Origin of the sequence: Agrobacterium sp. LMR679, from assembly GCF_027157905.1 — a bacterium.
Classification (GTDB): Bacteria; Pseudomonadota; Alphaproteobacteria; order Rhizobiales; family Rhizobiaceae; genus Agrobacterium; species Agrobacterium leguminum.
Window position 1 is genome coordinate 1253187 of the sequence record NZ_JAPVOJ010000001.1, and the last position, 114736, is coordinate 1367922.

The 114736-nt window shown below is 60.3% G+C and carries 101 protein-coding genes, 1 other RNA gene and 4 pseudogenes (2 of these 106 only partly in view); 61 read left to right on the forward strand and 45 right to left on the reverse strand.

Annotation, left to right across the window (positions count from 1 at the left end; all coding sequences use genetic code 11):
- The 9 genes from O3W47_RS05770 to O3W47_RS05810 all read left to right on the forward strand — a co-directional run.
- Positions 1-472, forward strand: partial view of a flavin reductase family protein gene (locus O3W47_RS05770; RefSeq protein ID WP_269313212.1) — the 3' portion only. Its footprint begins 467 nt before the window's first position; the window shows 472 of its 939 coding nt (coding positions 468-939); the start codon falls outside the window, past its left edge; the stop codon is at positions 470-472.
- Complete coding sequence (locus tag O3W47_RS05775) at positions 469-1509, forward strand: LLM class flavin-dependent oxidoreductase (protein ID WP_269313213.1); 1041 nt, start codon at positions 469-471, stop codon at positions 1507-1509. The genes O3W47_RS05770 and O3W47_RS05775 overlap by 4 nt, the downstream gene beginning before the upstream one ends.
- Positions 1510-1513: 4 nt before the next feature.
- A complete protein-coding gene (locus tag O3W47_RS05780) occupies positions 1514-2980 on the forward strand; it encodes an aldehyde dehydrogenase (RefSeq protein WP_269313214.1) in 1467 nt (488 codons plus the stop codon).
- Between the two features lie 4 nt (positions 2981-2984).
- Entirely contained in the window at positions 2985-3299 is a 315-nt protein-coding gene (locus tag O3W47_RS05785) for an NIPSNAP family protein (RefSeq protein WP_020813480.1), read from the forward strand.
- A 57-nt stretch (positions 3300-3356) separates the two neighbouring features.
- Positions 3357-4367, forward strand: a complete 1011-nt coding sequence (locus O3W47_RS05790) for an ABC transporter substrate-binding protein (RefSeq protein ID WP_137453603.1) — start codon at positions 3357-3359, stop codon at positions 4365-4367.
- Between the two features lie 108 nt (positions 4368-4475).
- Positions 4476-5303 carry an ABC transporter permease gene (locus tag O3W47_RS05795; protein WP_442864615.1) on the forward strand — a complete coding sequence of 276 codons (828 nt, stop codon included), beginning with the start codon at positions 4476-4478 and terminating at the stop codon, positions 5301-5303.
- A gap of 1 nt (position 5304) precedes the next feature.
- Complete coding sequence (locus O3W47_RS05800; protein WP_020813477.1) at positions 5305-6105, forward strand: ABC transporter permease; 801 nt, start codon at positions 5305-5307, stop codon at positions 6103-6105.
- The gene (locus O3W47_RS05805; protein WP_137453605.1) at positions 6102-7184 is read left to right on the forward strand and encodes an ABC transporter ATP-binding protein; all 1083 of its coding nucleotides are present in this window, start codon (positions 6102-6104) and stop codon (positions 7182-7184) included. The genes O3W47_RS05800 and O3W47_RS05805 overlap by 4 nt, the downstream gene beginning before the upstream one ends.
- A gap of 10 nt (positions 7185-7194) precedes the next feature.
- The gene (locus O3W47_RS05810) at positions 7195-8649 is read left to right on the forward strand and encodes an NAD-dependent succinate-semialdehyde dehydrogenase (protein WP_269313215.1); all 1455 of its coding nucleotides are present in this window, start codon (positions 7195-7197) and stop codon (positions 8647-8649) included.
- 23 nt (positions 8650-8672) lie between these two features.
- Here O3W47_RS05810 and O3W47_RS05815 read toward each other — a convergent pair.
- Positions 8673-9286: pseudogene (locus O3W47_RS05815) on the reverse strand (TetR/AcrR family transcriptional regulator).
- A gap of 305 nt (positions 9287-9591) precedes the next feature.
- On the opposite strand from O3W47_RS05815, the gene O3W47_RS05820 reads away from it, so the two are divergent.
- The 4 genes from O3W47_RS05820 (at position 9592) to O3W47_RS05835 (ending at position 15736) form a co-directional block, all read left to right on the forward strand.
- Positions 9592-10668, forward strand: coding sequence for an efflux RND transporter periplasmic adaptor subunit (locus O3W47_RS05820; RefSeq protein WP_269313216.1), 1077 nt, complete (start codon positions 9592-9594; stop codon positions 10666-10668).
- Positions 10668-11753, forward strand: coding sequence for an efflux RND transporter periplasmic adaptor subunit (locus O3W47_RS05825; protein WP_269313217.1), 1086 nt, complete (start codon positions 10668-10670; stop codon positions 11751-11753). The genes O3W47_RS05820 and O3W47_RS05825 overlap by 1 nt, the downstream gene beginning before the upstream one ends.
- Complete coding sequence (locus O3W47_RS05830; protein ID WP_127755526.1) at positions 11750-14821, forward strand: efflux RND transporter permease subunit; 3072 nt, start codon at positions 11750-11752, stop codon at positions 14819-14821. The genes O3W47_RS05825 and O3W47_RS05830 overlap by 4 nt, the downstream gene beginning before the upstream one ends.
- Before the next feature lie 198 nt (positions 14822-15019).
- Positions 15020-15736, forward strand: a complete 717-nt coding sequence (locus tag O3W47_RS05835) for a FadR/GntR family transcriptional regulator (RefSeq protein ID WP_080819552.1) — start codon at positions 15020-15022, stop codon at positions 15734-15736.
- On the opposite strand, the gene O3W47_RS05840 is transcribed toward O3W47_RS05835, so the two are convergent.
- Positions 15705-17132: an aspartate ammonia-lyase gene (locus O3W47_RS05840; RefSeq protein WP_269313218.1), complete on the reverse strand. Its 1428-nt coding sequence runs from the start codon at positions 17130-17132 to the stop codon at positions 15705-15707. The two genes, O3W47_RS05835 and O3W47_RS05840, sit on opposite strands and share 32 nt — an antisense overlap.
- 273 nt (positions 17133-17405) lie before the next feature.
- On the opposite strand from O3W47_RS05840, the gene O3W47_RS05845 reads away from it, so the two are divergent.
- From O3W47_RS05845 to O3W47_RS05885, 9 genes and pseudogenes are all read left to right on the forward strand, one after another.
- Positions 17406-18857 (forward strand): amino acid permease, encoded by a 1452-nt coding sequence (locus O3W47_RS05845; protein WP_137453610.1) that lies wholly within the window; start codon positions 17406-17408, stop codon positions 18855-18857.
- Positions 18854-19807, forward strand: a complete 954-nt coding sequence (locus O3W47_RS05850; RefSeq protein WP_269313219.1) for an asparaginase — start codon at positions 18854-18856, stop codon at positions 19805-19807. The genes O3W47_RS05845 and O3W47_RS05850 overlap by 4 nt, the downstream gene beginning before the upstream one ends.
- Before the next feature lie 375 nt (positions 19808-20182).
- Positions 20183-20272, forward strand: a complete 90-nt coding sequence (gene kdpF / locus O3W47_RS05855) for a K(+)-transporting ATPase subunit F (protein ID WP_003506089.1) — start codon at positions 20183-20185, stop codon at positions 20270-20272.
- A gap of 33 nt (positions 20273-20305) precedes the next feature.
- Positions 20306-22009 (forward strand): potassium-transporting ATPase subunit KdpA, encoded by a 1704-nt coding sequence (gene kdpA / locus O3W47_RS05860; RefSeq protein ID WP_080819548.1) that lies wholly within the window; start codon positions 20306-20308, stop codon positions 22007-22009.
- Between the two features lie 9 nt (positions 22010-22018).
- Complete coding sequence (locus O3W47_RS05865) at positions 22019-22180, forward strand: hypothetical protein (protein ID WP_269313220.1); 162 nt, start codon at positions 22019-22021, stop codon at positions 22178-22180.
- Between the two features lie 44 nt (positions 22181-22224).
- On the forward strand, positions 22225-24309 hold the full coding sequence (kdpB, locus tag O3W47_RS05870) for a potassium-transporting ATPase subunit KdpB (protein ID WP_269313221.1): 2085 nt from the start codon (positions 22225-22227) through the stop codon (positions 24307-24309).
- A 12-nt stretch (positions 24310-24321) separates the two neighbouring features.
- A complete protein-coding gene (gene kdpC, locus O3W47_RS05875; protein WP_269313222.1) occupies positions 24322-24888 on the forward strand; it encodes a potassium-transporting ATPase subunit KdpC in 567 nt (188 codons plus the stop codon).
- A gap of 55 nt (positions 24889-24943) precedes the next feature.
- Positions 24944-27646 (forward strand): annotated as a pseudogene (locus tag O3W47_RS05880) (DUF4118 domain-containing protein).
- Between the two features lie 48 nt (positions 27647-27694).
- Positions 27695-28384, forward strand: a complete 690-nt coding sequence (locus tag O3W47_RS05885) for a response regulator transcription factor (protein ID WP_077983515.1) — start codon at positions 27695-27697, stop codon at positions 28382-28384.
- A 30-nt stretch (positions 28385-28414) separates the two neighbouring features.
- Here O3W47_RS05885 and O3W47_RS05890 read toward each other — a convergent pair whose 3' ends face one another.
- Positions 28415-29467 (reverse strand): threonine aldolase family protein, encoded by a 1053-nt coding sequence (locus O3W47_RS05890; protein ID WP_127755536.1) that lies wholly within the window; start codon positions 29465-29467, stop codon positions 28415-28417.
- Between the two features lie 373 nt (positions 29468-29840).
- Here O3W47_RS05890 and gltB point away from each other — a divergent pair, with 373 nt between their 5' ends.
- From gltB to O3W47_RS05905, 3 genes and pseudogenes are all read left to right on the forward strand, one after another.
- Positions 29841-34586 carry a glutamate synthase large subunit gene (gene gltB / locus O3W47_RS05895; RefSeq protein WP_080819543.1) on the forward strand — a complete coding sequence of 1582 codons (4746 nt, stop codon included), beginning with the start codon at positions 29841-29843 and terminating at the stop codon, positions 34584-34586.
- Positions 34587-34594: 8 nt separating this feature from the next.
- The gene (locus O3W47_RS05900) at positions 34595-34753 is read left to right on the forward strand and encodes a hypothetical protein (RefSeq protein ID WP_162936798.1); all 159 of its coding nucleotides are present in this window, start codon (positions 34595-34597) and stop codon (positions 34751-34753) included.
- A gap of 15 nt (positions 34754-34768) precedes the next feature.
- Positions 34769-36222 (forward strand): annotated as a pseudogene (locus O3W47_RS05905) (glutamate synthase subunit beta).
- 83 nt (positions 36223-36305) lie between these two features.
- Here O3W47_RS05905 and O3W47_RS05910 read toward each other — a convergent pair.
- The 4 genes from O3W47_RS05910 to O3W47_RS05925 all read right to left on the reverse strand — a co-directional run bounded on the left by O3W47_RS05910 (position 36306) and on the right by O3W47_RS05925 (position 41104).
- A complete protein-coding gene (locus O3W47_RS05910; protein ID WP_269313223.1) occupies positions 36306-37661 on the reverse strand; it encodes a sensor histidine kinase in 1356 nt (451 codons plus the stop codon).
- A complete protein-coding gene (locus tag O3W47_RS05915) occupies positions 37658-38332 on the reverse strand; it encodes a response regulator transcription factor (RefSeq protein ID WP_003519552.1) in 675 nt (224 codons plus the stop codon). The genes O3W47_RS05910 and O3W47_RS05915 overlap by 4 nt, the downstream gene beginning before the upstream one ends.
- A gap of 247 nt (positions 38333-38579) precedes the next feature.
- Positions 38580-39815, reverse strand: coding sequence for an SGNH/GDSL hydrolase family protein (locus O3W47_RS05920; RefSeq protein WP_269313224.1), 1236 nt, complete (start codon positions 39813-39815; stop codon positions 38580-38582).
- Positions 39816-39880: 65 nt separating this feature from the next.
- Complete coding sequence (locus tag O3W47_RS05925) at positions 39881-41104, reverse strand: lytic murein transglycosylase (protein WP_003519550.1); 1224 nt, start codon at positions 41102-41104, stop codon at positions 39881-39883.
- A gap of 195 nt (positions 41105-41299) precedes the next feature.
- On the opposite strand from O3W47_RS05925, the gene galU reads away from it, so the two are divergent.
- Positions 41300-42187, forward strand: coding sequence for a UTP--glucose-1-phosphate uridylyltransferase GalU (gene galU, locus O3W47_RS05930; RefSeq protein WP_137005041.1), 888 nt, complete (start codon positions 41300-41302; stop codon positions 42185-42187).
- Between the two features lie 59 nt (positions 42188-42246).
- Here the strand turns inward: galU and uppP are convergent, their stop codons facing one another.
- Positions 42247-43746 (reverse strand): polysaccharide biosynthesis protein UppP, encoded by a 1500-nt coding sequence (uppP, locus tag O3W47_RS05935; RefSeq protein ID WP_174024338.1) that lies wholly within the window; start codon positions 43744-43746, stop codon positions 42247-42249.
- A 420-nt stretch (positions 43747-44166) separates the two neighbouring features.
- Between uppP and O3W47_RS05940 the strand changes: the two genes are divergently transcribed.
- Complete coding sequence (locus O3W47_RS05940) at positions 44167-44532, forward strand: PAS domain-containing protein (RefSeq protein WP_080819538.1); 366 nt, start codon at positions 44167-44169, stop codon at positions 44530-44532.
- Between the two features lie 112 nt (positions 44533-44644).
- Positions 44645-45640: a KpsF/GutQ family sugar-phosphate isomerase gene (locus O3W47_RS05945; protein WP_003519544.1), complete on the forward strand. Its 996-nt coding sequence runs from the start codon at positions 44645-44647 to the stop codon at positions 45638-45640.
- A 34-nt stretch (positions 45641-45674) separates the two neighbouring features.
- Here O3W47_RS05945 and O3W47_RS05950 read toward each other — a convergent pair whose 3' ends face one another.
- The 6 genes from O3W47_RS05950 to O3W47_RS05975 form a co-directional block, all read right to left on the reverse strand.
- Positions 45675-46139, reverse strand: a complete 465-nt coding sequence (locus O3W47_RS05950; RefSeq protein WP_031233584.1) for an NfeD family protein — start codon at positions 46137-46139, stop codon at positions 45675-45677.
- A 2-nt stretch (positions 46140-46141) separates the two neighbouring features.
- A complete protein-coding gene (locus O3W47_RS05955) occupies positions 46142-47191 on the reverse strand; it encodes an SPFH domain-containing protein (RefSeq protein ID WP_269313718.1) in 1050 nt (349 codons plus the stop codon).
- Between the two features lie 57 nt (positions 47192-47248).
- Positions 47249-48283 carry a ferrochelatase gene (hemH, locus tag O3W47_RS05960; protein WP_137453621.1) on the reverse strand — a complete coding sequence of 345 codons (1035 nt, stop codon included), beginning with the start codon at positions 48281-48283 and terminating at the stop codon, positions 47249-47251.
- A gap of 354 nt (positions 48284-48637) precedes the next feature.
- Positions 48638-50563 (reverse strand): 5'-nucleotidase C-terminal domain-containing protein, encoded by a 1926-nt coding sequence (locus tag O3W47_RS05965; protein WP_269313225.1) that lies wholly within the window; start codon positions 50561-50563, stop codon positions 48638-48640.
- 216 nt (positions 50564-50779) lie between these two features.
- Positions 50780-51154, reverse strand: a complete 375-nt coding sequence (omp10, locus tag O3W47_RS05970; RefSeq protein ID WP_003497694.1) for an outer membrane lipoprotein Omp10 — start codon at positions 51152-51154, stop codon at positions 50780-50782.
- Positions 51155-51303: 149 nt separating this feature from the next.
- Positions 51304-52749 (reverse strand): homospermidine synthase, encoded by a 1446-nt coding sequence (locus O3W47_RS05975; protein WP_127755546.1) that lies wholly within the window; start codon positions 52747-52749, stop codon positions 51304-51306.
- Positions 52750-53007: 258 nt separating this feature from the next.
- On the opposite strand from O3W47_RS05975, the gene O3W47_RS05980 reads away from it, so the two are divergent.
- The gene (locus O3W47_RS05980) at positions 53008-53916 is read left to right on the forward strand and encodes a GGDEF domain-containing protein (RefSeq protein WP_269313226.1); all 909 of its coding nucleotides are present in this window, start codon (positions 53008-53010) and stop codon (positions 53914-53916) included.
- On the opposite strand, the gene O3W47_RS05985 is transcribed toward O3W47_RS05980, so the two are convergent.
- Positions 53913-54548 carry an aminotransferase class IV family protein gene (locus O3W47_RS05985; protein WP_269313227.1) on the reverse strand — a complete coding sequence of 212 codons (636 nt, stop codon included), beginning with the start codon at positions 54546-54548 and terminating at the stop codon, positions 53913-53915. The genes O3W47_RS05980 and O3W47_RS05985 overlap by 4 nt on opposite strands.
- Positions 54549-54647: 99 nt before the next feature.
- Positions 54648-56498 (reverse strand): M3 family oligoendopeptidase, encoded by a 1851-nt coding sequence (locus O3W47_RS05990; RefSeq protein ID WP_269313228.1) that lies wholly within the window; start codon positions 56496-56498, stop codon positions 54648-54650.
- A gap of 169 nt (positions 56499-56667) precedes the next feature.
- Here O3W47_RS05990 and O3W47_RS05995 point away from each other — a divergent pair, with 169 nt between their 5' ends.
- Together O3W47_RS05995 and O3W47_RS06000 are read left to right on the forward strand one after the other, a co-directional pair.
- Positions 56668-58215: a sigma-54-dependent transcriptional regulator gene (locus O3W47_RS05995; protein WP_060726963.1), complete on the forward strand. Its 1548-nt coding sequence runs from the start codon at positions 56668-56670 to the stop codon at positions 58213-58215.
- 175 nt (positions 58216-58390) lie between these two features.
- Positions 58391-60298: a DUF882 domain-containing protein gene (locus O3W47_RS06000; RefSeq protein ID WP_269313229.1), complete on the forward strand. Its 1908-nt coding sequence runs from the start codon at positions 58391-58393 to the stop codon at positions 60296-60298.
- Positions 60299-60381: 83 nt separating this feature from the next.
- Here O3W47_RS06000 and pyk read toward each other — a convergent pair whose 3' ends face one another.
- Positions 60382-61821, reverse strand: coding sequence for a pyruvate kinase (pyk, locus tag O3W47_RS06005; RefSeq protein WP_080819531.1), 1440 nt, complete (start codon positions 61819-61821; stop codon positions 60382-60384).
- The gene (locus O3W47_RS06010; protein ID WP_020012242.1) at positions 61821-62207 is read right to left on the reverse strand and encodes a DUF1036 domain-containing protein; all 387 of its coding nucleotides are present in this window, start codon (positions 62205-62207) and stop codon (positions 61821-61823) included. The genes pyk and O3W47_RS06010 overlap by 1 nt, the downstream gene beginning before the upstream one ends.
- Before the next feature lie 291 nt (positions 62208-62498).
- On the opposite strand from O3W47_RS06010, the gene O3W47_RS06015 reads away from it, so the two are divergent.
- The 3 genes from O3W47_RS06015 to O3W47_RS06025 all read left to right on the forward strand — a co-directional run bounded on the left by O3W47_RS06015 (position 62499) and on the right by O3W47_RS06025 (position 64013).
- Positions 62499-63287, forward strand: a complete 789-nt coding sequence (locus O3W47_RS06015) for an N-formylglutamate amidohydrolase (RefSeq protein WP_020012241.1) — start codon at positions 62499-62501, stop codon at positions 63285-63287.
- 15 nt (positions 63288-63302) lie between these two features.
- Complete coding sequence (locus O3W47_RS06020) at positions 63303-63608, forward strand: DUF1244 domain-containing protein (RefSeq protein WP_269313231.1); 306 nt, start codon at positions 63303-63305, stop codon at positions 63606-63608.
- 147 nt (positions 63609-63755) lie between these two features.
- Positions 63756-64013, forward strand: a complete 258-nt coding sequence (locus O3W47_RS06025) for a DUF2312 domain-containing protein (RefSeq protein WP_020812069.1) — start codon at positions 63756-63758, stop codon at positions 64011-64013.
- Between the two features lie 68 nt (positions 64014-64081).
- On the opposite strand, the gene O3W47_RS06030 is transcribed toward O3W47_RS06025, so the two are convergent.
- The 5 genes from O3W47_RS06030 to O3W47_RS06050 all read right to left on the reverse strand — a co-directional run bounded on the left by O3W47_RS06030 (position 64082) and on the right by O3W47_RS06050 (position 66884).
- The gene (locus O3W47_RS06030; protein ID WP_269313232.1) at positions 64082-64702 is read right to left on the reverse strand and encodes a hypothetical protein; all 621 of its coding nucleotides are present in this window, start codon (positions 64700-64702) and stop codon (positions 64082-64084) included.
- A 101-nt stretch (positions 64703-64803) separates the two neighbouring features.
- Positions 64804-64929 (reverse strand): type B 50S ribosomal protein L36, encoded by a 126-nt coding sequence (ykgO, locus tag O3W47_RS06035; protein WP_003497670.1) that lies wholly within the window; start codon positions 64927-64929, stop codon positions 64804-64806.
- A gap of 147 nt (positions 64930-65076) precedes the next feature.
- Positions 65077-66153, reverse strand: a complete 1077-nt coding sequence (locus O3W47_RS06040) for a 5-(carboxyamino)imidazole ribonucleotide synthase (RefSeq protein WP_269313233.1) — start codon at positions 66151-66153, stop codon at positions 65077-65079.
- Positions 66154-66164: 11 nt separating this feature from the next.
- The gene (gene purE, locus O3W47_RS06045; protein WP_035236741.1) at positions 66165-66632 is read right to left on the reverse strand and encodes a 5-(carboxyamino)imidazole ribonucleotide mutase; all 468 of its coding nucleotides are present in this window, start codon (positions 66630-66632) and stop codon (positions 66165-66167) included.
- Between the two features lie 48 nt (positions 66633-66680).
- The gene (locus O3W47_RS06050; RefSeq protein ID WP_003497661.1) at positions 66681-66884 is read right to left on the reverse strand and encodes a YdcH family protein; all 204 of its coding nucleotides are present in this window, start codon (positions 66882-66884) and stop codon (positions 66681-66683) included.
- Positions 66885-67118: 234 nt separating this feature from the next.
- On the opposite strand from O3W47_RS06050, the gene O3W47_RS06055 reads away from it, so the two are divergent.
- A complete protein-coding gene (locus tag O3W47_RS06055) occupies positions 67119-67295 on the forward strand; it encodes a YdcH family protein (protein WP_003506164.1) in 177 nt (58 codons plus the stop codon).
- 103 nt (positions 67296-67398) lie between these two features.
- Here O3W47_RS06055 and O3W47_RS06060 read toward each other — a convergent pair whose 3' ends face one another.
- Positions 67399-68163 carry a sulfite exporter TauE/SafE family protein gene (locus O3W47_RS06060; protein WP_137453632.1) on the reverse strand — a complete coding sequence of 255 codons (765 nt, stop codon included), beginning with the start codon at positions 68161-68163 and terminating at the stop codon, positions 67399-67401.
- Positions 68164-68267: 104 nt separating this feature from the next.
- Here O3W47_RS06060 and O3W47_RS06065 point away from each other — a divergent pair, with 104 nt between their 5' ends.
- From O3W47_RS06065 to O3W47_RS06090, 6 genes are all read left to right on the forward strand, one after another.
- Positions 68268-68921, forward strand: a complete 654-nt coding sequence (locus tag O3W47_RS06065) for a thiamine phosphate synthase (protein WP_269313234.1) — start codon at positions 68268-68270, stop codon at positions 68919-68921.
- Between the two features lie 8 nt (positions 68922-68929).
- On the forward strand, positions 68930-70030 hold the full coding sequence (locus tag O3W47_RS06070; protein ID WP_162936878.1) for a tetratricopeptide repeat protein: 1101 nt from the start codon (positions 68930-68932) through the stop codon (positions 70028-70030).
- A 164-nt stretch (positions 70031-70194) separates the two neighbouring features.
- The gene (locus tag O3W47_RS06075) at positions 70195-70995 is read left to right on the forward strand and encodes an inositol monophosphatase family protein (protein WP_035262908.1); all 801 of its coding nucleotides are present in this window, start codon (positions 70195-70197) and stop codon (positions 70993-70995) included.
- Between the two features lie 201 nt (positions 70996-71196).
- Positions 71197-72213 (forward strand): hypothetical protein, encoded by a 1017-nt coding sequence (locus O3W47_RS06080; RefSeq protein WP_003520359.1) that lies wholly within the window; start codon positions 71197-71199, stop codon positions 72211-72213.
- Positions 72214-72215: 2 nt separating this feature from the next.
- Positions 72216-73247 carry a peptidoglycan -binding protein gene (locus O3W47_RS06085; RefSeq protein ID WP_003520358.1) on the forward strand — a complete coding sequence of 344 codons (1032 nt, stop codon included), beginning with the start codon at positions 72216-72218 and terminating at the stop codon, positions 73245-73247.
- A gap of 89 nt (positions 73248-73336) precedes the next feature.
- Positions 73337-74983, forward strand: a complete 1647-nt coding sequence (locus tag O3W47_RS06090; protein WP_269313235.1) for an FAD-binding dehydrogenase — start codon at positions 73337-73339, stop codon at positions 74981-74983.
- Position 74984: 1 nt separating this feature from the next.
- On the opposite strand, the gene O3W47_RS06095 is transcribed toward O3W47_RS06090, so the two are convergent.
- Complete coding sequence (locus tag O3W47_RS06095; RefSeq protein ID WP_269313236.1) at positions 74985-76784, reverse strand: ABC transporter transmembrane domain-containing protein; 1800 nt, start codon at positions 76782-76784, stop codon at positions 74985-74987.
- A 260-nt stretch (positions 76785-77044) separates the two neighbouring features.
- On the opposite strand from O3W47_RS06095, the gene rpmE reads away from it, so the two are divergent.
- Entirely contained in the window at positions 77045-77266 is a 222-nt protein-coding gene (gene rpmE / locus O3W47_RS06100) for a 50S ribosomal protein L31 (RefSeq protein ID WP_003497640.1), read from the forward strand.
- A gap of 154 nt (positions 77267-77420) precedes the next feature.
- Here the strand turns inward: rpmE and rcdA are convergent, their stop codons facing one another.
- The 3 genes from rcdA to O3W47_RS06115 all read right to left on the reverse strand — a co-directional run bounded on the left by rcdA (position 77421) and on the right by O3W47_RS06115 (position 79818).
- A complete protein-coding gene (gene rcdA / locus O3W47_RS06105) occupies positions 77421-77936 on the reverse strand; it encodes a protease adaptor protein RcdA (protein WP_269313237.1) in 516 nt (171 codons plus the stop codon).
- A 404-nt stretch (positions 77937-78340) separates the two neighbouring features.
- On the reverse strand, positions 78341-78532 hold the full coding sequence (locus O3W47_RS06110; protein WP_003506186.1) for a DUF1192 domain-containing protein: 192 nt from the start codon (positions 78530-78532) through the stop codon (positions 78341-78343).
- Positions 78529-79818, reverse strand: a complete 1290-nt coding sequence (locus O3W47_RS06115) for an MFS transporter (RefSeq protein ID WP_035262904.1) — start codon at positions 79816-79818, stop codon at positions 78529-78531. Before O3W47_RS06115 ends, O3W47_RS06110 begins: the two co-directional genes overlap by 4 nt.
- A gap of 137 nt (positions 79819-79955) precedes the next feature.
- On the opposite strand from O3W47_RS06115, the gene O3W47_RS06120 reads away from it, so the two are divergent.
- Complete coding sequence (locus O3W47_RS06120; RefSeq protein WP_003520354.1) at positions 79956-80111, forward strand: hypothetical protein; 156 nt, start codon at positions 79956-79958, stop codon at positions 80109-80111.
- 89 nt (positions 80112-80200) lie between these two features.
- Here O3W47_RS06120 and O3W47_RS06125 read toward each other — a convergent pair whose 3' ends face one another.
- Complete coding sequence (locus tag O3W47_RS06125) at positions 80201-80686, reverse strand: Lrp/AsnC family transcriptional regulator (protein WP_059755818.1); 486 nt, start codon at positions 80684-80686, stop codon at positions 80201-80203.
- Between the two features lie 161 nt (positions 80687-80847).
- Here O3W47_RS06125 and O3W47_RS06130 point away from each other — a divergent pair, with 161 nt between their 5' ends.
- Both O3W47_RS06130 and O3W47_RS06135 read left to right on the forward strand, forming a co-directional pair.
- Positions 80848-81414, forward strand: a complete 567-nt coding sequence (locus O3W47_RS06130) for a DNA-binding protein (RefSeq protein WP_168208187.1) — start codon at positions 80848-80850, stop codon at positions 81412-81414.
- Positions 81401-81808 carry a PPC domain-containing DNA-binding protein gene (locus tag O3W47_RS06135; protein ID WP_003520351.1) on the forward strand — a complete coding sequence of 136 codons (408 nt, stop codon included), beginning with the start codon at positions 81401-81403 and terminating at the stop codon, positions 81806-81808. Before O3W47_RS06130 ends, O3W47_RS06135 begins: the two co-directional genes overlap by 14 nt.
- A 38-nt stretch (positions 81809-81846) precedes the next feature.
- Here the strand turns inward: O3W47_RS06135 and O3W47_RS06140 are convergent, their stop codons facing one another.
- The 11 genes from O3W47_RS06140 to O3W47_RS06190 form a co-directional block, all read right to left on the reverse strand.
- Positions 81847-82740 (reverse strand): PCC domain-containing protein, encoded by an 894-nt coding sequence (locus O3W47_RS06140; protein ID WP_269313238.1) that lies wholly within the window; start codon positions 82738-82740, stop codon positions 81847-81849.
- Entirely contained in the window at positions 82737-83495 is a 759-nt protein-coding gene (locus O3W47_RS06145; RefSeq protein ID WP_269313239.1) for an SDR family NAD(P)-dependent oxidoreductase, read from the reverse strand. Before O3W47_RS06145 ends, O3W47_RS06140 begins: the two co-directional genes overlap by 4 nt.
- A 50-nt stretch (positions 83496-83545) precedes the next feature.
- On the reverse strand, positions 83546-85171 hold the full coding sequence (locus tag O3W47_RS06150) for an acyl-CoA synthetase (RefSeq protein ID WP_269313240.1): 1626 nt from the start codon (positions 85169-85171) through the stop codon (positions 83546-83548).
- Positions 85168-86337 carry an acetyl-CoA acetyltransferase gene (locus tag O3W47_RS06155; RefSeq protein WP_269313241.1) on the reverse strand — a complete coding sequence of 390 codons (1170 nt, stop codon included), beginning with the start codon at positions 86335-86337 and terminating at the stop codon, positions 85168-85170. Before O3W47_RS06155 ends, O3W47_RS06150 begins: the two co-directional genes overlap by 4 nt.
- Positions 86334-87191 carry an IclR family transcriptional regulator gene (locus O3W47_RS06160; RefSeq protein ID WP_269313242.1) on the reverse strand — a complete coding sequence of 286 codons (858 nt, stop codon included), beginning with the start codon at positions 87189-87191 and terminating at the stop codon, positions 86334-86336. Before O3W47_RS06160 ends, O3W47_RS06155 begins: the two co-directional genes overlap by 4 nt.
- A gap of 1 nt (position 87192) precedes the next feature.
- Positions 87193-87996: an SDR family NAD(P)-dependent oxidoreductase gene (locus O3W47_RS06165; protein WP_170985920.1), complete on the reverse strand. Its 804-nt coding sequence runs from the start codon at positions 87994-87996 to the stop codon at positions 87193-87195.
- A 107-nt stretch (positions 87997-88103) separates the two neighbouring features.
- Positions 88104-89114 (reverse strand): TRAP transporter substrate-binding protein, encoded by a 1011-nt coding sequence (locus tag O3W47_RS06170; protein WP_059755806.1) that lies wholly within the window; start codon positions 89112-89114, stop codon positions 88104-88106.
- A 66-nt stretch (positions 89115-89180) separates the two neighbouring features.
- Entirely contained in the window at positions 89181-91058 is a 1878-nt protein-coding gene (locus O3W47_RS06175; RefSeq protein WP_269313243.1) for a TRAP transporter large permease, read from the reverse strand.
- A 681-nt stretch (positions 91059-91739) separates the two neighbouring features.
- On the reverse strand, positions 91740-92765 hold the full coding sequence (locus O3W47_RS06180) for a class I fructose-bisphosphate aldolase (protein ID WP_003523197.1): 1026 nt from the start codon (positions 92763-92765) through the stop codon (positions 91740-91742).
- Between the two features lie 191 nt (positions 92766-92956).
- On the reverse strand, positions 92957-94159 hold the full coding sequence (locus tag O3W47_RS06185) for a phosphoglycerate kinase (RefSeq protein ID WP_269313244.1): 1203 nt from the start codon (positions 94157-94159) through the stop codon (positions 92957-92959).
- A gap of 67 nt (positions 94160-94226) precedes the next feature.
- Positions 94227-96092 carry a potassium/proton antiporter gene (locus O3W47_RS06190; protein ID WP_269313245.1) on the reverse strand — a complete coding sequence of 622 codons (1866 nt, stop codon included), beginning with the start codon at positions 96090-96092 and terminating at the stop codon, positions 94227-94229.
- 402 nt (positions 96093-96494) lie between these two features.
- Here O3W47_RS06190 and O3W47_RS06195 point away from each other — a divergent pair, with 402 nt between their 5' ends.
- Complete coding sequence (locus tag O3W47_RS06195; RefSeq protein WP_080819512.1) at positions 96495-96764, forward strand: hypothetical protein; 270 nt, start codon at positions 96495-96497, stop codon at positions 96762-96764.
- A gap of 183 nt (positions 96765-96947) precedes the next feature.
- Here the strand turns inward: O3W47_RS06195 and gap are convergent, their stop codons facing one another.
- Entirely contained in the window at positions 96948-97958 is a 1011-nt protein-coding gene (gene gap, locus O3W47_RS06200; RefSeq protein ID WP_137453644.1) for a type I glyceraldehyde-3-phosphate dehydrogenase, read from the reverse strand.
- Positions 97959-98020: 62 nt separating this feature from the next.
- On the reverse strand, positions 98021-100003 hold the full coding sequence (gene tkt, locus O3W47_RS06205; protein WP_080819510.1) for a transketolase: 1983 nt from the start codon (positions 100001-100003) through the stop codon (positions 98021-98023).
- Positions 100004-100328: 325 nt separating this feature from the next.
- Here tkt and O3W47_RS06210 point away from each other — a divergent pair, with 325 nt between their 5' ends.
- From O3W47_RS06210 to O3W47_RS06240, 7 genes are all read left to right on the forward strand, one after another.
- The gene (locus tag O3W47_RS06210) at positions 100329-100601 is read left to right on the forward strand and encodes a DUF4164 domain-containing protein (protein WP_035263131.1); all 273 of its coding nucleotides are present in this window, start codon (positions 100329-100331) and stop codon (positions 100599-100601) included.
- A gap of 10 nt (positions 100602-100611) precedes the next feature.
- Complete coding sequence (locus O3W47_RS06215) at positions 100612-100989, forward strand: cell division protein ZapA (protein WP_003523207.1); 378 nt, start codon at positions 100612-100614, stop codon at positions 100987-100989.
- A gap of 79 nt (positions 100990-101068) precedes the next feature.
- Positions 101069-101227, forward strand: a non-coding RNA gene (gene ssrS, locus O3W47_RS06220) — 6S RNA.
- 230 nt (positions 101228-101457) lie between these two features.
- Positions 101458-102720 carry a hemolysin family protein gene (locus O3W47_RS06225; RefSeq protein ID WP_003523208.1) on the forward strand — a complete coding sequence of 421 codons (1263 nt, stop codon included), beginning with the start codon at positions 101458-101460 and terminating at the stop codon, positions 102718-102720.
- Complete coding sequence (locus tag O3W47_RS06230; RefSeq protein ID WP_269313246.1) at positions 102720-103337, forward strand: 5-formyltetrahydrofolate cyclo-ligase; 618 nt, start codon at positions 102720-102722, stop codon at positions 103335-103337. The genes O3W47_RS06225 and O3W47_RS06230 overlap by 1 nt, the downstream gene beginning before the upstream one ends.
- A gap of 174 nt (positions 103338-103511) precedes the next feature.
- Positions 103512-104336 carry a TIGR00282 family metallophosphoesterase gene (locus O3W47_RS06235; RefSeq protein WP_003523211.1) on the forward strand — a complete coding sequence of 275 codons (825 nt, stop codon included), beginning with the start codon at positions 103512-103514 and terminating at the stop codon, positions 104334-104336.
- Between the two features lie 114 nt (positions 104337-104450).
- Complete coding sequence (locus tag O3W47_RS06240; RefSeq protein WP_269313247.1) at positions 104451-105293, forward strand: MBL fold metallo-hydrolase; 843 nt, start codon at positions 104451-104453, stop codon at positions 105291-105293.
- A 38-nt stretch (positions 105294-105331) separates the two neighbouring features.
- On the opposite strand, the gene O3W47_RS06245 is transcribed toward O3W47_RS06240, so the two are convergent.
- A complete protein-coding gene (locus O3W47_RS06245; RefSeq protein ID WP_031234299.1) occupies positions 105332-105835 on the reverse strand; it encodes a pyridoxamine 5'-phosphate oxidase family protein in 504 nt (167 codons plus the stop codon).
- 194 nt (positions 105836-106029) lie between these two features.
- On the opposite strand from O3W47_RS06245, the gene O3W47_RS06250 reads away from it, so the two are divergent.
- Entirely contained in the window at positions 106030-106776 is a 747-nt protein-coding gene (locus O3W47_RS06250) for a YebC/PmpR family DNA-binding transcriptional regulator (RefSeq protein ID WP_003523214.1), read from the forward strand.
- 54 nt (positions 106777-106830) lie between these two features.
- Here the strand turns inward: O3W47_RS06250 and O3W47_RS06255 are convergent, their stop codons facing one another.
- Together O3W47_RS06255 and O3W47_RS06260 are read right to left on the reverse strand one after the other, a co-directional pair.
- Entirely contained in the window at positions 106831-107832 is a 1002-nt protein-coding gene (locus O3W47_RS06255; protein WP_080819508.1) for an LLM class flavin-dependent oxidoreductase, read from the reverse strand.
- Positions 107833-107961: 129 nt separating this feature from the next.
- A pseudogene (locus O3W47_RS06260) lies at positions 107962-110270 on the reverse strand (methyl-accepting chemotaxis protein).
- A gap of 264 nt (positions 110271-110534) precedes the next feature.
- On the opposite strand from O3W47_RS06260, the gene ruvC reads away from it, so the two are divergent.
- From ruvC to O3W47_RS06295, 7 genes are all read left to right on the forward strand, one after another.
- Positions 110535-111029, forward strand: coding sequence for a crossover junction endodeoxyribonuclease RuvC (ruvC, locus tag O3W47_RS06265; protein ID WP_269313719.1), 495 nt, complete (start codon positions 110535-110537; stop codon positions 111027-111029).
- A 32-nt stretch (positions 111030-111061) separates the two neighbouring features.
- Entirely contained in the window at positions 111062-111679 is a 618-nt protein-coding gene (gene ruvA / locus O3W47_RS06270) for a Holliday junction branch migration protein RuvA (RefSeq protein WP_003523218.1), read from the forward strand.
- Between the two features lie 125 nt (positions 111680-111804).
- The gene (gene ruvB / locus O3W47_RS06275) at positions 111805-112845 is read left to right on the forward strand and encodes a Holliday junction branch migration DNA helicase RuvB (RefSeq protein WP_031234297.1); all 1041 of its coding nucleotides are present in this window, start codon (positions 111805-111807) and stop codon (positions 112843-112845) included.
- Positions 112846-112897: 52 nt separating this feature from the next.
- The gene (locus tag O3W47_RS06280; protein WP_137453646.1) at positions 112898-113116 is read left to right on the forward strand and encodes a DUF2945 domain-containing protein; all 219 of its coding nucleotides are present in this window, start codon (positions 112898-112900) and stop codon (positions 113114-113116) included.
- A gap of 36 nt (positions 113117-113152) precedes the next feature.
- Positions 113153-113734 carry a DinB family protein gene (locus tag O3W47_RS06285; RefSeq protein WP_269313248.1) on the forward strand — a complete coding sequence of 194 codons (582 nt, stop codon included), beginning with the start codon at positions 113153-113155 and terminating at the stop codon, positions 113732-113734.
- Entirely contained in the window at positions 113731-114255 is a 525-nt protein-coding gene (locus O3W47_RS06290; protein ID WP_080819505.1) for an NUDIX hydrolase, read from the forward strand. Before O3W47_RS06285 ends, O3W47_RS06290 begins: the two co-directional genes overlap by 4 nt.
- Positions 114252-114736, forward strand: partial view of an NUDIX hydrolase gene (locus tag O3W47_RS06295; protein WP_269313249.1) — the 5' portion only. Its footprint extends 52 nt past the window's final position; 485 of the gene's 537 nt are visible here — the first part of the coding sequence; it begins with the start codon at positions 114252-114254; its stop codon lies off the right edge, out of view. Before O3W47_RS06290 ends, O3W47_RS06295 begins: the two co-directional genes overlap by 4 nt.

A 114736-nucleotide genomic window follows, 5' to 3' on the forward strand; every position in this document is an offset into this window, starting at 1 on the left:
CTTCACGCCGATGCTGGCCGCCAAGGCGCTTTCGGCTGCGGCAGAGGGTGAAATCGCTGTCGGCGCGGTTCTCGAGCGTCGTGGCGAGATTTACCTCGTCGGCGAGGATGTGCTGTCGCTGCCCGGCTGCGTCGTGGCGGGCGGCGATCCGGTCGCGGCGCTGACGGCGCGGCTGGAAGAGCTCACCGGGCTGCCGGTCAGGACGGGCTTTCTTTACTCGGTTTATGAAAACAAGGCGGATGGGCGTCAGCACATCGTCTACCACGCACTGGCAGATGGGGACGATGCGCCGCGCCATGGCCGTTTTCTGTTGCCCGGCGCGCTGGCTTCGGCAAAGTTCGACTCCGGCGCGACGGCGGACATTGTCAACCGGTTCGCGCTGGAAAGTTCAATCGGCAACTTCGGTGTCTATGTCGGTAACGAGACTGCCGGCAGGGTCCACCCCATCTCGATGAAGGCGGCAAACCCATGAAATTCTCCCTCTTCGTCCATATGGAACGGCTGGACGCCTCGCAGGATCACAAGACGCTCTACGAGGAGTTCGTAACGCTTTGCGAAATCGCCGATCGCGGCGGCATGCATGCCATCTGGACCGGTGAACATCACGGCATGGACTTCACCATTGCCCCGAACCCCTTCGTCACGATCGCCGATCTGGCGCGGCGCACCAGGACGGCGCGTCTCGGTACGGGAACGGTAATCGCGCCCTTCTGGCATCCGATCAAGCTTGCCGGCGAAGCCGCGATGACCGACCTCATCTGCGATGGCCGTCTCGATATCGGCATTGCGCGCGGTGCTTACTCGTTTGAATATGAGCGGCTGCTTCCGGGCCTCGATGCCTGGGGCGCCGGCCAGCGCATGCGCGAGCTGATCCCGGCCATCAAAGGTGTGTGGGCGGGCGACTATGCCCATGACGGCGAGTTCTACAAATTTCCGGCCACCACCTCTGCTCCCAAGCCATTGCAGCAGCCCTTCCCGCCGATCTGGGTGGCGGCGCGCGATCCGAATTCGCATGAATTCGCCGTCGCCAATGATTGCAATGTGCAGGTGACGCCGCTCTGGCAGGGCGATGACGAGGTGGAAACCCTGATGGGCCGCTTCAACGATGCCTGCGCCAAGAACCCGGAAAAAAAGCGGCCGAAAATCATGCTGCTTCGCCACACCTATGTCGGTTCCGATGAAGCCGATATCGCCCAGGCGGCGCATGAGATGAGCGTCTATTACAATTATTTCTTCGCCTGGTTCAAAAACGAAAAACCGATCCATCAGGGGCTGATCGAGCGTATTGCGCCCGAAGACATCGCCGCCAACGCGATGCTTTCCACCGATGTCATGCGAAAGAACAATGTCGTCGGCAATGCCGATGAGGTGATTAGCCGGCTTAAAGCTTACGAGGCCATGGGCTATGACGAATATTCCTTCTGGATCGATACGGGCATGAGCTTCGAGCGGAAGAAGGCCTCGCTGGAACGCTTCCTTTCCGATGTCATGCCGGCTTTCGGGGAGTAACGCGATGCGCAGTTTCCAGTGCTATATCGACGGACGTTTCGAAGATGGCGAGGCGCGTTTCGCAAGTCTCGATCCCGCAAGCGGCAAGGCATGGGCCGAAATGCCGGAAAGCCGCGAGGCGGATGTCGGCCGTGCGGTCGAAGCCGCGCATCGGGCGCTTTACGAAGATGCAGGCTGGTCGAAACTGACGGCGACACAGCGTGGCAAGCTGCTCTACCGGCTCGCCGATCTGGTCACTGAGAATGCGAAGGCGCTCGCCGAACTCGAAACCCGCGATACCGGCAAGATCATCCGGGAAACCTCCGCGCAGATTGCCTATGTCGCAGATTATTATCGTTATTATGCGGGTCTGGCCGACAAGATCGAGGGCGCCTATCTGCCGATCGACAAGCCGGATATGGATGTCTGGCTGCGGCGCGAACCCGTGGGCGTCGTGGCGGCCATCGTGCCGTGGAACAGCCAGCTGTTTCTCGCCGCCGTCAAGATCGGTCCCGCACTCGCGGCCGGCTGCACCATCGTCGTCAAGGCCTCGGAAGATGGGCCGGCACCTCTTCTGGAATTTGCCCGGCTGGTGCAGGAAGCCGGTTTTCCCGCCGGCGTCGTCAATATCGTCTCCGGCTTCGGCGCATCCTGCGGCACGGCGCTCACCACCCATCCGAAGGTGGCTCATATCGCCTTTACCGGCGGTCCGGAAACGGCGCGTCATATCGTGCGTAATTCGGCTGAAAACCTTGCCTCAACCTCGCTGGAACTCGGCGGCAAATCGCCGATCCTCGTTTTTGCCGATGCCGATCTCGAAAGCGCTGCCAATGCGCAGGTGGCTGGCATTTTTGCCGCGACCGGCCAGAGTTGCGTCGCCGGCTCGCGGCTGATCATCGAAAGAAGTATCAAAGATCGATTCCTCGAGATTCTGAAGGCGAAGGCTGAGGCGATCCGCATCGGCTCGCCGCTGGATATGGCGACAGAAGTAGGCCCGCTGGCGACGGAGCGTCAAAGAAAGCATATCGTTTCTCTGGTTTCCGCCTCCGTGGACGCGGGCGCCAAGGTTGTCACAGGCGGTGCGCCTGTAGACGGCGGTGGTTATTTCTATCGGCCAACCATTCTCGATTGCGATGGCATTCGCTCCCCATCGATGGAGAAGGAGTTCTTCGGTCCCGTCCTCTCGGTCGTTTCCTTTGAAACCGAAGCGGAAGCCATCGCGCTGGCCAATGACACGGTCTATGGGCTTGCCTCCGGTGTCTTCACGCAGAACCTGACGCGCGCCCACCGTCTGATGAAAGCGATCCGTGCCGGCATCGTCTGGGTGAATACCTATCGTGCGGTCTCTCCGATTGCGCCTTTCGGCGGATTCGGCCTGTCGGGCGATGGACGCGAGGGCGGGCTTGCGGCGGCGCTCGATTACACGCGGACCAAGACCATATGGTTGCGCACCTCCGATGATCCGATCCCCGATCCCTTCGTGATGCGGTGAGCCCATGTTTTACGAAATCCGCACCTACCGGCTGAAAAACGGCGCCATTCCCGCCTACCTCAAGGTGGTCGAGGAGGAGGGTATCGAAATCCAGAAGAGCCATCTCGGCGAACTGGTGGGTTACTTCTTCTCCGAGATCGGCCCGATCAATGAGATCGTCCATATCTGGGCTTTTTCGAGCCTGGATGACCGCGAAGAACGGCGCGCACGGCTGATGGCCGATCCGCGCTGGTTGTCCTTCCTTCCGAAAATCCGCGACCTCATCGAAGTCGCCGAAAACAAGATCATGAAACCGGCGCGATTTTCACCGCTCGGGTGAAATGCGCCGGTCGCGACGTGCATACCAACAAGAAGCTCTAAAACGGAGTAAGGGAACATGAAATTGAAACTGGTATTGACAACATGCGCCGCTCTTTTTGCCCTTGGTGCATCTGCTGAAGCGAATGATCTGGTTTTCTCCAGCTGGGGAGGAACCACGCAGGACGCCCAGAAGGCGGCCTGGGCTGAAAAATTCATGGTGTCGACCGGCATTAACGTGGTGCAGGACGGTCCGACGGACTACGGCAAATTGAAAGCCATGGTCGAGGCGAACGGCGTGACCTGGGATGTGGTCGATGTCGAGGGCGATTATGCCGCGCAGGCCGGCCCGAAAGGCCTGTTGGAGAAGCTCGATTTTGCCGTTATCGACAAGACCAAGCTCGATCCGCGCTTCGTGACGGACTACTCAGTCGGCAGCTTTTATTATTCCTTCGTCATCGGCTGCAATGTCGATGCCGTGGCCGCCTGCCCGAAGAGCTGGGCGGATCTGTTCGACACTGCGAAATTTCCCGGTAAACGAACCTTCTACAAATGGTCTGCGCCGGGCGTGATCGAAGCAGCCCTTCTGGCCGATGGCGTGGCCGCCGAGAAGCTTTATCCTCTCGATCTCGACCGCGCTTTCAAGAAGCTCGATACGATCAAATCCGATATCATCTGGTGGTCCGGCGGCGCACAGTCACAGCAGTTGATTGCATCTGCGGAAGCGCCCTTCGGCAGCGTCTGGAATGGCCGCATGACGGCGCTTGAAAAAAGCGGCGTGAAGGTGGAGACCTCCTGGCAGCAGAACATCACCGCGGCGGATTCCCTCGTCGTTCCCAAGGGAACGAAGAATAAGGATGCGGCGATGAAGTTCATCGCGCTCGCCACCTCTGCGCAGGCGCAGGCGGATATGGCGACCGCGACGGGTTATGCGCCGGTCAATATCGAATCCGCCAAGCTGATGGATCCGGAAACCGCCAAGACACTGCCGGACCAGCAGACGGCAAGCCAGGTCAATGCCGATATGAGCTACTGGGCGCAGCATCGCGATGAGATTGGCGAGCGCTGGTACGCCTGGCAGGCGAAATAAGATAACGGCGCGGGCCGCGACAGGCGCCCGCGCGATTTTCCACGTCCGGGAGGTTTGGGCATGGTCTCGCTTACCGATGAAACAGTCAGCCCGAAAGCGAAGGTGCGGATGCCTTTCCGGCCCGGCAACTTTACGGCTACCCTGCCGGCGCTTGTCCTGCTTGTCCTGTTCTTCATCGTTCCGGTTCTGATCCTGCTGTCGCGCAGCGTCACCGAACCCGTCCTCGGATTCGGCAACTATGCCGCCCTGCTGGGAAGCTCCACCTATCTGAAGATTTTCTTCAATACCTTCGCGGTGTCGGCGCTGGTAACGGTGGTGTCGCTGGCGATCGGCTTCCCCGTCGCCTGGGCGCTCGCCATCATGCCGGCGCGGCTCGCTTCCATCGTCTTTGCCATATTGCTCCTGTCGATGTGGACCAATCTTCTGGCGCGCACCTATGCATGGATGGTGCTATTGCAGCGCACGGGCGTGGTGAACAAGACGCTGATGGGGCTCGGCATCATCGATCAGCCTCTAGCGCTGGTCAACAATCTTACCGGGGTAACGATAGGCATGACCTATATCATGCTGCCCTTCATCATCATTCCGCTCTATGGCGTCATCCGCAAGATCGATCCGGCCATTCTTCAGGCGGCGGCCTTGTGCGGGGCGACACGCCTTCAGGCGCTGACCCGCATCCTCATTCCGCTGGCAGCGCCCGGCATGATTTCCGGCGCGCTGATGGTCTTCGTCATGTCGCTCGGTTATTTCGTCACCCCCGCACTGCTCGGCGGCACGGCGAACATGATGCTGGCCGAACTCATCGCGCAATTCGTGCAGTCGCTGGTCAACTGGGGCATGGGCGGGGCGGCCGCACTGGTGCTGCTGGTGGTGACGCTGACGCTTTACGCCATCCAGCTCAAATTTTTCGGCGCGGCCGGGGCAGGGGGGCGCTGACATGCTTTTGAACTATAACAGCCTCGGCCTCTGGAAATGGCTACTCCTCCTGATCACGGTGCTGACGACGGCATTTCTCGTTCTGCCCATCGTTTTCATCGCAGCGCTGTCCTTCGGCTCGTCGCAATGGCTGATCTTTCCGCCGCCCGGCTGGACATTGAAATGGTATGCGGATTTCTTCGCCGATCCGCGATGGCTGGAGGCCGCCTGGACGAGCCTGCGCATCGCCCTCATGGTCACGGTGCTGTCCGTGCTGATCGGTCTTGTCGCCTCCTTCGGGCTGGTGCGCGGCCGTTTCATCGGGCGTAACACGCTTCGCGCGCTGTTCATGACGCCGATGATCTTGCCCGTCGTGGTGCTGGCGGTGGCGCTTTACGCCTTTTTTCTGAAACTTGGCCTTGCCGGTACCACTGCCGGTTTCGTCATTGCCCATCTCGTCGTGGCGCTGCCTTTTTCCATTCTGGCGTTGACCGGCGCGCTCGAGGGTTTCGACAAATCGATTGAGGATGCGGCGGTGCTGTGCGGCGCAAGCCCGTTGCAGGCGAAAATCCGCATCACGCTTCCCGCAATCAGCCACGGCCTGTTTTCGGCGGCGATCTTCTCCTTCCTAACCTCGTGGGATGAGGTGGTGCTGGCGATCTTCATGGCAAGCCCGACATTGCAGACGCTGCCGGTGAAAATCTGGGCGACCCTGCGTCAGGATTTGACGCCGGTGATTGCGGCCGCCTCCACGCTTCTCATCGCGGTGACCATCATTCTCATGCTGCTTGTCGCGGCTGTGCGAAAAGGACTGAAAACATGACCAAACCGCTCCTGCAGATTCGCGGCATCCGCAAGCAATACGGACCGGTCGTCGCCGTTCAGGACGTCAATCTCGACGTGCAGCCGGGCGAGTTCATGACATTTCTCGGGCCGTCCGGCTCGGGCAAGAGCACAACGCTTTATATTCTTGCCGGTTTCGAGCAGCCGACAGCCGGCGATATTCTGCTGAACGGCGAAAGCCTGCTGTCGACGCCGTCGCACAAGCGCAATATCGGCATGGTCTTCCAGCGCTACACCCTGTTTCCACATCTGTCGGTCGGCGAGAATATCGCCTTTCCGCTGAAGGTCCGCCGCAAGAGCAAGGCGGAAATCGATGCGAAAGTGAAGGAAATGTTGCGGCTTGTCCGTCTCGAAGGTTTCGAGGACAGAAAACCGGCGCAGATGTCGGGCGGCCAGCAGCAGCGCGTGGCGCTGGCCCGCGCGCTTGCCTACGACCCGCCGGTGCTGCTGATGGATGAGCCGCTGTCGGCGCTCGACAAGAAGCTGCGCGAAGAAATCCAGTTCGAAATCCGTCGTATTCACCAGCAGACGGAAGTGACGATCCTCTATGTTACCCACGATCAGGAAGAAGCCCTTCGTCTTTCCGACCGCATCGCCGTGTTTTCCAAGGGGGTTATCGACCAGATCGGCACGGGACCGGAGCTTTACGCTCACCCGGCTACCCGTTTCGTGGCTGAATTCATCGGCGACAGCGATTTCATCGCCTGCGATCTCCTCGCCGCCTCGGGCGGCAAGGCGACGGTGTCGCTCGGCCGGGATATCGTCTTCGATCATATTCCGGTGCATGGTGAGGCTGCGCCGGGAACGAAGGCGGCGCTGATGCTGCGCCCGGAGCGGCTGCAGCTCAGCCGTAATCGGCCGGTCGCCGCCGCCGGTTTCCCGGCCACCGTCAGCGATATCACCTTCCTCGGCAACAATGTCCATGTGGTGGCCCATACCGGCTCGGGTGAGCCGCTTGCAGTGCGCTTGCCTTTCGGCCATGAGGCGATTTCCGGCCTCAGCCGTGGCGACCTCGTGCATCTCGCCTTCGATCCGGCCTCGGCTCAGGTCTTCTGTTGAGGGATGGGCCATGCATCTGAATGATCCCACACTCTTCGGCGAGAAAGTGCCGGTGGCCGGTCGCTGGATCGGTTGCGATGGCCATGAAACGGCGGCGATCCGCAATCCCGCAACCGGAGAGATCGTTGGACGGGTTCCAGAACTCGGCGCGAAGGAAACGCGAGAAGCGATCGCTGCGGCTGTAATCGCCCAGAAGGAGTGGGCCCGCCGCACCGCCGGCGAGCGTGCGAATATCCTGAAGGAATGGTTCCGGCTCGTCATGGAGAACCGTGACGATCTCGGCATGATACTGACGCTGGAACAGGGAAAGCCGCTGGCGGAAGCAAAGGGTGAGATCACCTATGGTGCGAGCTTCATCGAATGGTTTGCCGAGGAGGCGCGGCGGATCAATGGCGAGACAGTGCCCGGCCACCAGCCGGACAAACGCATTCTGGTTCTCCGCCAGCCCGTGGGCGTGGTTGCGGCCATCACGCCATGGAATTTCCCCAATGCCATGATCACCCGCAAGGCCGGCCCGGCGCTGGCCGCCGGCTGTGCGGTGGTGCTGAAACCGGCACCGCAAACGCCGTTTTCTGCCATCGCCCTTGCCATCCTTGCCGAGCGCGCCGGCCTGCCGCTTGCGCTTTTCAGCATTTTGACAGGGCCAGCCGCCGAGATAGGCGCAGAAATGACGGCAAGCCCGGATATCCGCCTTCTGACCTTTACCGGCTCAACGCGCACAGGCGAACATCTTTACCGGCAATGTGCGCCGACGATCAAGAAACTGGGGCTGGAACTCGGCGGCAATGCGCCCTTCATCGTCTTCGATGACGCCGATCTCGATGCCGCTGTTGAGGGCGCGATCCTCGCCAAATTCCGCAACAATGGTCAGACCTGCGTTTGCGCCAACCGTCTTTATGTGCAGAGCGGCGTCTATGATGCTTTCGCTGAAAAATTCGCTCGAGCCGTCGTTCGGTTGAGGGTTGGCAACGGGTTGGAGGGGGCAAGCATTCTCGGGCCTCTCATCGACGCAAACGCCGTTGCCAAAGTGGAGGCCCATATTGCCGATGCGCTTTCGAAAGGCGCGGAAGTCGCCACCGGCGGCAGAAGACATGCGCTGGGCGGCAACTTCTTCGAGCCGACGATCCTGCGTAATGTCGATGCCGGCATGCAGGTGGCGCGTGAGGAAACCTTCGGGCCTCTCGCCCCGCTCTTCCGCTTCGAGGACGAGGCGGATGTGATCGCGCAGGCGAACAATACCGATTTCGGCCTCGCCTCCTATTTTTATGCGAGCGATCTGTCGCGGGTCTTCCGGGTTGCCGAGGCGCTCGAATATGGCATGGTCGGCGTCAATACGGGGGCTATTTCCACCGCCGAGGCGCCTTTCGGTGGTGTCAAGATGTCGGGCCTCGGCCGGGAAGGGTCACGCCACGGCATCGAGGAATATACCGAACTCAAATATGTCTGCATCGGTGGCGTCGGCTAAGGCCGGGCAGCGAAGAGTGATGTCTATGCCAGCAGCCCGCGCATGATCAGCTCGAGATGAATTTTCAGTACGGCCTGTCTGTCCAGAATGCGCCGGTCGTTGAAAATCAGTCGAAACACCAACGTTCCGACCATGGGCGACATCACCACTTTGGCGAGTTCGGGAGGGTTGGCCCTGAACCTTTTTTCGCGACGCCTTCCTCGAGGACCGCATCGATGCGTGCAAAGACCGGCGCCATCATCGTGTCATGGTGCTGGTCGATGAGATCCGGGAATTTTGCGCCTTCCGCGACGATTAGACGAAACAGTTCCCGCATTTTTCTGTTGTCGACGAGTGAGTCGAACAGGAATTCGAGCAGCAGACGAAGCTGCTCGACGGGATCGTCTGACTTGTGCGTATAGGCCCTGAACGCCTCCCGGAACGGCATGGAGGCACGTTTTACCATAGCCTCGAAGAGCGCCTCCTTGGTTTCGAAATAGACGTAGACCGTTCCTTTCGTCACTCCCACCCGTTCCGCGATGTCTTCCACCCGCGTCGCGGTAAATCCCCTTTTGGTGAATTCCTCGAATGCTGCATCGAGAATTTGCAACGGACGTTGTATCTTCTGTTCAGCACGTGTCAGTTTTGCTTTCGCCATGGCCCCGGATCCTTCTTTATTTTCGACGCGTGCCCTTCTGTCCGTCGCGATTGGCGGAAATGAGAGATGGGTTTGCCTATAGCACCGGCGCAAAAACCGGAACGACTTTTATGAAGGCGCGCGCATGCTTCAATATGCCGGAACATTGCCGATGCGCCCGCAGGTATGTGCCGGACGAGAAGGGAATGATCATTCGGGAGGCTGGCCCGATGTTCCGGACAGCTCCCCGATCAGCGGCATAAGAATTTCATTGACTATTCAGTCAGTCAAATATTATAGGATGAGGCGAAGATCAAGAGGTCACCATGAGAACTATTCTTATCGCGGCGGCGCTTGGCGGTATTTTCGCCCTGTCGTCCTGCAGCAATGAAGAGCCGCCTGCCGAAAAGCCGCTCCGCACCGTCGATGTGGTCGCGGCTGAGAAAAAGCCTGTCGATCGCGGCAGCGTCATCACGGGCGAAGTAAAGGCACGGGTCCAGACGGATCTGTCCTTCCGCGTCAGCGGCAAGATCACCGAGCGGCTGGTGGATGTGGGCGCAAGGGTGAAGACCGGGCAATTGCTTGCCCGCATGGATCCCGAAGAGCAAAAGGCCGATCTCGATGTCGCCCTGGCCAACCTGCAATCAGCGGAAGCGCAGCAGACGCAGGCGCAATTGACGTTCGACCGTCAGCAAAGCCTGTTCAGGACGCAGGTGACCTCGCGTTCGGCGGTCGACAAGGCCCAGGAGACCCTGCTCACGACGCAAGGGGCGGTGAGATCGGCGCAGGCACAGCTCGATACGGCCCGCGATGCCCTGTCCTATACCGAACTCAGGGCGGATGCGGATGGCGTTATCACGGCGCGTAATGTGGAGGTCGGCCAGGTGGCGCAGGCCGCCCAGCTCGTCTTCACGCTGGCGCATGACGGGCCGCGCGATGCGGTCTTCGATGTTTACGAATCCCTCTTCCTCGAGCGTGATATCGACAATCTGGTCAATGTCAGCCTCCTGTCGGACCCCGCCCGCAGCGTTGCGGCGCCGGTGCGGGAGATTTCTCCGACGATAGACCCGGACAATGGAACGATCAGGGTCAAGGTGGGTCTGAACGGCGATATGACCATGCCGCTCGGCGCGCCCGTATCCGGCCATTTCCGCTTCAAACAGGTCGATGCGATTGAGCTTCCGTGGTCGGCGATGACGTCGCAGGACGGCTTACCCGCCGTCTGGGTGGTCGATCCGCAATCTTCGGAAATCGCCATGCGGCGCGTCGAGGTCGCCGATTACGAGACGGGTCAATTCGTCATCACGCAGGGGCTTAATCCCGGCGATCTCGTCGTCACCGTCGGCACCAAATTTCTCCGCGCCGGTGAAAAGGTCGCCTATGAAAAGGGGCAGGCACAATAATGTCCAGTATATATAAATGCTTGTTTTTGGTGGCTGCGGCGATTGCGGTTTCCTCCTGTGAGGAAAAGCAGGAAGCCGCCGCCGAGGCGCCGCGCCCGGTGCTTTCCGTCGTCGTGGAAGAGAAGCCGGCCGATGCCCTGCGTCTGACCGGCACGGTGGAATCGCGCATTCAGACCGATCTCGGCTTTCGCGTGCTCGGGCGCATTATCGCCCGCAATGTCGATGTGGCCGATCTGGTGAAGAAGGGCGACGTGGTGGCGTCGATCGATCCGCTGGCGCTCGAGCTTGCGGTGAAGAGCGCGCAATCCGACCTCTCCAATGCGGAAGCGCAGCTGGCCAATGCAGTGACGACCGAGCAGCGTCAGCGCGTGCTGGCGGAAGCCCGCAGCGGCACGGAAGCGGCACTGGAAGAGGCCGAGCAGGCCACCCGCACCGCCAATGCCGCCGTCGCCAAGGCCCGCGCCAATCTGGATAAGGCCGAGGAGCAGTTGGGTTATGCGCAGCTGCATGCGGAATTTGATGGCGTGGTGACGGCAACCTCAGGCGAAATCGGCCAGGTCGTCTCGGCCGGGCAAACGGTCGTGACCATTGCCCGCCCGGAAGTGCGCGATGTGGTGGTCGACGTTCCGCAATTTGCGGCGCAGCGGTTGGAGATCGGCTCCGCCTTCGAGGTCGCCCTGCAGCTCGATCCGAAAATTCGCACCACCGGCGTGGTGCGCGAGATCGCTCCGGAAGCCGAAACGGCGACGCGTACGCGCCGCACGAAGATCAGCCTGCAGGATGCGCCGCCGGCATTCCGGCTGGGGTCCGTCGTCACGGCCTCGGTGCTTGCCGCCTCCGAACCGCAGATCATGCTTCCGTCATCGGCCCTGCTGAAAACCGACAATGGATGGGGCGTCTGGATCGTCAATGCCGAGACGGCAACGGTGACGCTGCGCCCGGTCACGATAGAGGGCGAGCCTGCCGAAGGCGGCAGCGTCCGCATCACCGGCGGCGTCAAGCCCGGTGAGCGCGTTGCCAGCGCCGGCGTTCACAAGCTCAAGGATGGACAGGCCATCAGGATCGATCAGGAGGTCCGTCAGTGAAGAAATTCAATCTCTCCGACTGGGCGCTCGAACACCGTTCGCTCGTCTGGTACTTCATGCTGGTTTTTGTTCTTGCCGGCGTTTTCTCCTATCTCAACCTCGGCCGCGAGGAAGATCCGAACTTCACCATCAAGACGATGGTGATCAGCGCGCAATGGCCCGGCGCTTCCGCCGAAGAGGTGGCGCGGCAGGTGACCGACAGGATCGAGAAGAAGCTCGAGGAACTCGACAATCTCGACCATCTGCGCAGCCAGACGGTCGCCGGCCGCACGACGATCTTCGTGGAGCTGGTGCCGGAAACCAAGGCGCGCAATGTCGAGCCGACCTGGGTGCGGGTGCGCAACATGATCGGCGACATCAAGGGCGATTTCCCCTCGGGCGTCGTCGGCCCCTTCTTCAACGACCGCTTCGGCGATGTCTATGGCAATATCTATGCCTTCACCAGCGACGGTCTCAGCCAGCGGCAATTGCGCGATCTGGTGGAGGATGCCCGTGCGAAGGTGCTGACCGTCGACAATATCGGCAAGGTCGATGTCATCGGCGCACAGGATGAGACGATCTATCTGGAGTTCTCCACGCGGCAGATCGCGGCGCTCGGCATCGACCAGCAGTCGATCATCAAGACGCTGCAAGCCCAGAACGCCGTCACGCAATCCGGTTTCGTCAATGCCGGGCCGGAGCGCGTGGCGCTGCGTGTAAGCGGCCAGTTCACCTCGGAGGACAGCCTGCGGTCCATCAATCTGCGGGTCAACAACCGGTTCTTCCCGCTGACGGAAGTGGCGACGATCCGGCGCGGTTATGTCGACCCGCCGTCCTCGCTGTTCCGCTTCAACGGCCAGCCGGCCATCGGCCTTGCCATCGGCATGAAAACCGGCGCGAACCTGCTGCACTTCGGCGAGGCGCTGGATGCGCAGATGAAGCGGGTGGTGGCGGATCTGCCTGTCGGTGTCGATGTGCATCGTGTGTCCGATCAGCCGGCCGTGGTCGATGAGGCGGTCTCTGGCTTCACCTCGGCGCTGTTCGAGGCCATCGCCATCGTTCTCGTCATCAGCTTCATCAGCCTTGGCCTCAGGGCCGGCATGGTGGTTGCCGTTTCCATTCCGCTCGTGCTGGCGATCACCTTCGTCTACATGGAATATACCGGCATCTCGCTGCAACGCATCTCTCTGGGCGCCCTCATCATCGCGCTCGGGTTGCTTGTCGACGATGCGATGATCGCCGTCGAGATGATGGTCGCGCGGCTTGAAGTGGGAGACGATCTCAGGAAAGCGGCGACCTATGTTTATACCTCCACCGCTTTCCCGATGCTGACCGGTACGCTGGTCACGGTCGCCGGCTTCATTCCCGTCGGCCTCAACAACAGCGCGGCGGGTGAATTCACCTTCACGCTTTTTGTGGTGATCGCCGTTTCGCTGATCGTGTCATGGATCGTCGCGGTCCTGTTCACGCCGCTGCTCGGCGTGACGATCCTGCCGAAGACGATGAAATCGCATCATGAAAAGAAGGGCCGCTTTGCCTCCGCCTTTTCCTGGCTTCTCGGCCGGGCGCTGCGCTGGCGCTGGGTGACGATTATCCTCACCATTGCGCTGTTCGGCCTTTCCGTTGGCGGCATGAGCCTTGTGCAGCAGCAGTTCTTCCCGTCATCCGACCGCGTGGAGCTGATCGTTGACTGGAACCTGCCGCAGAACAGTTCCATTGCCGAAACCAACCGGCAGATGGCGCAGTTCGAGCAGGAAATGCTGGCCAAGAATCCGGATATCGACCATTGGACAACCTATGTCGGTGAAGGCGCGCCGCGTTTCATCCTGTCCTTCGACGTGCAGACGCCGGATGTCACCTTCGGGCAGACGGTCATTGTCACCAAGGGGCTGGATGTCCGCGACAAGGTGCGCGCCGAATTGCAGGACTATCTGAACAAGACTTTTATCGGCACCGACGCCTTCGTGAAACTGCTCGATATCGGTCCGCCAGTCGGGAAACCGGTGCAATATCGCCTCAGCGGTCCTGATATCCAGAAGGTGCGCGAACTCGGGCAGCAATTGTCGGGCATCGTCGGCGAACATCGGCTACTGTCCAACATGGTGATGGACTGGAACGAGCCGACGCGCGTCGTCAAGGTCGATGTTCTGCAGGACAAGGCCCGCCAGCTCGGCGTCTCCTCGGAAGATATCGCCAATGCCATGAACAGCATTGTCGAAGGATCCACCGTCACGCAGGTGAGGGACGATATCTACCTCGTCAACGTGGTGGCGCGGGCGCAGCTTTCGGAGCGCGGCTCCATCGAGACCTTGCAGAACCTGCAATTGCCAGCGACCAACGGCAAGGCCGTGCCGCTCTCGGCAATCGCCAATTTCCGCTATGAGCTGGAGCAGCCGACCATCTGGCGTCGTGACAGGATCCCGACGGTCACCGTCAAGGCGGCCATTATCGGTCCAACGCAGCCGGCGACGATTGTGGAACAGCTGAAGCCGAAGATCGAGGCGTTCCAGAAAACGCTTCCCGTCGGCTATACGCTGGAGACGGGCGGCTCAGTGGAATCCAGCGCGGATTCGCAAGCACCGATTGTCGCTGTCGTGCCCATGATGCTGTTTGCGATGGCGACGATCCTGATGATCCAGTTGCAGAGCTTCAGCCGGCTGTTCCTGGTCTTTGCCGTGGCGCCGACTGCCCTGATCGGTGTCGTGGTGGCGCTGCTTTTCTCCAATGCGCCGATGGGCTTCGTCGCCATTCTCGGCGTGCTGGCGCTGATCGGCATTCTGATCCGCAACTCGGTCATTCTCGTCGTGCAGATCGAGCATCTGAGAAGCGAAGGGGTCTCGGCATGGCGTGCCGTCATCGAGGCGACCGAGCATCGCATGCGGCCGATCATGCTGACGGCGGCGGCGGCCACCCTCGCCCTCATCCCCATCTCCCGGGAAATCTTCTGGGGCCCGATGGCCTATGCGATGATGGGCGGTATCGTGGTTGGCACGGCGCTTACCCTGCTCTTCCTGCCGGCGCTCTATGTCGCGTGGTTCCGCATTCCGCGTGAGGATGACAAGCCGGAGGCAGCGGAAATCAAGGCGTAATATCTGACGCGGAGCGAGGGTGCGGCGATACAGCGCCCTCGCTTCAACAAAAATATCCGCCGTCGTTGTTCCGGCTGGCAGGATAATGTTAGGAAGGTCGGCTTGGCTGCGAGAGCGGCGGCCGTCCTTTTGCGTTTGGACGGTTGTCTGGTTTTGCGTTGATATTGCGAACATATTGAGAGTGCGGAGGGTTTGAAGATGGGCGGGTTGTCGGATTGGCTAGCGGATGCGCAGCCGATCAATCGCAAGAATGCCGCAGAAGCGGTGTTCGATGATATCCGTTCCGCCATCACCTCGGGGCAGCTTGCGGTTGGCACCCGGCTGCCTTCCGAAGCCCATCTGGCCGCCCGATATGGCGTCAGCCGGCCGATTGTTCGCGAAGCTTTGCGGTCGCTCCAGACCCTGGGGCTGACGCAGACCCGCACCGGAAGCGGCACCTATGTGATGACGCCGACGCCGCCTTCCGAATTGAATTACGGCGCCTATTCAGCCCGCGATCTGATCGAAGCCCGCCCCTTCATCGAAGTTCCTGCGGCCGGTTGGGCGGCGTTGCGGCGCACGAATGCTCAGCTGGAAGTCCTGCTTGAGCTCTGTGATCGGATGGAAGCCGAAGAAAGGCCGCATCCCTGGGTGCTGCTGGATGGGCAATTCCATTGCGCCATTGCGGAAGCTTCGGCCAACAGGCTGTTCGCCAAGGTGGTGGCCGATGCCCGTGAGGCGCTGTCCCAACAGTCAGAGATGGTCAATCTGATGGCCGGCCGACGCGTCGCCTCGAATTTCGAGCACCGCCGGATCGTCGAGGCGATCCGGCGGGGTTCAGCGCCCGAGGCGCGGGAAGCGATGGAGCTTCACCTTGGGCAGGTGAAGCAGGTGGTGACGACGATTATTGGCGAAGATCGGCTTCGCCAGCCGTGACGGCGGGCAGGTTGGCAAGGTGCCGCGGGCTCAGCGCCTGCTGCAATTGCGCATCGGTGAGATAACCGCGTTCCAGAACCACCTGCGGCACGGTGCGGCCGCTGGCCAGTGCTTCCTTCGCCACTTCCGTCGCCGCATAATAACCGATCAACGGGTTGAGGGCGGTGGCGAGACCGATGGATTCTTCCACGCGCTGCGCCATGATCGTCGGATTGGCGACGATGCCGTCGACGCAGCGTTCCGCCAAGGTGCGGCAGGCGGCGCTGAGCTGGCTGATGCTCTGTGAAAGTGCGCGCACGATAATTGGCTCGAAAGCGTTCAGCTGCAATTGCCCGGCTTCAGCGGCCATGGTGATGGTGATGTCATTGCCGATCACCGCATAGGCCACCTGATTGACCACTTCGGGAATGACCGGGTTGATCTTGCCCGGCATGATGCTGGAACCCGCCTGAACGGAGGGCAGGGTGATCTCGCCGATACCGGCGCGCGGACCGGAAGAGAGCAGGCGAAGGTCGTTGCAGGTCTTCGACAGCTTCACGGCAACGCGTTTCAGCACGCCGGAGAGATGCACGAAGGCGCCGGGGTCCTGTGTGGCTTCGATGAGGTCTGCCGCCGTCACCAGCGGGCGTCCGGTCAGCTCCGCCAGATGCTGGCAGGCAAGCTCGGCATAACCGCGCGGCGCATTGAGCCCGGTGCCGATGGCGGTGGCGCCGAGGTTGATCTCGTGCAGAAGTGCGGCGGATTCGATGAGGCGCGCCTGATCTTCTCCCAGCATCACCACGAAGGTGCGGAATTCCTGGCCGAGCGTCATCGGCACGGCGTCCTGCAATTGCGTACGGCCGATCTTGATGAAGCCGGCAAACTCCTGCGCCTTGCGGTCGAAGGCATCCTTCAGCACACCCATGGAAGCGGCCAGATCGTCGATGGCCTCGATCAGCCCGACATTGATCGCGGTCGGATAGGCGTCGTTGGTCGACTGGCTGAGATTGACATGGTCATTCGGGTGAAGGCGGGCATAGTCGCCTTTTTCGTGTCCGAGCAGTTCGAGCGCACGGTTGGCGATGACCTCGTTGGCATTCATGTTGGTGGAGGTGCCGGCTCCGCCCTGAATTTCATCCACCACGAACTGCTCATGCAGCGCGCCGGCGCGGATTTCGCGGCAGGCCTCTGCGATGGCTTCCATGCGTTCGGCGTCGAGCAGGCCGAGCTCGTGGTTTGCGCGTGCCGCCGCCTCCTTCACATAGGCCAGTCCCCGGACGAGATAGGGGTTGTGGCCGATGGTCACCCCGGTGATCTTGAAGTTTTCCACAGCGCGTGCCGTGTGCACGCCCCAATAGACATCCGCCGGAATTTCCTTCGTCCCGAGCAAATCATGCTCCTTGCGCGTCACGCTCACTTTTTCCTCCACTGGCTTTTAAGCGTTGCTATATCTGTAAAGCTGTCTTACAGATTTTTTGACCTTAATTGGGGTGGAGGAGAAGGTCAATCATATCGAATACGCTTGACGAACGGCATTATCTGCCATTATGAGGGGCGAAAATCTGTCATGCAGCTTTACAGCGCGCATGAGCATGCATGCTGGCCATATTCCAGCGCGGACTGTGCCAGTTTCATTTTCATTTCCGGCTTATCGCCGACTGCAAGCACTTTATCGGGAGGATAAATATCCATGCATTCTGGGAAAACGGCGTCCGCCGACCGTGAGGTCTTCGTCGAAGAAGATCTCGGTTACCACAAGGCCCTCAAGCCACGTCAGATCCAGATGATCGCCATTGGCGGCGCCATCGGCACCGGGCTTTTCCTCGGTGCGGGCGGGCGTCTGGCGCAGGCCGGCCCGGCGCTGGTGTTCGTTTATGCGCTGTGCGGTTTCTTCGCGTTTCTGGTGCTGCGCGCGCTCGGCGAACTGATCATGCATCGCCCGAGCTCCGGTTCCTTCGTGTCCTATGCTCGCGAATTCTACGGCGAGAAGATGGCCTTTGCGGCCGGCTGGATGTATTGGCTGAACTGGGCCATGACCTCGGTGGCGGATGTGACCGCTGTTGCCCTCTACATGAATTTCTTCAAGCAATATGTTCCGTGGCTTGCGGGTATCGACCAGTGGGTCTTCGCGATGACGGCGCTTCTGGTCGTGCTGGCGATGAACATGCTGTCGGTGAAGGTCTTCGGCGAGCTTGAATTCTGGTTCAGCCTCATCAAGGTGCTGGCGCTTGCGATCTTCCTCGTTGTCGGCATTTATTTCGTCATCTTCGGCACCCCCATCGAAGGTCATGTCACCGGCTTCAGCATCATCACCGACAATGGCGGCTTCTTCCCGAACGGTATTTTGCCAGCCTTCGTCATCATACAGGGCGTCGTCTTCGCTTATGCCTCCATCGAACTGATCGGCACGGCGGCAGGCGAGACGGAAGACCCGCGCAAGGTCATGCCCCGCGCCATCCGCGCCGTCGTCCTGCGTCTCGTGGTCTTTTATGTCGGTTCGGTGCTGCTGTTCGCGCTGCTTCTGCCCTACACCGCCTATAAGGCCGGCGAGAGCCCCTTCGTCACCTTCTTCGGTTCCATCGGCGTGCAGGGCGCTGACGTGATCATGAACCTCGTCGTTCTGACCGCCGTGCTGTCTTCGCTCAATGCCGGGCTTTACTCCACCGGCCGCATCCTGCATTCCATGGCGGTTTCCGGCTCTGCTCCGGCGGCGCTGGCGAAGATGAACAAGAATGGCGTGCCTTATGGCGGCATTGCGGTCACGGCCGTCGTCACCGTTCTCGGCGTGGCCCTGAATGCGGTCGTTCCCTCCGCTGCTTTCGAAATCGCGCTTAACCTCTCGGCGCTCGGCATCATCTGCGCATGGGCGGTTATCGTGCTTTGCCAGCTGAAGCTCTGGCAGCTTTCCAAGCGTGGTGAACTCGTGCGTCCCGATTTCCGCATGTTCGGCGCGCCCTATACCGGCATTCTCACGCTCATCTTCCTGTTCGGCGTGCTGGTGCTAATGGCTTTCGACTATCCCGTCGGTTCCTGGACCATCGCGTCCCTGCTGGTCATCATCCCGGCGCTCGTCATCGGCTGGTATCTCTTGCGTGACCGCATCTACCGCCTTGCGGACGAGCGTGCGGGAGCATCGCAGTGAGCGGGCAGGACGCAACGCCTCTGGTGGCGGTCATCGCCACCGGCGGCACCATCGCCAGCCGGCGTGGTGCCGATGGCGTGAGCACGCCCAGCCTTTCGGGTGAGGACCTGCTGGCGCTGGTTCCGCAGATCAACGCCCGGCTGAAGCCGGTCGATCTGATGGCGAAGGATTCCTCCAGCCTGACATTGGCCGACATGCAGCGCATCAGCGAAGCGGTGGGTGCTGAGCTCGATGATCCCGCCGTTACCGGCATCGTGGTTCTGCATGGCACCGACGCCATGGAAGAATCCTCGCTGCTCGTGCATTTGCAGCGGCCCATCACAAAGCCGGTGGTCTTCACCGGCGCACAGTTTACCGCAGACCATAAGGACGCGGACGGGCCGGCCAATCTGGCCCGGGCCATAGAAACAGCGCTTGATCGAGCGAATGCCGCAAAAGGCGTGCTCCTCTCCTTCGGCGGCCGCTGTCTGCCGGCCTGGGGGCTTTATAAGCTGAGCGCGGACGAGGCGGACGCCTTCCGCTCCGCCCGGCCGTTGGCTGCCGCCGCAACGCTGCGGCTTTCCGCCCCGGTAACCGATCAGCGCGTCGATATCGTCGCCATTCATCCCGGCTGTGACGCGACCCATATCGATGCAAGCCTGCAGGCGGGCGCGAAAGGCATCGTCCTTGCCGCACTCGGTTCCGGCAACGCCAATCCGCGTATCGCTGAAGCCGTGAAGCGCTGCGCCGAACGCGGCGTTCCCGTCATCGTTTCCAGCCGTGTGCCGGAAGGGCGGCTGGTGGCGACCTATGGCGGCGGCGGCGGCGGGCATGATCTTGTCGCGGCGGGCGCCGTGCATTCATCCACGCTTCGCCCGGGCCAGGCCCGCATTTTGCTGGCAGCGCTGCTGGCCGGTCAAAGTTCGGCGGAAACCATCGTTTCCGCTTTCGGTGACAGCCCGCTCTCTTAGAGCACTTCCAGGAAAAGTGGACCCCGGTTTTCCGTCCGGAAATGCGCCAAAACTCTAAGTAGCGGCAGCGATGCCCGCGACCGGCGGGCATCGAAATTCCTATAGGATTCCTATTTTATTGTCTCTGTGGCCGTCTCGAACCTTTATGCGGTTCGGGTGCATTCTTCTGTGCGGGAAGGGATGGTGTTCCCTTCTCAGCCAGAAAGAATGAAAAGCGACGTCCCACATGACGGCGCTTTTCTTCCTGTCCGGCTCCTCGAATAAAAAGGAGTCCCATCGATGATGGATGTTGTTCTGATCGGCGCAGCGATGGTGTTTTTCGCCCTCTGCTTTGCCTACACGCGCGCCTGCGACCGGCTTTAGGCGGAGGCTGCGATGACATTCGACTATATCTTGAGCGGTGCCGTCACGGTCTTTATCGCCGCCTATCTCACCTATGCTCTCATTCGCCCCGAACGTTTCTGATCGGGAAGCGGCGGCTATTGAAAGTTCAATACCATGACCCTCAATGGATGGTTTCAGGTCCTGCTTTTCTGCGGGATCATTTTTGCGCTGGTGAAGCCGCTCGGCTTCTATATGGCGCGTGTCTTTAATGGCGAGCGCACCCTGCTGTCGCCGGTTCTCGCACCGGTCGAGCGCGGCCTTTATGCCCTTGCCGGGACAAGCGAGCGTGAGGAGCAGCACTGGACGACCTATGCTTTCTCCATGCTTCTCTTCAACCTGCTCGGTTTTGCCCTGCTTTATGCCCTGATGCGCTTTCAGGCGGTGCTGCCCTATAATCCGCAAGGAATGGCGGCCGTGGGACCGGAATTGTCCTTCAATACGGCGGTCAGCTTCGTCACCAACACCAACTGGCAGAATTATGGCGGCGAAAGCACCCTGTCCTATCTGACCCAGATGGCCGGCCTCACGGTACAGAACTTCGTTTCCGCCGCAACAGGCATGGCGATCGCCATCGGCCTCATCCGCGCGTTTTCCCGCGCTTCCGGCAAGGCGATAGGCAATTTCTGGGTGGATATGGTCCGCTCCACGCTCTATGTGCTTTTACCCCTCTGCATCGTGCTGACCCTCGTTTACGTCTGGCTTGGTGTGCCGCAGACACTCGGCGCTTATGTGAACGCGCAGACGCTGGAAGGCGCGCAGCAGACGATTGCCGTCGGCCCCGTCGCGTCGCAGCTGGCGATCAAGATGCTGGGCACCAATGGCGGCGGCTTCTTCAACGCCAATTCGGCGCATCCCTTCGAGAACCCGGATGCCATTTCCAACATGCTCCAGATGGTGTCGATCTTCGCCATTGGTGCAGCCTTTACCAATGTCTTCGGCCGCATGGTTGGCAACCAGCGCCAGGGCTGGGCGATCCTCGCCGCCATGGGCGTGCTGTTCATCGCCGGCGTCGCCGTCACCTATTGGGCGGAAGCGGCCGGAAACCCGCTGATGCACGGCTTCGGTCTTGCCGGCGGCAATATGGAGGGCAAGGAAGTCCGTTTCGGCGTGGCGCTCTCATCGCTCTTCGCGGTCATCACCACTGCCGCCTCCTGCGGCGCGGTCAACGCCATGCATGGCAGCTTCACGGCGCTGGGCGGTCTTATCCCACTCATCAACATGCAGTTGGGCGAGGTGATCGTCGGTGGTGTCGGCGCGGGTTTTTACGGTATTCTGCTCTTCATCGTCATCGCCATCTTCGTGGCGGGTCTGATGGTCGGGCGCACGCCGGAATATCTGGGCAAGAAGATCGAGGCCAAGGAAATGAAGATGGCGGTTCTGGCCATTCTCTGCCTGCCGCTCGCCATGCTGGTCTTCACGGCAACGGCCACTGTTCTGCCCTCGGCGGTCGCGTCAATCGGCACGGCGGGGCCGCACGGCTTCTCCGAAATCCTCTATGCCTATACCTCGGCGGCCGCCAATAACGGCTCGGCTTTCGGCGGCCTCACCGGCAACACCACCTGGTACAACATCACGCTTGGCTTCGGCATGCTGATGGGCCGTTTTCTGGTCATCATTCCGGCACTCGCCATTGCCGGTTCGCTGGTTACCAAGAAGACCGTTCCGGCCTCGGCTGGCACCTTCCCGACGGATGGCCCGCTTTTCGTCGGCCTGCTGGTCGGCACGATCCTGATCGTCGGCGGCCTTACCTTCCTGCCTGCGCTGGCGCTGGGCCCTGTTGCCGAACATCTGGTGATGGCGGCAGGCCAGCTCTTCTGAGGTTATGCCATGAACGACAAGTCCCGAAGTAACCGCATCGTCTCCACTCGCAAAGGCGCTCCCGTCAAAGGGAGCGCCACGCCCGGGGGCTGGTGCGCTTCCAATCTCATTCTCGCGATGATGGCGGCTCTCGTCGCCGCCGTCGTCGCTCTCGAAGTTATCACGGGCTGATCGACCTTCATCCGTCGCCCCGTTTCAAACGCTGGAGCCTCTTCATGAGCCAGTCCAAACAAGCGAGCATCCTCGATTCTCGCATTCTCGTGCCGGCGATTGCCGCCGCATTCAAAAAGCTCAACCCACGCACGCTGGCCCGCAACCCGGTCATGTTCGTGGTCGCGACGGTGTCGGTGCTGACAACGGTGCTGTTCATCCGCGATCTCATCATGGGCGGCGCCAATCTCGGCTTTTCCTTCCAGATCAATCTCTGGCTCTGGTTTACCGTATTGTTCGCCAATTTCGCGGAAGCCGTCGCCGAAGGGCGCGGCAAGGCGCAGGCGGATTCGCTGCGTCGGACCCGCACCGAAACCCAGGCGAAACTGCTCACCGGCGATGATCGTAGCCAGTATAAGATGGTGGCGGGCACCAGCCTGAAGGTGAACGATGTCGTTCTCGTCGAGGCGGGTGATATCATCCCCTCCGACGGTGAGGTCATCGAAGGTGTCGCCTCCGTCAACGAGGCGGCAATCACCGGCGAATCCGCCCCCGTCATCCGGGAATCCGGCGGCGACCGCTCTGCCGTCACCGGCGGCACGCAGGTGCTGTCGGACTGGATCAGGGTTCGCATCACCGCCGCTGCCGGCTCCACCTTCCTCGACCGGATGATTTCGCTGGTCGAAGGCGCTGAACGCCAGAAGACGCCGAACGAGATCGCGCTCAACATTCTGCTTGCGGGCATGACGCTGATCTTTGTGCTGGCTACGGCGACCATTCCGAGCTTTGCATCCTATGCCGGCGGTTCGATCCCGATCATCGTGCTGGTGGCTCTGTTCGTGACGCTCATCCCGACTACCATCGGCGCGCTTCTGTCGGCTATCGGCATTGCCGGCATGGACAGGCTGGTGCGTTTCAACGTGCTGGCCATGTCCGGCCGCGCCGTCGAGGCCGCCGGCGACGTGGATACGTTGTTGCTCGACAAGACCGGCACCATCACCCTGGGTAACCGGCAGGCGACCGAGTTTCGTCCCGTTGCAGGCGTTTCCGAGCAGGAGCTGGCCGATGCGGCGCAGCTTGCCTCCCTTGCTGACGAAACGCCGGAAGGCCGTTCCATCGTGGTTCTCGCCAAGGAAAAATACGGCATCCGCGCCCGCGACATGCAGAAACTGCATGCGAATTTCGTACCCTTCACCGCCCAGACCCGCATGAGCGGTGTCGATTTCGAAGGTTCCTCCATTCGCAAGGGCGCAGTCGACGCCGTTCTTGCCTATGTTAACGGCGGCGCTTCGCAACAGGGCAATGTGGCGCTTGCCGTCAAGACCGAAACGGACGCCGCACGCGGCATCCGGACAATTGCCGAAGAGATCGCCAAGACCGGCGGCACGCCGCTCGCCGTCGTACGAGATGGAAAGCTGCTCGGCGTCGTGCAACTGAAGGATATCGTCAAGGGCGGCATTCGCGAGCGTTTCGCAGAGCTTCGCCGCATGGGCATCCGCACGGTGATGATTACCGGCGACAACCCCATGACGGCCGCCGCCATCGCAGCGGAAGCCGGCGTCGATGATTTCCTCGCCCAGGCGACACCGGAAAACAAGCTGGAGCTTATCCGCGAGGAACAGGCCAAGGGCAAGCTCGTCGCCATGTGCGGCGATGGAACCAACGACGCGCCGGCGCTGGCGCAGGCCGATGTCGGTGTTGCCATGAACACCGGCACGGTTGCGGCACGCGAGGCGGGCAATATGGTCGATCTCGACAGCGATCCGACCAAGCTCATAGAGATCGTGGAAATCGGCAAGCAATTGCTGATGACGCGCGGCGCGCTGACGACGTTCTCCATCGCCAACGATATCGCCAAATATTTCGCCATCATCCCGGCAATGTTCCTGGTGCTCTATCCGCAGCTTGGCGTTCTGAACGTGATGGGGCTTTCGACACCGCAGAGCGCCATCCTGTCGGCGATCATCTTCAACGCGCTCATCATCATCGCGCTCATCCCGCTCTCGCTGAAGGGCGTCAAATATCGGCCGATCGGCGCGGGTGCGCTGCTGTCGCGCAATCTGGTCATCTATGGCCTCGGCGGCATCATCGTTCCCTTCATCGGCATCAAGGTCATCGACCTCGCCGTCACGGCGCTCGGTCTCGCTTGAGGAGTAAAGACAATGTTCAAACAGCTTCGTCCCGCACTGGTGCTCATCCTCGCCACCACCGCCATCACCGGCCTTGCCTATCCTCTGGGCATGACGGGTCTCGCTCAGGCGATTTTCCCCTTTCAAGCCAATGGCAGCCTCATCGAAAAGAATGGTGCTGTTGTAGGTTCGCAATTGATCGGGCAGTCCTTTGCCAGTGAGAAATATTTCCATGGCAGGCCATCGGCTGCCGGCGATGGTTACAATGCCGCTTCGTCGTCCGGATCCAATCTCGGTCCGACGAGCGCCAAGCTCATCGACCGGGTGAAACACGATTACGAGGCCGCAAAAGCCGAAAATCCGGCGGCCGAGGTTCCGGCAGATCTGGTGACGGCCTCGGGCAGCGGCCTTGATCCGCATGTTTCGCCGGAGGCTGCTTATTTTCAGGTTCCCCGTGTCGCCAAAGCAAGGGGCATGGATGAGGCATCCCTGCGTGCCATCGTCGAGCGCCATGTCGAAGGACCGGAACTCGGATTCATGGGAGAGCCGGTCGTGAATGTGCTGGCGCTCAACATGGCTCTTGACGCAGCCGGCTCATGAACTGAAATGGCTATGGCTTGTTCGCAAGCCATAGCCTCGACCACTGGTGGGTTAAATGCCTGACGACAATCGCGATATGCCGAGCCGACCGTCGCCCGATGCGCTGCTGGAAAACGCCCGGCGCGAGACGCGTGGCCGGCTGAAGATATTTTTAGGGGCGGCACCGGGCGTCGGCAAGACCTATGAAATGCTGATGTCCGGCCGAGCGAAGCTGGCGGATGGGGTGGATGCCGTCATCGGCGTCGTGGAAACCCATGGCCGCCGGGAAACCGAAACGCTGGTGCAGGGTTTCGAGATCATCGCGCGCCGGCGTATCGACTATCGCGGTCAGGTGCTGGAAGAGATGGATCTCGATGCCATTCTCGCCCGCCGTCCCGCTCTGGTTCTGGTCGATGAACTGGCGCACACCAATGCCGCCGGCAGCACGCCACCCCAAGCGCTACATGGACGTTCAGGAAATTCTGGCGCAGGGCATCGACGTCTATACGACGCTGAACATCCAGCATGTCGAAAGCCTGAACGACGTCGTTGCGCAGATCACCCGCATCCGCGTTCGCGAAACGGTGCCCGACAGCATTATCGACCGGGCCGACGATGTCGAAATCATCGATATTACGCCAGACGATCTGATCAAGCGGCTGCAGGATGGCAAGGTTTACCTGCCCCGCACCGCCCGGCGCGCCATCGAGAATTATTTCTCGCGCGGCAATCTGACGGCGCTGCGAGAGCTTGCGCTGCGGCGCACCGCGCAACGGGTGGATGAGCAATTGCTCAACCACATGCAGTCCCATGCCATTTCCGGCCCCTGGGCGGCAGGAGACAGGGTTCTGGTTTGCCTGGACCACGGCGGCAATGGCCCGGGGCTGGTGCGTTATGCCCGCCGGCAGGCGGATCGGCTGCGCGCGCCCTGGACGGCGCTGCATCTCGATACGCCGCGTTCGCAGCAATTGTCGGAGGCGGAGAAGGACCGGCTGGCCGGCACGATGCGGCTTGCCCAGCAGCTCGGCGGCGAGACGGTGACCCTGCCGGCGCTAGACCTGACGCGGGAGATTATCTCCTACGCCAACGCCAATAATTTCACCCACATCATCATCGGCCGCCCGCGAAAATCCTGGTGGCAGCGGATTTTTCAGCGCTCGCTGACACATGATCTGATCGACCACGCCGGCGATATCAGCGTTCACGTCATTTCCGGCGATAAAAAGAAGAGAAGCCGGGCCAGGCCGCAAAGCCGGCCTCGGCGCAATCGTATCGTTCCATACGGCCCTATCTTAACAGCACCCTGTTCGTCGGCCTGGCGATCGTGGCCGGCATCGTGCTCGACCAGACGCTCGATGTCAGAAATCTGGCGCTGGTGTTCCTGATGGCGGTTCTGGCCGCCGCCGTGCGCGGCGGGCTGGGGCCAGCGCTTTATGCTTCCCTGCTCGGCGCTTTTGCATTCAATTTTTTCTTCCTTGAGCCGCGTTACACCCTGACCGTTCGCGATCCGGAAAGTGTCGTGGCGCTGCTGTTTTATCTCGGCGTGGCGCTTGTCGCCTCCAATCTCACGGCGGCCGTACAACGGCAGGCCGCCGCCGCACGGGCAAGGGCGCGAACGACGGAAGATTTATATCTGTTCTCCAAGAAGCTTTCGGTGACAGGAACGCTGGACGATGTGCTGTGGGCGGCCGCTTTCCAGATGGCCTCGATGCTGAAGGTGCGGATCGTTCTTCTCTTACCGGAAAACAACACGATCACGGTCAAGGCGGGGTATCCGCCGGACGATACGCTGGTGGATGCCGATATTGCCGCCGCGCAATGGGCCTGGGAACATAACAAGGCAGCAGGCAGGGGCGCGGATACGCTTCCCGGCGCCAAACGTCTTTACCTGCCCCTGCGCACCGGCAGCGGCGCCGTCGGCGTGGTGGGGCTGGACGATGACCGGCTCGGCCCGCTTCTGACACCGGAACAGCAGCGGCTGTTCGATGCCCTGGCCGATCAGGCGGCACTTGCCATCGAGCGAATCCAGCTCGTCTCGGATGTCGACCGGGCGAGGCTTGCGGCGGAAACCGACCGGCTGCGCACCGCGCTTCTGACATCCATCTCCCATGATCTCAAGACGCCGCTTGCGGCCATTCTAGGCTCGGCCGGAACGCTGAAGGATTTCGCCGAGGACATCCCGCCGGATGCGCGCGCCGAACTGCTTTCGACGATCGTCGAGGAATCCGAGCGGCTGAACCGGTTCATCTCCAATCTTCTTGACATGACGCGGATCGGTTCGGGCGCGATGGAGCCGAATTACGGTCTGCATTTCGTGGGCGATATGGTCGGAACCGCACTTTCGCGGGCCGCGAAAATCGTCGGCAGGCATGAGATCGTTCTGGATATTCCTTCCGACCTGCCGATGCTGAAGGTCGACCCCGTGCTTTTCGAACAGGTCCTGTTCAATCTCATCGACAATGCCGCCAAATACGCTCCCGAACATACCGCCATCGAGATTCGCGGCTGGCGGCAGGGGAAAAATATCCTCCTCTCCGTGGCAGACGCGGGGCCGGGTATTCCACCCGACGATACGGAACGGGTCTTTGACAGTTTCTACCGGGTGCGCAAGGCGGATCATGTGCAGGCCGGAACGGGCCTGGGGCTGTCCATCTGCAAGGGGTTTATCGAGGCCATGGGCGGTTCGATCCGCGCGGAAAACAGGCCGGGCCGTGCCGGTGCGCAGTTTACCGTCAGCCTGCCGGTTCCCGCCGATGCGCCGGTGATAGACCATGATTAAGGCGCGATTGCCGGCGACAAGCCGCTATGCCGCTGAAGGAGATCGGGAATGACCAATTCCGCCGTTCGTATTCTGATCGTCGACGACGAACCGCCGATCCGCAAGCTTTTGCGCGTAGGCCTGTCGACCCAGGAATATGCGGTGAGCGAGGCGATGAATGCGAAGGTCGCCATGGAACTGGTCAGTGAGGACAAGCCCGATCTCGTCGTTCTCGATCTCGGCCTGCCAGATATGTCGGGGCATGATCTTCTGGCGAAATGGCGCGGCGAAGGGCTGGCGCTGCCGGTCATCATCCTCTCCAGCCGCACGGATGAGGCGGGTATCGTCAAGGCGCTGGAACTGGGGGCGGATGACTATATCACCAAGCCTTTCGGCATGAACGAACTCGTTGCCCGCATCCGCGTCGCCCTGCGCCATCGTCTGCAAAGTCAGGGGGAGAGGCCGGTGTTCCAGACCGGAGATCTTTCCGTCGATCTGGTCAGGCGCATCGTCAAGGTGGAGGACCGGGAGGTGAAGCTCTCGCCCAAGGAATATGACATCCTGCGGGTTCTGGTGCAGCATGCCGGCAAGGTGCTGACGCACCGTTTTCTGCTGGAGCATGTATGGGACGAACTGACCGATGTGCAATATTTGCGGGTCTATGTGCGCCAGCTTCGCCAGAAGATCGAAAAAACCCCGGATCAGCCGCGCTATATCCTGACAGAAACCGGGGTCGGTTACCGGCTGCAGGAGGTATGAGGGCGCCGCAAGGCGACGCCCTCCGATAGTTTAAACGGCGGCGCAGATCGACAGGAATTCATCCACATCGGCCTCGGTCGTCGCAAAGCTGGTGACCATGCGGATCAGCACTTCGTCCTTGCCGACCTTTTCCGGCATGTCGCGCGGCTCCAGCCAGTCATAGAACTTCGCACCCTTTGCCGTGGCGGCTTCTGCAGCGGCCTTTGGCAGAATGGCGAAAACTTCATTGGCCTGGGTCGGCCAGGCAAGGCGGGCGCTGTTCAGCGAAGCGAAACCGGCGCGCAGCCGGTTGGCCATGGCGTTGGCGTGGCTGGCGAGGCCAAGCCACAGGTCGTCCTGCAGATAGGCCTCGAACTGCGCGGCGATGAAGCGCGACTTGGAAAAAAGCTGGGCGGTGCGCTTGCGCAGGAAGGAAAAATCCCGGGCGAGCGAGGGATCGAAGAAGACGATGGCTTCCGCACACCAGCAGCCATTTTTCGTGCCGCCGAAAGACAGGACGTCGACGCCGCGTTTCCAGGTCATTTCGGCGGGCGTGGTGTCGAGGGCAGCCAGCGCGTTGGCGAAACGCGCGCCATCCATATGCAGCGGCAGGCCATTATCCTTGGCGATTTTGGCGATGGCGTCGATTTCATCGAGTGTGTAGACCGTGCCGGCCTCGGTCGCCTGCGTCATGGTGATGGCTGCGGCGCGGCCGTGATGCACGGCATCCTGCGGATAACGCGCAATGCGCTCGATGAGGTTCTCCGGCAGCATCTTGCCGTTCGGTCCCTCCACGGCGACCATGCGCATGCCGGAAAAGAAATCCGGTGCGCCGCATTCGTCCTCGATCACATGCGCTTCGGAATGACAGAAGGTCAGGCCGCCGGCACGGGCGATGCTGGCCAGCGAAAGCGAATTGGCTGCCGTGCCGGTGGCGACGAAAAACACCGCGACCTCGCGCTCGAAAATCTCGTTGAAGCGCTTTTCGATGGAGAGATCGAGTTCGCTGGTGCCGTAAGCGGCGGCAAAGCGCGTGGATTCCCGTGAAAGCCGTTCGTTGACGGCAGGGTGGGCGCCGGCCCAATTGTCTGAAGCAAAAAACATCTCTGAAGGCTTTCCGATGGCTGGGGTTCTGGTTTGGGAATGCGTGGCGCGATGAACGGCAAAGTTCTATGACCTAAGATTGCGATTGGCAAATCCGGCAATGAAAGCAATGGCTCTGCTGGTCTTGCGATAAGAAAGTTTCGCGCAATAGGTCAGTATCGAAACTTCGCTGCAAAATGGGGCTTTCACTAATTGGATTCGCACCCTTGCTAAATTCGCCTGTTTCTGCCAAAATCCTGGTGAATTGAGACAGCTTTGCTGTCCTAAATTTGATCGAGCCGGATTGAATGCGGATTTTGCGGGAAGCGAAAATTCGCGGTCGAGCCGGATCTTCGCATGAAACCATGCAAGTAATTTTGCAGGAGGGACAAAAATGACGCACAAGCCGCAGGCGGAAATCGCCGCCGCCACCCTGACCACAGACTGTCCCACCGCGGCTGCGGCCGCACCCGTTTCTGCGAAAGCGCGTTTCGCGGGCGGTTTGCCGGAAAGGCAGGGTCTTTACGATCCGGCCAATGAACATGACGCCTGCGGCGTCGGCTTCGTTGCCCATATGAAGGGCGCCAAGTCGCACCAGATCGTCAAGGACGGCCTGTTCATACTTGAAAACCTGACGCATCGCGGCGCCGTCGGCGCCGATCCCCTGATGGGCGATGGCGCGGGCATTCTCGTGCAGATCCCCGACCGCTTCTTCCGCGAGGAAATGGCGGCGCAGGGCGTGACGTTGCCGAAGGCCGGTGAATATGCCGTCGGCCACATCTTCATGCCGCGCGATCCTTCCCGCATCGAGCATTACAAGAAGGTCATTGTCGACGTCATCGGCGAAGAGGGGCAGCAGTTCCTCGGCTTCCGCGATGTGCCGGTCGATAATTCCTCGCTCTCCAAGGCGCCGGATATCGCAGCGACCGAACCGCACCACGTGCAGGTCTTCATCGGTGCCGGCCGCGATGCCGCGAGCAATGCCGATTTCGAGCGCAAGCTGTTCCTGATCCGCAAGGTGCTCTCCAACCGCATCTATGACGAGGGCGGCGGCAAGGAAACGCAGGATTTCTATCCCGTTTCCCTCTCTTCCTCCACCATCGTCTACAAGGGCATGTTCCTCGCCTATCAGGTGGGCGCCTATTACAAGGATCTGGCCGATCCGCGCTTCGAATCCGCCGTCGCCCTCGTGCATCAGCGTTTTTCGACCAACACCTTCCCGTCCTGGAAGCTCGCGCACCCCTACCGCATGGTCGCCCATAACGGCGAAATCAACACGCTGCGCGGCAACGTCAACTGGATGGCGGCGCGTCAGGCGTCGGTTTCCTCCGTGCTGTTCGGCGACGATATCTCCAAGCTCTGGCCGATCTCCTATGAGGGCCAGTCGGACACGGCCTGCTTCGACAACGCGCTCGAATTCCTCGTGCGCGGCGGCTATTCCATGGCCCATGCCGTGATGATGCTGATCCCGGAAGCCTGGGCCGGCAACCAGTCCATGTCGGCTGAGCGCAAGGCATTCTACGAATATCACGCAGCGCTGATGGAGCCGTGGGACGGCCCGGCCGCCGTCGCCTTCACCGATGGCAAGCAGATCGGCGCGACGCTCGACCGCAATGGCCTGCGTCCGGCGCGTTACCTCGTCACCGATGACGACCGCATCATCATGGCGTCGGAAGCCGGCACGCTGCCGGTGCCGGAAGAGCGCATCGTCAAGAAGTGGCGTCTGCAGCCCGGCAAGATGCTGCTGATCGACATGGAAAAGGGCTCCATCGTTTCCGACGAGGAAGTGAAGCACGAGCTTGCCGCCAAGCACCCTTACCGCACCTGGCTCGACCGCACGCAGCTCATCCTCGAAGAGCTGAAGCCGGTAGAACCGCGCGCGCTGCGCCGCGACGTGTCGCTGCTCGACCGCCAGCAGGCCTTCGGCTACACCAGCGAAGACACCAAGCTCCTGATGTCGCCCATGGCGACGACCGGTCAGGAAGCCATCGGCTCCATGGGCACCGATACGCCGATCTCGGCCATGTCGGAAAAGTCGAAGCTGCTTTACACCTATTTCAAGCAGAACTTCGCGCAGGTGACCAACCCGCCGATCGATCCGATCCGCGAAGAGCTTGTCATGAGCCTCGTGTCCTTCATCGGTCCGCGCCCGAACATTCTCGACCATGAAGGTGCCGCCCGCGCCAAGCGTCTGGAAGTGCGCCAGCCGATCCTGACCAATGGCGATCTGGAAAAGATCCGTTCCATCGGCCACACGGAAGACCGTTTCGACACCAAGACGCTCGACTTCACCTATGATGTGGAACGCGGCGCCGAAGGCATGCCTGAAATGCTCGACCGCCTGTGCGAGCGTGCGGAATCGGCCGTTCGCGGCGGTTACAACATCATCGTTCTCTCCGACCGCCAGCTTGGCCCGGACCGTATCGCGATCCCCGCCCTTCTGGCGACGGCCGCCGTGCACCATCACCTGATCCGCAAGGGTCTGCGCACCTCGGTCGGTCTCGTCGTGGAAACCGGCGAACCGCGCGAAATCCACCATTTCTGTCTGCTGGCCGGTTACGGTGCCGAGGCGATCAACCCCTATCTCGCCTTCGACACGCTGCTTGACATGCACAAGCACGGCGCCTTCCCGAAGGAAGTCTCCGACGATGAAGTGGTCTATCGCTACATCAAGGCGGTTGGTAAGGGCATTCTCAAGGTCATGTCCAAGATGGGCATTTCCACCTACCAGTCCTATTGCGGCGCGCAGATATTCGACGCCATCGGTCTTTCCTCGGAATTCGTCGAGAAGTATTTCTTCGGCACCGCCACCTCCATCGAAGGTGTCGGCCTGACGGAGATTGCCGAAGAAACCGTAACACGCCACACGGCTGCCTTCGGCAAGGATCCGATCCTTGCCAACACGCTCGATATCGGCGGCGAATATGCCTATCGCATGCGCGGCGAAAGCCACGCCTGGACGCCGGATGCGGTCGCCTCGCTGCAGCACGCCGTGCGCGGCAACAGCCAGGATCGCTACCGCGAATTCGCCGGCATGGTGAATGAGACGGCGCTGCGCATGAACACCATTCGCGGCCTGTTCAAGGTCAAGTCGGCGGAAGCGCTTGGCCGCAAGCCGGTCTCCATCGACGATGTCGAGCCGGCGGCTGATATCGTCAAGCGGTTCTCGACTGGCGCCATGTCCTTCGGCTCGATCAGCCGCGAGGCGCATACCACGCTTGCGATTGCCATGAACCGCATCGGCGGCAAGTCGAACACGGGTGAGGGCGGCGAAGAATCCGATCGTTACATGCCGCTGTTGAACGGTAAGCCGAACCCGGAACGCTCCGCCATCAAGCAGATCGCTTCCGGACGCTTCGGTGTAACGACCGAATATCTCGTCAATGCCGATATGCTGCAGATCAAGGTGGCGCAGGGCGCCAAGCCCGGCGAGGGCGGCCAGCTGCCCGGCCATAAGGTGGATGCGACGGTTGCCAAAACCCGTCACTCGACCCCGGGTGTCGGGCTCATCTCGCCGCCGCCGCATCACGATATCTACTCCATCGAAGATCTGGCGCAGCTGATCTACGACCTGAAGAACGTCAACCCGGAAGCCGATGTTTCGGTGAAGCTGGTGTCGGAAGTCGGCGTCGGCACGGTTGCTGCCGGTGTCGCCAAGGCGCGTGCCGACCATATCACCGTTGCCGGTTTCGATGGCGGCACGGGTGCTTCGCCGCTCACCTCGCTGAAGCACGCCGGTTCCCCATGGGAAATCGGCCTTGCCGAAACCCAGCAGACGCTGGTGCTGAACGGCCTTCGCTCGCGCGTTGCCCTGCAGGTGGATGGCGGTCTGAAGACCGGCCGAGACGTCATCATCGGCGCGCTGCTCGGTGCGGATGAATTCGGCTTTGCCACCGCGCCGCTGATTGCCGCCGGCTGCATCATGATGCGCAAGTGCCACCTCAACACCTGTCCCGTTGGCGTTGCGACGCAGGACCCGGTTCTGCGCAAGCGCTTCAAGGGCACGCCGGAACATGTCATCAACTACTTCTTCTTCGTTGCCGAAGAAGTGCGCGAAATCCTCGCTTCGCTTGGCGTTACCAGGCTGGACGAGATCATCGGCGCTTCCGAGCTGCTCGAGAAGGACGAGATGCTGGCGCACTGGAAGGCCAAGGGGCTGGATTTCAGCCGCATCTTCCACAAGGTCGAAGCTCCGAAGGAAGCAACCTTCTGGACCGAGCGCCAGAAGCACCCGATCGACGATATTCTCGACCGCAAGCTGATCGAGAAGTCCCTGCCCTCGCTCGAAAACCGCGAACCCGTAGTTTTCGAAGTGCCGATCAAGAACGTCGACCGTTCCGCCGGCGCCATGCTGTCAGGTGCGCTTGCCAAGCGCTGGGGTCACAAGGGCCTGAAGGACGATACGATCCACGTCACCCTCAAGGGGACGGCGGGCCAGTCCTTCGGCGCGTTCCTCGCACGCGGCATCACCTTCGATCTGGTGGGTGACGGTAACGATTATGTCGGCAAGGGTCTGTCGGGTGGCCGCATCATCGTGCGTCCGCCGGAAAACACCCGTATCGTTGCGGAAAACTCGATCATCGTCGGCAATACGGTTCTCTACGGCGCCATTACCGGCGAGTGCTATTTCCGCGGTGTGGCTGGCGAGCGTTTCGCAGTGCGTAACTCCGGCGCGGTCGCGGTTGTCGAAGGTGTCGGCGACCACGGTTGCGAATATATGACCGGCGGCATCGTCGTTGTTCTCGGTGAAACGGGCCGCAACTTCGCGGCCGGCATGTCCGGCGGCGTTGCTTATGTTCTCGACGAGAAGGGCGATTTCGCCACACGCTGCAACATGGCGATGGTCGAGCTGGAGCCGGTTCCGGAAGAAGACGACATGCTGGAGAAGCTGCACCATCACGGCGGCGACCTCATGCACAAGGGACGCGTGGACGTTTCCGAGGACATGACGCGCCACGACGAGGAGCGGCTTTATCAGCTGATCTCGAACCACTTCCATTACACGAACTCGTCGCGCGCCAAGGATATACTCGACCGCTGGAGCGAGTTCCGTCCGAAGTTCCGCAAGGTCATGCCGGTCGAATACCGTCGTGCGCTTGAGGAAATGGAGCGCATGCGCATGGGCGTGGCGGCGGAGTAATCCGCCGCGTGAGGATACTACAGCAACTGGTCTCGCTGATGATCGCGGTCGCCGTTCCCACGGCGATCACCTGGACGAGCGGCGAGACCGGATTTGAGTTCATCGTGCTGGGGGCGGCTTTTGGTTTCGCTTACTGGTACTGGGGCCCGACAGGCGCTCCGCTTTGACGTGAGGACATAAACGTGGGCAAGGTTACAGGTTTTCTGGAGATCGACCGGCAGGTGGGCAAGTATCAGCCCGCATCGGATCGTATCCGCCATTTCCGCGAATTCACCATTCCGATGTCGGATGCCGAGGTGCAGAAGCAGGCGGCGCGCTGCATGGATTGCGGCATTCCCTACTGTCATGGCCCGACGGGCTGTCCCGTGCACAACCAGATCCCTGACTGGAACGATCTGGTCTATAACAACAACTGGGAAGAGGCGATCCGCAACCTCCATTCCACCAACAACTTCCCGGAATTTACCGGTCGCGTCTGTCCCGCGCCCTGTGAGGAGGCTTGCACGCTGAACCTCGAGGATGCGCCGGTCGCCATCAAGACCGTGGAACAGGCGATTGCCGACAAGGCCTATGAGCTGGGCTTCATCGTGCCGAAGCCGGCGACGATCCACACCGGCAGACGAGTCGCCATCATCGGTTCTGGTCCTTCGGGCATGGCGGCTGCGCAGCAGCTCGCCGCGCCCGCCACGAGGTTCATGTCTATGAGCGCGAATCCAAGCCCGGCGGCCTGCTGCGTTACGGCATCCCGGACTTCAAGATGGAGAAGAACTTCATCGACCGCCGTGTCGAGCAGATCAAGGGTGAAGGCGTCACCTTCCATTGCGGCGTCAATGTCGGCGTCGATGTGACGGTCGAGGCGCTTCTCGCCGCCCACGATGCCGTGCTTTATTGCGGCGGTTCGGAAACCCCGCGCCCGGCCGGTATCGGTGGCGCCGATCTGCATGGCGTCTACGATGCCATGCCCTATCTCGTGCAGCAGAACCGCCGCGTCGGTCGCGAAAATATCGACAGCGTCGGCTGGCCGGCCGATCCGATTCTTGCCGGCGGCAAGCATGTCGTCGTTGTCGGCGGCGGCGATACCGCATCTGACTGCGTCGGTACGGCTTTCCGTCAGGGTGCGGTGAAGGTCACACAGCTCGACATCCGCCCGATGCCGCCGGAAAAGGAAGACAAGCTGGCGGTCTGGCCCTTCTGGGCGACCAAGATGCGCACCTCGTCCTCGCAGGCCGAAGGCGCCATCCGCGAGTTCCAGGTGGCGACGCTCGAATTCGTTGGCGAAGACGGCGTGTTGACTGGCGTGAAGTGCTGTCAGGTGGATGACCGCCGCAAGCCGATTGCCGGCACGGAATTCATCATCAAGGCCGATCTCGCCTTCATCGCCATCGGCTTTTCCGGTCCCTTCACGGACAGCGTGCTGAAGGAAATGGACGGCAAGCTGACGCTCAACACTGACCGTCGCGGCTCCACCAATGTGATCGCCAACGAAACGGACTACAAGACCTCGGTCGACAAGCTGTGGGCGGCGGGCGACGTGCGCCGTGGCCAGTCGCTGGTGGTCTGGGCAATCCGCGAAGGCCGTCAGGCGGCGCGTGCGATCGATGAAGCGCTGATGGGTGCGACCGTTCTTCCGCGCTAAGCACCGACGATAATACGAACCGGAAAGGCCTGTTGCAAACACAACAGGCCTTTTCTTTTGGCTGCAAAATGAGGGCTTTTTCTTCAGCAATAGGGAAGGGTGATACGAAAGCAGGCGCCACCGGTGGAAGCATCGCTGATGGTAATCTCCCCGCCGTGATAGCGGACGATTTCCTGCACGAGGTTGAGCCCGAGCCCGGTGCCGCGATCTTTCGGCCGCAGGCGGTGGAAGGCATCGAAAACCAGTTCCCGGTCCTCTTCGGGAATGCCATTGCCTTCGTCGGCTATCTCAATTACCCGGTTTGCCGCCACCCTTATCGTGATCGTGCCGCGATTGCCGCCATGTTCGATGGCGTTTTGCACGATGTTCATCAGGGCGCGCTGCAACGAAGCGTCGTCGGCAAGGGCGAGGATAGGCTCTTCCTCCGGTTCGAAGGACAGCGCATATCCCTGTGATATGGCGAGCGGGGCCATATCGGCGACGACCGATCTGCACAGGGTGACAAGATCAAGTGGGACCAGAGGGGCCTTTTGCCCGCCAAGGCGCTGCAAATCGAGCAATTGTTCGGCCAGCACGGCGATACGGCTGGCATCCGCCAATATTCTGCTGCGGGCCGGGCCGTCCAGCAAGGTTTCCACCCGGGTCTGGAGAATGGCGACGGGGGTTCGCAATTCATGGGCGGCATCGAGAATGAAGCGCTTGTGCCGTTCGTAGCCATCGTCCAGCCGCTTCAACGCGCCGTTGACGGCATGGACGAGCGGCTGCACCTCCCGTGGAATATCGCCATCCGGCAATCGGTATCCGCGTCTGTCGATATCGATGGTTTCCGCCGTGCGAGCGATGGTGGAAAGGGCGCGAAATTCCCTGCGGATGATCCAGGGGATGGTCACGACTGTCACGATGGACATGAGAATGAGGACAGGCATGATCAATATGTTCGAGAACATCAGAACGGGGAAGGTCATGCTGAACGGCCCGCCTTTGCCGATCATGACGAATTCTCCCGCCGGTCCCGAAGCACGGCGCACGACGGCGATGCGTACCACGGCGAGGTAGGAATAGGACAGCGCCGCGTCGCGCACGTCGGAGACCCTGATGTCGCTCAGTTGCTGATCCATGTTGCTGAATGCCTCGGGCACCTGCCCGCCCTGCACGATCTCACCTTTTTCGCTGACCGCGACGAACCAGAAATCGGAGGTATTGCTGCGCAGGTTGATGAATTCGGGTGTTTCTTTGAGAACCAGCCGATTGTCCTCATTCCTTATGATCGCGTTGGCGGTTATCTGGGCAGCCTCCGGGCTGAGCAGCGCGCTGCCTGCGCCGCCGCTCGACATATAGGTGACAATGGCGGCGGTGACGAAGAACAGGCTGCCGATCTGGAACAGCAGCAGTTGAATGGTGAGCCGGCGCTTGAGCGATTTTCTTCTGGCCAGCCTCACGAGGTTGCCCTCAGCAGATAACCGACGCCGCGAATGCCGTGGACCTCAAGGCCCGCATCCGCGGCCGCCAATTTGCGGCGCAAGCGGGAAATATGGGAATCGAGTGCATTGGACTGGATTTCATCGTCGAAATTATAAACGGCTTCCTCAAGCAATGAGCGCAGCACCGTTCTGCCCTGTCGCCGCAACAGGGCTTCGAGGATCAGCAGTTCGCGTCTCGTCAGCGGAAGGAATTCACCCTTGATACGCACTTCGCGGGTTTCGAAGCAGAATTCCAGCCTGCCCAGTTTTGCCGTCATCGTCACGGCGCCGGCCGGCCGGCGCATCAGGGCGCGGATGCGCGCAAGCAGTTCCTCGACCGCGAATGGCTTGGCCAGATAATCGTCCGCACCGAGGTTCAGGCCATTCACCCGATCCACAAGCGCGCCCTGCGCCGTCAGCACGATGACGGGCGGGGTGACGGGCAGGAGCCGCAAATCTTCGATAAGCTGGATGCCGTCACCATCTGGCAACTGCCGGTCGAGCACGACAAGGTCGTGGACGCCGTCCATGATGGCGTGACGGGCAAGATCGAGCGTGCCGACCGTATCCACGATAATATCGAACCGGTGGAGCGCGGCGGACAGGGCTGCTGCCATTTCGCGTTCGTCTTCAACAAGCAGCAGGCGCATGAATTCATCTCGGTATTGTCCGGCGTACCTTCCGGAAAGGGGCGCGGCGAAAGGCGAAAAACGACGGCGTCGCTGACGCTACGAACAAGCGAGGCGTCGCCGTCAAATAGATGTCGCCGTGCAAAAAGGGGAACGGGGGTGGTGGATGGCCAACCCCGCATTCCTGCAAAGCTGTACCTATCCTGTCATGTGGGGATTGCCTAAACATTACGCCCGCTGCGGGGCGGTCAGGCCGCTGCGAAAGCGCTTATTGTTTTGCCTGCGTGGTATCGGGCGCCACACGATAGTCATCGATGCGGCCTGCCGGTGCATCGGCCATCTCGCCCCGCTTGGTCAACCTCTCGCGTGGCGATTCCACCACGGGTACGCGTGTCGGTCCGGCGGCCAAAGGGGCATCGCCCAGCAGCTTGTCGCCGCCATCGAGATTGGGATCGGTGAGACTGATAGGCTGGGTGCGCACCTGCCCGGCATCGATGCCAAGTGCAGGCAGGGAGGTGAGCGCCGGCAGATTGCTGCCGTCCAGTTTCACGAGGTCCGGCCCAGCGCTATCGAGGTGCCGGCGCACGAATTTTTCGACGTAGAATGCGAGCTTTCGTTTACCGGCCTGGGTCATGCCGATGCCATCAGCCTCACGCAGGCGCGCCTGCTGGCCGTTCATGTCGTAACCGGTGATGACGAATTTTCCCGCCTCATCGACGAAACCGTCCCATACGTCCACGAATTCGCCGCCATATTTCTCGACATGGCTGCGATAAAGCCGGTTGAAACCGACGAGATCAGCCGAAAGCGACGGCGACTGGAAGGCGGGCAGGCCAACCCACAAGAGCGGCACCTTTTGGCGTCCGGCAAGGGCCAGAAGCTCGTCGATCCGCCGCTCATATTCCTTGAACCAGACCTCTGTGCCGAATTTTTCCCTGATATCGCCGATCTGCATCTGCTGGCGATCGTTCGATCCCATCATGATGACGATGGTGGCCGGTTTGGTCTCGTTGATGAATTGCGGCAGGTTGGTGAACCAATCATAATAATCGGTACGGACGAGGCCGGAAGAACCATTGGCACGCACATCGACGGCGATTGCAGGCGAACTGGCGAAGGCATTGACCAGTTCTTCCCCCATGCCGCCGGCAAGAAAATCGCCGATAACCAGAACGCGCCGCGCATTTTCAAGCTTGGCGGCAGGCTCCGGCTTTGCGGTCCGCATCTGCACCACCGAGGGCGCTTTTCTGGCGGGTTGCGGGCGGGTGACCGATCTTTCACGGGGAGCAGACGGAAAGTCGCGGCGGTTGCGGGGCTGGTATTCGCGCCCGGATCCGCCTTCGCGGCCTACCGGCCTGCCAAAGAGCATTTCAAACAGGGTGCGCCGTTGCTCCTGAGCGAAGCTTTCGGAAGGAACGAGCGGCACGGCAAGAACGGCGGAAAGAAGGACGGCGCAGAAACGCCAGCCGATTCTTCCGTTTTTTTCCGCAGGTTTCCTACTCATGACATCGACCCTTCCGGATATTTCGGCGGCGTTTCTTAACAGCCGCCGAATTCGCCGGCACATTATCAGTTGCGAAGGGCTCTCAGCAACCGCTGCGACGGCTGGCCGTCAGTTTCCATACCCATGCGCGACTGGATGGCGCTGATGGCGGCTTTCGAGCCGGAACCGAAGTTCCCATCGACTTCGCCGTCATAATAGCCGAGTTCTTTCATGCGGGTCTGCAGCTCGAATTTTTCACGAATGTCCAGCGTCCCATCGGGGCGCGGCCATTTCTGCTGCATGCCGCCATAACCGGCGATCTCATCCGCAAGCAGGCCGACGGCGAGCGCATAGCTGTCGGAGGCGTTGTATTTCTTGATGGTGAAGAAGTTCTTCATCATCAGGAAGCCGGGGCCGTTTGCCCCGCCCTGCAATTTCAGCATGGCGCGATCGGAGCCACGCGTGAAGTTCTTGCCGTTCGGGCGGGCGAAGCCGAGCTTCGTCCATTCCGCAATGGTCTTCGTCTGCCCTTCATAACGGGCGCCGCCACGCGGAACGGCGGTTTCATAACCCCAGGTCCGGCCCGGCTCCCAGCCGTTCTTGGAAAGAAGATTGGCAGCAGTTGCCAGCGCGTCCGGAACGGAGTGCCAGATGTCGCGCTTGCCGTTGCCATCCGCATCCACCGCATAAAGCAGGTAGCTGGTGGGAATGAACTGGGTGTGACCCATCGCGCCCGCCCAGGAGCCTGTCAGCTGTTTCGGCGTGACATCGCCCGCCTGGAGAATCTTCAGAGCGGCGATCAATTGCGTGCGCGCGAATTTGGCGCGTTTGGGATCGGAATAGGCGAGCGTTGCCAGCGCCTGCGGGATGTTGTGCAGCCGCTCCGGTTTTTCGAGAACCGCGCCGTAATTCGATTCCATCGACCAGATAGCGAGAATGATATGCTTGTCGACGTTGAAGTTACGCTCGATCCAGTTGAGGGTCGTCGCGTGTTTCATCTTCATCTCGCGGCCGATCCGCACCGTATACGGATTGACGCGGGAATCGAGATAATCCCAGATCTGCGTGGTGAATTCCGGCTGGAAGGTGGCCTTGCGCAGCGCATCCGGATCAGGCTCGCTGACACCGGCAAAGGCCTTCTGATAGGTCGCCTTGCTAATGCCTTCTTTCGCGGCTGTTGCATAAAACTGGTTGATCCACTGACGGAATCCCTGATCGGCGCGGGCTGAAACGGGCGCCAGCGAGATTGCCAGGCCTGCAACCACCATGCAGCCGAATTTGCGGACATCTGAAAGGATCATCTTTGTCATCGTCTGTCTTTCGTTCTCTCGAATGTCATTTCGATTGCGAAAACGCATCGGGCGTCATCATGGATAACAAAAGAACGTCAACAAATTCTTTACCATTAATAGATGGTAGCGTCACCCTTTACAAAACGTTGTTATTTTTGAAATAACAACAGCGTGCGGGGATTGTGATCAAGTTTTATCTCTCAGGAGGGATATGTGGTAGAACAGAAGAAAATTCGGAAGGCCGTATTTCCGGTCGCAGGTCTCGGCACGCGTTTCCTGCCCGCAACCAAGGCGGTTCCGAAAGAAATGCTCACTGTCGTCGACAAGCCGGTCATTCAATACGTCGTCGATGAGGCGGCGGAAGCGGGCATTGAGCATTTTGTATTTGTCACCGGCCGCGGCAAGGCGGTGATCGAAGATTATTTTGATATTCAATTTGAACTTGAACAGATGCTGCGCGAGCGCAACAAGAATGCCGAGCTGACATTGCTGGCCGGCCTTCTGCCCAAGGCGGGCACCGCGAGCTTCACGCGCCAGCAGGTGCCGCTCGGTCTTGGCCATGCGGTCTGGTGCGCCCGTGATATCGTCGGCGACGAGCCTTTCGCGGTGCTCTTGCCCGATATGATCATGCATTCGCAGAAAAGCTGCCTGAAGGGCATGGTCGAACTTTACGACCAGACCCAGGGCAACGTCATCGCGGTGCAGGAATGCGCTCCCGACCAGACGCATAAATATGGCATCGTCGGTGTGGGTGATGCCGTGGGTGAAGGTTTCAAGATCACTGAAATGGTCGAAAAGCCTGCCAAGGGTACGGCGCCGTCGAATTTCTACATCAACGGCCGTTATATTCTTCAGCCCGAGATTTTCGACATTCTCGAAAATCAGGAGCGTGGCGCCGGCAACGAAATCCAGCTGACGGACGGCATGCTGACGCTTGCCAGGTCGCAGCAGTTCTCCGGCTATCATTTCCGCGGCCAGACCTTCGACTGCGGCGCCAAGGATGGTTTCATCCTTGCCAACGTCGCCTTCGCGCTGGAGCGTGGCGATATTCGCCCTGCGATCGAAGAGCCGATCAAGGCGCTGATCGACGGGTTGAAGTAATCTATCAGAACAGAAACGGGATCCCGGCCTTCGCGCCGGGATTTCTTTTTGGCCGAAACCTATCGCTTGAGGACAAGTCCTGCGCCGACGCGCAGCTCACTGCTGTCATAAACCGGTGTCCACTGGTAGCTGACGTCCGCCGTCAGGTCGAGATAGCGGTTCAGTCCCCAGGTCAGGCCAGCACCTGCGGTATATTCCACGGCATTTTCCATGTCGGAAGAGGGGAATGTGCGATGCACGATCTGTCCCGTCAGGCGGGCAACGAGGTTGCTGCGCAATTCGTGGGTCAGGCCGGCATCCAGCCGATAGGAAATCCAGCCACCCTGCGGTCCGCCGGCAAAGTCCTCTATCGTCGTGCGCAGGCCGAGATTGACATTGGTGCCGCGCTGGGGTGACCAGTTGAGTTCGCCATCCAGCGTCAATGCGCCGATCGAGGCGAGGCGATCGTCGTCATATTGCTTGCGCAAATAACCGATGGCGGCCTCGCCGCGTGTCTTCTCGCCAAGATCGACTTCCGCGCCGACCTTTGCCCCATAGGCATTGGAGGAGCGGGCATAGCCCGAATTGTCGAGACGCCTGTCATATTTGGTCGTGCCGGCATTCAGTTCGAGGAAGGGGATGAGCGCCGGCGACAATTCATAGCCGATGCGTCCGCGCAGGTTCGCGCCGTTCTGATCGCGGTCACTGAGGCTGATCGGCCGGCCGTCGACGCCTTTCGCATCCGTATAGACCGTGCGCGACAGATCGAGCGCCGCCAGACCGCGCAACTTGCCGAAATCCCGCTCTATCGACGCGCTGCTGGTGAAGCGGTGTTCGCCGCCCTGCACGGCAGCGCCGGTGAGAGCATTGGGGTCCGTCGTGTCCTCGCGGCTGAATTCGTAACCGGCCTTGAGATTGGCCGTCGTTTCTTCGCCGAGATCAAGGCGCAGATCGGCCTCTATCCTGGCCCGGGGTTCTTCGCCGTCCTTGTCGCTGCCGAAATTTCTCTCCCAGGCGCCGTCGCCGGTCACCGTCAAAGCGTGACGGGACCAGTCGCTGGTGAGCGTACCGCGTATGCCCGTCGTCAGATAATTGCGCCTGGAAGGACCGCCGGTATTCGTCTGCTTTTCCGTATTGATCGTCTGGCTGATTGAAGGCCGTAGCAGGAATGTGCCTAGCCGGATGCCGGGCGTCTGGCCGGGTTCGGTCGCTATCCGGGGATTTTCGCCCCCGTCCACTGTCGGCTCATAGGGGTTTTCGGCCTCGGCATAGGGTTGGCCCGCGTCGTCCTGCTGTTCGTAAATCGGATCGCCGGGATTGTTGGAGGGACGCCACAGTTGCGGTGCGGGCGTGGGCGTAGCTGTGGCCGGGACAGTGCCAGTGCTCACCCTACTGTCCGTCGCCGGTATGGAGGAAGCTGCTCCGTCGGCGGCAGAAGCGGCGCCTGGCAAGACGGGTATGGCTGTCGTTGCAGTCTGCGCGAAGGCGTTTCCCTGCGGGTAAAAAATCGTGCAGGCGAGCAGCAGGGTTGCTGCTTTCCGCGACGTCGGCAGACGTGTGGCGGTGCCCTTCACATTCATTCCTTTTCACCCGGCGAGTTTGGCCGATGCCGGATCGAAGGACCACCAAGACATCTCCTCAGGCCCGATGAGTGGCAGGCTGATGAAATGACATGAAGAAACCAGGGACCAGACAGGCGACGCAAGTTTTAACATCGCTTTAACAATAGGTTCTTTATGGTTAACAGTTGATAAAGATCGCCGGGATTTCAGTGTTATGGCAGGCGAGGAAAAAGCCGCGACATCCATCGCTGAATCGGGCGGCTCGATTTCACTCACCTCGATTACTGGAGAAGAATAGTCATAAATGCAAAAAAATTCTAATATGAGAAGATTAAAACGTTTCAATTTGGCACGGAATCGCCCTATAGTTTATAGGGGCTGATCTTCTATTGCTCAGCAAGTGGTATTGAATTTTATTTTGTGTGACAGCGTCGTTTCATGAATCCCGTTTTGAACGCCAAGCAGGTCGGTTTTTATTGTTGGGATATTACCAATGACCGTTTCTATCTAGACGAAGTATGTGCTGAACTCTTCGGGATTCCATTGCGGCAGGCGATGCAGGGCATCAGCATTTTTCAGATGCTTGAAAAAGTCGACCTGGATCACCGAAACCGTGTGATCGAAACGGCTTTGATTACCCTGAAGGCCGCGAGTTTTTATAATCAGGAATATGCCGTGCGCCGCAGCGACGGCTCGGTCTCATGGGTGAGGACGCTCGGGCGATATCTGGTCGACGAGGAAAACATCCCTTTCAAGCGGCTTGGAACGATGGAGGAGATTTCTCCGCCGGACCGGCGTCATTGATGACATGCCGTTGTACCCACACCGTTGAGCATTTTCGGGCGACATCTACTAAAACCCGGTGCCTGTCGGCTCGAGAGTGGACTTATTCCGGCTGAAAGAGTAACAGTCGGCCATGATTACGCGCGCCGTCAAACTGGTCGAAGACAATGCCATCGAATCCGCCGTGCGGACGATTTCGATGGAGCGGGCTGGCCTTGCCGCCCTTGAGGATGCTCTGAGGAACGGTCTTTCCGACCCCTTCTGCAAGGCGATTGAGACCATCGGCCAGTCGAATGGCCGCCTTATCATTACCGGGGTGGGTAAAAGCGGCCACATAGGCGCGAAGCTTGCCGCCACCTTCGCCTCCACCGGGACGCCTGCCTTTTTTGTGCATGCGGCGGAGGCAAATCACGGCGATCTCGGCATGATCGGCGGCGATGATGTGGTGCTGGCCATTTCCAAGGGCGGCGAAAGCGCGGAACTGCGCAGCATCATCAACTATTCGCGCCGTTTCTCCATTCCGCTGATCGCGCTCACCTGTTCGGAAAATTCATCGCTGGCACAGGCTTCCGATATCGTGCTGCTGGTTCCCAATGAACAGGAAGCCTGCCCGCTCGGCCTTGCGCCCACGACCTCTACGTTGATGCAGCTTGCGCTGGGCGATGCCCTTGCCGTTGCGCTGCTGGAGGCGCGCAATTTCACCGCGGGCGATTTCAAGGTGTTTCATCCCGGCGGCAAACTGGGGGCGAGCCTGACGCTGGTCAGCGATATCATGCATACCGGCGATCGTGTGCCGCTGGTCAACAAGGGAACGGCCATGCCGGAAGCGGTAGGGGTTCTCTCCCGCAAGCATTTCGGCTGCGTCGGCATTCTGGACGAGGATGGCCGCCTGTGCGGCATCGTCACCGAGGGCGATATGGCGCGCAACCTGTCGCGCAACCTCGCCGAGATGACGGTCGACGATATCATGACGCGCACGCCGAAGACCGTCAAAAAATCGGTGCTGGCGACCAGCGCACTGGCGACGCTGGAAAAATTCCACATTGGCGCGCTGATTGTCATCGATGACGACAACCGGCCCATAGGGCTGGTGCATTTCCACGATCTCTTGAGAATTGGCGTGGCTTGAAGCCACCGCCGATCCTGACAAAGCTGATCAAAACCTATCGATCTAACGGCTCGATTGTCAGCGTTCGTCCGCGTGCGGAAGCGATCCTCACCCGGGTGCCGGCCGGCAGGTCTTCGCCGTTGACCGGCCACCAGGTATCGTCCAGCCTGATCCGGCCACGCCCTTCGACAATCGGTTCCTGAAGGGTCGCGGTGCGGCCGACAAGGCTTGCCTCTCGCTGGTTGAGGAAGGGCTCGTCGCTCGCCGCCCGGTTCCTGCCGAAATACTTGCGGCCGAGCAGGGCAAAGACGACCGAGAGCGCGGCAAACAGTACCAGCTGCAATTGCCAGGCCCAGAATGCCGCATCCCATAAAAGCAGCGAGACCGCGCCGATAACCAGCGCGGCGAGGCCGATCCAGATCAGGAACACGCCGGGAGCGATGAGTTCGGCGGCCAGAAGCACGAAGGCGACGATCCACCAGCTCCATGGTCCCAGCTCAGTGGCAAGCCGTTGCAGCATCATCACTTCTCCGACGAGGAACCGAAGGGATTGCCGGGGATCGTGACGTTGATGCTCTGGCCGGAAGGCCGCGTCGGCGGCACGGAGCGGGACGGTGTGGAGGCGGCAGGCGCAGTCGGCGCATCGCCGCTGTCGCCGAAAACCTCTTTCGCAATCGTGCCGATGCCGCCGAGGGAGCCGATCAGCGCCGAAGCCTCCATCGGCATCAGCACGATCTTGGAATTCTTCGCCGTGCCGATCTCCGCCAGAGCCTCGGTATATTTCTGGGCGACGAAATAGTTGATGGCGTGGACATTGCCGGCGGCGATGGCTTCCGAGACCATGCGGGTTGCGTTGGCCTCGGCCTCGGCCAGACGCTCACGCGCCTCGGCATCGCGGAATGCAGCTTCGCGCTGGCCTTCCGCCTCCAGAATGGCGGATTGCTTTGCGCCTTCCGCGCGCAGAATCTGGGCATTGCGGGCGCCTTCGGCTTCCAGCACCTGCGCGCGTTTTTCGCGCTCGGCCTTCATCTGCCGCGCCATGGAATCGACGAGATCCTTCGGCGGCGCGATGTCCTTGATTTCGATGCGGGTGACCTTGATGCCCCATGGTCCCACCGCCTCGTCCACCACGCGCAGCAGTCGATCGTTGATGGCGTCGCGGTTCGACAGCAATTCGTCGAGGTCCATCGATCCCATCACCGAACGGATATTGGTCATGGTGAGGTTTTCGATGGCCATTTCCAGATTGGCGATCTGGTAAGCGGCCTGCGCGGCATTGAGGACCTGATAGAAGGTGACGGCGTCGGCGGAGACGCTGGCATTGTCGCGGGTGATGACTTCCTGTGTCGGTATATGAAGGACCTGCTCCATCACGTTCATTTTCGAACCGATGGTTTCAAAGAACGGCACGATGAGGTTCAGGCCCGGCTCGAGCGTGCGGGTGTAGCGCCCGAACCGTTCAACCGTGTAGCGATGCCCCTGCGGCACGGTCTTGATGCCGGCAAACAGCACCAGAATAACGAGAACCACCGCTGCCATGACGACGATGTCGAAACCGCCCAATGCAATCATCACTTTTCCTCCTGATCAGAACCGTCCGGGTTTTACCCCGGCATCGTTATGGCAAGATTACACCCATCCTTGCAACTCCCGCCGCACAACCTTTTCGAGAACATTCATGCCCTCGGCGCTGTCGTTCAGGCAGGGAATATGGGTAAATTTCTCTCCGCCATTATGCAGGAAAATCTCGCCCGCTTCACCGGCGATTTCTTCCAGTGTCTCAAGACAATCCGAGACGAAGCCGGGATTCATCACGGCGATGCGCTTGATGCCTTCCGACGCCAGCTTTTCCACGGTCTTGTCGGTATAGGGCTGCAACCATTCTTCCGGCCCGAAACGGGACTGGAAGGTGATCATGAAATTTTTCCCTGTCCGTCCCAGCGCCTCGCGCAGCAGACGGGCGGTTTTCTGGCAGTGGCAATAATAGGGATCGCCCTTTTTGAAATAGGATTGCGGAATGCCGTGGAAAGAGGTGATCAGCATCTCCGGTTCCCAGTCCAGCGTCGCCAGATGGTTTTTGACGGAGGCGGCGAGCGCTTCGATATAGGCCGGATCGTCGTGATAGGGCGGTACGGTGCGGATGGCGGGCTGCCAGCGCAGCTTCATCAGATGCTCGAAAGCCTTGTCGTTCACGGTTGCCGTCGTCGATGCGGCATATTGCGGGTAAAGCGGGAAAAGCAGGATTTTTTCGCAACCCTGTTCCTTCAGCGCGTCGATCTTCGAGGCGATGGAGGGCTGGCCGTAACGCATGCCCCAGTCGACCGCGACATTGGGCAGGTCCTTCAGCGCTTCCGCCAGCAGTTCTCCCTGGCTGCGAGTATAGGTGCGCAGATAGCTTTCATTGCGCTCGTGGTTCCAGATTTCCTCATAGGCCTTGCCGACTTTCTGCGGGCGCTTGTTGAGGACAATGCCGTAAAGGATCGGATACCAGTAGAGACGCGACCATTCGATTACCCGCTTGTCGCTCAAGAATTCCGCCAGATAACGGCGCATCGGCCAATAGTCCGTACCGTCAGGCGTGCCGAGGTTGACGAGCAGGACGCCGACCTTGCCAAATGCCGTGCGGGGATGGTTTGCGGGGAGTGCGGATAGTTCTGTCGCCATGAATGACACCCTGAAACTCGGACTGGTTGGATGAGGAGCGGTTCCGTTTCGGACAAGGGCGGAAACGCTCCATCTTCTGTTTATGCGCGCCGAACGCAAACCGCGACGGGGTTGGGCCGGCAATGCCCGAGCTATACGCTCGTGCCGTCAATTTGTTCACGTGTTCTAGACGAAATTTTTCAGGATTAAACCACCGGCGGAGGCTATTTCCGGGGCGGAGGGAGCCGCAGGATGCCCTTTGCCAAAATTTGATCTGTAAGGATTTGTTTTCAAAAGGAAAATAAGAAGCCGGCCCCGATCTCCGAAGGCCGGCTTCCTGTCTGCGGCAAATTGCCCTGTCTGCTCCCGTCCGGCTTATTGAGCCGGCAGTTCCAGCTCCTCGCCAATCTCGATGTGGTTCGGATGCTTCAGCGTGTTTGCCTTGGCAATCCTGCTCCAGAGAGCGCCGTCGCCATATTTCTCTGCTGCGATCTTCCAGAGAGAGTCGCCCTTTTCAACGACATATTTGCTGGCGGCAGCAGCGGCTGCGGCAGGCGTCGTCGTGGCCGGAGCCGTGGCGGCCGGTGCTGTGGCAGCAGGTGCTGCGGGAGCCGGTGCGGCGGCCGGCGCAGGTGCGGTTGCGGCCGGCGCGGGTGCCGCAGGCTTTGCAGGAGCGACATAACCGGCAGGCGTCACTTCGCTGATGCGGCCATCCGTGTAGGGCTTATAGGGGCTGTTGGCGGTGATATAGGCCGCAACGGCTTCCTCGAGGTTGGGGCCGAAGTCATAGGCGTTGATGGCCTTGGTCGCAAAGACCTTGAAGCCGTCGCCGCCGGTACGAACGTAATTATTGGCCGCGACAATATAGGTCTTGGCGGGATCGACAGGCACGAAGGCGTCGCCTTCCTTGACCTCGACCGAAACGACACGGCCGCCGGCCGGCTTCGAGCGGTCGAAGGAATATTTCAGGCCGGAGACCTGCATGAAACGACCTGCGCCGTCGTCGATCTGGCTGACGCCGTTTTCGAGGGCGGCGCGAATATCCTCGCCCTTCAGCTGGAAGGTCGCGACGGTGTTCTGGAACGGCAGAACCGTCAGCACTTCACCCATTGAGACATCGCCGGCATCGATGGAGGAACGCAGGCCGCCGCTATTGGCGAAAGCGATGGTCACGCCCTGATCCTTGACGCGCGCCAGTGTCGCATCGGCCACCAGATTGCCCATGGAGCATTCCTTCACGCGGCAAACCTTGCGGTCTCCCTCGATCGGGCCTTCCGACGAGCCGACGACCTTCGATTTCAGAGCCTCGATCGGCGCCTTCAGCTCATCGATGCGTTTCAGCGTGGCTTCATCCGGCTTGAAAGAGGAGTCGATCAGGATGGGATCGCCCTTGCTTTCCTTGACCACGCCGCTGTCGTCGAAGACCACTTTGAGGTCGCCCAGATATTTGCTGTACTGCCCGGCCTGAACGACCGGAACCTTGTAGCCGCCGGGATTGTCGACGAGGGTCGGATAGGGGCCTTCGGCCTTCTGGTCGGTGTTGGAAAGCAGCGTATGTGTGTGGCCGCCGACCACGACGTCGACGTCGGGGATTTTGGCGATGAATTCGAGATCGCGCGGATAGCCGACATGGGTGAGGGCGATGATCTTGTCGACGCCGTCCTGCTTCAGCTTCTGCACCTGCTCGCTGATTTTCGCGACATCTTCGGCGATGGTGATATTGGGACCGGGCGTTGCCAGTTCCGCCGTATCGTTGGCGACCGCGCCGACGATGCCGATTTTCTGTCCGCCGACTTCGAGCACGATGGACGGCTTGACGCGGTCGCCGATTTTCGAGGCGGCGGTGGCCACCACATTGGCGGTCACGACGGGGAACTGCACCTTGTCGAGGAAGCCGGCAAGTCCGTCCTCGCTGTCGTCGAACTCATGATTGCCGACGGTCATGGCGTCGAACTTCATGGCGTTCAGCACTTCCGCTTCCACCGTGCCCTTGTAGGTGGTGTAGAACAGCGATCCCTGGAAATTGTCGCCGGCATTGAGCAGCAGAACGTTCTTTCCTTCAGCCTTCAGGGCATCACGGGTCTGATTGATTGCGGTCAGAAGGCGGGCGGCGCCGCCGAAGCATTCGTTTTTGCCTTCTTCTTCCGCCGAGCAGGTCGAGTCGAACTTGTTGATCGATTCGATACGGGAGTGAAAATCGTTGATGTGAAGAATGTTGAGCTCGTAATCGGCCAGAGCCGCTCCGGCGGAAAGCGTTATCGCCGAAACGCTCAGCATGCCCAGTCCCAAAATTTTCTTCATGGTCCCTCTCTCCTGTTCAAAGCGGAAGCCCGGGCGGGTCGATCATCCTCCGGCCGTGCTCATTTTCTAATCTGAAAACATGTCAGTCTTTCAAAGCGCGATGTTTCCATTTAGCGGCAATCGCCGCAAGCGAAATTATGACAGGCGCACAATAAACAAAAACGCACGCCCGAGGCGTGCGTTCCAGAAGATCATCCCCTTGAAAAGGTGATGTTATCAGCCTTGGCGCGTCAGCGAGAACTGACTGTTCGTGTCTGTCGTGCAGTTCAATTGTGATGGGGAGACGAGGGCGCAGTTGACGCGCGACTGCGTGTTGCGCACCAGCGAGGTCATGTTGATTTCGTAAAGCGTCGGCGAAATCGTCACATAGGTGCCGGAGGCCAGAAGCGTGTTGGTGTCGGTCGAACGGGTGGAGAAGGCGCCGTTCTGGAACGTCGATACGATGCCGTTGCGGTCGATCCAGCGACCGTCGACGGCCGGGCCGCGGGCAAGCGAAGGCGCCATCGAGGTCTGCTGGGAGGGACCCGGCGCGACACATGAAGACACCGCGATGGCGGCTGAAAGCAAAGCAGCGCTTGTCTTGAAGTTCATGAGCCTGTTCTCCTGCGATTCGATGAAACCTTCTGTGCTTCGACCATGCCGCGAAGCGTTGCTTATTTCAAGGCAACGTTGTTCGCTCTCCCCGGTTCCTGATGTCGTGCAGGAAAGCCCCGGCGTGACAAATATGAGACTCCGTCCAATCAGCGCACGAGGATGTTGCGAAACTGCCAGGGATCGGACGTATCGATATTGTCGGGAAAAAGGCCGGGGCGACCATCGGTCGGCTTCCAGTCGGTGTAATGTCCCTCGACGGGTCCGAGATAGGGGCGCTGCACCTCGAGGCAACGGCGGTAATCCATTTCATCGGCCTCGACGATGCCGGCCTGCGGATTCTCAATCGCCCACACCATGCCCGCGAGCACAGCGGAGCTGACCTGCAATCCGGTCGCATTCTGGCTGGGGGCAAGCGAACGCGCCTCCTGCAGGGTGAGCCGCGAACCATACCAATAGGCGTTCTTGTCATGACCGTAGAGCAGGACACCCAGCTCGTCGGCGCCGTCGACAAGTTCGTCTTCGCCAAGCACGTGCTGGATCGGCTGGGGGTTACCGCCATTGCCGAACAGCTCATGCAGGGACAAGATGGCGTCGTTGCAGGGGTGATAGGCATAATGGCAGGTGGGCCGATAGGTCACATCGCCATCATCGTTTCGGACAGTGAAATAGTCAGAAATCGAAATCGCTTCATTATGGGTGACAAGAAACCCATATTGCGGCCCAAGCCCCGGGCACCAGGTGCGCACCCGCGTATTGGCGCCGGGCTGGTCGAGATAGATCGCCGCCTTGCTTCCCTTTTTCTGCTTTTTCGCGTTTTTCGGCATCCAGTTTTCATGCGTTCCCCAGCCGAGTTCGGCAGGCTGAAAACCTTCCGCGATAAAACCTTCGACCGACCATGTGTTCCAGAAAGCGCCGAAGGGTTTCGGCTCTTTCGCCCGTTGGGTATCGCGCTCGGCCACATGCACGCCCTTGACGCCAAGCCGCTTCATCAAGTTTGCCCAGCCTTCCCGGTCATGCGGCTGCGGCTCCTCGATGTCGAGGCCGGTATCCTTGGCGAGATTGACGAGTGCCTGTTTCACGAACCAGGACACCATGCCCGGATTGGCGCCGCAGGTGGAAACCGCAGTCGTGCCGCCGGGCTTTCGCGCCCTTTCCTTCAACATGGTCTCGCGCAGCGAATAGTTGGTTCGGGCCGCATTGTCGGCATCGGCGTCGAAATAAAAGCCGGGCCAGGGTTCGACGACGGTGTCGATGTAAAGCATGCCATGCTTGCGACAGATCCGCATCAGATCGACGGAGGCCGCATCGACCGAAAGATTGACGCAGAAGCCCTGACCCTGCACGCCCTTGAGGAGCGGCTTGAGAATCTCCCGGTAATTTTCCTTGGTCAGATGCGTCTGGATATGGCGGATGTTCCTCTCGGCCAGAAAGGCGGCGATGTCTTCGCGCGGGTCGATGACGACGAGCCGGGTCCTGTCGAAATTGAAATGACGTTCGATCAACGGAAGAGTACCGCGCCCGATGGAGCCGAAGCCGATCATGATGATGGGGCCGTCAATATCGCCGTAAATCGGGTGGTTTGCGTCCGTCATTCGTCAATTTTCCTTTTTCAGCCAATAAGTAAGCTAGATCACAAAAGCGTGCCACAATAAAGGGCAGGTGGATGACGGACATATGACGATGGCGACGGCAAGGCGGTCGCGCGCACCCTTTCCACCGCATTCTGCCTCTTCGCATTTTAGAGAGTGCGTTTATAATTAAGTTCTTCTTTTCCTCTCTATGTCCAAAGGCTTGGGGGCTTTGGCCGGATGACGACGGGGGAATTTTCGCCATCACGGGGGAGTTGCCTGTTGAATAATCTTATCGAGCGTGTCGCAGCGCTTCAGAGTACCACCCCCGTTCTTATTGCTCTTTACGATTCCGAGGACCGGTTGCGCCATGCCAATCCGTCGTTTCGGGAAAGCTTTCAGCTCGCCGCCGGCGATTTCCCGACCTGGGCGGATATCATGCGGCTGAACCACCGGTTGCGCACCGGTGTCGTCGTCCGCAACAATGATTTCGAGGGATGGCTGCTTTCGGCGCAGTCCCGGCGCGGCAAGCTGCCTTACCGCGCCTTTGAGATGGATATGCATGACGGCCGCTGGTTCTGGATGACGGAAACGGTGCAGCAGGATGGCTGGATGCTGTGCGTTGCAAGCGACGTCACCGAATTGCGCCAGGGTTACAGAACGCTGCGGCAGGACCGGGATCTGGCAGTCCGCGCCTCGCAGACGGATGAATTGACGGGAACGGCAAATCGCCGTTTCGTCTTCGCCAAGCTGGCTTTGCAGGTGGAACGGGTTGCCAGGGAGCTTGAGGCGCCCTTTTGCCTGTGCACGCTCGATATCGATTTCTTCAAGCAGATCAACGATCGTTTCGGTCATAAATGCGGGGATGCGGTGCTTCGCGATTTCGTCGGCATCGCCCATTCCGTCATCCGGCGGGTGGATTGTTTCGGCAGGATTGGCGGCGAGGAATTCATGCTCATCCTGCCGCGCAGCACGGTGGCCGAGGGCCGGGAGATCGTCGAACGACTGCTGCAGAAGGTGCGTCTTTCGAGGCCGCTCTCCGAGTTCCCGGATTTTTCCTATAGCTGCTCGGCCGGGCTGACGGTCTATCGCGCGCCAGAAAGCGCCGACGATGTTTTCATGCGGGCCGATCAAGCTCTTTATGCGGCCAAGGAAAAAGGCCGCGACCGGCTTCTGGCGGTGACTGTTTAGACGAGTTCCGCCGCAATCAACCCATGCAGCGAATTGCCGACGAAGAGTTTCCGGCCGGCAATGTCTTCCGGTTTCAGCGCCTGTCCGCGTGCCCTGCGTTCGCGGATCAGATCGGCGCGCAGCACACCCGGCAGAATGCCGCTGTCGAGCGGCGGCGTCAGCAATTGCCCATCCGGCATTTCGACGAAAATGCTGGTCGACGATCCCTCGCACAACTCGCCGCGCTCGTTGAGCAGCAGCACCTCGTCGGCCTCCCCGGCTGAAAATTCGGCCCGGGCGGCATCATAGGGCTCGCGGCGTGAGGACTTGTGGCGATAGAAGGTATCGGAGGAGTCGAGCGTGGTTTGCCGGGCGATGCGAACCCGCCAGACGGCATCCTGCCGCAAGGGCTGGAAGTCGGCGGTTTCGATGTCGAGTTCGCCCTTGTAGTTCATCACCAGCCTGACGCAGAGCGGCTTTTCGCCGCCCACCTTCTTTTCCAGCACCTGAACCGCATTGACCGGCGCGCGAAAACCGAGCGCGTCGGCGGAGCGCAGCAATCGGCGCATATGCTGGTCGATGCGCTGAAAGCCGGTCTGCGGCTCCCAGCGCAGGGTTTCCCTCAAGGTCAGATCGGCGGGTTTGCGTTTCATTGCCTGTGCTCGTCGCCTGAATTGTTGCCGGTGTCTTCTGCCGGCAATATCAACCGGCAAAGCTTGTCCGAAATAGGATAGCCCTGCCGGTGGAAGAGATTAAGCCTGTTTGTTATCCAGCGCTTCCAGCTCGTCGATCAGCCCCTCGATCATCGAAAGCCCCTTGTCCCAGAAGGAGGGATCGGTCGCGTCGAGGCCGAAGGGTTTCAGAAGCTCCGAATGATGCTTGGTGCCGCCCGCCTTCAGAAGCTCGAAATATTTCTCCTGAAAACCGGTCTCGGCCTTCTGGTAGACCGCATAGAGCGAGTTCACCAGGCAGTCGCCGAAGGCATAGGCATAAACATAAAAGGGCGAGTGAATGAAATGGGGGATGTAGGTCCACCATGTCTCGTAGCCTTCGGAAACCCGGATTGCCGGACCAAGGCTCTCGGCCTGAACGGACAGCCACAACTCGCCGATCTGCTCGGAGGTCAGTTCGCCCTGTTTGCGGGCGGTGTGCAGTTTGCGCTCGAATTCATAAAAAGCGATCTGGCGCACGACCGTGTTGATCATGTCCTCGACCTTTCGGGCGAGCATGGCCTTGCGTTCCCGGATGTCCCTGGTGTCGTCGAGCAGCTTGCGGAAGGTCAGCATCTCCCCGAAGACGGAAGCGGTCTCGGCAAGCGTCAGCGGCGTCGCGCACATCAAGGCGCCCTGTTCGCCAGCCAGAACCTGATGAACGCCGTGGCCAAGTTCGTGGGCAAGCGTCATCACGTCACGCGGTTTGCCGAGATAGTTGACCAGCACATAGGGATGGGCCGAGGGCACGGTCGGATGCGCGAAGGCGCCCGGCGCCTTGCCGGGGCGGGCCGGCGCGTCGATCCATTCTTCATCGAAGAAACGGCGGGCAATATCGGCCATCTCGGGGGCGAAATTGCCATAGGCGGAAAGCACGGTGTCCTTTGCCTCATCCCAGGGAATGATCGTGTTCGACGTATCGGGAAGCGGCGCGTTGCGGTCCCAATAATTCATCTGCTCCATGCCGAGCCATTTCGCCTTCATGGCGTAATAACGATGCGAGAGGCGCGGATAGGCCTTCTTGACCGCCGCCGCCAAGGCATCGACCACCTCGCGCTCGACGCGGTTGGCGAGATGACGGCTATCGGCAATATCCTCGAATTTGCGCCAGCGGTCGGAAATATCCTTATCCTTGGCGAGCGTGTTGGTGATGAGCGTAAAGACGCGCAGATTGTCCTTGAAGGTGGCGCTCAGCGCCTGAGCCGCTTTCTTTCGGGTTTCCGGTTCCGGCTCCTGCAGCATGTTGAGCGTCACTTCCAGCGGCAGGCTCGCGCCGTCAATGTCAAAACGCAGATCGGCCATCGTCTCGTCGAACAGGCGGTTGAAGGCCGCCGCGCTGGTCATCGATTTTTCGAGGAACAGCTGTTCCAGCTGGTCGTCGAGCTGGTGCGGCTTGTCCTTGCGCAAATCCACTAGCCAAGGGCGGTAGTGACCCGCCGCGGCGTCATTCGCCATGCAGGCGTCCATCGTGGCGTCGTCGATGCGGTTGAGCTCAAGGGTGAAGAACAGGAGGTGGGAGGAAATATCCGTCAGCTTTGCCTGGGCGTCACCATAAAGCTTGCCGTTTGCCGGGTTCGACGTATCGGAAAAATATGTGAGCCCGGCAAAGGAGCCGATGCGGCCGATCAGATCGTCCAGCGCTTCATATTCCTTCAGCGCGGCCCCGATGCCCTTTTCGCCCGTGGCCTTCGCGGCGGCTTCGAGCTTTCCCTTCCACTTCTCCTCGAAAGCCGCCGCCATCGATGCTGCCTTCTCGAGATCACCCTTATATTCCGGCAGATCCCCCGACGGATAGAGATCCGAGAGCTTCCAGCCGGGCAGATCGCCAAGCGCCGGGCCGGAGGTTTCGGCAAGGGAGAATACGGGTTGCGGGGTAGCGCGGTTGAGGGTCATCCAACGTGTCCTTCTGATTATGCGTGCGAAGCATATGGGGACCTTGTTTCCCGCGGCAATGGATAAAATGCAAGCAATTCTCAAAACTGGATGTTCAAGTCTCCCATGCCAGAGTGCGGAATAAGGGACCGCATGAAGCAGGTCCATAAACCGGAAACCGGAGCTAAAAATGACCGCGCATGTTCTCGTGATAGACGATGATCCCGTCCAGCGCCGCCTGCTCAAAAATGCGGTGGAACGTTATGGGCATCTCGCCTTGCTTGCCGAAAACGGCAAGGCGGGGCTGGAACTGCTCAAGCAATATAGTGGCGAGATCAATGTCGTCGTCCTTGATCTGATGATGCCGGAAATGGACGGGCTTACCTTTCTGAAGGCCGTCGGCGAACTCGGCACCGATGTTCCCGTCATTGTACAGACGGGGCAGGGCGGCATCGATACCGTCGTGCAGGCCATGCGCGCCGGCGCCTTCGATTTCGTTGTGAAGCCGGTCTCGCCGGAAAGGATCGGCGCCGCCATCTCCAATGCGCTCAAGCTCGACAGGAGAGAGGCAAAAGCCCGCACGGGAAGGCGCGGACGGAGCAATGCAGTGAATTTTACCGATATCGTTTCCGCAAGCCCCGCAATGCTGAGGGTCATTGAGCTCGCGCAGCGTGCCGCCCAGTCGAGCATCCCCGTGGTGCTGGAAGGTGAATCCGGCGTGGGCAAGGAAATGGTCGCCCGGGCCATCCAGTCGGCCGGCGACAGGGCGAACAAGCCCTTCATAACAGTCAATTGCGGCGCCATTCCCCATAATCTGGTGGAAAGCATTCTCTTCGGCCATGAGAAGGGAGCCTTCACGGGTGCTACGGAAAAACATGTAGGCAAGTTCATGGAGGCGGATGGCGGCACGCTGTTCCTCGATGAAATCGGCGATCTGCCGCTAGACGTGCAGGTAAAGCTGCTCCGCGCGGTCCAGCAGGGCGAAATCGAAACCGTCGGCTCCGCACGGGTGCAGAAGGTGAATGTCCGGCTGATCTCCGCCACCAACAAGAACCTCATCGAGGAGGTGAAGGAAGGCCGCTTCCGCGAAGACCTTTATTATCGCCTCAACGTCTTTCCGATCACCATTCCGGCGCTGCGCCGCCGCAAGGAAGACATTCCCCATCTGGCGCGGGTTTTCGCCGAGCGCTTTTCGGCGGAGCAGAAATTGCCCAATCCCGTCGGCCTCAATGCCAGCGCGCTGGCGTTGCTGACGGCCTATGACTGGCCGGGCAATATCCGCCAGCTTGAAAACGCCGTTTTCCGCGCCGTGGTGTTGTCGCAGGGCGAGGAACTGTCAGATTCCGATTTTCCGCAGATCGCGCTGCAGCTGCCGGAATTTTCAACCGGCGATGATGCGGATGATCTCATCCGTGCGCCTTCAGGAGCGTCGCTGAAGCTAGCGGCCTATTCACCGCCCTCCGCGGCGGCTGCCGAAAGCCATGCCGTCATCGAGGAGCCGTCGGATATTTCCACCACCATCTATCGGGGCGGAAACCTGATCTCCAGCATGGATGAGTCGGGCAATATCCGCAAACTGGCAGAAATCGAGGAAGAACTCATCCGTTTCGCTTTGCGCTTCTATCGCGGGCAGATGAGCCAGGTCGCCAGAAAGCTCGGCATCGGCCGCTCGACGCTTTATCGCAAGCTGAAGGATTATGGCATTGATCCCGACGATCCCCTTCGAGATGCAGCCTGAAGGCAGAGACCGCGTATTCGAAGGCAGATCGCAAATTCGTTAACTTCTGAGCAAGGATATCCGCTTACCGTCTATAAACCTCTTGTTAGTGGCTGATTCACTATGTAGAGGAAGGTTGTATGTGTGTGGCAATTTTGCCATCGTGTCACCGTATTTGACGTTCATTTGAGGCAATGTGACAGAAATTGTCTTCCAGGCGGGGATCGAATTGCCATATCTGCATCGGAATAACGCGCTTTCGACCAAGATCGCGCGCGGCTTGATCAAGGATATATGCACGAAGCTGTCGGCGCGCGCTGTCACCTTTGCCTGCCTGATGCTCGCCGCAATGCCTTTCGTAGGTGTTTCGGCGACGGAAGCCGCCGCCGAGACGCGCAGCCTCAAACTGTATTATATCCATACACGCGAGAAGGCGGTCATCACCTTCAAGCGCAATGGAAAATATGACCAGAAAGGTCTGCAGGAGCTGAACCGGTTCCTGCGCGACTGGCGTCGCAACCAGCCGACACGCATGGATCCGCGCCTTTTCGATCTTGTATGGGAAGTTTATCGCCGCAGTGGCGCGACCGACTATATCAACGTCGTTTCGGCCTTCCGCTCGCCGGAGACCAACGGTCTGCTGCGGACGCGCACCAAGGGTGTCGCGGAAAAAAGCCAGCACATGCTCGGCAAGGCCATGGATTTTTATATCCCCGGTGTGAAGCTTGCCCGCCTTCGTGAAATCGGTATGCAGATGCAGATCGGTGGCGTCGGTTTCTATCCGACGTCGGGCTCTCCCTTCGTGCACATGGATGTCGGCGGCGTTCGCGCCTGGCCGCGCATGAGCCGCCAGGAACTCGTCCGCATCTTCCCGAACGGCAATACGCTGCATCTTCCTTCCGACGGCAAGCCGCTTCCCGGTTATGAGCAGGCGCTTGCCGATTACAAGAAGCGCGTCAGCTCCTCCTCCATTCAGGTTGCTTCCAGTGCCGGTGCCGGCCCTGCCTCATCTGGCGGCGGCAAGCGCAAGACCCTGTTGCAGGCGCTCTTTGGCGGTGGCGGCGACGAGGATGAAGATCCCGATAGCATCGCAGCGCCGGAGCCCGCAGAACGCCCGGCTGTCGCCCGTCCGGCGGCGCCGCAGCAGGCGGCTCCCGAGCCTGAACCCACCATTGCAGTTGCTTCGGCACAGGCGCTTCCCGGCGTGAACGATGCGCCGCTGCCGACGGCTCGTCCCGCCTTCGGTAACCAGCCTCCGGCCAATACAGGCCTTGCGACCGCGCTTTATTCGCCGGCCCGCAATGCCGCACAGGATGCCCTGCAGGCAGCGACCACGCCGACCCCGGCTTCCGCGCCGGCCGAGCGCCAGCAATTTGCCGATCTGGCTGAAGTATCCGTGCCGGTGCCCACACTTCTCGGGCCCCGTGGCATGAGAGGTGATGCGGAAGGATCGACCCTGACGGCTTCCACAGATGGTGCGACACCGGCTGCGAGCGGTGAACTTGCCTCTGTTCCGGTTCCCGCCAATCGGCCGGCCGTGGCGGAAGCCCTGCTGGCGGCGGCCAATGCCGATCCAGAAGGTGAGGACGATCTCGCCGAGGCGCAGGAGGATACGCTTTCGCCGACGGTGGTTGCCGCTCTTGAACAGAGCGGCCAGGCTGCCCGATCGCAGGTCCAGTCGGCTGCCATGCCGACAGCCGCGCCATTCCCGGCCGCCGTCAACCACAAGGTTACCGTCGCACCCGCCGAAACGGCCAAGGCCGAACCGCAGGCTGGCTTCGGTGATGCTTTCGACCTGAAGCCGGCCATCAATGGCGGCCTCAGCGCCGGCATGCCGACCAAGGGTTCGCGCCCGAGCAGGCAGGATGCCGCCGTTTCCCAGCAGGCCATGGTGGGTGGTGGACGCCTGACGCAGGATCTGATTTCGGATTGGGCGCTTAACCAGAACAAGGGCACGACCGGACGCTCGGTAAAGGCGCCGCGTGTTGTCGCCAACCGCATGCTCAGCAACGACATGTCGGCTTCCGCGACCTCGGCGAGCTTCAAGCCCGGTGCAGTGGCCATCGAATCCAGCCGCTTCAGCACACCGGTGAAGATGCACTGAGCCTGTTTTCATATAAGACGGCCGAGAGGCCAACAAAAAACCCGCCGTTACCGGCGGGTTTTTTTATGCGGGATATTGAAGCTTTACACGCCGCTCTGGCCGTCCGAGCCGATATAGGCGATGCGTACCATGTTGGTTGCGCCGGGGGTGCCGAGCGGCACGCCTGCGGAGATGATGATACGATCGCCCGGCTTGCCGAAGCCTTCGGAAACCACGATGCGACAAGCGCGGTTCACCATGTCGTCGAGGTCGCTGGCATCGCCGGTGACGACGCAGTGCAGGCCCCAGACGACCGACAGGCGGCGGGCGGTCTGGATGATCGGCGACAGCGCGATGATCGGAACCTGCGGCCGTTCGCGCGCGGCGCGCAGACCGGTCGTGCCGGAGGACGTATAGGTGACGATTGCCGCAAGCTTCAGGGTTTCGGCGATCTGGCGGGCGGCAAGCGAAATGGCGTCGGCGCCGGTCGGTTCCGGCTGGGCGCGCTGCGCATAGATGATATTGGAATAATAGGGGTCCTGCTCCACGGTGCTCGCAATGGAGGCCATGGTGGAAACTGCTTCGACCGGGTAGTCGCCGGAGGCGGATTCAGCAGAAAGCATGATGGCGTCTGCGCCTTCGAAGACGGCGGTGGCGACGTCGGAGACTTCGGCGCGGGTCGGCACAGGCGCGGTGATCATCGATTCCAGCATCTGCGTGGCGACCACGACCGGTTTGCCGGCGCGGCGGCAGGCGCGGGTCAGCTGCTTCTGGATGCCCGGAACGGCTTCCAGCGGCATTTCGACGCCGAGATCGCCACGGGCGACCATCAGCGCGTCGGAAAGCTCGATGATTTCTTCGATGCGCTCGACAGCCTGCGGCTTTTCGATCTTGGACATCAGGCCGACGCGGCCACGTGCGATCTTGCGAACTTCCGCAAGGTCTTCCGGGCGCTGGACGAAGGAAAGCGCCACCCAGTCGACTTCACCGGTGGCGAGAACGGCGTCGAGATCGACGCGGTCCTTGTCGGTCAGAACGCCGACGCCGAGCAGCGTATCCGGCAGGCTGATGCCCTTGCGGTCGGAAATGCGGGTGCCGGAAATGACGGTGGTGACGATGCTTTTGCCGTCGCTCTTTTCAGCGCGCAGATGCAGCTTGCCGTCGTCGATCAGCAGGCGATGCCCGGGCTTGACCGCTTCGAGAATTTCCGGATGGGGAAGAAAAACGCGGGTGTTGTCACCGGGCGTCTCGTTATTGTCCAGCGTGAAGGTCTGGCCTGGAACGAGTTCGACCTTGCCTTCGGCGAATTTTCCGACGCGCAGCTTGGGACCCTGCAGGTCGGCCAGAATGCCGATGGGGCGGCCGGTACGGCTCTCGACGGAACGGATACGCTGAATGAGCGTCCGCATCACGTCGTGGCTCGCATGGCTCATGTTGATCCGGAAAAGATCTGCGCCAGCAAGATGCAGCTTCTCGATCATCGCCTCTTCGGAAGAGGCCGGGCCGAGAGTTGCAAGAATTTTGACTTTGCGGTTACGCTTCATCAGTTTTGATTTCCCTGTGTGCCTGGCGTATCGGAGAGCTGGACCATCCAGCTGCCCTGTCTGCCCGTGTCATATTCCTTGAAACCCATTCTCTGGAAGCTGCGGGCAAAACAATCGTCCACGCCGTTGATCTTGAACTCGTTTTCCGCCACGCACATGTTGACGTCACCGGTCCAGCGGCCGCCATGGGCGGCATCTTCGGCATAGAGATAATAATAACGTGACTGCAGCTCACCCTCGATCAGCGTCGCGCAGGTCGAGGAGGGGACCTGCCACCAGCCTTCGCTGACCCAGCCCTCCTGTGCCCGGTAGCCGATTGCGACCCCCACGAGGTTCTGCGTGCTGTTGCACACGCGAAAATCCGCATGCGCGGGCGCCGCAATCATGAACGGGGTCAGAAACAATGCCGCTGCGGAAAAAAGACGGGTGATATGCCGAAAGTGGCGAGGAAGAGCGAGAGATGACTGAGTCACGGCTTCCATCCGGATTCCATGGTTATAATGAACACACTTCTTGGCGTGGCCGCCCAAGAAAGTCAACGCGATTTTAATCGATTATATTGTTCGTGGGATCGTGAGTGCGATAAGGTAGATGGCTGTTCTTTCGCCGCAACTTGCGCCCGGCCTCAAGCCATGCCATCAAGCTTCTCTCCTCAATCCTGCCCCAGAAAATCATCGATGAACGACTTCATACCCTATGAAATCATAGAAGGCGATTATGACAAAGGCATGGTTCTTCTGGCGGACCATGCCATGAACCTCCTGCCGGCACACTACGGCAAACTTGGCCTTCCGCAAACCGCTTTTCATCGCCATATCGCATTTGATATCGGTATAGAGGGGCTGACGCGCTCACTTGCCGCGCGCCTTGGCGTGCCGGCGGTGCTCGGGCGGTTTTCCCGGCTGTTGATCGATCCGAATCGCGGCGAGGATGATCCCACTCTCATCATGAAGATTTCGGACGGGGCGATCATCCCCGGCAACCATCCGATTTCGGACGAGGAATGGCAGAGGCGGATCGAGATTTTCCACCGGCCCTATCACAATGCCGTGGACCGTGTGCTGACCGGCGTGGCCGAGGCCTCGGAAGAAGCGCCGCTGGTTCTGTCGCTGCATTCCTATACGCCGTTCTGGAAGGAAACGCCGCGGCCGTGGCATGCGGCGGTTCTGTGGGATACGGATCATCGCGCGGTCGATCCGCTTCTGGCGCATCTGCGGGCCACGGGCGACATCCTCGTCGGTGACAACGAACCCTATGACGGGGCGCTCAAGGGAGATACCATGTATCGCCATTGCATGATGAAGGGCATACCGCATGCGCTTCTCGAGGTTCGGCAGGATCTGATCGCGAATGAAGAGGGGATCGCCGAATGGTCGGACCGGCTCGCTCCCATTTTCGCCGCAATGAACGACGATCCCGTCCTGCATGAATATCAGCTGTTCGCCTCCCGCACCGGCCCCTATTGAGCCTGGAGTTTTGCCATGACGAATGAAAACGACAATCGGCAGGTCGAATTCGAGGCGGCGGCATTTCGCCGTCTCGTGCGGCACCTTAGCGAACGTCACGACGTGCAGAACATCGACCTGATGAATCTCGCCGGCTTTTGCCGCAACTGCCTTTCCAACTGGTACCGGGAGGCGGCCGAGGAGGCCGGTGTTCCGCTCAGCAAGGAAGAGTCCCGGGAAGTCGTCTACGGCATGCCCTATGATGACTGGAAGGAAAAATATCAGGCGGAGGCGAGTGATGCCCAGAAAGCCGCCTTTGAGCAGAACAGGCCCAGGGAATAACCCCGATCGACGGAAACGACTTGACGCGACGCCTTTCAGTGGGCAGTTCACAGGCCGGAATTCTGCTGCCCGCCGGCAGCGACCGGCGAAGGCTTCGCCCGGATATAATGAACAAGGCTCGCATGCGGGCCGCCAATGAAGGATGATATGATGGACGATACCAGCACCACCGAAACCGTCGCCGCCGCAGAACTGCGTCAGTTCATCGAGCGCGTCGAGCGTCTCGAAGAAGAAAAGGCCGCCATTCAGGGTGATATCAAGGATGTCATGGGCGAGGCGAAGGGCCGTGGTTACGACACCAAGGCGATCCGCACCATCATCCGCCTGCGCAAGAAGGATGCCAATGAGCGCATCGAGGAAGAAACGATTCTCCAGACCTATATGGCCGCGCTCGGCATGGAATGATCGGCTGGAAACGCCTCAATGAAGAATCGCCGCTTTTGCGGCGATTTTTGTTTGAGCATCTTGCGAATTCAGCCGCGCGTGCCGGCCAACTTTTCCGAAAGGTCGACGGCCTCCTTGCGGGCGTCCTTGTCGGCGGGGTAAAGCGCCAGATAACGTTCCCAGGCCTTCAGCGCCAGCTCCTCGCGGCCCGAGGCTTCGAGGATGTTGGCAAGGCTTGCCAGCGCCGGGAAATAGCGCGGTTCCCTTTCCAGCGTCAGGTTGATATCCGCCATCGCTTTGCGGGTGTCGCCATCGGCAAAATGCACCATGGCGCGGCGATAGGGCGCCTGCACATAGTCCGGATCGAGCAAAATGACCTGGTCGAGAAAATCGTAAGCGGCGGCGTTGCGCTTTTCGTCTGCGGCTTCGCCCGCCCATTGCATCAGCAGGTTGACCGTCGCGCTGCCGGAATCATTCCATTCCGAGGCGATCTGATTGGCGATGCTGCGCGCCTTGACCGCATTCCGTTCTTTTTTCAGCGATGCGAAAAGCGTGTCGATCGTCTTGGCGGGTGAAGGCGCGGCGTCCGCAACAGCAGCCGGTTGCCCGTCCGCCGCATGGGCAATGGCAGCCATTCCCGGAAGCGGGAGGCTTGAAAACAGGAAGCCCTGGGCGAGGATGATAGCCGTGCAAAAACGATTTGGGCGCATGGGTTAAAGCTTAACCCGACTGCGCCCAATATCAAATGCAAACTTCTACTCTGTCAACAAAGTGATCCGCGAGCTTGATCGCGAACCGCAGTCGCAGTCAATCAGCCCTGACGAGCCTTGAAGCGCGGGTTCTGCTTGTTGATGATGTAGACGCGGCCCTTGCGGCGAACCAGGCGGTTATCGCGATGACGGGCCTTAAGCGCTTTAAGCGAATTCTTGATCTTCATTTTACTGGTCCGCAGTTTTGCACGGTTTCTGCCGTGCTTATTCAAACAATCAAAAGCGCGCAACGGGGCGCGCTCTTTTCGGTTGGCAGGCAGATACCCGTTTGAGCCCTGCCTGTCAACACTTGCCCGTGTCTTTGCCTTAAAAGACTAGGCTTTTCCTGTGCGCAAAAGCTCGGTCACATGGCCCATCTTGCGGCCCGGCCTTGCTTCCGTCTTGCCGTAGAGATGTACGAGACAGTCTTTTTTCGACAGCCATGCCGGTACATCATCGATGTCGTCGCCGATCAGGTTGGTCATGACGCAATCCGAATGGCGATCCGTGCTGCCGGGGGTAAGGCCCGATACGGCCCGGATATGCTGTTCAAACTGCGAGATCACGCAGGCCGCCTCCGTCCAGTGGCCCGTATTGTGAACGCGCGGCGCCATTTCATTGGCGACCAGCGAACCATCCGGCAGGACAAAGAATTCGATGCCGATGACGCCGACGTAATCGAGCGCCGCCAGAAGCTTCTCTGCCGACTCGACGGCGACCGCTTTCGCGGCATTGGAGAGCGCTGCCGGAACGGTTGATGTGTGCAGAATGCCGTTCAGATGGACATTCTCGGCGGGATCGTAACAGGTGACGGACCCATCCAGGAAACGGGCGGCAATGATCGAAATTTCCCGCTCGAAGGAGATGAAGCTCTCGAGAATCAGCGGCACGCCGCCGAGCGCCGCAAAAGCGCCTGCGAGGTCTTCCCCACCGCGGAAAAGACGCTGGCCCTTGCCGTCATAACCCATGCGGCGGGTTTTCAGCACGCCCTTACCGCCGAAGGCGGCTAATGCGGCCTCCAGCTCTTCCTGGCTATCCACCGCGCGGAAATCGGCAGTTGGGATGCCGCAGCCGTTGAGGAAGCGTTTTTCCGTCAACCGGTCCTGCGAGGCGCTGAGCGCTTTCGGAGGCGGATAGACGGGAACGGAGAGGCTGAGCTTTTCGGCGGCCGCGACAGGCACGTTCTCGAATTCGTAGGTCACGACATCGCAACGGCTCGCGAGTTCCGCAAGCGCGTTTTCATCGTCATATTCCGCCACGATCTGCTCGTTGCAGGCCTGCGCAGCCGGACAATCGGCCTGCGGTTCCAGTACGATGGTACGGTGGTTGAGACGGGCTGCGGCCATCGCCAGCATACGCCCAAGCTGCCCGCCACCGATGATGCCGATGGTCAGGTCGGTCGTCTTTGCCATCACTTCTGTCGTCACTGGGCGCTGTCCATGGGATATTCCGCGACAGCCGCAGACTGGCGCGCACGCCAGGCATCCAGCCGGTCGGCGAGGTCCTCGTCGCTCAGCGCCAGCACCGCGGCGGCAAGAAGGGCCGCATTGATCGCGCCAGCCTTGCCGATGGCGAGCGTGCCGACCGGAATGCCGGCGGGCATCTGCACGATGGAATAGAGGCTGTCCTGACCGGACATGGTCTTGGATTGCACCGGAACGCCAAACACCGGAAGCGGCGTCATGGCAGCCGTCATGCCCGGCAGATGGGCGGCGCCGCCCGCACCGGCGATGATGACCTTGAAGCCTTCGTCCTTCGCGCCATTGGCGAAGTCATAAAGCCGGTCCGGGGTGCGGTGGGCGGAAATGATGCGGGCTTCGTATTCGATGTCGAGCGCATCCAGCGTATCGGCGGCGTTCTTCATGGTCTCCCAGTCGGACTGGCTGCCCATGATGATGGCGACGGGGGGCGTTTCTGCTGTCACGTAATCTCTCCGGGCTCAGGCGATGATATCGGGAATGACCTGGTCTTCGAGCTGGGTCATCTTGTCCTTGACGGCCAGCTTCTTCTTTTTCATGCGCTGTATTCTCAGCGCATCGCAGCTGGTCTGGATCATCGCGTTGATCGCCGCGTCATAATCCTCATGCTCCTGGCGCAGCCGCGCCAGCGTGAGCCTGATGTCCGCCTGGTCCTGATCGGGCATCTCGTCATCCCCATTTTATGCCAGCCGGAGAGTGTCCGGCGCGTATGTCATCGTTCTGGAGGCTCTATCATCAAATCGCGGTAACGGGAAGTTATCCCTTGCGACCAAATTGCCCACTTATTGCCTTCATTTCGCCTTCGACAAGCCGGTCGATCCGTGTCACATTGTCGTCGCAAACCTGAAACTCCAGCGATGGAGAGCTGGAGGTAGGTTCAAAAAGGAAGGACGTGCCGCATGACCATTCAGGCTCATATTGCATCGCTCGAAAAGAAACACGGTGCTCTGGAGGAGGAGCTCGAAAGTATTCTTGCTTCCCCGTCGTCTGACGATAGAGAGATCGCGGACCTTAAACGTCGAAAACTGCGCCTGAAGGATGAACTGCAGAGGCTCAAGGCCTCGACAAGACATTGATTTATGCCAGACCGTCGACCCTCGATGAATGAAGGGTCGACGGTCTGAGCCTTTCGAGCTCTGGCGGCGAAAACCTGCTGCCAGAGCTTTTTTATTGTCGGATTTAGAACGGCAGTCCGTCCCACAGCAGTTTAAGCGCCGCAATCAGCGCCATGGCATACATGAGTGGGTAAAACACGGCCGGTTTCAGATATTTCACCACCCTGGCGCCGGCAAGCGTCGCCAGCATCGCCACCGGCAGCAGGCTTGCCGATGTCTTGAGGTTGGTGGCGTCCAGCGCGCCGAGCGCGAAATAGGGAATGAGCTTGATCGCATTCATGATGGCGAAGAAGCGCACGCTCATGCCGGTATAGGTCTTTGGATCGAGCTTCAGCGGCAGAACATAGATCTGGAAGGGCGGACCGCCCGCATGTGCCACGAAACTGGCATAACCCGACAGGCTGGACCAGAGGGTCGCAGCCGCCGGTCTTTGCGGCTTGGCCGGAATTTCCTGGCCTTTGCGGCTTTTGAAGCTCTCATGGAAATAACGCAGCACGAACAGGATCGTGACAGAGGCGACGACGAGGCGCATGGCGTCCGCGGAAATGAGGCTCGAGGTCGCCCAGCCGAGCGCGATACCGGCGATTGCGCCCGGCAGCATGATGAGGAGCGTTTCCCGGTGGTTGTGATGCCGCCAGGCAAAAAGCGCCACGATATCCATGACGATCAGGATCGGCAGGAAGATGGCCGCCGCCTGCACCGGCGATACCGCAAGCGCCATCAACGGCACGCCCATAAGGGCGAGAGCACCGCCCAGCCCGCCCTTGGAAAGGCCGACGAGCACGACTGCGGGGATGGCGACGAGATAAAAATGAAAATCGGTGAGCATGGATGGACGGTTGATCCTTTCGCCGGTCCGGTTTATCGGATTTGTCATATGAAAACGAGTGCAGATTGCGCGGTAAGCGTCTTCTGTCTGAAATGGACGAACCGATGACCCTAGTTGAAGATCGTTGCCGCCTTGTCCTGATCGTTCCGCAATCGGACGACGCGCAAAAGCAGGCGACAGAGGTGGAAGACGCATTGCGGGGCGGCGATGTCGCTTCCGTCATCATTCCGCAATATGGTCTGGATGACGCCGCTTTCCAGAAACGCGCCGAGCTGATCGTGCCGGTTGTCCAGAAGGCAGGTGCGGCAGCGCTCATCGCCGGTGACAGCCGCGTTGCCGGTCGCGTGAAGGCGGACGGTCTGCATGTGGCTGGCAATGCCGAGGCGCTTGCCGAGGCCGTGGAAAAATTCACGCCGAAGCTCATCGTCGGCGGCGGCAATGCGGATGACCGTCACAAGGCGCTGGAGCAGGGCGAGGCCAATCCGGATTATGTGTTTTTCGGAAAGCTCGAAGGCGACATCAAGCCGGAAGCGCACCCCAAAAACCTGGCGCTTGGCGAGTGGTGGGCCTCGATGATCGAAATCCCGGCCATCGTCATGGGTGGTACGGATATTTCCTCGGTGGTTGCCGTGGCGGAAACCGGTGTGGAGTTCGTGGCGATGCGCAGCGGCGTTTTCGATAATGCTACTGGCGCTGCCCAGGCCGTTTCTGAAATCAACGCCCTGCTTGACGAAAAAGCGCCACGGTTTGACGGTTGATACAGGCGATGATCATGCGCTCGGTTCACCTCTGCCTTTCCGTTTCACTGCTGGCACTCGCTTTCGGCGCGCCGGTAGGTGTCGCTTTTGCCCAGTCCGGGCCGCAGAGCGAAAGCAATGCACTGTCCCGCCAGCTGGAAAATGAGGCTCAACCGACCCGTCAGGGCCGGGTGCAATCCGAAGAGCAGAAGGACTTGCAGCCGTCGGCAGGCGTGAATGTCTATCAGCGTATGGGCGCGGAATTGCCGGCCTTGCCGCCTGAAAAGGAATTCAAGGGCCGGGTGGACGAAGCTTACGGGCATTTCCAGCGCGGCGAATATGTGCAGGCGCTCGACAAGGCGCTGAACCGCGCGCAGAACGGTGACGCAGCCGCCCAGACGCTGGTGGCGGAAATGATGTCGCGTGGTCTGGGCATCGCCCGTGACGAGAAGACCGCTGCTTTCTGGTACCAGCAGGCGGCTCAGGGTGGCGATCCCGTGGCCATGTTCAAATTCGCCCTGATCCTGATGGAAGGCAAATTCGTCACCCGCGACAAGGCGAAGGCCGACGACTTCATGCGCCGTGCGGCGGAAGCCGGCAACGCCTCTGCCCAGTTCAACTGGGGTCAGATACTGGTTTCGGAAAATCCCGGCGCCAAGGGCCTGTTGATGGCTTTGCCGTTCTATGAGAAATCCGCGGAACAGGGCATTGCCGATGCGCAATATGCGGTGTCGCAGATTTACTGGTCGCTCAAGGATGTGCCGGCCGAGAAGAAGGCAAAGGCGCGGGACTGGCTGACACGGGCCGCAAAGGCTGGATACGATACCGCGCAGGTCGATCTCGGCATCTGGCTGGTCAATGGTTTTGGCGGCGAGCGCAATCTGGATGAAGGCTTCCGCTGGCTCTACGGCGCGGCACAGCGCGGCAATGTCGTGGCGCAGAACAAGGTGGCGCATCTTTACATTCAGGCGCTCGGCACCCGGCCGGATCCGGTCGAAGCGGCCAAATGGTATGTGCTTTCCCGCCGCGCCGGGCTGAAGGATCCGTCTCTCGAGGACTTTTATCTCGGCATTACCGACGAGCAGCAGAAGAAGGCGATTGAGGCCGCAAATCGTTTCCGCCCGACGTGATGGAAGGGTGGTCTTGCCACGCTGACGCTGACCCATGGGCTTTTTGCCTTGAATTTCCGCGCGTTTTGTGGTCTTGAACCGCAAACTTTCAATTCAAGAAAATAATGACGTGCCTGCCCGGTGAGCTTCCGGGCGGTTCGCAAGCTTTCCAGGAAACAACATCGATGGCCCGTTCAGCCCTTCTCAATGTCATGGTTCAGGCCGCCATCAAGGCGGGTAAGTCTTTGTCGCGTGACTTCGGTGAAGTGCAGAACCTTCAGGTCTCGGTCAAGGGACCGAGCGATTTCGTCTCGCAGGCGGACCTGAAAGCCGAGAAGATCGTGCGCGATGAGCTGATGAAGGCCCGCCCGACCTATGACTTCCTGGGTGAAGAAGGCGGCGAGGAAAAGGGCACGGACGGCGCACATCGCTGGATCGTCGATCCGCTGGATGGCACCACCAACTTCCTGCACGGCATTCCGCATTTCGCGGTTTCCATCGCGCTCGAGCGTAACGGTGAAGTCGTCGCAGGCGTGATCTTCAATCCGGCCACCGACGAACTCTACACTGCCGAGCGCGGCGGCGGTGCGTTCCTCAACGATCGCCGCATCCGCGTCGCTGCGCGCAAGGCGCTGACCGATTGCGTCATCGGCTGCGGCGTGCCGCATCTCGGCCGCGGCAATCACGGCAAGTTCCTGGTTGAACTTCGCCACGTCATGGGTGAGGCAGCCGGCATCCGCCGCATGGGTGCGGCTTCGCTCGACCTCGCTTATGTCGCCGCTGGCCGTCTCGACGGTTTCTGGGAAGCCGATCTTTCGCCCTGGGACATGGCGGCAGGTCTGGTGCTGATTCGTGAAGCCGGCGGTTTCGCCTCAGACATCAAGGGCGGCACGGATATCTTCGGCAGCAGCTCCGTCGCTGCCGGCAATGAATATATCCACAAGGCGCTCGTTGAGGTCGCCAACCGTCCCATTCCGGGCCGCTGATTGGTTTTCGGCGGAAAACCTGCCGTTTTCTGCAAGTTTTAGACGCCCGGCGAATATTCGCCGGGTGTTTTTGCTTTCCGTCATCCGGTTCAAGGCTGTTTTCGTGAAACGCCTGTGACGAAAGACCGGCTTTTCGCTTCAAATCGTCGCAATTTTCAAATAGCTTCCGCTGGATAGCTGACCAGAGGGAATGCGAACGTTATGGCGGATTCGGAGCTGCTCGATCTTGGCGTCGAGAAACCGGTGACCACACGGCAATACAGCCACAAGCTGTCCAGCCCGACACCGTTTCTCTGGACGATGGTTCTGTTTCTGATCCTCGTGGGCTTCCTGGCGGCCATTCTTTACCGGCAGGCACACACCGCCTTCATGACCAATCCGGGGCTCAACGGCTTCATTCTCGGCGTGCTGGCCATCGGCATCATTCTGGTGTTCACGCAGACGATGAGCCTGCGTTCCGAAGTTCGCTGGTTCAATGCCTTTCGCGCTGCCGGCAGCGTCGAAAAGGTCGGCCGTGCGCCCAAGCTGCTTGCGCCGATGAGCACGCTGATCGGCAAGCGCGGCGAAGTCCGGCTTTCTGCCGTTACGCAGCGGACGATCCTCGATTCCATCGCGACGCGCCTCGATGAGACGCGTGACACATCGCGTTATCTCGTCGGTCTGCTGGTGTTTCTCGGCCTGCTCGGCACCTTCTGGGGCCTGATCGGCACCATTGGCGCCATCAGCAATGTCATCCAGTCGCTCGATCCGAGCGCCGGCGACAGCAACGATATTCTCGGCTCCCTCAAGGCCGGCCTGACCGCGCCGCTGGCGGGCATGGGAACGGCCTTTTCCTCGTCGCTGCTCGGTCTTTCGGGTTCGCTGATTCTCGGCTTCCTCGATCTTCAGGCCGGTCGCGCCCAGAACCGTTTCTATACCCAGCTTGAAAACTGGCTTTCCTCGGTGACGGATACGACGGAAGGGCCGAGGGAGTTCAAGGGTGAACCCGGCGCCGTGGTCAGCACCGAGCGTTCGCTTGCGGCCATGACCAGCCTTGCCGAAGGCATTCAGGGCCTGGTCAAGAACATGCGCAGCGAACAGCAGATGTTGCGAGACTGGATCGAAGCGCAGCAGGAAGAATCGAAATCGCTCCGCCGCACGCTCGACCGGCTGTCAGCGCGGATCGACAGCGACACGAAATCTTCCGGACGCACCCGGCACGATAACGGGAGCGAGTAGCCATGGCGCTTGCGCGCAACCGCCGCCGCGACAGGGGTGTGGATTATTGGCCGGGTTTCGTCGATGCGCTGTCGACGCTGCTCATGGCCATCATGTTTCTGCTCACGGTCTTCGTGCTGGCGCAATTCGTTCTGTCGCGGGAAATCACCGGCAAGGACGAGGTGCTGACACGCCTCAACAGCCAGATTGCCGAACTGACCGAACTTCTGGCCATGGAAAAAGGCAACAAGCAGGATATTGAGGACGCGCTCGCGAGCCTGCAATCCACCCTTGCCGCATCCGAAAACGAGCGTTCCCGGCTGCAGGCGCTTCTCGATGCGGGATCTGGTAGCAATGCGAATGCCAATGCCCGGATCGGCAGCCTGACCGGTGAGCTGGACGAGCAGCGGCAGGCCAATTCCCGCGCCTCCGCACAGATCGAATTGCTCAACCAGCAGATTGCGGCGCTGAGAGCGCAGATCGCTTCCGTGGAAGCCGCGCTTCAGGCATCGGAAGCCAAGGACGCCTCTTCTCAGGTCAAGATCGCCGATCTTGGCCGCCGCCTCAATGTTGCGCTGGCGCAGCGGGTGCAGGAACTGAACCGTTATCGCTCCGACTTCTTCGGGCGGCTGCGCGAAATCCTGTCGGACCGCGAAAACATCCGCATCGTCGGTGACCGGTTCGTCTTCCAGTCCGAAGTGCTCTTCCCTTCCGGCGGCAATGAACTCAACCCGGAAGGGCAGGCGGAGATGGAGAAGCTGGCTGTCGCGCTACTCGATCTCGCCAAGGAAATTCCGGCGGAGATCAACTGGGTGCTGCGCGTGGATGGCCATACGGATAATGTCCAGCTTTCCGGTTCCGGCCGTTACCGGGACAATTGGGAACTTTCCTCGGCCCGCGCCACCTCGGTGGTGAAATTCCTGATCTCCAAGGGCGTGCCGGCAAACCGGCTGGTCGCCGCCGGTTTCGGCGAATATCAGCCGATTGCCGAAGGCGATACGCCGGAAGCACGGCAGCAGAACCGCCGTATCGAACTCAAGCTTACCGAGCGCTGAAATTGCGGACCGCGTCATCGCGGTTGCCTTCTGATGAAAGTAAATTTACGTTCGCGTAAAAGTAATTCCGTCATATCTGGGAGGGGCTGATGGAAGGCTATGATGTGATCGTTGTCGGCGCGGGGCTTGCCGGGCTGGTGGCGGCAACCGAGGCGGCTGAGCGGGGTTTCAGCGTCTGCGTCGTGGATCAGGAGGGCGAGCAGAACCTTGGCGGGCAGGCCTTCTGGTCGCTGGGCGGTCTGTTTTTCGTCGATAGTCCCGAACAGCGCCGGATGCGGGTGCGAGACAGTCTCGATCTTGCAAGACAGGACTGGTTCGGTTCGGCTGGTTTCGACCGTCCGGAGGATTATTGGCCGCGCCACTGGGCGCAGGCCTATCTCGATTTTGCTGCCGGTGAGAAACGCGAATGGCTGCACCGCATGGGCGTGCGCTGGTTTCCCATTGTTGGCTGGGCCGAGCGCGGCGGCAGCCTCGCCCATGGCCATGGCAATTCCGTTCCGCGTTTCCATGTAACCTGGGGCACGGGTCCGGGCGTACTTGCACCTTTCATCCGAAAGGCGAAGGCCATGGCGGCAACCGGCCGGCTGACTTTTCGCTTTCGCCACCGGGTTGATCGTCTGGAGATCGCCGACGGCCGGGTGACCGGCGTTTCGGGTGCGATTCTAGCGTCCGACCCGGTGCAGCGCGGGCAGGAGAGCAGCCGGGAAGAGCAGGGCGATTTTATCTTCGCCGCTGCAGCGGTCATCGTCAGTTCCGGCGGCATCGGCGGCAATCAGGAACTGGTGCGGCGCAACTGGCCGGTGGAACGGCTGGGCCAGCCTCCTGCCAGCATGGTCTGCGGTGTTCCCGCGCATGTGGATGGCCGCATGATCGCCATTACGGAAACCGCCGGCGGAGCCGTCATCAACCGTGACCGCATGTGGCATTACACCGAGGGCGTGAAGAACCACGATCCGATCTGGCCGGGTCACGGTATCCGGATCCTGCCCGGCCCCTCGTCCTTCTGGTGCGATGCGGATGGAAACCGCCTCGCCGCCCCCGCCATGCCGGGTTTCGATACGCTCGGCACGCTAAAAATGCTGGGCGAACGCGGCAGCGGCCATAGCTGGTTCATTCTGACCAAGGCGATCATCAAAAAGGAATTTGCGCTTTCAGGCTCGGAGCAGAATCCTGATCTGACCGGCAAGGATATAAGGCTGCTGCTCAAACGGCTGGGCAAGGAACCGCCGGGATCGGTGCGTGCCTTCATGGAACGCGGCGAAGATTTCGCCGTTCGGGATACGCTCGAAGAACTCGTGACGGCGATGAATGCCATCAGCGGCGACGACCGGCTGCATATAGACCATATCCGCCGGCAGATAGAAGCGCGCGACCGCGAAATCCAAAACGGTTTCAGCAAGGATGCGCAGGTAACGGCCATCCATGGCGCGCGCCGTTATCTCGGCGACCGGTTGATGCGGACGGCAAAACCGCACCGGTTGCTCGATCCGGCAATGGGGCCGTTGATTGCGGTGCGACTGCATGTGCTGACGCGCAAGACGCTTGGCGGCCTTCACACCGATCTTGAAGCAAGGGTGCTGGATGCTGCCGGCGCGCCGGTTCCGGGCCTTTATGCCGCCGGCGAAGTGGCGGGTTTCGGTGGCGGCGGCATGCATGGCTATAATGCGCTGGAGGGCACATTCCTTGGCGGTTGCCTGTTTTCGGGCCGCGTTGCGGGGCGCAGAGTGCTGGCGTGACCTAGGCCTGGGCGCGCAATTCGTCCGGCCCGGTCTGGAATTGCAGCCGGGCAAGCCGCGCATAAAGGCCGTTCTGGCGAATGAGGCTCTGATGCGTGCCTTCTTCGATGATACGGCCCTCATCCATCACCAGAATACGGTCAGCCTTCAGCACGGTGGCGAGGCGGTGAGCGATGACGATGGTGGTGCGGGTTTTCATCAACTCATCGAGCGCCTTCTGAACCAGCGTTTCGCTTTCCGCATCCAGCGCCGAGGTGGCTTCGTCCAGCAGCAGAATTGGCGCATTGCGCAGAATGGCGCGGGCGATGGCGATGCGCTGGCGCTGGCCGCCGGAAAGCGTCACGCCGCGTTCACCCACCTGCGTATCATATCCTTCGGTGAGACGTTCGATGAAGCTGTCGGCCTGTGCGGCGATGGCGGCGGCGCGCACTTCCTCGCGTGTCGCGTCAGGTCGGCCAAAGGCGATATTGTCGTGGATGGAGGAGGCGAATATCGCCACATCCTGCGGCACGATGGACAGCCGTGCGCGCAGATCGGCAAGGGTAACATCGCGAATATCCGTGCCATCGACGGTGATGCGGCCCTGCTGCGGATCGTAAAAGCGCATCAGCAGCGAAAAGACCGTGCTCTTGCCGGCACCGGAAGGTCCGACGATGGCGACGGTTTCGCCGGCGCTGACCTTGAAGGAGAGGCCGGAAACGATCGGCCGTCCTGCCGCGAGCGGATAGACGAAATCGACATTCTCGAATTCCGCCTCGCCGCGCGGCGGCTGCGGCATGGCGACGGGCGAGGTGGGTTCCGCGACGGGCGAGTGCTCGTTCAGCAGTTCGGAAAGCCGTTCCGCCGCGCCACCCGCCTGCGCCAGTTCACCCCAGACTTCCGAGAGCTGACCGAGACCGCTTGCCGCGATGACCGAATAAAGCACGAACTGGCCGAGCGTACCGGCCGTCATAGTGCCCGACAGCACGCTTTGCGCGCCATACCAGAGAATGCCGACGACGCTGCCGAAGACCAGCGCAATGGCGACGGCGGTGAGGATGGAGCGGGCGCCGATGGCGGCGCGTGCGCCCTGATAGGCGGCTTCCACGGAGGCGCCATAACGGGCATTTGCCAGCACCTCGGCATTAAAGGACTGCACGGTGCGGCTCGCCGCAATCGTCTCGGAAGCATAGGCCGCGGAATTGGCCAATGTGTCCTGCGTGGTGCGGGAGCGGGCGCGAACCGAGCGCCCGAAGGCGATCAGCGGAAAAACGATGAAGGGAATGGCAAGCAGCGCAAGGCCGGAAAGGCCGGGGCTGGTATAGATCATCATTGCCACAGCACCGCAGCACATGATGATATTGCGCAGCGCCACCGAGGCGGACGAGCCAAAAGCCGAGCGAATCTGCACGGTATCGGCGGTTAGCCGCGAGGTGAGTTCGCCCGATCGATTGCTATCGAAAAACTGCTGCGACAGGGTGGTGAGATGGGCAAAGACATCGCGGCGCAGATCGGCGACGACCCTTTCACCGATTGTCATGACGTAATAATAACGCATGGCGCTGGCGAGAGCGAGGACAACGGCAATCGCCAGAAGCATGGCGAAATAGCTGTTGATCATGCCGCCATCCGGCGTCTGGAATCCGTGATCGATGATGCGGCGCACGGCAAGCGGCAAGGCAAGTGTCGTGGCGGAAGAAAGCACGAGAGCGAAAAGGGCGGCCGCCATCAGGCCGCGATAACGCCGGAGATAGGGAAACAGGCCAAGAAGCGGCTTCAGGCTTCTTTGTTTCGCCGCTTTCTGCTCGTCAATGTCTGCCACGTCCTCTATGCTCCTCATTCCCTGCCGTTTTGGGCCTTTTGCGGGTGAATTTCCGGTGTACGGTAAAATTTCCGCCCCTTTGGCCATCTCCTTTCACAAGGGGATAGCAGGCTCTTGTTATCTGGGCGACCTTCATGTATAGGCTCCGCATCGAATTGGGAAGCCATAGCCCATCTGGTCTATGGCTTCATTTATTGAAATGGCTCAGTTGACGCAATTGCGGCAAATGGACCGCACGTCACTTAACCAGGAAGATTGTCATGAAGGCTGATATCCATCCCGATTATCACACGATCAAGGTGGTCATGACCGATGGCACCGAATACGAAACCCGCTCTACCTGGGGTTCGGAAGGCGCCGTCATGAACCTTGAAATCGACCCCAAGTCCCATCCGGCATGGACGGGCGGCAACCAGCAGCTTATGGACCGCGGTGGTCGCGTTTCCAAGTTCAACAAGCGTTTCGGCGGCCTCGGCCTCTGATCCTCTTGCGGACGGATCGTTTAAAAAAGCCCGGTTTTTCCGGGCTTTTTGTTGCCATTTTTCGGCGATGGCGCCCGCGCCCGCGTAGCACGCAAAAGAAAAAAGCAGGCCGGTGAGCCTGCTTTTCAAATTGTCCGGATAAGGTCGTCTTTTCTCAGTTGATCGAGAAAGCCGCGCGCAGAAGGTTGAGCTGCGCCTGCACGCTGTTTTCATTGTCCGGAACCTTGGCGGCTTCGGACGGGCGATAGATTTCGCGGTCGAGCAGGGCGATGCGGTTCTGGAGACGCAGCGAGCGCTCGATAAGATCGCGGAAGGACTCCGGCAGGTCGTTCCAGCCGGGTGCGTTGCGGTCGACGTTGAAGCTGTCGAGTCGCACCTTGTTCTTTTCGTTCAGAACCTGATCGCGCGTCATTTCGCCGTTGTTGACGGCGCGCTGCAGAAGCAGCCAGGAGGCCATCTGCATCAGGCGGGTGGTGAGGCGCATCGATTCCGCCGCATAAAGCACCGAGGCCATGCGCGGCAGCACCTTGGAGGCGGCGCGGCCGGCGCCGTCGAGATAACTTGCCGTTTCCTCAACCAGGGTCATGCCTTCGGTATAGAGGGTCTTGAACTGGTTGGAAGCGGCCGCGCGACCCGCAAAGCTTATGGTATTTAAAACCTGTTCCGACATTTTCTTTAAATCCCTGCTCACGCACCACACTGTCAGGCAACGACGACCCGGATATTTTGTTCCGGCCTTTAGTGTTTTCAGGATGGTATCTTTACCTGAAATGCGCAAGGCAATTATTAAAGAAGGGTTAATACCCACAGTTTTACGGAAACCGGCCAGCGGCAAAAAAAGAGCCGCGAAAGCGGCTCTCAAGGTAAAACAGGGAGAAAAATCAGACCAATTCGCCGTATGGAGAAGATGCCTGAGGTCCAGAAGAACTGGACATGTATAGTAATCTCTCAGAAAGCTTAATTTTTGGTTAATGGTAAACGAAAGACTGCCCCGTAATATTCATTTTCGGGCGCTGGCTGCGCCGTAGCTTACGGCAGCGGAAGTGCAGTCGTGTGTCTATTCTGCAGTGCGCATCAGGATCGGAAGAGATTTTCCGCCGCCTGCCTTCCGGCGGATTTCCGTGTCCTCTCCTCTTCGAGTCGGGTGATTTCGGCTTGCAGAAGATCGATACGGCTGCTCAGCTCGTCCACGGAAAGAAGGCTGAGATCGCCACCGATCTCATGCGCTGCCGGTTTTTGCGGACGGTCATCGTCAAAGAGGCTCATATGCCTGCTCCTTTTTCCACATAGTCGCCATCGTCGCCTGGATATTGCGGCGCGCGCGGGTCAAGCGCAATACTTTCCGGCGTAACGAGCGGTGAGGGCGTCGTTGGCATCATCGTCGAGAAATTGTCTTTTTCCTCGGTCGAAAGTGCTGCGCGCCGGCGGCTTCTGATGATGGCATAGGCGGTGATGAGCAGATGCGCCACAGCCGTCACCAGGAACAGCGCATAGGGGCCGAAATGGGTCATGATCGCGCCGCCGAGCGTCGGGCCGATGATGGTGCCGATGCCGTAAAGCAGTAGCAGACCACCGGAAACCTTGACGAAGTCTTCCGACGCGGCGAAGTCGTTGGCATGGGCCACGGCGATGGGATAGAGCGCATTGGCGGCGGCGCCATAAATGGCGATCATCGAAATCAGCACATAGACATCATGCGGCTGGACCACCGCGACAGCCAGGCCGGCGACAGCGCCAAGCCCGGCCAGCCCGGCCAGCACGTAGCGGCGGTCTATCCGGTCTGAAAGTCGGCCTGCGGGAAATTGCGCCAGCGCACCGACGAAAATCGTGACGGACACCATGATGGCGATCATGGTCGGGTCCAGCCCTGCCCGCGCACCGAATACGGCGCCGAGCGTACCGTAAGCGCCGTTGGCAATGCCGATCATCAGAATGCCGATGAAGGAAACCGGTGAGTTGCGGTAAAGGGCCGGCAGATCCAGCTTCACTTTCTGCAACGGCTGTGGGCTCGCCGCTTTCGAAAGCGTCGCCGGCAGAATGGCGATGCAATAGATGATGCCGCAGATCATGAACAGCGAGGTATTGCTGATATCGCCCATCGGCACGATCATCTGCCCCGCCACGACGCCGAGCAGCGTGATGGCGATGTAAAGCGAGAAGATCATGCCACGACTTTCATTGGTGGCGCGCTCGTTCAGCCAGCTTTCGATGATCATCGAGGTTCCGGCCGTGCAGAAACCGGTCAGCGCGCGCAGCGCGATCCATGAGGTATCATCGATAATAAGGCCGGTCATCAGCACAGTCAGGCACACCAGCGCCACGAAGGACCCGAATGCCCGCACATGACCGGCGCGGCGCACGATGGCAGGCGCGACAAAGCAACCGACGACGAAGCCCGCTGCCCAGGAGGTGCCCAGAAAGCCAAGAATTTCATTGGAGTAACCTTCCGCCGAACCACGCACCGGCAGCACGAGGCCCTGAAGGCCGTTGCCGAGAAAAAGAAACAGAGTGCTGGATAAAAGAGCGAATACGGGTAGAAGATTTCTGCTCATGAAAACACTCTCATGCGTTCGGACGGACGGTCGGACAGGTCATAGGACGGGCGTTACCCGAATGAGTTGCACTCTTCTGGTGAACGGTAAAAATGTCCAGCCTGTGACGATGCAGAAATAAAGAAAAGGCTCAATAAATGACGAAGGCGATCGGCCTTTTTTTACTGCTGGCCATGGTGGTCCAGATCATCCGGCCGCTTGGTCTGCCGGGCCTGAAAAAAAGAGGCGATTGCTGGAAGATCGCGGTTGCCGCCTTTGTCATCTGGTCGGTGACGCTGCTTCTGCGCCCGTAACGAAAAAGCCGCCCGTCGGAATGGTTTCAAAGGCTGGCAAAGTGCAAAAACCTCTCCACCGTACCATTCCTGTCCCCGGTCAGACCCATTCAGCCAGATGGAGGCTCGGCATCGGGCACGACTGACAATGTGTGCTTGAGGCACTTAAGTGCGAAACAGGAGCGGGAATGGCGCACACCCTCGATTTTGTAAAGCTTGCGGCGCAGAAATTGCTCGTAGCCTGCGGTTCCCGCCACCGCCACCTTGATGAGATAATCATATTCGCCGGTTGTCAGATAGGCTTCCAGCACTTCGGGAAGAGCGGCCATGGCTTTACCGAAACGTTCCAGAACCTCATCGTCGTGACGTTCCAGCATGACCTCGATGATCACCGTCTCGGTCAGTCCCAGATGGGCCTGATCGAGAATGGCGGTATAGCCGCGAATGACCCCTTCGTCTTCCAGCCGCTTGACGCGCTGCCAGCAAGGGCTGGGCGACAGCCCCACCTTTTCCGATAGTTCCGTATTGCTCAGCCTGCCGTTCTCCAGCAGGGCCCGCAATATTTTGCGGTCAATTCTGTCCAGCGGCTTCGTCATGCCGGCCTCCCTGAAATATATCGCAAAAAAATCTGCCGTCCGTGGGGCCGCTCGCGAAAGAAGTGTTTTCCGAAGAGCACTTTGGCGGCGCCATTCGAAAGCACCTTTGGCTGGTCTTTGAGTACCGTACTGCAAGGTACAGGCAGCAGGGAGGAGCAGGCATGGCACCCACACGGCAACAGCATTTTCCAAGGCCGAGAACGCTGATACACCCCGGTATTTCTTCGCCGGTGCGTATCAACAGCCTGCGCTCGCCATCTGCGCGCCATATGCGGCTGTTCATCGCGCCGGGGTGCAGCCTCTACGATGGCATCGTGCGGTCTTTGGCCGAAAACGGCATTGAAAATGCCTCTTTGACCATTCTCGGCGGTTATTTCGACATCCTGTCCTATTGCGTGGCCCCACCCGATCCTTCCGGCAGGGCGGTCATCGCCTATACGAAACCCATCGATGCCGGGGCGGCCTGGCTGGTTTTCGGCAACGCCACGCTGGGGCGGAGCATGAAGGGCGAGCCGATCGTGCATTGCCATGCCGCCATGCGGACTGCGGCGGGTGTGGTCAAAGGCGGCCATTTGCTGACGGAATCCTGTATCGTCGGAGAAGGCGGCATTTCCGCACTTGTGACCTCGCTCGACAGTTTCGTGCTGCAGCAGTCCTTCGATCCCGAAACCAATATTCCCCTTCTTCAACCCAGGAACCGCACGGAGCGCGCCGATGAACACGCATAACACTGTCGAATCCGGCTCCATGGGCCGCGTGGCCTATGCCCGCATTGCGCCCAATGAAGACCTCGTGCTCGGCGTCGAGAAACTGTGTCTGGCCGAAGGTTTCCGCAACGCCTTCGTGCGCGGCGCGCTGGGCAGTCTGGTGGATGCGTGCCTCGGCACCCGCAGCGGCGCGTTTTTGCAGATAAGCGGTCCTGCCGTTGAAATCGTTTCGATTGCCGGTGAGGTGCGCGCCCAGCCGGATGGCTCCCTGCGCGCCGCGCTGACCGGCGTTGTCGCCGATACCGATGGCGCGGTTTACGGCGGTCCCTTCATCGCCGGCGCCAACCCGGTGTGCATGACCTTCGAGGTGACGCTGGAAGAATGGTTGCCTGCGGAAAAGCCGCAAGCGGCGTGAGGTACGGTAAGGCGGGCGGTGGAGTTGCACGGCGCAACTCATGCGGCCGCCCCCTGTCTTTCGGTCAGAAGCAGTTCGAAAGTGACGCAGACCGGGTTTTTGCCGCGCACCAGCCGCCCGCCGCTGATCTGCGTGGTAAGATCGACCATCGCAATATCCAGCATTGCCCGTTCGCCACCCGTGGCGGCGGGGTGGATGCGGCCATTGCGGATGAGGATTTCGCTGGCATAGGCGGTGAGACTTGTTCCGTCTTCATAATCCGCGCCGATCAGGCTGCCGATACCATTGACCTCGGCCTCCCGCAGGTCGAATTGTCTGCAGGCGGCTTCAAGCGCCGTGCAGATATCGGTATTGGGCCGCACTGTGCATAGCAGCGCCCGGAGCCCCGCATCTTTCCGGTTGCGCGGCTGCGCGATGGGCGTGAAGAGGGGGAAATTGGTTTCCTCATCCTTCTGCACGTCCAGAATTGCGCCATTCAGCGCCAGCGCCACAAGCGGCGTTTCCCCGGCAAATTCGGACTCCAAAGGCAGCAGGTGCCCCATGGATAGAACGCCTTCGGTACTTTTCCACGAACCATGGCAGTGCAGGAACGGCCGACCGTCGCGCCGCCCCATATGCAGGCCGGCATCGATGATCGTGCCTCCCGGCATGGAGAATGTTTCGCTATACCAGGCGGCATGGGCGTCATCGGGTGCGGCTGCGGGCATCACATAGTGCAACCGCTTCATCGGCACGTTTTTCAGTCTGACATAACCGCCATCGAAACCCTGTTCGACAAAGGCCTCGGCAATCGCCTGGTTGACGCAGACACCGGGTTTGGCATTCAGCGTGACAGGGTGGGCGTGGCAGCCGACGACGCGGAAGCGTTCGGGTGTTGCCGGCCCCGGATGGGCGATGCTGCGCGGAAGCCCCTCCGGGGGCATCGTCGTCATACCGCAAGCCCTGCGGTAATGAAGCCGCCATCCACGGCCAGCACCTGTCCGTTGATGTAGCTCGCGTCGTCCGACACAAGGAAAGCCACGGCAGAGGCAATCTCGTCCGTCCTGCCATAGCGATGCATGGGAACGCGGCTGTGCCACTGGCTGCGAACATTCTCCGTATGAACCGCCTGGGTGAGGGGGGTATCGACGGGGCCGGGCGCAATCGCATTGACGCGAATGCCAGATTGCCCGAGCTCGTTTGCCATAACCATCGTCAGAAGATTGACGCCGCCCTTTGAAGCGCCATAGGCGCTGCGGCCACGATTGCCGCACATGCCGGAAACCGAGCTGATATTGACGATCGAACCGGAAATTGCGCGATCCAGCCAGTAACGCGCGGCGGCGCGGGCCACGGCGAAACTGCCGACGAGATTAACGTCAACGATACGACGGAACTCTTCCACGCTGGTATCGACGGAAAGCTTGTCGATACCGATGCCGGCACTGTTGACGACGGCCACCAGATCAACGGCATGATCGGTGCCGCCTGCCGTCAAGGCGGCGAAAGCTTCCTCTATCGACGCTTCATCCGCCACGTTGCAGACGATGCCGCGCGAAGCATCGATGCCAAGTTTTTCGCAGGCGGCATCCAGCGCCTCACGCTTGAGATCCAGTAGCCATGGCTGCCAGCCGCGCGCCATCAACAGCTGCGCCGTGGAAAAGCCGATGCCGGATGCGCCGCCGGTGATGGCGACAGCGCCTTTCATCTCTCTCGTCCTGTGTCATACCGTCTCCTCCCGGTTATGCGTTACGGCCTTCAGCCGGTCAGTTTTTCCTCGAAAACGGGCATCTGGCCGCGCTTTTCCAGCTCCTCGCGGATCATCTTCTTGGTGATCTTGCCATAGGCGGATTTCGGCATCGCATCCCAGAACACAACGGCTTTCGGCAGCTTGTAACGGGCCATCTTGCCGTCGAGATAGGCTTTCAGGTCGATGCCGGCGATATCCGCGCCCTCCCGCGCCACGCAGACGGCGACGCCCACCTCGCCCCAAACCGCATCCGGCACGCCCAGAACCGCTGTCTCGCTGATATCCGGGTGCATGAGGATTTTCTCCTCAATCTCACGCGGATAGATGTTCGAGCCGCCGGAAATATACATGTCGGAGGCGCGGCCGGTGATGTAGACAAAACCGTTCTCATCGCGGTGACCAAGATCGCCGGTGCGGAACCAGCCGTTGCGGAAGGCTTTGGCATTGGCGTCGGAATTATCGTAATAACCCGCGAAAACCGCCGGGCCGATCACGCAGATTTCGCCGGTTTCACCGGCCTGAAGCTCCTCGCCCGCATCGTTCTGGATTTGCACTTCCATGCCGGTGCGGTCGAAGCCGCAGGTGCCGATCCGCGCCTCCGGGCCGTCCTCGGCGGCGTGGAAGGAGGGCGGCAGCACGGTGATGTTGCCGGTCACTTCGCCAAGGCCGAAATATTGCACCAGCACCGGGCCGAGCTTGGCAAGCGCCCGTTTCTGATCGGCGCGATACATGGGCGCACCGGCATAGATGACGTAGCGCAGCGAGGAATGATCGAAACGATCCACGGAAGGGTCTTCGATCAGCATTTTCAGAATGGTCGGCACGGTGAAGGCATTGGTGATGCGCCATTTCTCGATCAGCGCCCACACCGCAGGCACATCGAGTTTTTCCGCAGCCGGAAGCACCGTTTTTGCCCCATGCGCCACCTGCACCAGCTGGTGAATGCCCGCGCCATGCGAAAGCGGCGCAACGACGATGGAAGCGTCGCCCGGTCCGGTGCCGGGCATCAGATCGCAAAGATGGTTGGTGATGACGAAGGCCATCTGGCCATGGGTCAGTACCGCCGCCTTGGGTCGACCGGTGGTGCCGGAGGTGAAGAAGAACCAGCAGGGATCGTCCCGATCCACCGCCTGGCTTTTGACTTTCTGGCCCAGATGACGGGCCACGATGGCATCGTAGTCCTCGCCGAATTCGGCCGTGCCAATGGCGATGGTGAAATCGATCGCGGTTGTCTCCCGGCTGGCCCTTGCATGCTCGGGAAAAGCGCTGGCGCAGATCATGCCGCGTGCGCCGCTGGCTTTTGCGAGATAGGCCACCTCATCGGGCGACTGGCGATAATTGGTCGGCACCCACACCGCGCCCACGCGGAAGCAGGCGAACATGGATTCGAACATCTGGTTGTTGTTGGAAGACTGCACCAGAATGCGGTCACCTTTCCGGACACCGAATTCGGTTACCAGCGCCAGCGCCATGGCATCGACGCGGGCGTCCATTTCAGCCCATGTCCAGGTCTTGTCACCCCATACGAAGCCGATGTCGGCGGGGTTTCGGCGCGCTGCCTGGGTCAGGAAATGCGCAAGATTCATGACCCGCGTGGTCGAAGGCGCAACCCCGCCCGGAGGATGTATCGTCATTTCACGCGCTCCATGATCGAGACATAGTTGGCAACCGCAGTTCCCCCCATGTTGAAAACACCGGCGAGCGAGGCGTCGGGGATCTGCATGTCGCCCGCTTCACCCATCAATTGCATCGCCGCCATGACATGCATGGAGACCCCGGTTGCCCCGACCGGATGCCCCTTGGATTTCAGCCCGCCGGAGGGGTTGATCGGCAGGCGACCGGTTTTCAGAGCCGTGCCTTCGCGCACCACCCGGTGGCCTTCACCGGGCTTCGCCAATCCCATCGCCTCATATTCAATGAGTTCGGCAATGGTGAAGCAATCATGAGTTTCGACGAAGGAAAGGTCGTCGAGCGTTGCGCCTGCGAGTTCCAGCGAACCTGCCCAGGCGCGGCGCGCGCCCTCGAAGGCCAGCGGATCGCGGCGGCTGAGCGCCAGAATGTCATTGACATGCTTGCGGCCCCTGAAACCGATGGCCCGGTTGAGTGTCGCCGCGGTTTCCTCGTCGGCCAGAACGATGGCGGCAGCGCCATCGGAAATCAACGAGCAGTCGGTGCGGCGCAGGGGGCCAGCGACATAAGGGTTCTTCTCCGATACCGTATTGCAGAAATCGAAGCCGAAATCCTTGCGCATATGGGCATAGGGATTGACCGCGCCATTGGCGTGGTTCTTGGCGGCGATCATCGCCAGTTCTTCCGAGCGATCGCCATAGCGCTGGAAATAGGCCTGTGCTATGCGTCCGAACTGGCCGGCAAAGCCGCCGGAAATATCGGCTTCCTCAGCACGGTAGCAGGCGGATAGCAGGATTTCACCCACCTCGGCGGTTGGCAGCGCCGTCATTTTTTCGGCGCCGACAACGAGCGCGATGCGTCCACGCCCGGCCTCGATGAAATCCATGGCGCTGTAAAGGGCGGCCGATCCCGTCGAGCAGGCATTCTCGAAACGCACGGCGGGCGTATAGGCGAGGCGCTCATCGCCCATGGCCACCAGCGCGCCCTGAAAATCCTGTTTCGAGAAACCGTTATTCATAACGCCAACGAAAATGCCGTCGATATCGCCGACATCGACACCCGCGTGCTCGATAGCCGGTGTTACGACCGAAGCCATCAGTTGCTCAGTATTTTCAAGGGTCGATTTGCCGAAAGGCGAATGCGCCCAGCCAACGATCTGCGCTTTGCTCATTTGCTCGTTCTCCTTGTTTGCCGTTTCACGTCGCCTTCGCCGCGCGTGCGGGCGCGGCTGGCCATCATTTCCGCAATGCGTGTCTCGATGCGCGTCACTTCCTCGCGCAGCAGGGCCGCCAGTTCCGGCTGGCGCTCCGGCCGCATGCGGCTGTCGACGGCGGCAATGCTTAGCGCCCCCGCCACTGCGCCATCCGGCGTTCGGATGGCGACACCGATACCCCAGGAATTGGAGAGGATCAGACCCGGATTGAGCGAATAACCATTGGTTCGCGTCAATTCGACATCGCGGCGCAGTCCGTCCAGCGTGATGCCGGGATAGTTCGCGGCAATCAGCCCGCTATTGGCGGCAATGACGCTTTCCACCTCGGCATCGGGCAGCGCCGCCAGCATGGCGAGCGATCCCGCGCCAATGCCCAGCGGGTGCTCGAAACCGGCCTGAAGCGCGTGGGTGCGCACCGGCCAGGTGCCTTCTTCGCGATAGAGGCATAATGCGAACGTGTCGCGACGCACGGAAAGGAAGCTCGAATCCTCTGTCCGGCGGGAAATGCGCGTCAGACTGTCCTGGGCCATCTGCAGCAAGCCGAAACGGCGCGATGACAGGCTGCCGAGCACATAGGCTTCCTCGCCCAGATAATAACGCCGCGTTTCCTCATCCTGCTCCACCAGGCCTGCGCGGATCAGCGCCAGCAGCAGGCGGCGGGCCGTGGGCTTGTTCAGCCCGCTTTCGGTGACGATGACCGAAAGCGCCACACCGCGTTCGGCATGACGCCCCACCATGGAGAGCAGCCCTAGCGCCCGGTCTACCGCGCGTGCGCCTGTCAGGTCGTTTTCCATCGGGATCATCGTGGCCATATCAGGAAAACGCTCCCACCGCACAGCTTTGCCCGCCATCGACCGGCAGGCAGATGCCGGTGATGAACTTGGCTTCATCGGATGCCAGAAAGACTGCCGCGCGGGCGATATCGAAGGCATCGCCCATGCGGCCGACCGGGACTGCGGCATTGCGCGCCGCCACCATATCCTCGACGGAGGCATATTGATTGCTGATCTGCTTGTAGATCAGCGGCGTGTCTATCATTCCGGGCAGAACGCAATTGGCGCGAATGCCCTGGCGGGCATATTGCATGGCCAACGCCACCGTTGCCTGGTTTACGGCGGCTTTCATGGCGTAATAGGCAAAATAGGGATAGCCGGTCCAGCGAATGGAGGCGAGCGATGAGATGTTGACGATGGCCCCACCGCCCTGCGCCAGCATCACCGGCAGTACCGCCTTGGCGGTGCGATAAACGGAGCCTATATTGAGATCGACCGAGGCTCGAAAACGTTCCTCATCCAGCTCGACCGGGCCGCCCATATGGGTCACGCCGACATTGTTGTGCAGGATATCGATGCCGCCGAAGACCTCGCAGGTCCGCGCGACCGTGGCAGATACGGAATCGAGTTCCGTGACATCGGCAGCAACCGCAATCGCCTCGAAACCTTCGCCGCGAATGATCTGCGCGGTTTCCTCGGCCGCGTCAGCCGAAAGGTCGACACAGGCCACGCGTGCGCCTTCGCGGGCAAATTGCACGGCCGCAGCCTTGCCATTGCCAAAACCCGGACCAGATGATCCTGCGCCAAAAACTATGGCGCGTTTTCCCGTCAGGCGACCTGTCAAAACAGTCTCCATTACAATCGTCAGAAATAGTCGGGTCGGCCCCGCTAGAGTGTTTCTACTTTTCCTGGAAATGCTCTCAAAGCGGGGCCAGCTATTCAGCGGACCGATCAGGTCAGGCTGGCGCCAACGGCCTTTTCGAGAATGGCCCAGGCTTCGTCGCCATATTTGCCCTTCCATTCGGAATAGAAACCGGCTTCCTTGAGAGTTGCGCGGAAGAGTGAGGCGTCGGTGTCGTTGAAGGTCATGCCCTTGGCAATGAGGTCTTCCTTCACCGAGGCATTGAGCTTCGCCACATCGGCCCGCTCGTCCTTGCCGGCCTGATTGAGGTTTTTGGCAACGATGGCGCGCAGGTCATCCGGCAGGCGCTCCCAGGCGCGCTTGTTCGCCAGGAACCAGAAGCCGTCCCACATATGGTTGGTGACCGAGCAGAATTTCTGCACTTCGAACAGCTTGGCGGTGGAAATGATCGCCAGCGGGTTTTCCTGGCCATCGACAACGCCGGTCTGCAAGGCGGTGTAGACTTCAGCGAAATTGATCGAGGCTGGGGCCGACTTGAAGGCCTTGAACATCGAGGTCCAGAGCGGGCTTACCGGCACGCGGATCTTGAAGCTTTCGAGATCGGCCGGCGTGGCGATGGGCTTCGAAGCGCTGGTGATCTGGCGGAAACCGTTATCCCAGATGGTGTCCATGGCAACGAGGTTCTGTTTGGCGATTTCGCCGCGGACATATTTGCCGAGATCGCCGTCCATGGCCGCCCAAACCGAATCGTAGTTCGGGAAGGCGAAGCCGATGCCGCTGATGGATGCATTCGGCACCAACGTCGACAGGATCAGTGGCGAAAGCGTAAAGAATTCAACGCCGCCCGAGCGTACCTGGCTCAACACATCGGTATCGGCACCCAACTGGCTGCTGGGGAAGATGTTGATCATCACCTGGCCGTCGGTTTCCTTCGCGATACGGTCGGCCGCTTCCTTGGCGCGGATGTTCATGGGGTGCGCGGCAGGCAGGTTGTTGGCATATTTATAATTGAATTGCGCAGCGCGGGCGCGCGACACAAAAGCGGTGGCAAGAACGGCAGAACCGGCGCCGGCCAACACGGTACGTCTGTTGATATTCATTGCTTTCTCCTCCCAAAATAAAAGCATGTGTCATTCATCGGCGTGGCGGGTGGACCCGCCACGGTCTTAGAGCAGAATTGTCGAGAAGCCCGGAACTGCCGCAATCAGCAGCAGACCGATGACCATGGCTGCGAGATAGGGCCAGATGGCGCCCATGGCCTCATCAGGCGAAACATTGCCTATCTTGCAGGCGATATAGAAACCGATGCCTATGGGCGGCGCCATCAGGCCGATATTCATGGCGACCACGACCACCATCGAATAATGGATGTCGTTGATGCCAAGCGTGCGGGCAATGGGGAACATGATCGGTGCGAGCAATACGATTGCCGGCAGGCCTTCCAGCACGCAGCCGAGGATCATGAAAATCAGGATCGATACGACCATATAGGTCATCCAGCCGCCCGGCAGATCGGTGATCATCGCGGTCAACTGGAAAGCAAAGCCGCTCTGCGTCAGCCCCCAGGCCATGGCCGAGGCGCAGCCGAGGATCAGCAGGATCGCCCCGGAAAGGGCGGCCGTCTCCACCAGCATGGAATAGAGCTTTTTGAGGCTGATGCCGCCATAAAGCACCGCACCGATAATCATCGCATAGAGCACAGCGATGGTGGAAACCTCGGTTGCCGTCGCCACGCCGCCGCCGACCAGACTGCGGATGAGGAAGGGCAGAACCAGTGCAGGTGCTGCAACCAGGGCCGCCTTGCCGACCAGCGGCCACGGGGTGCGTTTTGCGCCTTCCATGTTTTCATGCCGCGCCTTCCAGCGGGCCAGAACGGCCAGTACCAGAAGCAGCACCATGGCGATCATGAAGCCGGACGTGAACAGACCGGCAATCGACACACCCGCCGCCGAACCGAGAACGATCAGCACGATGGAGGGCGGAACCGTATCGGCCATGGCGGCGCCGGTGGCGAGCAGCGCAATCATTTCCTTGGGCTTGTGGCCACGGCGCTTCATTTCCGGAAACAGCGCCGGTGCAACCGTCGCCATATCCGAAACCTTGGAGCCGGAAATGCCCGAGACCAGAAACAGCGAGCCGAGCAGCACATAGGACATGCCGGCGCGAATATGGCCGAACATCGAGGATAGCAGCTCGACAATCGCCTTGCCCATGCCGGTGGCATCGAGCACACAGCCCAGCAGCACGAAAACCGGAACCGACAGCAGAATGATGCCCGACATGCCCTCGTCAATGCGCCCGATCATCACGATGGTCGGAACCCAGGTGGTAAAGGTCAGGTAGGCGAGAGTTCCAAGACCAAAACAGAAGGCGATCGGTACGCCCAGCACCAGAAACACCGCCACGAACAGGCCGAGGAAGATTGCCAGATTGAAATTGCCGAAAGTTTCGAGCGTCGGCGATGCCAGATAGAACAGGCCGGAGGCGACCGCGACGGTGACAACGGCTGCGATGATGTCCCGCAGATTTTCCCTGCGGAAGAGATTGTTGAGGACCAGCAGCAGCATCAGACAGGCGCCAACCGGCAAGGCCGCGGCGCGGAAGGACATTGGAATATTCAGCGCTGCCGAGGTGACGACCCATTCCTCGATGGCATATTCTATCGCCGGCTTGATAATCGCCGCAAGAAATGTCGCTACCAGCACGAGCGCGAGCGAGTTGACATAGCCCAGAATGCGCTGCGGAAACATGTTGAGAAACAGCGTCAGTCGCAGGTGTTCGCTGCGATCGATGGCAATTGCCGCACCCAGCATGGCAAACCACAGGAAGCTCAACGACGCCGTTTCATCGATCCAGACGATTGGCAAATGCAGGGCATAACGCGATGTCACGCCCAGCAGAAGCAGGCCGATCATCACCGCCAGCAGCACCGCCGCCACGGCCTCGACGGGTCGCATGAACCACGAGCCTGTTACCGGCCCCGTATGCAACAGCTCTCCGTCGAGTACAAATACGTCGTCATTCGCGTTTGCGGTCATGGTCATCGGGGCCTCCTCTCCCACAGAACAACCTTCGCAACGGACTGCGGCAGACAAAGAGGATTATCCGCGTCCAGGCCAATATCATGACTGACGCATCAGGATATATCTGTCATTGCCAGACCGGCCAGACCCCTCCAAAAGCCTGAAACTAGCGGTATATTGCCTCCACAATATGGACCGTTAAAAAACTATGCATTCGGGATACACAGGAAAAGTGCCGAAATCAACTGTATAAATGCAGTATTGCGTGGTTTTCATCGCATGTTTATAGGTCCACATAGTGGATCATACTATAATTGATTGAAATTTATCTGTGATGTAACGAGCGCGCAGCAATTCTTGGGGCTTTTCGAGAGCCCGTCGAGATGAAAGCGCTTGTGATGCCGGGCGATCCGGGTGGTCTGGCGTTATGCGCTGGAGAAAGTCGGGGAGGGCATCCGCTGTCTATTGCGGCAATGACGGTCATAAAGTCGCCAGGTCGCATGACTTGAGCGGATAAGGCTGCCCATGGTGGGCATGCTTCCACGCAGGTAGCGATGCACAATCAAAACGGTTGAGAATTATCAGTCAGGTAAAATGAAAGAAGATTGGGTCCGGGTGACGGAATATGGATGATCTTGCTTTATCAAACGCAGCAGCCGCCCGTTGGGGCGGCTGCTGTTTATCGGATGTTCTCTGTCAGCCTCAGGCTGCCTTTTCGAGTTCCTGCTTCCAGTTGCCCTTGGCGGCGAGGCTGTTCATCGCGGCGCGGTGCGTGAAGGCGCGCTGGCCGGCGGCGACATTTTCCTGCTTGCCGCCCCATGTCTTGAGGGCCGTATCCTGAAGCGCGCGGCCGTAGGAATAGGTCAGAGACCAGGGCAGGTCGTAACCGGCATTCATGGCGGAGAGATGCGCCGTCGCCTCTTCGGAGGACTGGCCGCCGGAAAGGAAGGCGATGCCCGGAACGGCGGAAGGCACGGTCGCCTTCAGAACCTTCACGGTCTTTTCCGCCACTTCCTCGACGGAAGCCTTGCGGGCCTTCTTGCCGTCGATGATCATGTTCGGCTTGAGGATCATGCCTTCAAGGTTCACGCGGGCGTCGAACAGGTCCGCGAAGACGGTCTGGAGAACCCATTGCGTGACTTCCGCACAGCGGTCGATGTCATGCGTGCCCGGCTCGCCGTCCATCAGCACTTCGGGTTCCACGATCGGCACGATATCCGCCTGCTGGCAGAGGGCGGCGTAACGGGCGAGCGACTGGGAGTTTGCCTTGATCGAACCCCAGCTCGGACGCTGCTCACCGATGGTGATGACGCCGCGCCACTTGGCGAAACGCGCGCCGGCCTCATGGTACTTGCGCAGACGCTCGTAAAGACCGTCGAGGCCTTCGGTGATGAATTCATGCGGGTGGAAAGCCATCGGCTTGGCGCCGATATCCACCTTGATGCCCGGCAGGCTGCCGGCCGCCTTGATGATATCCACGAAAGGCGTGCCGTCGGCGGCCTTCTGGAACAGGGTCTCTTCATAAAGGATGACGCCGGAGATGTATTTCTTCATGGCGTCGTCGGAACGGAACAGCATCTCGCGATAATCGCGGCGGGCGGTCTCGGTGGACTCCAGATTGATGCTGTCGAAACGCTTTTTGATCGTTCCCGTGGATTCGTCGGCGGCGAGCAGGCCCTTGCCGTCGGCGACCATTTTGATTGCGATGTCTTCGAGACGTTCGGTCATTTGCTATTCTCCCAAGGCACAATAAATTTCCGATAACAGAAGTTCCAGGGCAGGGAAATGGCACGCTAACTCATTGAAACGATTGAAATGATTTCAATCGTTTGAAACTTTTCCTCCCGGTGCCGCTTACCAAAAAGCAAGGCCGGACAAGCATGGCTTGTCCGGCCTTGTGTCAGGCAAGTAAGGTGAGTTTACTTGGCGGCGGTCAGGATGGCAACGCCCGGCAGTTCCTTGCCTTCCATCCATTCGAGGAAGGCGCCGCCGGCCGTCGAAACATAGGAGAAATCCTCGGAAACGCCGGCGTGGTTGAGGGCGGCAACGGTATCGCCGCCGCCGGCGACGGAGACGAGCTTGCCGGCCTTGGTGCATTCCGCCGCGTGTTTTGCGGCAGCCACGGTCGCCGCGTCGAAGGGTTCGATTTCGAAGGCGCCGAGCGGGCCGTTCCAGACCAGCGTTTCGGCGCGGGAAATCCAGGCCTTGATGCTTTCAACCGATTTTGGACCGACATCGAGAACCATGGCATCCGTGGGAATGGCGTTGATGTCGACGATTTCATTGGCGGCACCGGCCTTGAATTCGCGGGCGACGACGCCGTCCTCCGGCAGCACGATGGCGCAGCCGGATGTTGCGGCCTCGATCATGATCTGCTTTGCGGTCTCGGCGAGATCATGCTCGCAAAGCGATTTGCCGACCTGCGCGCCGCGGGCGGCGAGGAAGGTGTTGGCCATGCCGCCGCCGATGACGAGGGCATCGACCTTCTTGACGAGGTTCATCAGCAGATCGATCTTGCTCGAAACCTTGGCGCCGCCGACGATGGCGACGACCGGACGGACTGGCTGGCCGAGGCCCTTTTCCAGGGCCTCAAGCTCGGCCTGCATGGTGCGGCCGGCATAGGCCGGCAGGTGGCGTGCAAGGCCTTCGGTGGAAGCGTGGGCGCGGTGGGCGGCGGAGAAGGCGTCGTTCACATAGATATCGCCATTGGCTGCCAGAGCTTCGACGAAGGCCGGATCGTTCTTTTCCTCGCCTTTGTGGAAACGGGTGTTTTCCAGAAGCAGGATATCGCCATCGTTCAGTTTCGCGACTGCATCCGCCGCAGGTGCGCCGATGCAGTCGGCTGCGAAGGAAACGGCATGATCCAATACTTTCTCGACGGCAGGCACGATCTGGGAAAGCGACATATCGGCCACCGGTTCGCCCTTAGGACGGCCGAAATGGGCAAGCAGAATGACTTTCGCGCCCTTGGAGGACAGTACCAGAATGGTCGGCGCAACGCGTTCGATACGGGTTGCGTCCGTTACCTTGCCATCCGCGACCGGCACGTTGAGATCAACGCGGACGAGAACGCGCTTTCCGGCAATGTCGTTGAGGTCGTCGAGGGTCTTGAAAGCGGGCATAGATCGATCCTGATTTGTTGCGAGTTCGGCACGGACCATACTATGCCTGATTGACGACGCAAGCGGGTCACGCCTCATTTTCTCTCACTGTATTCGGAGCGGCGGGGGCGCTTTCTTCAACGCTGGCGGAGTATGGCTGGCGCTTCTCTGCCAGATGGTTGCGTACACGGTTGAGGATTTCCGAAAAGCTGATGAAGATCGGCAGGCTGGTCGCCGGTTCCACCGGTTCGAGGGAGATGCCCACACCCGTTATCGCCTCGTGTTCGTCCAATGTGCGGACGATCAGCACGATGGAGCCGAGGCGCACGCGGTCGGCATAGTCGGCCTTTCCGGCAAGGCGCGCTTCGATGAGTTCCGCGACGCTCATCGCCTGTTCGGCGGGCGAAAGCAGGCCGGGACCATAGGCTGCGTCCAGTTCCTTCGCCGGACGGGCGGGCGAGATCGCGAAGGTGCCGAAGAAATCGGCGTCGTCATCGGCAACCGGCAGGGCGCTGGCGAAAAGCCGGTCGATCAGGCGGGAATAGCCGGGTGCGATGAAGAGGTAGACGAGATCGTTCTCCCGCAACCGTCCGGCATACTGGTAGCGGATCGATTTGCCGTCGCGCACCACCAGCGAAGGCATGGCCCAGCGCGGAATGCGCTCGCCCTGCATGATGGCGCTGCCTTTCGCGACCCGGTAGGAGATCAGCTCATGATTGGCGGTGCCGGGAAGGTCCACCTCCAGCTTGTCGACTTCGCCCATGCGCGGCGGCACGATCAGCCCGAGCCGTGTCGCCACCGGCTTGATGGTCCAGCCCTGCACGAGGAGTGACACCAGCACGATGATGAAGGCGGCGTTGAAATAGACCTGCGCATCGTCAAGCCCGCCGAGAATGGGCATGATGGCGAGCAGGATGGAAACCGCGCCGCGCAGGCCTACCCAGGCGACGAAGGAGGTTTCCTGCTGGGTATAGTTGAAGGGCATCAGGCTGAGCCACACGGCAAGCGGGCGGGCGACGAAGATCAGGAAAAGCGCGAGCAGCACGGCGGGAATGGCGATTGCCGGAAATTGCGACGGGGTGGCGAGCAGGCCGAGCATCAGGAACATGATGATCTGGGCAAGCCAGGTCAGGCCCTCATGGAAACGGCGGATGGTTTCCTTGGCGAAGATCCGGCGGTTGCCGGCGACGATGCCAGCCACATAGACCGCCAGAAAACCGCTGCCGCCAATTGTGCCGGTGAAGGAAAAGACCAGCAGCGCCAGCGCCAGCACGAAGATAGGCGCAAGCCCGCGGTCGGCGGCGAACCGATTGACGACGGTGGCAATCATGACGCCGCCGAGCAGGCCGAAAATCACGCCAAGCCCCATCTGCTCAATGAAAAGCAGCAGAAAGCCGCTGTCGATGCCGGCCAGCCCCTGGCCCTTGGCGATGATTTCGACCAGGGCGATGGTGAGGAAGATCGCCATCGGATCGTTGGTGCCGGATTCCACTTCCAGCGTCGAACGCACCTGATCGCGGATATGGATGCCGCCGATTCGCAGCAGGAAGAACACGGCTGCCGCATCCGTGGAGGCGACGATGGCACCAAGCAGCAGGCCTTCCAGCCAGGAAAGCCCGAGTAGCAGAGCCGCCGCGCCTGCAAAAAAGACGGATGTGAGGATGACGCCGACTGTAGCGAGAGCGACGGCGGGTGCCGCCGAAAGCCGGAAGGACTGGATGGATGTGCCGAAGCCGGAATCGAAGAGGATAACGGCAAGCACCAGCGAGCCGAGCATATAGGCCAGCGGATTATTGGTGAATTCGATGCCGAGGCCATCCACACCAGCCACAAGGCCGATCATCAGGAAAAGCAGGAGGAGTGGCGCGCCGAAGCGGAAGGCGATGAGGCTGGAAAAGGCGGCGACGAGAACGAGAACGGTTGCGACCAGCAACAGAAGATAAAATGATTCCACGTCCACCGCCTCATTCAAACCGCGTTGATGGACCGCAGTCCGTGGCGCAATGAATGCTCTGCGCGTCTGCAGTCAATGCGCCACGGGTTGCGGTCTGTCAGCGCTGTTTCGGGTGGCGTTGAAAGGCGACGCAAGGCGGGGTGTATCGAATGATACGGCAGGGCCGAAGTGCATTGCGCACGACCGTTATCCCTATGTTTCTTGTCCGTCCCAAAGTGGACCAGACAAAGGCAGGAAATGGGAATTTTTCCGGCTCGCGGGCAAAAAAACGGATGGCAAGGAGAGCGGCAGATACTCCCGCAGAAACAATTCCTTTTTCAGCGTTTCAACGTAACATAGAGACAATGCAGCTGCGTTAGTTCTTTCGTCCGAATTGCTTTTCAATATTACCGGAGCGATCGGATGAAACAGATAAATATTACTGGACTTATTATAGTATTGGCGGCGGGCGCGATTGTTTCTGGCTGCTCCAGCACGGAACAGACAGCTGAAAACATGGCGGCGCAACGCGAGCGCTGCCGGTCGTTCGGTTATCCCGAAGGCTCGCGAGATGCCGCCGACTGCATGATGAAGCTTTCCATGCAGCAAAGTGAGTTGAGGCAGCAGACTTTCGACACGATCTGGAGCAATGCCGGCTCGCGCGATCCAATCATCATCAACAACAGAAGGTAACGGTTGGGCCGGCAGGCTGGCAGTGGGTTGGTCCCCCTTGCCCCCAGCGATGTTTTCGATCCGAAGCGCCCCGCCTTGCTTCCGGATCGACGCCGACGGGTTTCCTCGTTCCCGTCGGCATTTTTTATAAATAAAAAGCCGGCAGGATTGCTCCTGCCGGCTCTTTGATTGGCGTAATTCCGCTTAGATGGTCTTCGCGAAGGCGACGGCCGTGTCCGACATGCGGTTGGAGAAGCCCCACTCGTTGTCGTACCAGGACAGGATGCGTACGAACTTGCCTTCCAAGACCTTGGTCTGGTCGATCGCGAAGATCGAGGAATGGCTGTCGTGGTTGAAGTCGCGGGAAACCAGCGGCTCGTCGGTATAGCCGAGAATGCCCTTGAGCTTGCCATTCGCGGCAGACTTGATCGCCTCGTTGATTTCCTCAACCGTCGTGTCGCGCTTGGCGAGGAACTTGAAGTCGACGACCGAAACATTCGGGGTCGGAACGCGGATCGACGTGCCGTCCAGCTTGCCCTTGAGGTGCGGCAGAACGAGGCCAACGGCCTTGGCGGCGCCCGTCGAGGTCGGGATCATGGAAAGGGCTGCGGCGCGGGCGCGGTACAGATCCTTGTGCATGGTGTCCAGCGTCGGCTGGTCGCCCGTGTAGGAGTGGATCGTGGTCATGAAGCCATGGTCGATGCCAACGACGTCATCGAGAACCTTCACGACCGGCACGAGGCAGTTGGTGGTGCAGGACGCGTTGGAAATGACCAGATGGTCCTTCGTCAGCTGGTCGTCATTGACGCCGAAAACGACCGTGAGGTCTGCGCCGTCAGCCGGAGCCGAAACGATGACGCGCTTTGCGCCGGCCGTCAGGTGAGCGGCAGCCTTGTCGCGGGCGGTGAAGATGCCCGTGCATTCGAGCGCGATGTCGACGCCGAGTTCCTTGTGCGGCAGCGTTGCCGGATCGCGAACGGCCGTAACCTTGATCGGCTTGCCGCCGCCAACGATGATCGTGTCGCCTTCGACCTTCACATCGGCCGGGAACTTGCCGTGGATCGAATCGTAGCGCAGCAGGTGCGCGTTGGTTTCAACCGGGCCGAGGTCGTTGATGGCAACGACTTCGATATCGGTGCGGCCGGATTCGACGATGGCGCGCAGGACGTTGCGGCCGATGCGGCCGAAGCCGTTAATGGCAACTTTTACAGTCATTTACAGTCTCCCGAACAAGAATGGGCGTGGTCTTTGCTGAATGGTGAGGGCCTGGGAAGCCCTCACGCAAGTTTTGCCTCGACTGCGGCGACGACGGCTTCCGCCGTGATGCCGAAGTGCTTGAAGAGATCTTTCGCCGGCGCGGACGCTCCAAAGGAGTGCATGCCGACGAAAGCGCCATCGTTACCGATGAAATAATCCCAGCCTTGGCGGATGGCGGCTTCGACCGCTATTCTGACCGGAGCCTTGCCGATGATGGCGTTGCGATAGGTTTCCGGCTGTTCCTTGAAAAGCTCGAAGCAGGGAACGGAAACGACACGGACGGAAACGCCGTTGTCCTTCAACGTTGCGGCGGCCTTCAGCGCCACTTCGACTTCCGAACCGGATGCGAAGATCGAAACCTTGGCGTCGCTGGCGGAGACGAGTTCGTAAGCGCCGTAAGCAGACAGGTTCTTCTCTTCATATTCCTTGCGCGAGGGCGCAAGGTTCTGGCGGGTGAGTGCCAGCGCGGAAGGACGATGCTTCTGCTCGAGAGCCAGCTGCCAGCATTCCGCCGTCTCGGTTTCATCCGCCGGGCGGAAGACGAGGAGGTTCGGAATGGCGCGCAGGGCTGCGATCTGCTCCACCGGCTGGTGGGTCGGGCCGTCTTCGCCGACGCCGATGGAATCATGCGTCAGAACGTGGACGACACGGATGCCCATGAGTGCGGCAAGGCGGATCGACGGACGGCAATAATCCGAGAAGATCAGGAAGCCGCCGGCATACGGGATGAGACCGCCATGGAGCGCGATGCCGTTCATCGCCGCCGCCATGCCGTGCTCGCGGATGCCGTAATGCAGGTAACGGCCGGAGAAATCCGTCGGCGTGATGGACTTCATCTGGCTGGTCTTGGTGTTGTTGGATGGCGTCAGGTCAGCCGAACCGCCGACCATCTCCGGCAGGACGCCGTTGATGACTTCGAGCGAATCTTCCGAGGCCTTGCGGGTGGCGACCGTCGGGTTGTTCTCGATGATCTTCTTCTTGAAGGCATCGATGGCGCTGTTGAAGTTGCCGGGCAGGTCGCCGGCGAAGCGGCGCTTGAATTCGGCTTTCTTGCCGGCTTCAGCGGCTTCAAGGCGGGCTTCCCAGTCCTGGCGGGTCTTGGTGGAGCGCAGGCCGGCAAGACGCCATGCATCCAGCACGTCTTCCGGAACAACGAAGGCTTCCGCTTCCCAGTTCAGGTGCTTGCGGGTGGCGGCGATTTCTTCGGCGCCGAGCGGGTTGCCGTGAACCTTGTGGGTGCCCTGCTTGTTGGGCGCGCCGAAGCCGATGACGGTCTTGCAGGCGATGAAGGTCGGGCGGTCGGATTTCTGCGCGGCTTCGATGGCGGCGGCAATCGCGTCCGGATCGTGGCCATCGACGCGGATGGTGTTCCAGTGAACGGCCTGGAAGCGGGCGATCTGGTCGGTGCTGTCGGAAAGGCCGACTTCGCCGTCGATAGTGATGTTGTTGTCATCCCAGAACAGAACGAGCTTGTTGAGCTTCAGGTGGCCGGCAAGCGCGATGGCTTCGTGGCTGATGCCTTCCATGAGGCAGCCGTCGCCGCACAGCACGTAGGTGAAGTGGCTCTGCAGGTCGGAGCCGAATTCCTCTTCCAGCTTGCGTTCTGCAATCGCCATGCCGACGGCGTTGGCGATGCCCTGGCCGAGCGGGCCGGTGGTGGTTTCGATGCCGGTCGCATGGCCATATTCGGGGTGGCCGGCGGTCTTGGAACCGAACTGACGGAAACGCTTGATCTCGTCGATCGTCATGTCCTCGTAGCCCGTCAGATAGAGCAGCGAGTAAAGAAGCATCGAGCCATGACCTGCCGACAGCACGAAGCGGTCACGATCCGCCCAGAGCGGAGCCTTGGGATCGAATTTCAGGTAACGGGTGAAGAGAACGGTGGCGACATCGGCGGCGCCCATCGGCAGACCGGGATGGCCGGAATTGGCCTTCTCCACTGCATCCATGGCAAGAAATCGGATCGCATTTGCCATCCGGTTGTGTTTGTCGCGAGAAATCATGGCTTTTCCGTCTGTTTCCGGGTGAAAGGAGATAGTTTTACGCAACTATCCAAAAAGCGGGTTGATCCATAGCAGGTGAGGCCGGCAAGTCAATAAATCCACGGGCGTTTGCGGTTCGCTGAGGGAGAAAAAATCGTTTAGAAAATCGGGCATCCTGACAAAATCCGTGCGATGGGCGCTGCCGCCTCTTCGTTCATCCACAGAGCAAAACGTCTCAATGCACTGGTTTGATTGACGGGATGGTAAATCGGGTAATAACCTCGTGATTGTTGAAAAGGCCTGAAACCGGACGATTCGGCCGGTGGCGTGCGAGTTGGAAAAAACGATGTCGGCTGACAAGACCGTACAATCTGCGCTGACGGAGCTGAATGCTGCCATCACAAATCTCGAAAATGCCATCGATATGCGTATCGAGCGGCAAAGGGAGACGGGCGAGATCGATAATGAGGTCAAGCGGGTCCATGTCGACCGCGCAAGGCTCGCGCATGAGCTGGATCAGGCCGAGTTTCGCGCCAATCGTCTTGAAGAAGTCAATCGCGAGGTTTCCCGCCGGCTGGTGACGGCGATGGAGACGATCCGCGCGGTGCTGGATCGATAGGAGCGGGCTCATGGCGCAAGTCACAGTTATGATCGACGGCAAGGCCTATCGCATGGCATGCGAGGCGGGGCAGGAAGACCATCTAACCGATCTCGCAACGAGGTTCGACCGGTATGTCGGGCACCTCAAGAGCCAGTTCGGTGAAATCGGCGATCTTCGCCTGACCGTCATGGCGGGCATCATGGTGATGGACGAGCTTTCCGAACTCAATCGCAAGATCGAGAAGCTGGAAGGGGAGGTCGCATCCCTTTCCCGCAACCGCGACGGCATGGCCGAGCACCGGGCGAAATCGGACGAGATGGTGGCGCTCGCCATCGGCGATCTGGCCGACCGCCTGAACGGGATTACCGAAAAACTGCTGGCGCGGCCGAAGCCCGCCGCGCATTGACCGCGTGAAGGGTTCTGAGGCGGCAAAATTTCGCGCGCTGCCCTCTGGCGATTTTCTCCGATCCGTCCTATATCTTGGATGCGTTCTGCGCTTCCCGACAGGAACCACAATCCCTGGGGCCATACTCGATCCAAAGGGAGCTGTCCCTGGCCAGTCCCGTGGGGCTGGACACACGGTGCCCACCTACTTTTGTAGGCGCCCAGGATCGTAAATCTCCATCGGTCGCCGTGGATCGCGCTTGAAGTTTCGGATCAACCCCCGGGGCTTCCCTGTACCCTTGATATATTCGACAGTCATTTTTCATAACTGCCGGACACGGCTTTTTTATATTGCCGTCATTGCAATGGCGGAACAATTCCCTATTATCCGGATTGGTATGTCTGTCATGCCCTTTAAAAAAGGGCGCTGCGGTCAAAACCGCGACGTGCCGTTCAACAGCCCAAAGAGCTAAACTTGTTTACTGAAATTATGATCGTGGTCCTGCTCACCGTATTGAACGGTGTGCTTGCCATGTCCGAGCTTGCCGTTGTCTCCTCCAGACCGGCGAGGCTCAAGGTGCTTGCCACACAAGGCAGCAAGGGCGCCACACTGGCGCTCAGCCTTTCCGAAAATCCCGGACGCTTTCTTTCCACGGTGCAGATCGGCATCACGCTGGTCGGCGTCCTTTCCGGCGCTTTTTCCGGCGCCACGCTCGGCGCGCGCTTCACGGCGTGGCTTCTGGAGCAGGGTGTTCCCGACCGTGCCGCCGATGCGCTCGGCGTCGGCTCGGTGGTCGTCGCCATCACCTATCTGTCGCTGATCGTCGGCGAACTGGTGCCCAAGCAGATTGCGCTGCGCGATCCCGAAAAGGTCGCTGCCCGCGTCGCCCCCACCATGATGCTGCTGTCCAAGGTCGGCGCGCCGCTGGTGTGGCTGCTCGACCGGTCGGGCAAGGCCGTTCTGGCGCTTCTCGGCCATAGCGGTGAATCCAACGCTTCGGTCACCGACGATGAAATCCGCACGGTTCTGGCCGAAGCTCACAGCGCCGGTGTGATCGAGACCGAGGAATCGGCGATGATCACCAGCGTCATGCGCCTTGCCGACCGCAATGCGCGCGGCCTGATGACACCGCGTCGCGATGTGGAAGTGGTCGATATCGAAGACAGCGCGGAAGAAATTCGTGAGCAGCTTCGCCAGACGCAGCGTTCGCGCCTGCCGGTGCGCAACGGCGCCTCGGATGAAATTCTCGGCGTGCTTTTCGCCAAGGACGCTTTCGATGCGCTGGCTTCCGGCAAGGAACTCAACATTCGCGAGCTTCTGCGGGAAGTCCCGGTCGTGTCGGATCTGACGAGTGCGGTGGACGTCATCCAGTCGCTGCGCCGCTCCACCGTGCATATGGTGCTGGTCTACGACGAATACGGTCATTTCGAAGGTATCATCAGTTCCGGCGACGTGCTGGAAGCCATCACCGGCGCGTTCCAGGAAGATGATGACGAGGAGCCGGCCATGGTCGAGCGCGAGGACGGTTCGTTCCTCGTCGCCGGCTGGATGCCCGCCGATGAGTTCGCTTATCGCATGGGTTTCCAGATCGACGAGGATGCTGAGTTCGAAACCGTTGCCGGTCTGGTTCTGGACGAGTTCCGCCGCCTGCCGGAACTGGGCGAACATGTCACTCGCAATGGCTGGCGTTTTGAGGTCATCGATCTCGACGGCCACCGCATCGACAAGGTTCTCGTGAGCCGGGCCGCCTGATGCCCGGTGACGTTGCCGAAAAAGCAAGGCTGCGCGGCGAAAGGCTCGCCGCGCGCGATGCGCTGACACTGGCGGAGCGCCAGCAGAAGAGCCAGTCCATCATGGCCCATGGCGCCTCCGGCATCCCCTTTGCACCGGGCACCGTAGTTTCCGGCTTCATGCCGATCCGCTCCGAGGCAGATACCCGGCCGCTGATGGAAGCGTTGCGGACAAGGGGCGGGCGTCTCGTCCTGCCCGTTGTGCTGGATCGTGAAACCATTGTCTTCCGCGCCTTTGAAACGGATACGCCGCTGGTGAAGACCGGCTTCGGCACGACCGGCCCGGGTGAGGATGCGGAGGTTCTCGATCCGGATATTCTGCTCGTGCCTCTCTCCGTTTTCGATGGCAAAGGGCAGCGGGTCGGTTATGGCGCGGGCCATTATGACCGCGCCATTGCGCGGTTGCACGCCAGGGGCCGTCAGCCTGTGCTCATCGGCGTCGCCTTCGATTGCCAGGAAGTGCCGTCCGTACCGGCGGAGCCGCATGATGTGTCGCTTCACGCCATTCTGACGGAAAGCGGCCTGCGCTGGTTTTCCGCTCCGTTGTTGATCTCCGATAGTGGGCAAAAGGCGCTTTAGCACTTTTTAAAGGATGGATTACCCGCTAGAGGGGCTCCATTTTTCTTTGAATGGCGAAGACCCTCTAACTCTTTGTTTCGTCGCATTTCCGGACGGAAAACCGGGTTCCACTTTTCCTGGAAATGCACTAGAGGGGACGAAATATAGAAACATGCGCAAGATCGGGGCGGGTGAATGAGGCTTCTTTTTCTCGGAGATATGGTTGGCAAGACCGGACGCACGGCTGTCTGGGAACGATTGCCGGGGCTGATTTCCGACCTGAAGCTGGATTTCGTCATCGTGAACGGTGAAAACGCTGCCGGCGGTTTCGGTATCACCGAGGATATCTATCTTGAGACCATCAATGCCGGCGCCGATGTGGTGACGACCGGCAACCATGTCTGGGACCAGAAGGAAGCGGTTTCCTTCTGTGAGCGCCACGACCAGTTCCTGCGGCCCGCCAACTATCCGGATGGTACGCCGGGCAAGGGCTCGGGCATTTTTTACGCTCGCAACGGCGCGCGCATATTGGTTGCCAACATCATGGGCCGGGTCTTCATGCATCCGGAACTGGACGACCCCTTCAAGTCGGCGGAAAACATTCTTGCCGCCTGCCCGCTGAAGGAACAGGCCGACGCCATTATTTTCGATTTCCATGCGGAAGCGACCAGCGAAAAACAGTGTTTCGGCCATTTCGTCGATGGGCGCGCTAGTTTCGTTGTCGGTACCCACACCCATGTTCCGACCGCCGATGCCCAGATATTGAATGGCGGAACCGCTTACATGTCGGATGCCGGCATGTGCGGCGATTATGACAGCTCGCTTGGCATGGAGAAGGAAGAGCCGATCAACCGCTTCATTTCCAAAATGCCGAAGGGCCGTTTCGAGGCTGCCAGCGGACCTGCGACGATCTGCGGTGTCGGCGTTGAGATTTCCGACCGAACCGGACTTGCGGAAAAGATTGCGCCGCTGCGCATCGGGCCGCGGCTTTCGGAAACCCTGCCGTCCTTCTGGGTTTAATCTTCCCCTGAAGCGTTCACAATGACGAGAGTGTGAGCCTTCCGTTGCTCTTGTAACTGGACGCTCGCCAAAACCTGTCCCATCCTCTCAGCTTCGCAAGTTCAGGGGAGTGGCATGATGCTGCGCGTGCTAATGCTTGCAATAACGGGGCTGATCGCCTGTTCGGGAGCGGCCTTCTCCCAGACGGCGAGCCGTCCTCCCGTCAGTCAGTGCCAGGCGATCGCCAGCAATATTCCGGGCGTCATGTTCGCGAGCTTCAGTCCGCCGGGTGTTCAGCTGGCGCAGGCGACGGCAAAGGAAGAGGTGAAGATCAGCTTCATCGGCCATTCCACCTATCTCATCGAAAGCCCCGGCGGTGTGACCATCGCCACCGATTATAACGGCGTCTATCGTCCGCCCGTCACGCCGACTGTCGTGACAATGAACCGGGCGCATTCGACGCATTTTACCCTCAGTCCGGACCCGGCCATTCAATATGTGCTGCACGGCTGGAGCGATACGCCGGGAGAAAAGGCCGAGCACAAGGTTCTGGTGGGCGATGTCTATATCCGCAATGTCGCAACCGACATCCGCAACCGCTGGGGCGATTACGAATCCTTCCAGGAGAACGGCAATTCCATCTTCATCTTCGAGGTTGCCGGGCTGTGCATCGGCCATCTCGGGCATCTGCATCATGAGTTGACGGATACACATTATGCCGAAATTGGTCGTCTGGATGTGCTGATGGTGCCGGTGGATGGCGGTCTGACCATGGGGGCCGACAGCATGAGCCGGGTGGTCAAGCGCCTGCGCTCCGCGCTTATCCTGCCGATGCACCGCACCGGCCCGCCGCTGGAGCAGTTTCTGACGATGTTCGGCGAAAGTTTCCGAATTGCCTATGCGGCCGATCCGGTGATCCGGGTTTCGATGAGGAACCTTCCCCGCCAGCCGCAGATACTGGTGCCGAAAGGCATGTAGCATGGCGACGGGCGGAGAAGGCCGGGGGGAGTGGTTTATCAGGCAAAGGTGAGGTGCTGGCGGACGCCGACGTCAGGCGTCTTGTCATCCGACATGTTCGCCTTGGCGATTTCCCAGCCGAATTTCAGCGTGCTGTCCGTCGAAGCCCAGATATCGGCATCGTCGACATGCAACGCCAGCATGGTCAGTTGCGGGTCGCTTTTGCCGTGCTCGTACCATGCCGCCGTGACGGAGTTCCAATATTCGTCGATCTTGGTTTTGTCGTCGCGGGCTTCGAGGATGCCTGAAAGGCAGGCGTGGTAGTCGTGATCCTTGCCCACCACGCAGAAATGCGCCCGGGAGCCGGATTTCAGCGATTTCACCAGATCGGTGTCTTTTTTGGAGAAAAACCAGATGGTGTTGGTCTTGGGGTCAGCATGAGGCGCCATGGGCTGCATGTGGTTGTGCAGTCCTTCGAGACCGAGCATGCCGGCATGGACGGAATTGATCTCGTCCCAGAGCTGGCGGGCCGGTGCTTCTCGTGCTTCAGTCAGGCTGACCATATGTTTTCTCCTTCGGGTGTCATGCTGCGACGGAGGAAAAATGCCCTGTTCCGCCGCGTTCATGATCAGAACGAAGAGCGGATAAATCAGTTCCTTCCGTTGTTGCGGCAAGAGAAAGCGCTTGCGGGGTTGAATGGCGCGGCTATCGCACTTATAAGGCCCGCAATCTCCAAATTACGATAATCAGGTTTTCCATGGCTGGTCATTCACAGTTCAAGAACATCATGCACCGCAAGGGCAAGCAGGACTCCGTACGGTCCAAAATGTTTTCCAAGCTTGCGCGCGAAATCACCGTTGCGGCAAAGACGGGCATGCCCGACCCGAACATGAACCCGCGCCTGCGTCTGGCAATCCAGAACGCCAAGGCCCAGTCCATGCCGAAGGACAATATCGAGCGCGCGATCAAGAAGGCCTCCGGTGCGGATGGCGAAAACTATGACGAAGTCCGCTACGAGGGTTACGGCCCGGGCGGCGTCGCCGTCATCGTCGAGGCCCTGACCGACAACCGTAACCGCACCGCCTCCAACGTTCGCTCCATCTTCACCAAGGCTGGCGGCGCTCTCGGCGAAACCGGCTCGGTCTCCTTCTCCTTCGACCGGGTTGGCGAAATCTCCTACAAGGCTGAAGTCGGCGATGCCGACAAGGTCATGGAAGCCGCCATCGAGGCCGGTGCCGACGACGTCGAATCTTCCGAAGATGGTCACACCATCATCTGCGGTTTCGAAGCGATGAACGAGGTTTCCAAGGCGCTGGAAGGCGTGCTGGGCGAAGCCGAAAGCGTCAAGGCCATCTGGAAGCCGCAGAACACGGTGCCGGTGGATGAAGAAAAGGCACAGTCGCTGATGAAGCTCATCGACAATCTCGAAGACGATGACGACGTACAGAACGTCTATTCCAACTTCGAAGTGTCCGAAGAAATTCTCGCCAAGCTTTCCGCCTGACGTCTCATGTTTCAAAAAAAAGCCCCGGTAGCGATCCGCTCCGGGGCTTTTTGTTTAGGCGGCCTTCTTTATGGAGGTCCGCACGTCGGCAAAAATCTCCACGGATCGCAGCCGCTTTTCGATGTCATGGATCGGCATGGAAACGATCAGCTCATCCGCCTGCGTTTCCGCCAGGAAACCGTCGAGATGGCGCTGGATCGTCTCAGGCGAGCCGACGGCTGCAAAACGCAGCGTGTGTTCGACAGAAAAACGCTCCATCTCGTTCCAGTAATCGTCCATGCTGTGCACCGGCTTCGGAAACTGCGTGCGCACGTTGCGGCGCAGGTTGACGAATTGCTGCTGCGAGGAGGTGAAGAGATGCTGCGCCTCCTCGTCCGTATCGGCGCCGACGCCCATCACACCCACCATCACATAGGGCTTGTCCAGCACTTCTGAGGGCTGGAAGCGCTCGCGATAGATATGGATCGCTTCCATCAGCATGTCAGGCGCGAAATGCGAGGCGAAGGAATAGGGCAGGCCGAGGGCTGCGGCGAGATGCGCGCTATAGGTGCTGGAGCCGAGCAGCCAGATCGGCACGTTGGAATTCATGCCCGGCACAGCGAGAATAGCCTGATCCTGCTGCGGCGGGCCGAGGTAACGCTGGAGTTCGACAATATCATGCGGGAAGTTTTCCGCGCCGGCATCGAGATTGCGGCGCAGCGCCCGTGCCGTGCGCATGTCGGTTCCGGGCGCACGGCCGAGACCGAGATCGACACGGCCGGGAAGCAGCGCCGCAAGCGTGCCGAACTGCTCGGCGATGACGAGCGGGGAGTGGTTGGGCAACATGATGCCGCCGGAGCCGACGCGAATATGTTTCGTGGCCGCGCCCACATGGGCGATGACGAGAGATGTTGCTGCACTGGCAATGCCCGGCATGCCGTGGTGCTCCGCCAGCCAGATGCGGTTATAGCCGTGTTCTTCGGCCTTGATCGCCATTCGGCGGGAATTTTCAAGCGCCTCGCTGACGCTCTCGCCTTCGCCGATGGGCGAAAGGTCGAGAATGGAAAAGGGGATCATCCGACGCTCCTGCGAAATTTAAATCTTTGCTGCGGATGTAAGGCGCGTGTCCCGATTTACCAGTGAAGTCGCGCAGAATTGAAGGATGGTTCAAAAAAATTGGGGCCTCCGAAGAGGCCCATTTCTTTCTCAGCCTGCCCGCCGAATTTGTCGGGCGTCGCGACGACCTGCTGCATCCCGGTCGGAAGCCAGCGCGAATTGTCCAAGCCTGCCATCCATTTCACCCGCTTCGGAGGCGAGATTGTGAATGGCGCCCGTCGTTTCTTCCACCATGGCGGCATTCTGCTGGGTCATGGTGTCGAGGCTGGCGACGGTGCTGTTGATTTCCGAGAGCGTGTGCGCTTCCTCGCGGGTGGAGTCCATGATCTCCTCGATGCGCGCGCTGATGGTCTGCACGTGCTTGCCGATGCCGGAGAGCGACGTGCCGGCTTTTTCCACCAGCGCCACGCCGGCGGAAACCTCGTCGGTGGAACGTTTCAGCAGGCTGGTGATCTCCTTTGCGGCCGCTGCCGAACGCTGCGCCAGTTCGCGCACCTCCTGCGCCACGACCGCAAAGCCCTTGCCGGCTTCGCCCGCACGGGCTGCCTCCACGCCGGCATTGAGGGCGAGAAGGTTGGTCTGGAAGGCGATTTCATCGATGACGCCGATGATCTGGTTGATCTGGCGCGACGAGGTCTGGATTGCCTCCATGGCGGCGATGGTCTGCTCCATGACGCGGCTGGATGCCGTGGCCTCCGCGCTGGCGTCGCGGGCGATCCGCGTTGCCTGTTCGGCGCGTTCGATCTGGTCGCGGACGGCCTCCGTGATCGCCTTGATGGCGCTTGCCGTTTCGGTGATTGAGGCTGCCTGCCGCTCGGTGCGTTCGGCGAGCTGGTCGGCGCCCACCCGCATTTCCTCGGAACCGCCACGAACTGCGGCGGAGTTGCCGCCGATGGCCTGCATGGTTTCGCTGAGCCGGGAAAGCGCCGTGTTGAAGTTATGACGCAGGCTTTCGAGATCGTCGGGGAAGACGGTTTCGATACGATAGGCGAGATTGCCGTTCGCCAGCCGGTCCAGACCTTCATCCAGGGAATGCACGACCATCTGCAGGGTGCCGGCCTCGGCCTCCCGTTCCGCAAGATGCGCGCGGCGGGCCGTTTCGGCTTCCTCCCGCGTGCGCGATGCGGTTTCTTCCATGTCACGCTGCAGGATGAGCTTTTCGCGGAAACTGCCGAGCGCCTGCGCCATGCGGCCGATCTCGTCCTTTCGGTCCTGATTGCCGATCTCCGCATCGAGACGGCCTGCGGCCACTTCGCCGGTCAGCCCGGCAAGCTTTTCCAGCGGTGCAAAGAGACGCCGCGCGAAAAGGCCGTGGCCGCGCACATGGCCGCCAGAACGCAAAGGCCAATCACGGCAAGCGTGCCGGCAATCGAAACCGAGCCCGCATTCAATTCGCTGCGCAGCATGCTTTCCACCGCGAGATATTTTTCCCCGGCAAAGGAGAAGGGGCGGGCATAGGCATTGGCCTCGCCATCGGCGCGGTCGATCTTGGCAATCGTCATGCCCGTCGTATTCAGCGCTTGTCCATGGAAACCATAGATTGCCGGATCGAGGCCGACCAGCCTGTTGCCCTCCACGCCGATAACCTTGCCATCGGCGGAAACGATTGCCGACTGTTCGGAACTGCCGGCCGTCACACCCTTCGTGAGGATCTGGCTGAAGACCTCTTCCTTGACCCGGAAGAGGACGATGCCCTTGAACGCGCCGAACTTGACGACTGGAACGCCGAAATAAATGCCGGCTTCTTTCGTGGCGGCATCGATGCGCAGGCCGGAGAAGCTGGTCTGCGCCACGTCGTTCACGGCCTTTTCGGCGTTCGCAGCGCCGCGTGCGAAGGCCGCGCCGAGGCCGCTTTCCGCCCAGGCGCCGCCTGCGACGGTTTCCCCGAAAGCCGATCCTTTCAGGTAAGAGTAATAGACCGTGCCTGCGGGATCGATGAAGAGAACGTCGCTGAACGGCGTTCCCTGCAGATAACCGCCAATATCCGTCTGGGTCTTTTCGTGGGTGGAATAATAAAAGCCGCTCGGGCTTTCCGGCTTGATCAGCTTTTCCTTTTCGCCAAAGGGGTTTTCCTTGACGAAGACGCGCTGCAGTTCCGCCTTCGCATCACCGGAATTCTTCTGCACGGTCGCCCAGCCGCTGCGCATGGAGACGACAGCCATTTGCAGGGATTCGATCTTGGCAATGGAATCCGCCTGGGTTTTCAGCTGCTCAAGACGCTCCTGAAGCATGTCGCCGCGAAAGACGAGAATGCTCTCCATGGATTTCGACGCCTGTTCTTCGAGAACGCCGCTGCTGCTTTGATAGCCGAGAAGCGTCAGAGCCCCGGTCGAGATCGCCATCAGCGCCAGGAAAATCGCCAGCACTTTGGTGGATATGGAATGAAAACGGTTCAGCATGGCCGATGCAGCCCCCAATGCCGGATCAGTTCCCGCGCCAAGCATGTGGCGCCACCGGATAGCTGATATGGCTCAAATATTATGCTGTGGATCATCATGTCCGCAGCTCCCCTTTTTTGTTTTTGTGAGGGAACAATGCGGTACGCGGTTTAAGCAGAGGTAAATGCTGCATTGCAAATTTGATGAATGTTGTCGTTTTGTTCACTTATCGCTGGCAGGGTCGCAGCCGGAAAGATAAGGTGCCTCATGCAAAAGACGATCTGAATCATCGGCATTGACCCCGGATTAAGGCGCACCGGCTGGGGGGTGATCGACACCCTGGGCAACAGCCTGCGGTTTGTCGCCTCCGGCACGGTGACGTCGGACGGTGATATGGATCTGGCCTCCCGGCTCTGCCAGCTGCATGACGGGCTGGCGGATATCGTGCACAGCCATCAGCCCGATGAAGCGGCGGTGGAGCAGACTTTCGTGAACAAGGATGCGGTTGCGACCCTGAAACTCGGTCAGGCACGCGGCATCGCCATGCTGGTTCCGGCACGCGCGGGATTGCCGGTCTTCGAATATGCGCCGAACGCGGTCAAGAAGGCCGTGATCGGTGTAGGGCACGGCGAAAAGCAGCAAATTCACATGATGCTGAAAATCCTGATGCCGAAGGCTGAATTCAAGGGTAACGATGCGGCGGACGCGCTCGCCATCGCAATCTGCCACGCCCACAATCGCGGCGGTGACAGGATGCGGCGACTGCTGGCGGCCGGTTGAATATTTAGAGTCTCATTGCAGCGGGCGGCATCATGATCGGAAAACTGAAGGGCAGCATCGAGGAAATCGGCGCGGACTATGTGCTGGTGGATGTGCACGGCGTCTGTTACGTCGCCTATTGTTCGGCGCGCACGCTGTCGAAAATCGGCTCCGTCGGGGAGGCGGTGGTGCTGTTCATCGAAACCTATGTGCGTGAAGACCAGCTGAAGCTCTTCGGCTTTCTCTCCGCGCTGGAGCGGGAATGGTTCAATCTTTTGCAGAGCGTGCAGGGCGTGGGCTCGAAAGTGGCCTTGGCCGTTCTTTCCACGCTGTCGCCCTCCGAACTGGCCAATGCCATTGCGTTACAGGACAAAACGATGATCTCACGCGCGCCGGGCGTCGGGCCGAAGGTGGCGGTGCGTCTTGTGACCGAGCTTCGCAACAAGGCGCCGGCCTTCGCAGGAGAGGCCTCCGCCTCGATCGGCCTCAAGCAGGAGCTTGGCGAAGGTGTCGCATCCGCGCCGGTAGCGGATGCCGTTTCCGCGCTCACCAATCTCGGCTATTCGCGTGACCAGGCCGCCAATGCGGTTGCCGCCGCGCTGAAGAACGGCGGGGAGGGCGGCGACAGCGCCAAGCTGATCCGGCTCGGGCTGAAAGAGCTTTCGCGGTAGGCCGGGCGCGGTACACATGGTGTTCGGGCGCGATGTTGAATTTCGTGAAGCGCCTTGGCGTGACAGTCATGATATAGCGGCGAAGACCACCTCATGAATTCGTTTAGAACAATGGAATGCCCTGAATGAGCGATGCGGACAGACTGATTTCGGCGGACAAGCGCGGTGAGGACATCGACACCACCCTGCGCCCGCAATCGCTGGACGATTTTACCGGCCAGGCGGAGGCCCGCGCCAATCTCAAGGTATTTATCGAGGCGGCCAAGAACCGTGGCGAAGCGCTGGATCACGTGTTGTTCGTCGGCCCGCCCGGTCTCGGCAAGACCACGCTGGCGCAGATCATGGCCAAGGAGCTTGGCGTCAACTTCAAATCCACCTCCGGCCCCGTCATCGCCAAGGCGGGCGATCTTGCAGCGCTTCTGACCAATCTCGAGGAGCGCGACGTACTCTTCATCGATGAAATCCACCGTCTCAACCCGGCGGTGGAAGAAATTCTCTATCCGGCAATGGAGGATTTCCAGCTCGACCTCATCATCGGCGAAGGACCGGCGGCCCGTTCGGTGAAGATCGATCTTTCCAAATTCACCCTTGTCGCCGCGACGACCCGTCTGGGGCTTTTGACGACGCCGCTGCGCGACCGTTTCGGCATTCCCGTCCGGTTGGCTTTCTACACTGTCGACGAACTGGAATTGATCGTTCGGCGCGGCGCGCGGCTGATGGGGCTGAACATGACCGACGAGGGGGCACGCGAGGTGGCAAGGCGCGCGCGCGGTACGCCGCGTATCGCCGGACGGCTATTGCGCCGGGTGCGCGATTTCGCCGAGGTGGCGCGGGCGGAAGCCGTTACCCGCGAGATCGCCGATGAGGCTTTGACCCGGCTTCTGGTCGACAAAATGGGTCTCGACCAGCTCGACATGCGGTATCTCACCATGATCGCCGTCAATTTCGGCGGAGGCCCGGTTGGCATCGAAACCATCGCCGCCGGCCTTTCGGAGCCGCGCGACGCCATCGAGGATATTATCGAACCCTATATGATCCAGCAGGGTTTCATCCAGCGCACGCCACGTGGCCGCATTCTGACCGGCACGGCCTGGAAACATCTGGGCATGCAGCCGCCCAAGGATCTCGAGGCGGCGCAGTTCCGGCTGACGCTGGAGGAGGATTGAGGGAACAAGCCCGGCGTGCCGGCATTTGATCGTCTTTGGCACGGAGATGATCATGCCGGTGTATCGCAAGGGCACGAAGGTCCGGTGGAGCTGGGGCGGTGGCACCGGTGAAGGTAAAATCGTCGAGACTTTCACGGATGATGTCGAACGCACCATCGCCGGCTCCAGAATAAAGCGGAAAGCGAGCAGGCAGGAGCCTGTCTATCTGATCGAGCAGGAAGACGGCGCCAGGGCTCTGAAAAGCAGATCGGAGCTTGAGCGCGTCGATTGAACGACGCCGTCCTTCGGCGGCAATGGAGGAGCCTTCATGTCTTACGATCCGCTGCGGGTCTTCCGCAAACTCGCGCGCAATAACCGGCTGGCCAATTTTCGGCTGCATCGGGCCTGTCTTCAGCTTTCGCAGGAAGCGTTTGTGGCTTCCCGCGTCAGTTTTTTTCCAACGCTGCGCGCGACGCTGAACCACATCTACACCGTCGACCGGTTTTATATCGATGCCCTGCAGGGCGGCACGCTCGGTCTTGCGGCCTTTGCCGAAGATGAGCCTTTCGCCACCATGGCGGATCTGCGTGTCGCCCAGACGGAATTGGACGAGGTGCTGATCGCATTTGTCGACAGTCTCGATGAAGACGGCCTTGCGGCTAATGTCAATATCCACCGCGGTGCCCGTATTCAGCAGGATCGCTGTGACGATATTCTGTCCCATCTCTTCCAGCACCAGACGCATCATCGGGGGCAGGCGCATGCCATGTTGTCCGGCACCGTTGTCAAGCCGCCGCAACTGGATGAATTCATTGTGGGAGATGACGCAAAGGCGAGAAAAGAAGAGATGGATGCGCTAGGGTGGACGGAAAACGATTTGATGTTTCCAGCCCGCAGGTCAGCGCCATGACACACGATACCAAGCAGGACACCCGCATCCGCATGAAGTTCAAGCCGAAGCGCATTTTCCAGATGCGGGTGGCGGGACTGGCGTTTCGCGATGGCCACGTGCTGGTGCATCGGGCGTCGCATGAAAAATTCTGGACCTTTCCGGGCGGCCGCGCCGAAATGGGCGAACGCTCCGAAGAAACGCTGGCGCGCGAAATGGTGGAAGAGCTTGGCGTCGAGGCCAAGATCGGGCGGCTTCTCTGGGCAGTCGAAAATTTCTTCCACTACGAGGGCAAGGACTGGCACGAACTCGGATTTTATTACCTGATGGACCTGCCGGAGACGCTGGCCTTTCATCCGACCGATATCATTCACCGCGTTCAGGACGGCGACAACGAACTAGAGTTCCGCTGGGTCGCCGCAACCCGTCAGGCATTGACGGAGCTTGATATTCCGCCCTATTTCATCGCCGACGAAATAGAGCACCTGCCGAAGGCCACCAGACACCTCGTCTGGCATGACGGCGATCTGGACGATAAATGACCTCTGCCCCCGAACGCCACATGATCCGGCTGGACCGGAAACCGCAGCTTTTCAGCATGCGCGTGGCGGCACTGATCTTTCAGAACGGTCATGTTCTCGTCCAGCGCGGCGCGAAGGACAGCTACTGGGCCTTGCCCGGTGGGCGTGCCGAAATCGGCGAAAGCTCGCAGGAAACCATCATCCGCGAGATCGGCGAGGAGCTTGACCGGGATTGTTCGGTCGAGCGTCTTCTCTGGTCGGCCGAGAGTTTTTTCGCCTATGACGATTTTGCGGCGCATGAGCTGGGATTTTATTATCTCGTTTCGCTTCACCAGCCTCTGCCGTTCCATGAAAGCGATATCGTGCATCGGGTGCTGGATGGCGTCGAGGTGGAGTTCCGCTGGCTGCCCGCGCAGCCTTCAGCACTTCTGAAGAGCGATCTGAGGCCCCGTTTCATCGCGGAGCGTATCCAGGCGCTGCCGCAACGGCATGAGCATCTTAT

Excerpts from the sequence above, each read along its gene's own strand:
- omp10 (WP_003497694.1), bottom strand. The coding sequence starts at position 51,154 with ATGAACTTCAAGACAAGCGCTGCTTTGCTTTCAGCCGCCATCGCGGTG.
- O3W47_RS06070 (WP_162936878.1), top strand. The coding sequence starts at position 68,930 with ATGATCATGCGCTCGGTTCACCTCTGCCTTTCCGTTTCACTGCTGGCA.
- O3W47_RS05820 (WP_269313216.1), top strand. The coding sequence starts at position 9,592 with ATGAGAACTATTCTTATCGCGGCGGCGCTTGGCGGTATTTTCGCCCTG.
- O3W47_RS06090 (WP_269313235.1), top strand. The coding sequence starts at position 73,337 with ATGGAAGGCTATGATGTGATCGTTGTCGGCGCGGGGCTTGCCGGGCTG.
- O3W47_RS06040 (WP_269313233.1), bottom strand. The coding sequence starts at position 66,153 with ATGGCAAAGACGACCGACCTGACCATCGGCATCATCGGTGGCGGGCAG.
- rcdA (WP_269313237.1), bottom strand. The coding sequence starts at position 77,936 with ATGTCGGAACAGGTTTTAAATACCATAAGCTTTGCGGGTCGCGCGGCC.
- O3W47_RS05950 (WP_031233584.1), bottom strand. The coding sequence starts at position 46,139 with ATGCTGCAACGGCTTGCCACTGAGCTGGGACCATGGAGCTGGTGGATC.
- O3W47_RS06245 (WP_031234299.1), bottom strand. The coding sequence starts at position 105,835 with ATGGTCAGCCTGACTGAAGCACGAGAAGCACCGGCCCGCCAGCTCTGG.
- O3W47_RS05775 (WP_269313213.1), top strand. The coding sequence starts at position 469 with ATGAAATTCTCCCTCTTCGTCCATATGGAACGGCTGGACGCCTCGCAG.
- ykgO (WP_003497670.1), bottom strand. The coding sequence starts at position 64,929 with ATGAAGATCAAGAATTCGCTTAAAGCGCTTAAGGCCCGTCATCGCGAT.
- kdpC (WP_269313222.1), top strand. The coding sequence starts at position 24,322 with ATGTTCAAACAGCTTCGTCCCGCACTGGTGCTCATCCTCGCCACCACC.
- O3W47_RS06185 (WP_269313244.1), bottom strand. The coding sequence starts at position 94,159 with ATGCCCGCTTTCAAGACCCTCGACGACCTCAACGACATTGCCGGAAAG.
- O3W47_RS05800 (WP_020813477.1), top strand. The coding sequence starts at position 5,305 with ATGCTTTTGAACTATAACAGCCTCGGCCTCTGGAAATGGCTACTCCTC.
- O3W47_RS06080 (WP_003520359.1), top strand. The coding sequence starts at position 71,197 with ATGGCGGATTCGGAGCTGCTCGATCTTGGCGTCGAGAAACCGGTGACC.
- O3W47_RS06085 (WP_003520358.1), top strand. The coding sequence starts at position 72,216 with ATGGCGCTTGCGCGCAACCGCCGCCGCGACAGGGGTGTGGATTATTGG.
- gltB (WP_080819543.1), top strand. The coding sequence starts at position 29,841 with ATGACGCACAAGCCGCAGGCGGAAATCGCCGCCGCCACCCTGACCACA.
- O3W47_RS05805 (WP_137453605.1), top strand. The coding sequence starts at position 6,102 with ATGACCAAACCGCTCCTGCAGATTCGCGGCATCCGCAAGCAATACGGA.
- O3W47_RS06170 (WP_059755806.1), bottom strand. The coding sequence starts at position 89,114 with ATGAATATCAACAGACGTACCGTGTTGGCCGGCGCCGGTTCTGCCGTT.
- ruvB (WP_031234297.1), top strand. The coding sequence starts at position 111,805 with ATGAGCGATGCGGACAGACTGATTTCGGCGGACAAGCGCGGTGAGGAC.
- O3W47_RS06150 (WP_269313240.1), bottom strand. The coding sequence starts at position 85,171 with ATGACGATACATCCTCCGGGCGGGGTTGCGCCTTCGACCACGCGGGTC.
- kdpB (WP_269313221.1), top strand. The coding sequence starts at position 22,225 with ATGAGCCAGTCCAAACAAGCGAGCATCCTCGATTCTCGCATTCTCGTG.
- gap (WP_137453644.1), bottom strand. The coding sequence starts at position 97,958 with ATGACTGTAAAAGTTGCCATTAACGGCTTCGGCCGCATCGGCCGCAAC.
- O3W47_RS06180 (WP_003523197.1), bottom strand. The coding sequence starts at position 92,765 with ATGACCGAACGTCTCGAAGACATCGCAATCAAAATGGTCGCCGACGGC.
- O3W47_RS06015 (WP_020012241.1), top strand. The coding sequence starts at position 62,499 with ATGAACGACTTCATACCCTATGAAATCATAGAAGGCGATTATGACAAA.
- uppP (WP_174024338.1), bottom strand. The coding sequence starts at position 43,746 with ATGAATGTGAAGGGCACCGCCACACGTCTGCCGACGTCGCGGAAAGCA.
- kdpA (WP_080819548.1), top strand. The coding sequence starts at position 20,306 with ATGACCCTCAATGGATGGTTTCAGGTCCTGCTTTTCTGCGGGATCATT.
- O3W47_RS06210 (WP_035263131.1), top strand. The coding sequence starts at position 100,329 with ATGTCGGCTGACAAGACCGTACAATCTGCGCTGACGGAGCTGAATGCT.
- O3W47_RS05920 (WP_269313224.1), bottom strand. The coding sequence starts at position 39,815 with ATGAGTAGGAAACCTGCGGAAAAAAACGGAAGAATCGGCTGGCGTTTC.
- O3W47_RS06030 (WP_269313232.1), bottom strand. The coding sequence starts at position 64,702 with ATGCGCCCAAATCGTTTTTGCACGGCTATCATCCTCGCCCAGGGCTTC.
- O3W47_RS06075 (WP_035262908.1), top strand. The coding sequence starts at position 70,195 with ATGGCCCGTTCAGCCCTTCTCAATGTCATGGTTCAGGCCGCCATCAAG.
- O3W47_RS06215 (WP_003523207.1), top strand. The coding sequence starts at position 100,612 with ATGGCGCAAGTCACAGTTATGATCGACGGCAAGGCCTATCGCATGGCA.
- O3W47_RS06115 (WP_035262904.1), bottom strand. The coding sequence starts at position 79,818 with ATGAGCAGAAATCTTCTACCCGTATTCGCTCTTTTATCCAGCACTCTG.
- purE (WP_035236741.1), bottom strand. The coding sequence starts at position 66,632 with ATGGGCAGCCAGTCCGACTGGGAGACCATGAAGAACGCCGCCGATACG.
- O3W47_RS06225 (WP_003523208.1), top strand. The coding sequence starts at position 101,458 with ATGATCGTGGTCCTGCTCACCGTATTGAACGGTGTGCTTGCCATGTCC.
- O3W47_RS06120 (WP_003520354.1), top strand. The coding sequence starts at position 79,956 with ATGACGAAGGCGATCGGCCTTTTTTTACTGCTGGCCATGGTGGTCCAG.
- O3W47_RS05810 (WP_269313215.1), top strand. The coding sequence starts at position 7,195 with ATGCATCTGAATGATCCCACACTCTTCGGCGAGAAAGTGCCGGTGGCC.
- O3W47_RS06240 (WP_269313247.1), top strand. The coding sequence starts at position 104,451 with ATGATGCTGCGCGTGCTAATGCTTGCAATAACGGGGCTGATCGCCTGT.
- O3W47_RS06285 (WP_269313248.1), top strand. The coding sequence starts at position 113,153 with ATGTCTTACGATCCGCTGCGGGTCTTCCGCAAACTCGCGCGCAATAAC.
- O3W47_RS06130 (WP_168208187.1), top strand. The coding sequence starts at position 80,848 with ATGGCACCCACACGGCAACAGCATTTTCCAAGGCCGAGAACGCTGATA.
- pyk (WP_080819531.1), bottom strand. The coding sequence starts at position 61,821 with ATGAAGCGTAACCGCAAAGTCAAAATTCTTGCAACTCTCGGCCCGGCC.
- O3W47_RS06160 (WP_269313242.1), bottom strand. The coding sequence starts at position 87,191 with ATGGCCACGATGATCCCGATGGAAAACGACCTGACAGGCGCACGCGCG.
- O3W47_RS05865 (WP_269313220.1), top strand. The coding sequence starts at position 22,019 with ATGAACGACAAGTCCCGAAGTAACCGCATCGTCTCCACTCGCAAAGGC.
- O3W47_RS06125 (WP_059755818.1), bottom strand. The coding sequence starts at position 80,686 with ATGACGAAGCCGCTGGACAGAATTGACCGCAAAATATTGCGGGCCCTG.
- O3W47_RS05825 (WP_269313217.1), top strand. The coding sequence starts at position 10,668 with ATGTCCAGTATATATAAATGCTTGTTTTTGGTGGCTGCGGCGATTGCG.
- O3W47_RS06025 (WP_020812069.1), top strand. The coding sequence starts at position 63,756 with ATGATGGACGATACCAGCACCACCGAAACCGTCGCCGCCGCAGAACTG.
- O3W47_RS06235 (WP_003523211.1), top strand. The coding sequence starts at position 103,512 with ATGAGGCTTCTTTTTCTCGGAGATATGGTTGGCAAGACCGGACGCACG.
- O3W47_RS06060 (WP_137453632.1), bottom strand. The coding sequence starts at position 68,163 with ATGCTCACCGATTTTCATTTTTATCTCGTCGCCATCCCCGCAGTCGTG.
- O3W47_RS06055 (WP_003506164.1), top strand. The coding sequence starts at position 67,119 with ATGACCATTCAGGCTCATATTGCATCGCTCGAAAAGAAACACGGTGCT.
- O3W47_RS05925 (WP_003519550.1), bottom strand. The coding sequence starts at position 41,104 with ATGACAAAGATGATCCTTTCAGATGTCCGCAAATTCGGCTGCATGGTG.
- O3W47_RS06230 (WP_269313246.1), top strand. The coding sequence starts at position 102,720 with ATGCCCGGTGACGTTGCCGAAAAAGCAAGGCTGCGCGGCGAAAGGCTC.
- O3W47_RS05885 (WP_077983515.1), top strand. The coding sequence starts at position 27,695 with ATGACCAATTCCGCCGTTCGTATTCTGATCGTCGACGACGAACCGCCG.
- O3W47_RS05990 (WP_269313228.1), bottom strand. The coding sequence starts at position 56,498 with ATGACCCTCAACCGCGCTACCCCGCAACCCGTATTCTCCCTTGCCGAA.
- O3W47_RS06255 (WP_080819508.1), bottom strand. The coding sequence starts at position 107,832 with ATGATCCCCTTTTCCATTCTCGACCTTTCGCCCATCGGCGAAGGCGAG.
- hemH (WP_137453621.1), bottom strand. The coding sequence starts at position 48,283 with ATGGCGACAGAACTATCCGCACTCCCCGCAAACCATCCCCGCACGGCA.
- O3W47_RS05890 (WP_127755536.1), bottom strand. The coding sequence starts at position 29,467 with ATGTTTTTTGCTTCAGACAATTGGGCCGGCGCCCACCCTGCCGTCAAC.
- O3W47_RS05790 (WP_137453603.1), top strand. The coding sequence starts at position 3,357 with ATGAAATTGAAACTGGTATTGACAACATGCGCCGCTCTTTTTGCCCTT.
- O3W47_RS06020 (WP_269313231.1), top strand. The coding sequence starts at position 63,303 with ATGACGAATGAAAACGACAATCGGCAGGTCGAATTCGAGGCGGCGGCA.
- O3W47_RS05975 (WP_127755546.1), bottom strand. The coding sequence starts at position 52,749 with ATGACGGACGCAAACCACCCGATTTACGGCGATATTGACGGCCCCATC.
- O3W47_RS06145 (WP_269313239.1), bottom strand. The coding sequence starts at position 83,495 with ATGAAAGGCGCTGTCGCCATCACCGGCGGCGCATCCGGCATCGGCTTT.
- O3W47_RS05955 (WP_269313718.1), bottom strand. The coding sequence starts at position 47,191 with ATGATTGCATTGGGCGGTTTCGACATCGTCGTCATGGCAGCGGTGGTT.
- O3W47_RS06250 (WP_003523214.1), top strand. The coding sequence starts at position 106,030 with ATGGCTGGTCATTCACAGTTCAAGAACATCATGCACCGCAAGGGCAAG.
- O3W47_RS06175 (WP_269313243.1), bottom strand. The coding sequence starts at position 91,058 with ATGACCATGACCGCAAACGCGAATGACGACGTATTTGTACTCGACGGA.
- tkt (WP_080819510.1), bottom strand. The coding sequence starts at position 100,003 with ATGATTTCTCGCGACAAACACAACCGGATGGCAAATGCGATCCGATTT.
- kdpF (WP_003506089.1), top strand. The coding sequence starts at position 20,183 with ATGACATTCGACTATATCTTGAGCGGTGCCGTCACGGTCTTTATCGCC.
- O3W47_RS05915 (WP_003519552.1), bottom strand. The coding sequence starts at position 38,332 with ATGCGCCTGCTGCTTGTTGAAGACGAACGCGAAATGGCAGCAGCCCTG.
- O3W47_RS06155 (WP_269313241.1), bottom strand. The coding sequence starts at position 86,337 with ATGAGCAAAGCGCAGATCGTTGGCTGGGCGCATTCGCCTTTCGGCAAA.
- O3W47_RS05940 (WP_080819538.1), top strand. The coding sequence starts at position 44,167 with ATGAATCCCGTTTTGAACGCCAAGCAGGTCGGTTTTTATTGTTGGGAT.
- O3W47_RS05985 (WP_269313227.1), bottom strand. The coding sequence starts at position 54,548 with ATGAAACGCAAACCCGCCGATCTGACCTTGAGGGAAACCCTGCGCTGG.
- O3W47_RS05785 (WP_020813480.1), top strand. The coding sequence starts at position 2,985 with ATGTTTTACGAAATCCGCACCTACCGGCTGAAAAACGGCGCCATTCCC.
- O3W47_RS06010 (WP_020012242.1), bottom strand. The coding sequence starts at position 62,207 with ATGATTGCGGCGCCCGCGCATGCGGATTTTCGCGTGTGCAACAGCACG.
- rpmE (WP_003497640.1), top strand. The coding sequence starts at position 77,045 with ATGAAGGCTGATATCCATCCCGATTATCACACGATCAAGGTGGTCATG.
- O3W47_RS05835 (WP_080819552.1), top strand. The coding sequence starts at position 15,020 with ATGGGCGGGTTGTCGGATTGGCTAGCGGATGCGCAGCCGATCAATCGC.
- O3W47_RS06290 (WP_080819505.1), top strand. The coding sequence starts at position 113,731 with ATGACACACGATACCAAGCAGGACACCCGCATCCGCATGAAGTTCAAG.
- O3W47_RS05845 (WP_137453610.1), top strand. The coding sequence starts at position 17,406 with ATGCATTCTGGGAAAACGGCGTCCGCCGACCGTGAGGTCTTCGTCGAA.
- O3W47_RS06195 (WP_080819512.1), top strand. The coding sequence starts at position 96,495 with ATGAAACAGATAAATATTACTGGACTTATTATAGTATTGGCGGCGGGC.
- O3W47_RS06050 (WP_003497661.1), bottom strand. The coding sequence starts at position 66,884 with ATGCCCGATCAGGACCAGGCGGACATCAGGCTCACGCTGGCGCGGCTG.
- ruvA (WP_003523218.1), top strand. The coding sequence starts at position 111,062 with ATGATCGGAAAACTGAAGGGCAGCATCGAGGAAATCGGCGCGGACTAT.
- O3W47_RS06140 (WP_269313238.1), bottom strand. The coding sequence starts at position 82,740 with ATGACGACGATGCCCCCGGAGGGGCTTCCGCGCAGCATCGCCCATCCG.
- O3W47_RS06135 (WP_003520351.1), top strand. The coding sequence starts at position 81,401 with ATGAACACGCATAACACTGTCGAATCCGGCTCCATGGGCCGCGTGGCC.
- O3W47_RS06065 (WP_269313234.1), top strand. The coding sequence starts at position 68,268 with ATGACCCTAGTTGAAGATCGTTGCCGCCTTGTCCTGATCGTTCCGCAA.
- O3W47_RS05995 (WP_060726963.1), top strand. The coding sequence starts at position 56,668 with ATGACCGCGCATGTTCTCGTGATAGACGATGATCCCGTCCAGCGCCGC.
- O3W47_RS05780 (WP_269313214.1), top strand. The coding sequence starts at position 1,514 with ATGCGCAGTTTCCAGTGCTATATCGACGGACGTTTCGAAGATGGCGAG.
- O3W47_RS06280 (WP_137453646.1), top strand. The coding sequence starts at position 112,898 with ATGCCGGTGTATCGCAAGGGCACGAAGGTCCGGTGGAGCTGGGGCGGT.
- O3W47_RS05795 (WP_442864615.1), top strand. The coding sequence starts at position 4,476 with ATGCCTTTCCGGCCCGGCAACTTTACGGCTACCCTGCCGGCGCTTGTC.
- O3W47_RS06110 (WP_003506186.1), bottom strand. The coding sequence starts at position 78,532 with ATGAGCCTCTTTGACGATGACCGTCCGCAAAAACCGGCAGCGCATGAG.
- O3W47_RS05965 (WP_269313225.1), bottom strand. The coding sequence starts at position 50,563 with ATGAAGAAAATTTTGGGACTGGGCATGCTGAGCGTTTCGGCGATAACG.
- O3W47_RS05945 (WP_003519544.1), top strand. The coding sequence starts at position 44,645 with ATGATTACGCGCGCCGTCAAACTGGTCGAAGACAATGCCATCGAATCC.